The 115343-nt window shown below is 70.9% G+C and carries 101 protein-coding genes (2 of these 101 cut by a window edge); 50 read left to right on the top strand and 51 right to left on the bottom strand.

Going from position 1 to position 115343, the window contains the following annotated elements:
- Window positions 1-311, bottom strand: partial view of an MFS transporter gene (locus AC3RXZ_RS15765; protein ID WP_491494638.1) — the beginning only. It extends 1144 nt beyond the left edge of the window; only the first 311 of its 1455 coding nucleotides appear in the window; it begins with the start codon at window positions 309-311; its stop codon lies off the left edge, out of view.
- Between the two features lie 48 nt (window positions 312-359).
- Between AC3RXZ_RS15765 and AC3RXZ_RS15770 the strand changes: the two genes are divergently transcribed.
- Window positions 360-1427, top strand: a complete 1068-nt coding sequence (locus tag AC3RXZ_RS15770; RefSeq protein WP_491494639.1) for a threonine aldolase family protein — start codon at window positions 360-362, stop codon at window positions 1425-1427.
- Window positions 1424-2164, top strand: a complete 741-nt coding sequence (locus AC3RXZ_RS15775) for a tyrosine-protein phosphatase (protein WP_491494640.1) — start codon at window positions 1424-1426, stop codon at window positions 2162-2164. The genes AC3RXZ_RS15770 and AC3RXZ_RS15775 overlap by 4 nt, the downstream gene beginning before the upstream one ends.
- A 156-nt stretch (window positions 2165-2320) precedes the next feature.
- Here the strand turns inward: AC3RXZ_RS15775 and AC3RXZ_RS15780 are convergent, their stop codons facing one another.
- The 13 genes from AC3RXZ_RS15780 to AC3RXZ_RS15840 all read right to left on the bottom strand — a co-directional run bounded on the left by AC3RXZ_RS15780 (window position 2321) and on the right by AC3RXZ_RS15840 (window position 16005).
- A complete protein-coding gene (locus AC3RXZ_RS15780; protein ID WP_491494641.1) occupies window positions 2321-3622 on the bottom strand; it encodes an endonuclease/exonuclease/phosphatase family protein in 1302 nt (433 codons plus the stop codon).
- 95 nt (window positions 3623-3717) lie between these two features.
- Window positions 3718-5112 (bottom strand): MFS transporter, encoded by a 1395-nt coding sequence (locus AC3RXZ_RS15785; RefSeq protein ID WP_491494642.1) that lies wholly within the window; start codon window positions 5110-5112, stop codon window positions 3718-3720.
- Window positions 5113-5262: 150 nt separating this feature from the next.
- A complete protein-coding gene (locus AC3RXZ_RS15790) occupies window positions 5263-6285 on the bottom strand; it encodes an NAD(P)-dependent oxidoreductase (RefSeq protein ID WP_491494643.1) in 1023 nt (340 codons plus the stop codon).
- The gene (locus AC3RXZ_RS15795) at window positions 6285-7595 is read right to left on the bottom strand and encodes an MFS transporter (protein ID WP_491494644.1); all 1311 of its coding nucleotides are present in this window, start codon (window positions 7593-7595) and stop codon (window positions 6285-6287) included. Before AC3RXZ_RS15795 ends, AC3RXZ_RS15790 begins: the two co-directional genes overlap by 1 nt.
- Window positions 7596-7631: 36 nt before the next feature.
- Window positions 7632-8402, bottom strand: a complete 771-nt coding sequence (locus AC3RXZ_RS15800; protein WP_243229735.1) for an SDR family NAD(P)-dependent oxidoreductase — start codon at window positions 8400-8402, stop codon at window positions 7632-7634.
- Between the two features lie 11 nt (window positions 8403-8413).
- The gene (locus tag AC3RXZ_RS15805; RefSeq protein ID WP_491494645.1) at window positions 8414-9385 is read right to left on the bottom strand and encodes a 3-hydroxyacyl-CoA dehydrogenase family protein; all 972 of its coding nucleotides are present in this window, start codon (window positions 9383-9385) and stop codon (window positions 8414-8416) included.
- Window positions 9386-9406: 21 nt separating this feature from the next.
- The gene (locus AC3RXZ_RS15810; protein ID WP_491494646.1) at window positions 9407-10345 is read right to left on the bottom strand and encodes a sugar phosphate isomerase/epimerase family protein; all 939 of its coding nucleotides are present in this window, start codon (window positions 10343-10345) and stop codon (window positions 9407-9409) included.
- A 370-nt stretch (window positions 10346-10715) separates the two neighbouring features.
- Window positions 10716-11438, bottom strand: coding sequence for a GntR family transcriptional regulator (locus tag AC3RXZ_RS15815; protein ID WP_491494647.1), 723 nt, complete (start codon window positions 11436-11438; stop codon window positions 10716-10718).
- A 25-nt stretch (window positions 11439-11463) separates the two neighbouring features.
- Window positions 11464-12207: a triose-phosphate isomerase family protein gene (locus AC3RXZ_RS15820; RefSeq protein WP_491494648.1), complete on the bottom strand. Its 744-nt coding sequence runs from the start codon at window positions 12205-12207 to the stop codon at window positions 11464-11466.
- A 1-nt stretch (window position 12208) separates the two neighbouring features.
- Complete coding sequence (locus tag AC3RXZ_RS15825) at window positions 12209-12664, bottom strand: ribose-5-phosphate isomerase (RefSeq protein WP_491494649.1); 456 nt, start codon at window positions 12662-12664, stop codon at window positions 12209-12211.
- Between the two features lies 1 nt (window position 12665).
- The gene (locus AC3RXZ_RS15830; protein ID WP_243229729.1) at window positions 12666-14387 is read right to left on the bottom strand and encodes a dihydroxyacetone kinase family protein; all 1722 of its coding nucleotides are present in this window, start codon (window positions 14385-14387) and stop codon (window positions 12666-12668) included.
- 69 nt (window positions 14388-14456) lie between these two features.
- Entirely contained in the window at window positions 14457-15401 is a 945-nt protein-coding gene (locus AC3RXZ_RS15835) for an aminoglycoside phosphotransferase/kinase family protein (RefSeq protein ID WP_491494650.1), read from the bottom strand.
- Window positions 15402-15405: 4 nt separating this feature from the next.
- Entirely contained in the window at window positions 15406-16005 is a 600-nt protein-coding gene (locus AC3RXZ_RS15840; protein WP_243229727.1) for an NUDIX hydrolase family protein, read from the bottom strand.
- Window positions 16006-16034: 29 nt separating this feature from the next.
- Between AC3RXZ_RS15840 and AC3RXZ_RS15845 the strand changes: the two genes are divergently transcribed.
- Window positions 16035-16685, top strand: a complete 651-nt coding sequence (locus AC3RXZ_RS15845; RefSeq protein WP_243229726.1) for an alpha/beta hydrolase — start codon at window positions 16035-16037, stop codon at window positions 16683-16685.
- A gap of 3 nt (window positions 16686-16688) precedes the next feature.
- Here AC3RXZ_RS15845 and AC3RXZ_RS15850 read toward each other — a convergent pair whose 3' ends face one another.
- Window positions 16689-16976 (bottom strand): glycine zipper domain-containing protein, encoded by a 288-nt coding sequence (locus AC3RXZ_RS15850; RefSeq protein ID WP_243229725.1) that lies wholly within the window; start codon window positions 16974-16976, stop codon window positions 16689-16691.
- 311 nt (window positions 16977-17287) lie between these two features.
- Between AC3RXZ_RS15850 and AC3RXZ_RS15855 the strand changes: the two genes are divergently transcribed.
- From AC3RXZ_RS15855 to AC3RXZ_RS15875, 5 genes are all read left to right on the top strand, one after another.
- On the top strand, window positions 17288-18940 hold the full coding sequence (locus AC3RXZ_RS15855; RefSeq protein WP_491494651.1) for an ABC-F family ATP-binding cassette domain-containing protein: 1653 nt from the start codon (window positions 17288-17290) through the stop codon (window positions 18938-18940).
- Between the two features lie 154 nt (window positions 18941-19094).
- On the top strand, window positions 19095-20405 hold the full coding sequence (locus AC3RXZ_RS15860; protein ID WP_491494652.1) for a hypothetical protein: 1311 nt from the start codon (window positions 19095-19097) through the stop codon (window positions 20403-20405).
- Window positions 20402-21496, top strand: a complete 1095-nt coding sequence (locus tag AC3RXZ_RS15865) for a hypothetical protein (RefSeq protein ID WP_491494653.1) — start codon at window positions 20402-20404, stop codon at window positions 21494-21496. Before AC3RXZ_RS15860 ends, AC3RXZ_RS15865 begins: the two co-directional genes overlap by 4 nt.
- A complete protein-coding gene (locus tag AC3RXZ_RS15870) occupies window positions 21493-23145 on the top strand; it encodes a tetratricopeptide repeat protein (protein WP_491494654.1) in 1653 nt (550 codons plus the stop codon). The genes AC3RXZ_RS15865 and AC3RXZ_RS15870 overlap by 4 nt, the downstream gene beginning before the upstream one ends.
- Window positions 23142-24461, top strand: a complete 1320-nt coding sequence (locus tag AC3RXZ_RS15875) for a CHAT domain-containing protein (protein WP_243229720.1) — start codon at window positions 23142-23144, stop codon at window positions 24459-24461. The genes AC3RXZ_RS15870 and AC3RXZ_RS15875 overlap by 4 nt, the downstream gene beginning before the upstream one ends.
- 15 nt (window positions 24462-24476) lie before the next feature.
- Here AC3RXZ_RS15875 and AC3RXZ_RS15880 read toward each other — a convergent pair whose 3' ends face one another.
- On the bottom strand, window positions 24477-24893 hold the full coding sequence (locus AC3RXZ_RS15880) for a DUF6157 family protein (RefSeq protein ID WP_243229719.1): 417 nt from the start codon (window positions 24891-24893) through the stop codon (window positions 24477-24479).
- Window positions 24894-24961: 68 nt separating this feature from the next.
- On the opposite strand from AC3RXZ_RS15880, the gene AC3RXZ_RS15885 reads away from it, so the two are divergent.
- The 6 genes from AC3RXZ_RS15885 to AC3RXZ_RS15910 all read left to right on the top strand — a co-directional run bounded on the left by AC3RXZ_RS15885 (window position 24962) and on the right by AC3RXZ_RS15910 (window position 33468).
- Window positions 24962-29626, top strand: coding sequence for an ATP-dependent helicase (locus AC3RXZ_RS15885; protein WP_491494655.1), 4665 nt, complete (start codon window positions 24962-24964; stop codon window positions 29624-29626).
- A 53-nt stretch (window positions 29627-29679) separates the two neighbouring features.
- Window positions 29680-30426: an EI24 domain-containing protein gene (locus AC3RXZ_RS15890; protein WP_243229717.1), complete on the top strand. Its 747-nt coding sequence runs from the start codon at window positions 29680-29682 to the stop codon at window positions 30424-30426.
- Window positions 30419-31192 carry a DNA-formamidopyrimidine glycosylase family protein gene (locus AC3RXZ_RS15895; protein WP_491494656.1) on the top strand — a complete coding sequence of 258 codons (774 nt, stop codon included), beginning with the start codon at window positions 30419-30421 and terminating at the stop codon, window positions 31190-31192. The genes AC3RXZ_RS15890 and AC3RXZ_RS15895 overlap by 8 nt, the downstream gene beginning before the upstream one ends.
- 79 nt (window positions 31193-31271) lie before the next feature.
- A complete protein-coding gene (locus AC3RXZ_RS15900) occupies window positions 31272-31679 on the top strand; it encodes a transferase (RefSeq protein WP_243229715.1) in 408 nt (135 codons plus the stop codon).
- 201 nt (window positions 31680-31880) lie between these two features.
- Window positions 31881-32687 (top strand): LysR substrate-binding domain-containing protein, encoded by an 807-nt coding sequence (locus AC3RXZ_RS15905; RefSeq protein WP_491494657.1) that lies wholly within the window; start codon window positions 31881-31883, stop codon window positions 32685-32687.
- Window positions 32688-32751: 64 nt separating this feature from the next.
- A complete protein-coding gene (locus tag AC3RXZ_RS15910) occupies window positions 32752-33468 on the top strand; it encodes a glutamine amidotransferase-related protein (RefSeq protein WP_491494658.1) in 717 nt (238 codons plus the stop codon).
- A gap of 136 nt (window positions 33469-33604) precedes the next feature.
- Here AC3RXZ_RS15910 and AC3RXZ_RS15915 read toward each other — a convergent pair whose 3' ends face one another.
- Both AC3RXZ_RS15915 and AC3RXZ_RS15920 read right to left on the bottom strand, forming a co-directional pair.
- Entirely contained in the window at window positions 33605-34057 is a 453-nt protein-coding gene (locus AC3RXZ_RS15915; RefSeq protein ID WP_243229712.1) for a glutaminase, read from the bottom strand.
- A complete protein-coding gene (locus AC3RXZ_RS15920; RefSeq protein ID WP_491494659.1) occupies window positions 34057-35265 on the bottom strand; it encodes a cation:proton antiporter in 1209 nt (402 codons plus the stop codon). The genes AC3RXZ_RS15915 and AC3RXZ_RS15920 overlap by 1 nt, the downstream gene beginning before the upstream one ends.
- 109 nt (window positions 35266-35374) lie before the next feature.
- Here AC3RXZ_RS15920 and purU point away from each other — a divergent pair, with 109 nt between their 5' ends.
- Window positions 35375-36226, top strand: coding sequence for a formyltetrahydrofolate deformylase (purU, locus tag AC3RXZ_RS15925; RefSeq protein WP_491494660.1), 852 nt, complete (start codon window positions 35375-35377; stop codon window positions 36224-36226).
- On the opposite strand, the gene AC3RXZ_RS15930 is transcribed toward purU, so the two are convergent.
- Window positions 36223-37263, bottom strand: coding sequence for an NAD(P)H-dependent flavin oxidoreductase (locus AC3RXZ_RS15930; RefSeq protein WP_491494661.1), 1041 nt, complete (start codon window positions 37261-37263; stop codon window positions 36223-36225). The two genes, purU and AC3RXZ_RS15930, sit on opposite strands and share 4 nt — an antisense overlap.
- 107 nt (window positions 37264-37370) lie before the next feature.
- Here AC3RXZ_RS15930 and AC3RXZ_RS15935 point away from each other — a divergent pair, with 107 nt between their 5' ends.
- The 5 genes from AC3RXZ_RS15935 (at window position 37371) to AC3RXZ_RS15955 (ending at window position 40730) form a co-directional block, all read left to right on the top strand.
- On the top strand, window positions 37371-38024 hold the full coding sequence (locus AC3RXZ_RS15935; RefSeq protein WP_491494662.1) for an FHA domain-containing protein: 654 nt from the start codon (window positions 37371-37373) through the stop codon (window positions 38022-38024).
- A gap of 46 nt (window positions 38025-38070) precedes the next feature.
- Window positions 38071-38343: a DUF6412 domain-containing protein gene (locus AC3RXZ_RS15940; protein ID WP_243229707.1), complete on the top strand. Its 273-nt coding sequence runs from the start codon at window positions 38071-38073 to the stop codon at window positions 38341-38343.
- Between the two features lie 63 nt (window positions 38344-38406).
- On the top strand, window positions 38407-39147 hold the full coding sequence (locus tag AC3RXZ_RS15945) for a YidC/Oxa1 family membrane protein insertase (RefSeq protein WP_243229706.1): 741 nt from the start codon (window positions 38407-38409) through the stop codon (window positions 39145-39147).
- A 96-nt stretch (window positions 39148-39243) separates the two neighbouring features.
- Window positions 39244-39726: a transglycosylase SLT domain-containing protein gene (locus AC3RXZ_RS15950; protein WP_491494663.1), complete on the top strand. Its 483-nt coding sequence runs from the start codon at window positions 39244-39246 to the stop codon at window positions 39724-39726.
- A complete protein-coding gene (locus AC3RXZ_RS15955; protein ID WP_491494664.1) occupies window positions 39723-40730 on the top strand; it encodes a cation diffusion facilitator family transporter in 1008 nt (335 codons plus the stop codon). Before AC3RXZ_RS15950 ends, AC3RXZ_RS15955 begins: the two co-directional genes overlap by 4 nt.
- A gap of 41 nt (window positions 40731-40771) precedes the next feature.
- Here the strand turns inward: AC3RXZ_RS15955 and AC3RXZ_RS15960 are convergent, their stop codons facing one another.
- Window positions 40772-40963 (bottom strand): hypothetical protein, encoded by a 192-nt coding sequence (locus AC3RXZ_RS15960; RefSeq protein WP_491494665.1) that lies wholly within the window; start codon window positions 40961-40963, stop codon window positions 40772-40774.
- Between the two features lie 119 nt (window positions 40964-41082).
- A complete protein-coding gene (locus AC3RXZ_RS15965) occupies window positions 41083-41967 on the bottom strand; it encodes an SDR family oxidoreductase (RefSeq protein WP_243229702.1) in 885 nt (294 codons plus the stop codon).
- Window positions 41968-42177: 210 nt separating this feature from the next.
- Between AC3RXZ_RS15965 and AC3RXZ_RS15970 the strand changes: the two genes are divergently transcribed.
- Window positions 42178-42450: a hypothetical protein gene (locus AC3RXZ_RS15970; RefSeq protein WP_491494666.1), complete on the top strand. Its 273-nt coding sequence runs from the start codon at window positions 42178-42180 to the stop codon at window positions 42448-42450.
- A 145-nt stretch (window positions 42451-42595) separates the two neighbouring features.
- Here AC3RXZ_RS15970 and AC3RXZ_RS15975 read toward each other — a convergent pair whose 3' ends face one another.
- Genes AC3RXZ_RS15975 through AC3RXZ_RS15990 form a run of 4 tightly spaced genes read right to left on the bottom strand, consistent with a single transcriptional unit; the run spans window position 42596 to window position 47275 of the window.
- A complete protein-coding gene (locus AC3RXZ_RS15975) occupies window positions 42596-44248 on the bottom strand; it encodes an alpha-amylase family protein (RefSeq protein ID WP_491494667.1) in 1653 nt (550 codons plus the stop codon).
- Complete coding sequence (locus AC3RXZ_RS15980) at window positions 44245-45204, bottom strand: TIGR03885 family FMN-dependent LLM class oxidoreductase (protein WP_491494668.1); 960 nt, start codon at window positions 45202-45204, stop codon at window positions 44245-44247. Before AC3RXZ_RS15980 ends, AC3RXZ_RS15975 begins: the two co-directional genes overlap by 4 nt.
- Window positions 45205-45212: 8 nt before the next feature.
- On the bottom strand, window positions 45213-45668 hold the full coding sequence (locus tag AC3RXZ_RS15985; protein WP_491494669.1) for an SRPBCC family protein: 456 nt from the start codon (window positions 45666-45668) through the stop codon (window positions 45213-45215).
- A gap of 41 nt (window positions 45669-45709) precedes the next feature.
- Entirely contained in the window at window positions 45710-47275 is a 1566-nt protein-coding gene (locus AC3RXZ_RS15990; RefSeq protein ID WP_491494670.1) for an FAD-dependent oxidoreductase, read from the bottom strand.
- 175 nt (window positions 47276-47450) lie between these two features.
- On the opposite strand from AC3RXZ_RS15990, the gene AC3RXZ_RS15995 reads away from it, so the two are divergent.
- Genes AC3RXZ_RS15995 through surE form a run of 3 tightly spaced genes read left to right on the top strand, consistent with a single transcriptional unit; the run spans window position 47451 to window position 49737 of the window.
- On the top strand, window positions 47451-47915 hold the full coding sequence (locus tag AC3RXZ_RS15995; RefSeq protein WP_491494671.1) for a DUF4383 domain-containing protein: 465 nt from the start codon (window positions 47451-47453) through the stop codon (window positions 47913-47915).
- Between the two features lie 8 nt (window positions 47916-47923).
- Entirely contained in the window at window positions 47924-48919 is a 996-nt protein-coding gene (locus tag AC3RXZ_RS16000; protein ID WP_243229695.1) for a 1-phosphofructokinase family hexose kinase, read from the top strand.
- A complete protein-coding gene (gene surE / locus AC3RXZ_RS16005; RefSeq protein ID WP_243229694.1) occupies window positions 48916-49737 on the top strand; it encodes a 5'/3'-nucleotidase SurE in 822 nt (273 codons plus the stop codon). Before AC3RXZ_RS16000 ends, surE begins: the two co-directional genes overlap by 4 nt.
- Here the strand turns inward: surE and AC3RXZ_RS16010 are convergent.
- Window positions 49674-50009 carry a DUF7882 family protein gene (locus AC3RXZ_RS16010; RefSeq protein WP_243229693.1) on the bottom strand — a complete coding sequence of 112 codons (336 nt, stop codon included), beginning with the start codon at window positions 50007-50009 and terminating at the stop codon, window positions 49674-49676. The two genes, surE and AC3RXZ_RS16010, sit on opposite strands and share 64 nt — an antisense overlap.
- 75 nt (window positions 50010-50084) lie before the next feature.
- On the opposite strand from AC3RXZ_RS16010, the gene AC3RXZ_RS16015 reads away from it, so the two are divergent.
- Complete coding sequence (locus AC3RXZ_RS16015; RefSeq protein ID WP_243229692.1) at window positions 50085-50393, top strand: DUF7882 family protein; 309 nt, start codon at window positions 50085-50087, stop codon at window positions 50391-50393.
- Window positions 50394-50399: 6 nt separating this feature from the next.
- Here AC3RXZ_RS16015 and AC3RXZ_RS16020 read toward each other — a convergent pair whose 3' ends face one another.
- On the bottom strand, window positions 50400-51080 hold the full coding sequence (locus AC3RXZ_RS16020) for a DUF6766 family protein (protein ID WP_491494672.1): 681 nt from the start codon (window positions 51078-51080) through the stop codon (window positions 50400-50402).
- Between the two features lie 130 nt (window positions 51081-51210).
- Between AC3RXZ_RS16020 and AC3RXZ_RS16025 the strand changes: the two genes are divergently transcribed.
- Both AC3RXZ_RS16025 and AC3RXZ_RS16030 read left to right on the top strand, forming a co-directional pair.
- A complete protein-coding gene (locus AC3RXZ_RS16025; RefSeq protein ID WP_243229690.1) occupies window positions 51211-51624 on the top strand; it encodes a CBS domain-containing protein in 414 nt (137 codons plus the stop codon).
- Between the two features lie 66 nt (window positions 51625-51690).
- Complete coding sequence (locus tag AC3RXZ_RS16030; RefSeq protein ID WP_243229689.1) at window positions 51691-51963, top strand: DUF7218 family protein; 273 nt, start codon at window positions 51691-51693, stop codon at window positions 51961-51963.
- Here AC3RXZ_RS16030 and AC3RXZ_RS16035 read toward each other — a convergent pair.
- The gene (locus AC3RXZ_RS16035; RefSeq protein ID WP_491494673.1) at window positions 51941-52855 is read right to left on the bottom strand and encodes an EamA family transporter; all 915 of its coding nucleotides are present in this window, start codon (window positions 52853-52855) and stop codon (window positions 51941-51943) included. The genes AC3RXZ_RS16030 and AC3RXZ_RS16035 overlap by 23 nt on opposite strands.
- Before the next feature lie 109 nt (window positions 52856-52964).
- Window positions 52965-54044, bottom strand: a complete 1080-nt coding sequence (locus AC3RXZ_RS16040) for an alcohol dehydrogenase catalytic domain-containing protein (RefSeq protein ID WP_491494674.1) — start codon at window positions 54042-54044, stop codon at window positions 52965-52967.
- A gap of 239 nt (window positions 54045-54283) precedes the next feature.
- On the opposite strand from AC3RXZ_RS16040, the gene AC3RXZ_RS16045 reads away from it, so the two are divergent.
- The gene (locus AC3RXZ_RS16045; RefSeq protein ID WP_491494675.1) at window positions 54284-55030 is read left to right on the top strand and encodes a GntR family transcriptional regulator; all 747 of its coding nucleotides are present in this window, start codon (window positions 54284-54286) and stop codon (window positions 55028-55030) included.
- Window positions 55031-55251: 221 nt separating this feature from the next.
- On the opposite strand, the gene AC3RXZ_RS16050 is transcribed toward AC3RXZ_RS16045, so the two are convergent.
- The gene (locus AC3RXZ_RS16050) at window positions 55252-56424 is read right to left on the bottom strand and encodes a sensor histidine kinase (RefSeq protein WP_491494676.1); all 1173 of its coding nucleotides are present in this window, start codon (window positions 56422-56424) and stop codon (window positions 55252-55254) included.
- A gap of 227 nt (window positions 56425-56651) precedes the next feature.
- Here AC3RXZ_RS16050 and AC3RXZ_RS16055 point away from each other — a divergent pair, with 227 nt between their 5' ends.
- Entirely contained in the window at window positions 56652-57308 is a 657-nt protein-coding gene (locus tag AC3RXZ_RS16055; RefSeq protein ID WP_491494677.1) for a response regulator, read from the top strand.
- A gap of 22 nt (window positions 57309-57330) precedes the next feature.
- Here the strand turns inward: AC3RXZ_RS16055 and AC3RXZ_RS16060 are convergent, their stop codons facing one another.
- Together AC3RXZ_RS16060 and AC3RXZ_RS16065 are read right to left on the bottom strand one after the other, a co-directional pair.
- Window positions 57331-57489, bottom strand: a complete 159-nt coding sequence (locus AC3RXZ_RS16060) for a hypothetical protein (protein WP_491494678.1) — start codon at window positions 57487-57489, stop codon at window positions 57331-57333.
- Window positions 57490-57493: 4 nt separating this feature from the next.
- Window positions 57494-64441, bottom strand: coding sequence for a COG1361 S-layer family protein (locus tag AC3RXZ_RS16065; RefSeq protein ID WP_491494679.1), 6948 nt, complete (start codon window positions 64439-64441; stop codon window positions 57494-57496).
- A 103-nt stretch (window positions 64442-64544) separates the two neighbouring features.
- Here AC3RXZ_RS16065 and AC3RXZ_RS16070 point away from each other — a divergent pair, with 103 nt between their 5' ends.
- The 4 genes from AC3RXZ_RS16070 (at window position 64545) to AC3RXZ_RS16085 (ending at window position 70082) form a co-directional block, all read left to right on the top strand.
- Window positions 64545-65834: a M18 family aminopeptidase gene (locus tag AC3RXZ_RS16070; RefSeq protein WP_243229681.1), complete on the top strand. Its 1290-nt coding sequence runs from the start codon at window positions 64545-64547 to the stop codon at window positions 65832-65834.
- A gap of 99 nt (window positions 65835-65933) precedes the next feature.
- Complete coding sequence (locus tag AC3RXZ_RS16075) at window positions 65934-68018, top strand: MSCRAMM family protein (protein WP_491494680.1); 2085 nt, start codon at window positions 65934-65936, stop codon at window positions 68016-68018.
- A gap of 70 nt (window positions 68019-68088) precedes the next feature.
- Window positions 68089-69540 (top strand): purine-cytosine permease family protein, encoded by a 1452-nt coding sequence (locus tag AC3RXZ_RS16080; RefSeq protein WP_491494681.1) that lies wholly within the window; start codon window positions 68089-68091, stop codon window positions 69538-69540.
- Complete coding sequence (locus tag AC3RXZ_RS16085; RefSeq protein ID WP_491494682.1) at window positions 69537-70082, top strand: cysteine hydrolase family protein; 546 nt, start codon at window positions 69537-69539, stop codon at window positions 70080-70082. The genes AC3RXZ_RS16080 and AC3RXZ_RS16085 overlap by 4 nt, the downstream gene beginning before the upstream one ends.
- A 10-nt stretch (window positions 70083-70092) precedes the next feature.
- Here the strand turns inward: AC3RXZ_RS16085 and AC3RXZ_RS16090 are convergent, their stop codons facing one another.
- Window positions 70093-70797 (bottom strand): MBL fold metallo-hydrolase, encoded by a 705-nt coding sequence (locus AC3RXZ_RS16090; RefSeq protein ID WP_491494683.1) that lies wholly within the window; start codon window positions 70795-70797, stop codon window positions 70093-70095.
- A gap of 81 nt (window positions 70798-70878) precedes the next feature.
- Between AC3RXZ_RS16090 and AC3RXZ_RS16095 the strand changes: the two genes are divergently transcribed.
- The 9 genes from AC3RXZ_RS16095 to AC3RXZ_RS16135 all read left to right on the top strand — a co-directional run bounded on the left by AC3RXZ_RS16095 (window position 70879) and on the right by AC3RXZ_RS16135 (window position 83275).
- Window positions 70879-71403, top strand: coding sequence for a TetR/AcrR family transcriptional regulator (locus AC3RXZ_RS16095; protein WP_491494684.1), 525 nt, complete (start codon window positions 70879-70881; stop codon window positions 71401-71403).
- 102 nt (window positions 71404-71505) lie between these two features.
- Window positions 71506-74109 carry a helix-turn-helix transcriptional regulator gene (locus tag AC3RXZ_RS16100; protein WP_491494685.1) on the top strand — a complete coding sequence of 868 codons (2604 nt, stop codon included), beginning with the start codon at window positions 71506-71508 and terminating at the stop codon, window positions 74107-74109.
- Between the two features lie 179 nt (window positions 74110-74288).
- Window positions 74289-78593 carry a DUF7927 domain-containing protein gene (locus tag AC3RXZ_RS16105; protein ID WP_491494686.1) on the top strand — a complete coding sequence of 1435 codons (4305 nt, stop codon included), beginning with the start codon at window positions 74289-74291 and terminating at the stop codon, window positions 78591-78593.
- Window positions 78594-78704: 111 nt separating this feature from the next.
- Complete coding sequence (kynA, locus tag AC3RXZ_RS16110) at window positions 78705-79550, top strand: tryptophan 2,3-dioxygenase (protein WP_491494687.1); 846 nt, start codon at window positions 78705-78707, stop codon at window positions 79548-79550.
- A 1-nt stretch (window position 79551) separates the two neighbouring features.
- Entirely contained in the window at window positions 79552-80445 is an 894-nt protein-coding gene (locus AC3RXZ_RS16115; protein ID WP_491494688.1) for an amidohydrolase family protein, read from the top strand.
- Complete coding sequence (locus tag AC3RXZ_RS16120) at window positions 80442-81650, top strand: kynureninase (RefSeq protein ID WP_491494689.1); 1209 nt, start codon at window positions 80442-80444, stop codon at window positions 81648-81650. The genes AC3RXZ_RS16115 and AC3RXZ_RS16120 overlap by 4 nt, the downstream gene beginning before the upstream one ends.
- The gene (locus tag AC3RXZ_RS16125) at window positions 81647-82492 is read left to right on the top strand and encodes a PaaX family transcriptional regulator (protein WP_491494690.1); all 846 of its coding nucleotides are present in this window, start codon (window positions 81647-81649) and stop codon (window positions 82490-82492) included. Before AC3RXZ_RS16120 ends, AC3RXZ_RS16125 begins: the two co-directional genes overlap by 4 nt.
- Window positions 82493-82580: 88 nt before the next feature.
- On the top strand, window positions 82581-82943 hold the full coding sequence (locus AC3RXZ_RS16130) for a YidH family protein (protein ID WP_243229669.1): 363 nt from the start codon (window positions 82581-82583) through the stop codon (window positions 82941-82943).
- Window positions 82940-83275: a DUF202 domain-containing protein gene (locus AC3RXZ_RS16135; RefSeq protein ID WP_491494691.1), complete on the top strand. Its 336-nt coding sequence runs from the start codon at window positions 82940-82942 to the stop codon at window positions 83273-83275. Before AC3RXZ_RS16130 ends, AC3RXZ_RS16135 begins: the two co-directional genes overlap by 4 nt.
- Before the next feature lie 27 nt (window positions 83276-83302).
- Here AC3RXZ_RS16135 and AC3RXZ_RS16140 read toward each other — a convergent pair whose 3' ends face one another.
- Window positions 83303-83788, bottom strand: a complete 486-nt coding sequence (locus AC3RXZ_RS16140) for an FBP domain-containing protein (RefSeq protein ID WP_243229667.1) — start codon at window positions 83786-83788, stop codon at window positions 83303-83305.
- Window positions 83789-84027: 239 nt separating this feature from the next.
- Window positions 84028-87465 (bottom strand): bifunctional proline dehydrogenase/L-glutamate gamma-semialdehyde dehydrogenase, encoded by a 3438-nt coding sequence (locus tag AC3RXZ_RS16145; RefSeq protein ID WP_491494692.1) that lies wholly within the window; start codon window positions 87463-87465, stop codon window positions 84028-84030.
- A 141-nt stretch (window positions 87466-87606) separates the two neighbouring features.
- Between AC3RXZ_RS16145 and AC3RXZ_RS16150 the strand changes: the two genes are divergently transcribed.
- Window positions 87607-88497: a LysR family transcriptional regulator gene (locus AC3RXZ_RS16150; protein ID WP_243229665.1), complete on the top strand. Its 891-nt coding sequence runs from the start codon at window positions 87607-87609 to the stop codon at window positions 88495-88497.
- A gap of 119 nt (window positions 88498-88616) precedes the next feature.
- The gene (locus AC3RXZ_RS16155) at window positions 88617-88964 is read left to right on the top strand and encodes a DUF1380 domain-containing protein (RefSeq protein WP_243229664.1); all 348 of its coding nucleotides are present in this window, start codon (window positions 88617-88619) and stop codon (window positions 88962-88964) included.
- 12 nt (window positions 88965-88976) lie between these two features.
- Here AC3RXZ_RS16155 and AC3RXZ_RS16160 read toward each other — a convergent pair whose 3' ends face one another.
- Window positions 88977-89354, bottom strand: a complete 378-nt coding sequence (locus AC3RXZ_RS16160; protein ID WP_243229663.1) for a four-helix bundle copper-binding protein — start codon at window positions 89352-89354, stop codon at window positions 88977-88979.
- 397 nt (window positions 89355-89751) lie between these two features.
- Entirely contained in the window at window positions 89752-91101 is a 1350-nt protein-coding gene (locus tag AC3RXZ_RS16165; RefSeq protein WP_491494693.1) for an HNH endonuclease signature motif containing protein, read from the bottom strand.
- A 129-nt stretch (window positions 91102-91230) separates the two neighbouring features.
- Here AC3RXZ_RS16165 and AC3RXZ_RS16170 point away from each other — a divergent pair, with 129 nt between their 5' ends.
- Genes AC3RXZ_RS16170 through AC3RXZ_RS16180 form a run of 3 tightly spaced genes read left to right on the top strand, consistent with a single transcriptional unit; the run spans window position 91231 to window position 94267 of the window.
- Window positions 91231-92616, top strand: a complete 1386-nt coding sequence (locus AC3RXZ_RS16170) for an MFS transporter (RefSeq protein ID WP_243229661.1) — start codon at window positions 91231-91233, stop codon at window positions 92614-92616.
- A 23-nt stretch (window positions 92617-92639) separates the two neighbouring features.
- Window positions 92640-93221: a TetR family transcriptional regulator gene (locus tag AC3RXZ_RS16175; protein ID WP_243229660.1), complete on the top strand. Its 582-nt coding sequence runs from the start codon at window positions 92640-92642 to the stop codon at window positions 93219-93221.
- Window positions 93218-94267 carry a 2,3-butanediol dehydrogenase gene (locus tag AC3RXZ_RS16180; protein ID WP_243229659.1) on the top strand — a complete coding sequence of 350 codons (1050 nt, stop codon included), beginning with the start codon at window positions 93218-93220 and terminating at the stop codon, window positions 94265-94267. Before AC3RXZ_RS16175 ends, AC3RXZ_RS16180 begins: the two co-directional genes overlap by 4 nt.
- A gap of 21 nt (window positions 94268-94288) precedes the next feature.
- Here the strand turns inward: AC3RXZ_RS16180 and AC3RXZ_RS16185 are convergent, their stop codons facing one another.
- The 10 genes from AC3RXZ_RS16185 to AC3RXZ_RS16230 form a co-directional block, all read right to left on the bottom strand.
- Window positions 94289-94426 carry a methionine/alanine import family NSS transporter small subunit gene (locus AC3RXZ_RS16185; protein WP_243229658.1) on the bottom strand — a complete coding sequence of 46 codons (138 nt, stop codon included), beginning with the start codon at window positions 94424-94426 and terminating at the stop codon, window positions 94289-94291.
- Complete coding sequence (locus AC3RXZ_RS16190; RefSeq protein ID WP_491494694.1) at window positions 94423-96048, bottom strand: sodium-dependent transporter; 1626 nt, start codon at window positions 96046-96048, stop codon at window positions 94423-94425. Before AC3RXZ_RS16190 ends, AC3RXZ_RS16185 begins: the two co-directional genes overlap by 4 nt.
- Window positions 96049-96095: 47 nt before the next feature.
- Complete coding sequence (locus tag AC3RXZ_RS16195) at window positions 96096-97103, bottom strand: PLP-dependent cysteine synthase family protein (RefSeq protein WP_491494695.1); 1008 nt, start codon at window positions 97101-97103, stop codon at window positions 96096-96098.
- Window positions 97104-97232: 129 nt separating this feature from the next.
- Window positions 97233-99533: a beta-galactosidase gene (locus AC3RXZ_RS16200; RefSeq protein ID WP_491494696.1), complete on the bottom strand. Its 2301-nt coding sequence runs from the start codon at window positions 99531-99533 to the stop codon at window positions 97233-97235.
- A 21-nt stretch (window positions 99534-99554) separates the two neighbouring features.
- Window positions 99555-101330 carry a heparinase II/III domain-containing protein gene (locus AC3RXZ_RS16205; RefSeq protein WP_491494697.1) on the bottom strand — a complete coding sequence of 592 codons (1776 nt, stop codon included), beginning with the start codon at window positions 101328-101330 and terminating at the stop codon, window positions 99555-99557.
- The gene (locus tag AC3RXZ_RS16210) at window positions 101327-104518 is read right to left on the bottom strand and encodes a right-handed parallel beta-helix repeat-containing protein (RefSeq protein WP_491494698.1); all 3192 of its coding nucleotides are present in this window, start codon (window positions 104516-104518) and stop codon (window positions 101327-101329) included. The genes AC3RXZ_RS16205 and AC3RXZ_RS16210 overlap by 4 nt, the downstream gene beginning before the upstream one ends.
- A gap of 82 nt (window positions 104519-104600) precedes the next feature.
- A complete protein-coding gene (locus AC3RXZ_RS16215; RefSeq protein WP_491494699.1) occupies window positions 104601-106016 on the bottom strand; it encodes an ABC transporter substrate-binding protein in 1416 nt (471 codons plus the stop codon).
- 54 nt (window positions 106017-106070) lie between these two features.
- Window positions 106071-106958: a carbohydrate ABC transporter permease gene (locus AC3RXZ_RS16220; protein WP_491494700.1), complete on the bottom strand. Its 888-nt coding sequence runs from the start codon at window positions 106956-106958 to the stop codon at window positions 106071-106073.
- Window positions 106959-106970: 12 nt separating this feature from the next.
- Entirely contained in the window at window positions 106971-107942 is a 972-nt protein-coding gene (locus AC3RXZ_RS16225; protein ID WP_491494701.1) for a carbohydrate ABC transporter permease, read from the bottom strand.
- Between the two features lie 129 nt (window positions 107943-108071).
- Entirely contained in the window at window positions 108072-109220 is a 1149-nt protein-coding gene (locus tag AC3RXZ_RS16230; protein WP_491494702.1) for a LacI family DNA-binding transcriptional regulator, read from the bottom strand.
- 148 nt (window positions 109221-109368) lie between these two features.
- Between AC3RXZ_RS16230 and AC3RXZ_RS16235 the strand changes: the two genes are divergently transcribed.
- Complete coding sequence (locus AC3RXZ_RS16235) at window positions 109369-110385, top strand: hydroxyacid dehydrogenase (RefSeq protein WP_491494703.1); 1017 nt, start codon at window positions 109369-109371, stop codon at window positions 110383-110385.
- A gap of 91 nt (window positions 110386-110476) precedes the next feature.
- On the opposite strand, the gene ilvD is transcribed toward AC3RXZ_RS16235, so the two are convergent.
- Window positions 110477-112390, bottom strand: coding sequence for a dihydroxy-acid dehydratase (ilvD, locus tag AC3RXZ_RS16240; RefSeq protein ID WP_491494704.1), 1914 nt, complete (start codon window positions 112388-112390; stop codon window positions 110477-110479).
- Between the two features lie 79 nt (window positions 112391-112469).
- On the opposite strand from ilvD, the gene AC3RXZ_RS16245 reads away from it, so the two are divergent.
- Window positions 112470-113255 carry a helix-turn-helix transcriptional regulator gene (locus AC3RXZ_RS16245; protein ID WP_491494705.1) on the top strand — a complete coding sequence of 262 codons (786 nt, stop codon included), beginning with the start codon at window positions 112470-112472 and terminating at the stop codon, window positions 113253-113255.
- Between the two features lie 71 nt (window positions 113256-113326).
- Window positions 113327-113896 carry an NADPH-dependent FMN reductase gene (locus AC3RXZ_RS16250; RefSeq protein ID WP_243229653.1) on the top strand — a complete coding sequence of 190 codons (570 nt, stop codon included), beginning with the start codon at window positions 113327-113329 and terminating at the stop codon, window positions 113894-113896.
- A 9-nt stretch (window positions 113897-113905) separates the two neighbouring features.
- On the opposite strand, the gene AC3RXZ_RS16255 is transcribed toward AC3RXZ_RS16250, so the two are convergent.
- From AC3RXZ_RS16255 to AC3RXZ_RS16265, 3 genes are all read right to left on the bottom strand, one after another.
- Window positions 113906-114376: a MarR family winged helix-turn-helix transcriptional regulator gene (locus tag AC3RXZ_RS16255; RefSeq protein WP_243229652.1), complete on the bottom strand. Its 471-nt coding sequence runs from the start codon at window positions 114374-114376 to the stop codon at window positions 113906-113908.
- A gap of 70 nt (window positions 114377-114446) precedes the next feature.
- Window positions 114447-114902 carry a MarR family winged helix-turn-helix transcriptional regulator gene (locus AC3RXZ_RS16260; RefSeq protein WP_243229651.1) on the bottom strand — a complete coding sequence of 152 codons (456 nt, stop codon included), beginning with the start codon at window positions 114900-114902 and terminating at the stop codon, window positions 114447-114449.
- Window position 114903: 1 nt separating this feature from the next.
- Window positions 114904-115343, bottom strand: the 3' end of a protein-coding gene (locus tag AC3RXZ_RS16265) for a DHA2 family efflux MFS transporter permease subunit (RefSeq protein WP_243229650.1). The gene runs 1264 nt beyond the window's last position; the window shows 440 of its 1704 coding nt (coding positions 1265-1704); the start codon falls outside the window, past its right edge; its stop codon occupies window positions 114904-114906.

The raw sequence follows: 115343 nt of genomic DNA on the forward strand, positions 1-115343 counted from the left end.
TTCAGCAGCTGCGCTTCGGGCTGCCACAGGTAGAGGATGCCCGCGATAGCGAACGCCACGGCCGAGATGACGCTGGAGATCACCATCACGGCGTGCTTGCGGTGCCGGTCGACGATCGTCCCGAAGGCCATGGCGAAGATCGCGACGAAGAGCATGTAGGCCCCGCCGATGATGCCCGTGGCGAGGACGGACTGCGTCTCGATGTACACCCAGAAGGTGAGCGCGAACCAGAGGAAGCTCGTGGTCACGTTGGCGATCAGGGTGTTGACGAGGACATTCGCGAAGGCGCGTCGAGCAATCGTCCGGTCCATGGGGTCGAGCGTAATGGGACGCACCGACATCCGACATAGGCTTGCCTGGTGAGCACCCTTCATGACCCCGCGATCCGCGGATTCGCGTCGGACAACTATTCCGGCATCCACCCCGAGGTCCTGGCGGCTATCGCCGCGGCGAACGACGGGCACCAGGTCGCCTATGGCGATGACGTGTACACCGAGCGGCTGCAGGAGGTGTTCCGCTCCCACTTCGGGGCGGATGCCGAGGCGTTCCCGGTCTTCAACGGCACGGGGGCCAACGTCACCGGCCTGCAGTCGATGCTCCCCCGCTGGGGCGCGGTGATCGCGGCATCCACCGCCCACATCAACGTCGACGAGGGCGGTGCGCCCGAGCGCATCGGAGGATTCAAGCTGCTCACCGTCCCCACCGAGGACGGCAAGCTGACCCCCGAGCTCGTGGACCGCGAGGCGTGGGGCTGGGGCGACGAGCACCGTGCGCAACCGCTCGTGGTCTCGATCACGCAGTCGACCGAACTGGGGACCCTGTACACGGCGGAGGAGATCCGCGCGCTCGCGGACCACGCGCACGAGCGCGGCATGAAGCTGCATCTCGACGGCGCCCGCCTCTCGAACGCGGCTGCGGCGCTCGGCCTCCCCTTCGCGGCCTTCACGCGCGATGCCGGCGTCGACGTGCTGAGCTTCGGCGGGACCAAGAACGGCGCCATGCTCGGGGAGGCGGTCGTCGTGCTGAACGCCGAGGCCTCGGACGGCCTGATCTACTCGCGCAAGTTCAACATGCAGCTGTCGTCCAAGATGCGCTTCGTCTCGGCGCAGCTCATCGCGCTGCTCGAGGGCGATCTGTGGCTGCGCAACGCCGCGCACTCCAACGCGATGGCGCAGCGCCTGCGCTCGGGCATCGAGGCGGGGCTCGCGGACGGCTCGATCCGCGGAGTCGAGTTCACGCAGCCGACGCAGGCGAACGGCGTGTTCGCGATCCTCCCCGAGGGCGTCGCCGATCGCCTGCGGGAGTCGTTCCGCTTCTACGACTGGGACGCCGCGCGACGCGAAGTGCGGTGGATGTGCAGCTTCGACACCGCGGAGAGCGACGTCGACGCGTTCATCCGGGAGATCGCACGATTGACGACGGCATGACCGACTGGGACGGCGCGTTCAACCTGCGCGACCTGGGCGGGCTCGCCCTGGTCGACGGCGGTACGACGCCGTTCGGGCGCGTGTACCGCTCCGGTCGCCCCGAGACTCTGACGGATGCCGGATGGCAGGCGCTGCGCGACGCCGGCGTCCGCACCGTCATCGATCTGCGCAACGCCCCGGAGCGGCAGCGCCGCGACTCGGACCCCGCGGTGTCGGTGGGCCACGCCGACGGCGTCGTGATCGTGCACGCCCCGACCGAGGATCCGGACGATCCCGAGTTCCTGAGCGTGTGCGGCCCGTGGCTGGATCATCCGCGCTCGTACGGCGACAACATCCGGATGTACCCGGAGCGGTTCGCCGCGGTGTTCTCGGCGCTGGCCGCATCGCCCGGGCCGGTGCTGTTCCACTGCGCGGGCGGACGCGACCGCACGGGCATGGTCGCCGCGATGCTCCTCGCGCTGACCGGGGTCGAGCACGACGCCATCCTCTCGGACTACGCCGGCGGCTTCCGCGAGGCGAGCAGACGGCATGCACGCGACCTGCCCGCGGCGCCGGTTCCCGGACAGGGCGGGTACGTCGAGCCGGCGTTCAGCGACGAGGAGATCGAGGAGCGCATCACCGACCGGGTGGCCGTCCTGCGCGAGTGGCTGTCGGACCTGGACGTGCGTTCCTACCTCTCGGATGCCGGTGTGAGCGATTCGGACATCGACGCGCTGGCCCGCCGGCTCCGCGACTGAGCCGGGCCTGCACGCGCGGCCGGGGAGGCCCGCCCGTCCGCGCTCTCGCGAAGCCCGCCCGCCGCGACAGACCTCTCCTTGTTCACGAGACCTCTCACTATCGGCGTGAACAAGACGGGGTGTCGTCACTCAGACGGGGTCTGTCTCGAGGGTGGGTCAGCGACCGCGTTTCGCACCCGGGACGTCGAGGTCGGCCCAGACCAGCCGATGATCGCTCGACGGGAACGGGTAGACACCGGTGAGCGCTGACAACGGGTCCGCCTGCGCGGGCCAGAAGACGGCGGAGTCCACGATGCGGATCTGCCGGCTCGGCAGCACGTAGTCCACGCGGAGATTCCCCGGCGGCTCGGAGAAGTCCGCCGTGTCCTGCGCCGGGTCGCCGGTGTGCTCGTCGTTGATGCCGCCCTGCAGGACGGATGCCTCGGCACCGCCGTCGGCGGCCGGCACCGAGCGGGAGTTCACCGCCCGGTGCTCGAGCAGCTGATCGATCGCTCCCGCCGTGGAGTCCCCGTCGTTCGGATCGGCGTTCTGGTCTCCGGCGATCACGAACAGGTCGCCGCCGCGGAGGCCGCCGCGGCGACCCTCATCGTCCACGATGTACGACCCGGTCCTCCCGCCGGCGACGTAGTCGGCCCAGAAACGGATCTCGTCGTGGTTGCGCGTGCCGTTGCGATCCTCCGCGCCGTCGAAGGTCGGCGGCGTCGGATGCGACACGAGGAAGTGCACGGTCTTGTTCTTCGACACCCGGATCGGAACATCCCAGTGAGACTTGCTCGAGAGCGGGAACGCCGCGAGCTCTTCCTCCGAGTAGAAGTCGGCCGGCTCCGGCGTGGACGGGTCGTCCGGCAGCAGCGCGCCCGGCATGTCCGCCCAGCGGAAGTCCTGGAAGGTGCGGATCGCCTGTTCGTCGATCGGGAACTTCGAGTACACCGCCATGCCGTACTGGCCAGGGAACAGCCCGAATCCCCAGGCGTCGTCCCCGCCCGAGACACGGCCGTCGCCGTTGAGATCGAATCCGCTCGGCACCCCGGTGTTCACCGGTGCGGTGTACCGGTACGGGTACTCGACCGGCTGGGCGTCCCCGTGCGGCATCGAGAGGTAGTTGTCCTGGAAGAGCTGCAGCGCCTCCCCCTCGGCGTCGTAGTCGAACTCGTTGATGAGCAGCACGTCGGGGTTCGCGCGCTGGATGATCTCGGCGACTGCATCCGCCTGCGCATTGCCCGGAGCGGCGAGATCGGCGACCAGTTGACCCTCCGCTGCGCGATTGAGGGATGCGTTGAACGTCGCGAATCGGGCGTCGACGGACGACGCACCCCTGCCCGCAAGGGCGGACGCTTGCACGGCATCCGGTGCTGAGGCCGAGGGCTGAGCTGCGAGGGCCGGGGCTGCGGCGCCGCCGGCGAGGACGATCGCGGCACCGATGCCCGCCGCGCTGAGAAGACGTCGTGTTCTGCGCATGCCAGCAGGGTAGTCCCGGGCGTTGACGGCGGGGGGAACGATGGGGAGCGCGAAAGGGGCGCGCACCTACCGGTGCGCGCCCCTTTCGTCTCCGGTCAGTGACCGGGGACCTGGTCCTCGACCAGCAGCGCGTCTGCCTTGGCGCTGAAGTAGCGCGTGGCCCACATGAGGATCGCGCCGAGGAACGCGAACACGCCGAGCGAGACGACACCCCACGCTCCGCTGTCGGTCGGCACGGACTCGTTCACGCCGGTGCGCATGATGGGGGCGACGAATCCGCCCAGGTTTCCCAGCGAGTTGATGAGCCCGATGCCCGTCGCCGCCGCGGCGCCGGTGAGGAACGACGTCGGGAACGACCACGTGATCGGTCCCGTCGACAGGAACGCGGCCACGGCGATCGTGATGGCGATGATGCCGAGCAGGCTCTGCCCGTTCGCACCGGCCCAGGCCGAGACGAGGATCGCGACGCCCGTGATGAGGAAGAACAGGGTCCCCCAGTTGCGGCGGCGCTTGACCGAGGTCGCGAACTTGCCGACGTAGTAGCAGGCGAACAGGCCCACCGCCCACGGGATGGCCGAGACGAGCCCGACCTGCCAGCCGACGTCCTGTCCGATGAGGCCGGACACCTGCTGCGGCAGGTAGAACGTGGTGCCGTACACGGCGATCTGCAGGCAGAAGTAGATGATCGTGAAGTACCAGACCTTCCAGCTCACCAGAGCCGGCCAGATGCCTCGTGGACCGTCGGACTCCTTGACGGAGTCCTCGTGCTCCATGACCGACTTCAGAGCGTGCTTCTCGTCATCCGTGAGGAACTTGGCCTTCTGCGGCGAGTCGACCAGGAAGTAGAAGGAGGCGATACCGGCGACGACCGCCATCATGCCCTCGACGAAGAACATGACCTGCCAGCCGGCCCACGGCGTGAACTGGTCGCCGAAGCTGATGAGCCCACCCGACAGCGGCGCACCGAGCATCTGGGAGAACGGCTGCGCCAGGTAGAACAGCGCGAACATCTGCACGCGGCGCTTGTTCGGGAACCACTGCGCCAGGAACATGATGACACCGGGGAAGAGACCGGCCTCGGTCACGCCGAGCAGGAAGCGCAGGATGATGAACATCGTCTCGCCGTTCACGAAGGCGAACAGCGATGCGACGATGCCCCACGTGATGGCGATCCGGGCGAGCCAGAAGCGGGCGCCGAACTTGTCCAGCAGCAGGTTCGACGGGATCTCGAACAGGGCGTAGCCGATGAAGAAGATGCCGGCGCCGAGCGCGTACGCGCCGGCGGAGATGCCGCGGTCGACCTCCATGGCGGCTTCGGCGAATCCGACGTTCGTGCGATCGAGGAACGCCACGAAGTAGAGGATGATCAGCATCGGCATAAGGCGGAACGTCGCCTTGCGGATGCCGCTGGCGAGGTGCGGGCTGTTGAGCAGGCCCTGCGCGACGGTGACGTTCGCGCGCGTCGTCTCGCCGAACTCGGATGAGGACACGATGAGGCTCCTTTGAGCGGTCGGGTGGGTTGGGGGGACAGGCGTCAGCTTCCCAGCGCCGGGATGATCATGACGAGGCCGACGGCCACGCAGATCACTCCGAGCACCAGGAACGCGATGCGCCCTTTGGACCAGGGTCGGGACATCAGGTCACCGTCCTCTCGTCGGCACGGTGGTGGACTGCCACTTCTCGTGTTCGAGAGCGCGGGGATTGAGAACCGTACGCGGCGCTCCGCCGCGGGACGCCGTGATGATGGCGTCGTTCGCACTGGTGACGACGGCCTCGGTGTAGTCCGCAGTCCAGCACAGCGCGTGAGGAGCGAGCGTGACGTTCTCCAGCAAGAGCAGCGGATCATCCGGAGCCGGCGGCTCTGGGTCGAAGACATCCAGTCCCGCGGCGCGGATCGCTCCGTTCTGCAGAGCCTCCGTGAGCGCATCCTGATCGATCAGAGCACCGCGCCCGACGTTGACGATGGCGGCCGTGGGCTTCATCCGGGCGAGCTCCGCGCGCCCGATCATCCCACGGGTCGACGCGTTCAGGGACGCGCACAGGACGACCACGTCGGCGTTCAGCGCCTCCCCGAGGGAGACCAGAGGAACGCCGAGGCGCTCGGCCTCGGGGCTCGATCCGCGGCGATTGACGCCGATGACCCGGAATCCGGTTGCGAGCAGCATCCGGGCGAGTTCGGCGCCGACGCTCCCGAATCCGACGATCGCGACAGTCGAGCCATCGGTCGCCGTACCGCGCCAGCGCCCGCGATCGCCCCAGCGGTCCTCCGTCACGATCGTGTGCTTCTGCACCAGGTTGTGCGTGACGGCCAGCACGAGCGTCAGCGCGGCCAGCGCCAGCGGGCGCCGGATCGCGTCCGGTGTGTTGGTCACGATCACGCCGGCATCGCTGCAGGCCTCGAGGTCGATCGTGTCGTATCCGGCTCCGAACCGCGCGATATGCCGCAGGCGGGGCGCCGAGGCCAGGGCGGCCGCACCGAATTCGCGATGTCCGAGCGAGTACACGGCGTCGAGTTCCGCGAGGTCCGCGTCGGTTTCCGGATGCGCGTCGATCACAGACCACTCCACGCCTGCGGCTTCCAGGTCGGCAAGACCGAGATCGCCGTGTACGCTCGTGCCGTCGGGCTCGATCGCGTCGTCGGTGATGCCGAGTCGATACGTCATCAGGACTCCTTCGGGACGGCGGACATGGGCCGGCGGACGAGAACGGTGTAGGCGACAGCGGCAAGCGCCGCGATGATGCCGCCGATGATGAACGACGGCGCGTAGGACCCGGTCGCGTCGGCGATGATGCCGGTGAGCAACGGCGCGAACGCCCCGCCGAAGTAGCCGCCGAAGTTCTGGATCGCGCCGACCGACGCGACCTGCGACGAGTTGACGATGTCACCCGGCATCGCCCACGCCGCGGCCTGCATCGTGGCGACGAACCCGAGAGCCACGGTCATGACGATCATGGCGAGAGTGAGATCGCCGACGAGCGGGATGAGGCAGATCAGCGCGCCGGCGACGATCGCCGCCACCGACATGACGCGACGCTTCGCCGTGAGCGGGTCGACGCCGGAGCTCTTCGTGTAGCGCGTCATGACCCACCCGCCCGTGATGCCGAGCACGGCGGCGCCCACGTAGGGCACTGCGGCGAGCCAGCCGGAGCCGGCGATGGTCACACCGCGCTCCTCCTGCAGGTACAGCGGCAGGAACACGATGAAGATGTTCCAGATCCAGATGACGCAGAAGAACCCGGCCATCATGCCCCAGACCTGGCGGTGCGCGAACAGCCGCAGCCACGGCACCTTCGCGGCGCCGGTGTCCTGCTTCTGCTCCTCGGTCTTGATGAGCGCGAGCTCCTCGTCCGAGATGTTGGGGTGCATGTCCGGACGCCGGTAGAAGATGTAGAAGGCCACAGCGAGCACGAGACCGAGAACACCGAGGAACACGAAGATCGCGTGCCACCCGAAGGCGAGCAGGATTCCGGTCAGGATCGGTGGCGCGATCGCGGGACCCCACTTGGATCCGGAATCCCAGATCGCCGTCGCCTGCCCTCGCTCGGATCGCGGGAACCAGTCCGCAGTCAGACGTGCGCTGGCCGGACCGTTCGGGGCCTCGGCCGCACCCAGCAGGAAGCGGAAGGTCACGAAGTGCCACATCGCCGAACCGACCGCCATGAGTCCCGTCGCGATCGACCATCCGGCGATCGCGAGGAAGTACATGCGCCTCGCCCCGAGCTTGTCGACCAGCCAGCCCGCCGGGAGCTGTGCGAACGCGTACGTCCAGCTGAAGACCGTCCCCAGCAGGCCGATGTCGGTCCGCGTCAGCCCGAGCTCCTCGATCAGTGCCGGCGCGGCGATCGAGATCGCGCTGCGGTCCATGTAGTTGAGGATGCCCGCGGCGAGTGCCCAGGCGAGGATCCACCACCGCAGATTCTTGATGGTTCTGCGGGTGGCGGATTCTCGTGCGGGCGCGGTTGTCTGACTCATGTCACTCCTTTGTGGTGGTCGTACGTGCCGGGATCGTCAGTGCATGTAGAGGCCGCCGTCGACGTTCAGGGTCTGGCCCGTCACGAATCCGGCATCCTCGCTGATCAGGTAGGCGACCGCGGCGGCGATGTCCGTCGGGGTGCCGATGCGCGGCAGCACGCCGTCGGCGGCCATCGCGGCCTTGCGCTCGTCGGTCAGTGTGCCGCCCATGATGTCGGTGTCGATGGGTCCGGGCGAGATGACGTTCGCGGTGACCCCCACCGGGCCCAGCTCGCGCGCGATGGAGCGCATGAGCCCGATGACGCCGGCCTTGGATGCCGAGTAGGGCGTCTTCGAGAACGTGCCGCCGCCGCGCTGAGCGGACACCGACGAGATGCCCACCAGGCGTCCGACGCCGTTCTCGGCCAGGGTCCGCGCGACGCGCTGGGTGATCCAGTGCACGCCCTCGAGGTTGATCGACTGCACGCGGTGCCACTCCTCGGGCGTGACCTCGAGGTACGGGATCGGGGAGGAGACGCCGGCGAAGTTCACCAGCGCGACCGTCTGAGGCAGCTGCTCCTCGAGGGCGTCGACGGCGGCGACGGCCTGCTCGCGGTCGGCGACGTTCGCCCCGACACCGGCCGCGCGGACGCCGTGCTTCTCGGCGACCTCGGCCGCGGTGCGGGCTGCGGCCTCGCCGTCGACATCGATGATGCCGATGTTCCAGCCGCGCTCGGCGAGGTAGAACGCCGTGGCGCGGCCGATGCCTCGGGGGCTCGCCGCACCGGTCAGGATCGCGGTGCGCTCTGCGGGAAAGGGAGTGGCCATCGTCGGCTCCTTCAGCTCTGTGCGGGGTGGATCGGGGCGGGGCCGAGCTCGTCGACGAGCTTCTTCATCGCGACGTAGGCCTTGTTGCGGTAGGCCACCAGCTCGGGAGTGCGATCGGCGGGGACGTCGAGGAATCCGGCGCCCGACTTCGTGCCGAGTTTGCCGGCCTCGACGAGGTCGGACAGCGCCTTCGGCGTCGCGAAGCGCTCGGGGAACTCGGTCTGCAGCGACGCGTAGCAGAAGGCGTACACGTCGAGCCCGGCCATGTCGGCGATCGCGAACGGCCCGAAGAACGGCAGCCGGAATCCGAACGTCGTGCGGACGATCGTGTCGATGTCCTCGGGGCTCGCGACACCTTCCTCGACGAGCTGGGTGGCCTCGTGGAACAGCGCGTACTGCAGGCGGTTCAGGACGAAGCCGGTGGCGTCCTTGACGCGCGCGGTCTCCTTGCCGGTCGCCGCGACGATCTCCTCGACGACGGGCAGGATCTCGGCATCCGTGCCGGCGTGCGGGATCAGCTCGACGCCCGGGATGAACGGCGCCGGGTTGGAGAAGTGCACGCCGAGGAACCGCTCAGGGTTGCTGACGGCTTCCGCCAGTCGCCCGATGAGGATCGTCGACGTGTTGCTGCCGATGACCGCGTCGGGGGCCGCGGCCTCCGAGATGCGGCGCAGGGTCGCGTGCTTGATCTCGATCTTCTCGGGCACCGCCTCCTCGATGAACGAGGCGCCGGCCACGGCATCCTCGATCGTCGCGGCGGTCAGGCGCTCCGCGATGATCGCGGAAGCGTCGGCCGGGAAGAGACCGTCCGCGGCGAACTGCTCCGCCTCGGTGATGAGACGCTCGCGGTTGCTGCGGGCGATGTCGATGTCGACGTCGGCGATGCGGACGTCGACGCCCGACAGCGCGAGCGACTGCGCGATGCCGCCGCCCATGTATCCGCTGCCGATCACGGCGTAGACGGGGCGTTCCTGTTCAGTCATGTCAATCGTCTCCTGTCGATGTCAGACGGCGTCCGGGAGGAGCGTCCGCAGGTAGTCGCGGTTCGTGGCGCACACGCCGAGGCTGTCGCCGCCGTACTGCTCCATGAGGAACGGGCCGCGGAAGCCGATCTCGATCGCGCGCGCGACCATGGCGCGGTAGTTGATCAGCCCGAGTTCGAGGCTCGTCGGCACCGAGGTCTGCCATGTGCCGTCGGCGGACTCGTCGCGCGTGTAGTTCTTGACGTGCCAGTAGTTCGCGTACGGCAGGGTCTTCTCGTGCATCTCGCGCCAGTCCTCGATCGGGCGGTGCAGACGGATGAGGTTGCCGATGTCGGGGTTCAGGCCGACGTTGTCCAGCCCGATCTCCTCGATGAGGCGCACGGCGCTGTCGGCGGTGCCGAGGTAGGTGTCCTCGTACATCTCCAGCGACATCGGCAGACCGACGGATGCCGCGTGCTCGCCGAGTTCGCGCAGACGCTTGACCGCGAGTGCCCGGGTCTCGGCGTCATCGGGGTCGACGGGGCCCTGCGCGGTCCAGAACCACAGCGCCTTGCGCTGCGCCTCGGTGAACGGCTGGTGCAGCCCGGTCGAGAACACCTGCATGCCGAGCTCGGCGGCGGCATCGATGGCGCGGTGCGCGTAAGCGAGGTTCTCCTCGCCCTTGCCCGGCTCGATGACGCTCTGGCGCTGCACATGGACCGAGATGAGCTGGACGCCGTGACTGCCGGCGATCGTCTTGAGCTCGTCGCGGCGCTCGGCGGTCAGCTCCGACGGGCGGATGTGGCTGTCGGCGATCTCGACGGCCGTGAAGCCGAGACGCTCGATCTGGCCGAAGACGCCGTCCCAGGTCTCGGCGGACGCATCGTGCATGCGCGTCCCGTCGGGGGCGACGGGTGCGAACCCGTGCATGCAGACGGCGATGGGCCAGTTCTCACTGGTGAGGGGCGACGTTGCGGTCATGACGACTCCGTTGACGATTCTCTCCGACGTCTCGTCGGTCTTCATAGATCCTATAGGAAATAGAGCAACGCGCAAGCGCGACTGTAGCGGCCCCTGACTCGCGCATCCAGAACACCCGTGTCGCCTCTTTTGCGACACCTCTCGACATCTGCGCCAGAAAATACCTGTAGCGGATGCCGAGAAGTGTCGCGAAACCTGGGGCGGGTGGGCGGGTGTGTGGCGGCCGGACCGGGCGCGGCAGCCAGCCCGCCCACTTCTGCGACACCTTTCGACAATTGCGCCAGGAAGTATCTGTGGCGGATGCCGAGAAGTGTCGCGAAACCTGCAGGGGGCTGGGAGGGACGATCGGACGATCGAGGGGATCGGGCGGTCAGGCCTGCTCGAGGTCCAGAGACCGGGCGCGCACCTGCTCGATGTGGCGCGTCATCAGGCGCTCCGGAGCATCGGGGTCTCCGCTCGCGAACGCGTCCACGATGGCCTCGTGCTCCGCGATCGCCTCGCGCACGTCGGTCACGCCGTGCATGGCCGACTGGCGCATCCGATGCAGTTGCGCGCCGAGGGAGTCCGACATCTCGTTGAGATAGCGGTTGCCGCAGTGCTGGAACACGACGCGGTGGAACGCGGCATCCGCGGCGAAGTACGCCGTGGTCAGCTCGACATCCGATGACTCCGCGCGCAGGGCCGTGATCACGCGCTCGCCGATCCGGCGATGCTCCTCCTCGGCGATGCGCAGCTGCTCCAGCATCTCCTCGGATGCCGGCGTCGCCAGGCGTGCGGCCCGCGCCTCGAGCATGATGCGGGCCTCGAACAGCTCCTGCAGCTGTGCGAGCCCCAGCGGCGGCGCCACCCGGTACCCTTTGAGCGCCTCGCGCGTGACGAGTCCGGTGCGCTCCAGCTGCACCATCGCCTCGCGTACCGGGGTGGGCGACACGTCGAGCTGGCGGGCGATCGTGTCGATGGACAGACGCTCCCCCGGCGCCGCCTCGCCGCTCAGCAGCAGCTGCAGGATCCGCTCGTACACGTGATCGCGCAGCCCGCGCCGCTCGATCGTCGTCTCGAGGCCACGCAGTCCCCCGTCGCGCTCTCCCGCCATCCGTCTTCTCCCTCGCACCCGGCGCTCACGCCGTCAGTGATGCCGCTTCATCGAGAATGGCACGAACCGCGGCCGGCTCGTGCGCGAACCGGCCGAGGAACAGGCCGTCGACGCTGTCGGCGATGCGCGTGAGCAGACCAGGACCGGCGCTTCCGCCGTAGATCACCGACGCGTCTGCCCCCGTCTCCGCCCGCAGCCGGGCGCAGACGCCGCGGATATGCTCGGGCTCCGCCGGCTCCGGGGCGCCGATCGCCCACAGCGGCTCGTACGCGATGACGATCGGACCCGTGATGCCGGCGTCCGCCACATCCGACAGCGCGGAGCGGATCTGCGCGAGGCAGACCTCGGCCGCGGAATCCGGATCCCTGCGGTCGGTCTCGCCGACGCACAGGATCGGCGTGAGTCCGTTGCGCAGGGCCGCGTGCGTCTTGGCGGCGACGACCTCGTCGGTGTCGCCGAACATCCGCCGCCGCTCGGCATGGCCGACCTCGACGAAGCGGCAGCCGAGCTCGGCGAGCACCGCCGCGGACACCTCGCCGGTGAAGGCGCCGGCATCCTCGGTCGCGACGTCCTGCGCTCCCACGGCGAGCGCGCCGGCATGCTCGATCGCCGCGGGAATCGACGGATACTGCGGGATCACGAACGCCGTGACGGACTCGCGGGCCGGATGCTCGGCGAGGATCCCGGCGACTTCCGAGACCCACTGCACGGTGCGTGCGTGCGAGAAGTACATCTTCAGGCTCGCGCCGATGAGCATCCGCCCCGCCATGTCAGCGGCCTTCGTAGGCGCAGATCTCGTCGACCTTCTCGGCCGAGGCGCTCTGCGGGTCGAACGTGTACGCCAGCCATTCCTTCGCCAGTCGGCGCGCGAGCTCGATCCCGACGACGCGCTGCCCCATGCAGAGCACCTGCGCGTCGTTCGAGAGCACCGAGCGCTCGACGGAGAACGAGTCGTGCGCCGTGACGGCGCGGATGCCGCGGACCTTGTTCGCGGCGATCGCGACGCCGAGACCGGTGCCGCAGATGAGGATCGCCCGGTCGGCCTCGCCGGCGGCGACCTTCTCGGCCGCTGTCGTCGCGATGGTCGGGTAGTTCGTGTGCCCGTCGGCGTCCACGCCCACGTCGACGACGTCGGACACGAGCGGGTTGCTCAGCAGGTCGGCTTTGATGCGCTCCTTGTAGTCGAAGCCGGCATCGTCGGAGCCGATCACCAGTCGAAGTGCCATGTCAGTCATCCCCCTTCAGGATGTCGAGGACCGTGTGAGTGATGAGCGCGAACGAGACCGCGCCCGGGTCGGGAGTGCCGAGGCTCTTGTCGCCGTGCGAGCGGGCACGGCCGAGCTTCGCTGTGAGCTGCGCCGTCGCCTCGGCGGCTTCGGTCGCGGTCTCGGCCGCGGCCGTCCAGGCGGTCACGAGGTCGTCGCCCGCATCCAGCCCCTCGGCCAGGCGATCGGCGAACGGGACGATCGCGTCGATCATGGTCTTGTCGCCCACCGTGGCTTTGCCGAAGGACATCACGGCGTCCTTCATGCGCGCGACGCCGGTGCCCACGGCCGCGGAGTCGACGCGAGCGTCGTCGCCGAGCGCCGTGCCGAGGGCGACGAGCATCTCGCCCCAGATCGCGCCGGAGGTCCCGCCGCCCTTGTCGGCCCACGCGTCGCCCGCATGCTGCAGGGTCGTGCGCGCGCCGGCCGCGCCGTCCACGGCTTCGGCGGCGGCGGACGCGGCGGCCCGGCTGCCGCGCTGCATGCCGATGCCGTGGTCGCCGTCGCCGGCGATGCGGTCGATGCGGCCGAGCTCCTCGGCCTCGGCATCCAGCATCGCGGCCATGGCGGCGAGCGCCCGGCCGATCGTCCCCGCGGCTTCGCGCGACTCGTCGGTCGAGGGCCCGATGACGAGCTGCTCCTCTTCGGCCGCGACGGCGTCGACCGCGATGCGCCCCTCGACCGCCCCGCGACGGAACGCCGGAGTGTCGCAGGCGGCGTGCCAGTGCTGCTCGAGCTCGTCGTCGAGCCACAGCAGCGTCAGCGAGACGCCGGCCATGTCGAAGCTCGTGCAGAACTCTCCGACCTCGGGCGAGACGACGGTGATGCCGGCCTCCGAAAGCAGACGGTCCACCTCGGCGTAGACGACGTAGAGCTCCTCGTACTTGACGCTCCCCAGGCCGTTGAGGATGGGCACGACGCGCGCGCCGTCCCGATCGACCCCATCGGGGATCTCCGCCAGCAGCGAGCTCACGAACAGCTCCGCGAGGCCGGCGGCCGTCGGCACGTCGATCTCGTCGATGCCCGGCTCGCCATGGATGCCGAGGCCCACGGCCATGCGCCCCTCGGGCACCGTGAACAGGGGCTCGTCGGCGCCGGGCAGCGTGCACCCGCTGAAGGCGACGCCGAGCGAGCGGGTGCGCTCGTTCGCGGCGATCGCGAGGCGCTCGACGTCATCGAGACCGAGACCGGACTCGGCGGCGGCACCGGCGATCTTGAAGACGACGAGGTCACCGGCGATGCCGCGGCGCTTCTCGCGCTCGGTCGCCGGGGCGCTGGAGATGTCGTCCGTCACCGTGACCGTTCGGCAGTCGATGCCCGCCGCACGCAGGCGCTCCTGCGCCTGCCCGAAGTGCAGGACGTCTCCGGCGTAGTTGCCGTAACTGAGCAGGACTCCACGGCCCTCGTGCGCCGCCGTGGCCACGGAATGGACCTGATGCGCGGACGGCGAGGCGAAGAGGTTCCCCATCACGGCGCCGTGGGCGAGGCCGGGACCGACGAGTCCCGCGAAGGCGGGATAGTGCCCGCTGCCGCCGCCGATCACCACCGAGACCGTGGGCTGCGCCCCTCGGGTGGAGCGGACGACTCCGCCGGTGACCGGGCGGACCCATCGGGCGCTCGCGGCGACGAAGCCGGCCTGGGAATCGGTGGCGAAGTCATCCGGATCGTTGAACAGGCGCGTCATTGCGATCTCCTTAGGCGCGAACAGGCACGGCGCTTCCCGAACCTCGTGGCAATCCTATAGGAAATTGGATCAAACTGCACCCGTCTCCGCGCCGGCCTCCGCCAGCCAGTCGGCGTCGGCCTCGCGATAGTCCTCGGGGATCGCTGACGCGGGCATCGAATCGAACACGCGGTGCCACGACTCGGCACGGGCGAGCGCCGCGAGTCGATGCGCGTCGGGGAGCGCGGCGCGCAGCCGGTTCAGGGGCGCGAGGTCGCTCCACACCTCCAGCGCGGCATCCGCCACGCGCTGCACGCGCGGATCGCCCTCGGCGGCGCCGAGCGAACGCGCGCAGACTCCGAGCGGGACGCGCAGGGCTGCGAGGGGGGACGCGGCGACGGCATCTCCGAAGTCGAAGAACCGCACGCGTCCGTCTCGCGCGAAGGCGTTGTCGTCGTGCAGGTCGTTGTGGTCCAGCGCCAAGGGGAGCCCCAGCTCGGCCACCCGCTCCCCCGCGGCGCGTGCCTCCCCGAGGGCGCGGGCGACGCCGGGACGGAACTCCGCCGGGATGCTCCAGGTGTCACGCGCGCACTCCACGTACCCCTCCGCGTCCGCGGGGTCGAGCGCCGTCATCGCGAGCTCGCCCAGATGAGCGACGGACGCTCTCGCCAAGAGCATCGCCTCGCGCACGAGCACCTCCCAGCCCGCGACATCCATCCCGCCGCTCGCGCGGACCGTCGGACCCTGGTCGGCGGTGAGCAGCAGATCGCGGTCGACGTCCACGGCGACCGGCGGCACCACGCGCTCGGGATCCACGCGCGCGAGCACCGCGACGATCCGCGCCTCCTGCTGCTGCCCAGGGCAGTTCTGCTTGACGAAATGGACCCCCGACTCGGACTCGACCCGCCACACCGCAGCCCAGGGCCGATGCTTCACGCGGCGCATCGAGACGACCTCGCCGACGCCGCTCGCCACCCAGTCGCGGAGGTCGTCGAGGAACTCACGGGACGCCCAGACGTCCGGCGTCCAGGTCACGTCGCTACCTCAAGAGGCCCAGGCTCGCCAGCGCCTGGCGGATGAGCGTGCCGCGTCCGCCCTCCATCTCGGCGGACACCTCGTCGGATGCCGCGTCCTCGGGCGAGAACCACGTCACCTCGAGCGCATCCTGCCGGGGCTCGCACGTCCCCGTCACCGGAACGACGTAGGCGAGCGACACCGCGTGCTGCCGATCGTCGTGGAAGGCGCTCACGCCGGGGATCGGGAAGTACTCGGCGACTGCGAACGGCACCGGCTGCGCCGGCAGCAGGGGGAACGCCATGGGTCCGAGATCGTTCTCGACGTGCCGGAACAGCGCGTCCCTGATCGTCTCGCCGAAGCGCACGCGACCTGACACGATGGTGCGCGTCATCTCGCCCAGCGGCGTCGAGCGCAGGAGGATCCCGACCTCGGTGACCTGGCCGACGCCGTCGGTGCGCACCGGCAGCGCCTCGACGTACAGCATCGGGAGCCGGCGCCTCGCCTCGGCGAGTTCGAACTCACTCAGCCAGCCCGGATTGCCGGCGTCCGCCGGCGCATCGCCGAACCGCGGGAGGTCGTCGTCGGAGTCCTCGGGTTCGGGGTCGGGCGTGCGGACGGTCATGGGACATTTCTATCAGGCAGGATGGTCGCGTGGATGAGGAACTGAGGATCGACCCCGCCGCGACGCGCTGGACTCCCGGCGAGCGCTCGGGACGTCCGCTGCTGGTGCTCCTGCACGGCTACGGGGCCGACGAGCACGATCTGTTCGGGCTGGTGCCGTTCCTGCCGGAGGGGATCGACGTGGCGTCGGTCGCTGCTCCCCTGACACCGCCCTGGCCGACGCCCGGTCGATCCTGGTATCCGATCGAGGGGCTGACCGCGCGCACTCCCGACGCGACGACCGCGGCCGCCCGTGCCCTCCTCGCCTGGGTGGATGCCGAGGCCGCCGGCGCATCGTCGGTGGCGCTGCTCGGGTTCTCGCAGGGCGCGGCGGTGTCGCTGCAGGCCCTGCGCCTCGAACCGGAGAGGTTCGACGCCGTCGTCGCGCTCAGCGGCTACGCCACGCCGGGCGACCTGCCGCGGGACGCCGAGCTGGCCGAACTGCGACCCGCGGTGTTCTGGGGCCGCGGCACGCACGATGACGTCATCCCGGCCGAACTGATCGCGCACACCGCCGCCTGGCTCCCCGACCACGCGGACCTCTCCGGCCGCGTCTACCCCGGCCTCACGCACAGCATCTCGGAGGACGAGCTCGCCGACGTGCGCGTGTTTCTCGAGAAGTGGGTGCAGGCGAGCGCCTGAAAGCTAGCCGTTCCGCGGCTCGTCGTCGTCCGGCCCGCGTTCGCCGTCGGCCTCCGGGGCGTCATCCGGCGCGCCGTCGTCCTCGGCATCCGCTTCCGGAGGCCGGTGCCGTCCCGCCGCCCCGAAGGCCACCGCGAAGCCGACACCGATCGCGATGCCCAGCGCGATGCCCACGCCCATGTTTTCCAGCGCGACCCCCATCGCCACGCCGACGCCCATCCCGAGCGCGATGCCGATCCCCCAGCTCGCGCGCTGACGCGCCTCGTGCGGACTCATCCCGTCATCAGCCATGCCCCCACGCTACGCAGGCGCCCTCGCCCCGGCATCCCCCGCACGACGGACCCTGCAAGCCGGACGCGACACGCCCGGGTTGCACGCACGGGAGCGCCCGGGTATCCTCGACGAGTCCTGTCCGCCGTGTCTGGAAGTCCCTTGATCTGAATCGTCGCCTCCGCGCCCCTCTTCCCGCGCGCTGACCCGACGATCCTTCACGGACACGGCATCCTCCGTCCCCTCCCCGGGGATCTCCCTTTCGCGGCCCCCGACGGCCCGGGGGCGAGGAGCCCCGGTGTCAGTGCACCCCGCACTCGACAGGAGACACCATGTCAACCCCGACCCTTCACGCATCGGTCACTCTCGACCGCGTCACGTTCACCTGGCCAGACGGCTCGATCGCCCTGGACGCGGTGTCCGGATCCTTCGGCGCCGGACGCACCGGCCTCGTCGGACGCAACGGCTCCGGCAAGTCCACGATGCTGCGGCTCATCGCCGGCGAGCTCGCACCGACCTCCGGCACGATCAGCACCAGCGACGAGGTCGCGTACCTTCCGCAGCGGCTGACGCTCGACACCGGGCGGAGGGTCGCCGAGCTCCTCGGCATCGCCGACGCCCTCGACGCCGTCCGCGCCATCGAGTCCGGAGACGTCGACCCCGCGCATTTCGACGCGGTGGGCGACGACTGGGACATCGAGGCGCGGGCCGCGGCGTCCCTCGCGGAGGCCGGCCTCGATCCTTCGTTCCTGGACCGCCGGGTCGGGGAGCTCTCGGGCGGTGAGGCCGTGCTCGTCGCGATCGCCGGCATCCGCCTGCGACGCGCGCCGATCACGCTTCTCGACGAGCCGACGAACAACCTCGACCGCGATGCCAGGGCGAAGCTGGCCGACATGGTGCGCTCCTGGAAGGGCACGCTGATCGTCGTCAGCCACGACCTCGCGCTGCTCGAGCTCATGGACGACACCGCCGAGCTGTACGCGCACACGTTGAGCGTGTTCGGCGGGCCGTACTCCGCCTGGCGCGCATGGCTGGATGCCGAGCAGGATGCCGCCAGGCAGGCCGAGCGCGATGCCGCGCAGACCCTGAAGAAGGAGAAGCGTCAGCGCATCGAGGCCGAGTCCAAGCTCGCCACCCGCGCCCAGATGGGGCGCAAGGCCTTCGAGGAGAAGCGCGTCCCGAAGATCATCATGAACGGTCGCAAGCGCGCGGCCCAGGTCTCGGCCGGGAAGCTACGCACGGAGGTCGCCGAGAAGGAGGCGGTGGCCCGCGAGGCCCTCGACGCGGCGGGCCGGCGCGTGCGCTCGGACGACTCGATGAAGATCGAGCTGCCCGATCCGCTGGTCTCGCGCAGCCGCCGCATCCTGACGATCGGCGACGGCGAGCGCGAGTGGATCGTGCAGGGACCCGAGCGCGTCGCGCTGATCGGACGCAACGGCGCGGGAAAGACCACGCTGCTCGAGCGGCTGGTCGCCTCCGGCACGGATCTCACAGAACAGCACGGATCTCGCAGCGATCCGGCGGATTCCTGCGAGAAGCCCGCCGTTCTGCGAGCTCGCGCCCACACCGATCGGATCGGGTACCTGCCGCAGCGCATCGACGGGCTCGACGAGACGCGCTCGGTGTTCGACAACATCGCGGCGAGCGCGCCGGGGATCGGAGAGAAGGAGCTGCGCAACCGCCTCGCGCGCTTCCTGATCCGCGGCGGGACGACCGACCGTCCGGTGGGCGCGCTCTCCGGGGGCGAACGGTTCCGAGCGGCTCTGGCGAAGCTGCTGCTCGCCGATCCCCCGCCGCACCTGGTGGTGCTCGACGAGCCGACGAACAACCTCGACCTGGACACGGTCGATCAGCTCGTCGAGGCGCTGCGCGCCTACCGCGGCGCGGTGCTCGTCGTCAGCCACGACGACGCGTTCCTCGAGCGGCTCGACCTCGATCTCACGCTCGAGATCGACGAGGAAGGGGCGCTGGTGCAGGTGAGCTGAGAGGCCTCGATAGCAACCGGCACCCGGACCTCGACCTGCCCGTGCTCGCGCCCGCCGCCGGCGGGCCTGGATAGAGACCGGCAGCCGGACGTCGACCCGCGAACCTGCCCGTGCTCGCGCCCGCCGCCGGCGGGCCTGGATAGAGTTGAGCGCTATGGGCGCGTCACCGGAGCTGTCGACGTCCGCGGCGATCGGCACGGACGCGCGCGTCCCGCGCGCACAGGTGATCGCCCAGGCGTGGGCCGGTCTCGGCCCGTCCATCGCCGGCCTCAGCAACGGCAGCGGCCGTCCCCTGGCCCGCACCGTCAAGCTCATCCTCGAGCCGCTCGTGATCCGTCCCGTGCAGAACCCGCACCTGGCGGGTTCGTCCCTGTCACCGGCTGCGGCGCGCGAGCTGTCGGCGCGCATCGGGGCTGCGGCGGAGGACCTCTCCGCGACGGCGGAGTGGTTCGCGATCCTCAAGAGTGCGCGACGCGCGCTCGGCATCACGGACGGCAACCCGCAGGAGCGCTACTTCCAGCGCTGCTTCGAGCTCGCCCGCACCGAGGGCACACCGGACGCGGACGATCCCACGACGCACGAGATCGCCACGGCGACCGTGGCGGAGATCGCCCAGGCGGACGGCGCGTCGATCCTGAGCCGCATCCGGGAGGTGCTCCTCGATCCGTCCGCGGCGGCGGAGCTGGAGGCACGGCTCGCGGCGGCCTGGAGCGCGCGGCGCACCAGTGACACCGTCTCCGTCGATGCGCCGCGTGTGGCGGCCGTCCTGGAGGCGTGCGCGACGAACGGGCGGTCGGGCGCGGACTTCGCCATCCTCGTCGACGAGAGCGCCGGGACCTCCGCAGCCGGTGCTCTCGCCGATCCCGGCGCCGCCCGGCTCCTCGGGCTCACGGAGCACGACGACGTCCCGGTCCCCCACCTCGGATCGACGGCGTCCAAGCGCGATCTGCCACGGCCGTTCGATCGGTCCGTGTTCGAGCGGCTGTTCGCCGCCCTCGCGGGCGGGGCGCCGGCGGACGTGGGCCGCGACGCCGAGGACATCCTTCACGACGAGGTCGCCCGGTGCGCCGCGCCCTGGGAACTGGCGTCCGAATCCGCCCGGGTCGTCATGCTGCTCGGCGCGGAGGCCTCGCATGCGCTCGAGCCGGCGGACCTGCTCCGTCCGACCGCCGCGCACCGGCATCTGCGGGACCGCTGGCAGCGCGAGGCGTATGTGCGCCGTGTGCTCCGGATGCCATCCGCCACGAGCGGCGTCCCGGAGGCGATCGCCGCCGACGTGCACGCGGTGCGCCAGGGATATCTGCGCCGGCTGTGGGTGCGGTTGCACGGGCGCGAGCTGCGCGGCACCGAGACCGCGGCAGCCGATCTCTGGGACACGCTCGACGGCGTCCTGCGATCTGTCATCATGGACCAGCGTCACCGCCTGAAGGCGGCGCTGGGGCGCGAGCAGGAGGGGGCGGCGTGAGGATCGGCATCCGCATCGACGGCGACCGTGCCCTCGTCGGGCCGTCGCCGGGGCCGGTGGACCAGACGGCGGGACCCGCGGAGCCCTTCACGACCGCGCTGATCGAGGCGCGTGGAGCACTGCTGGCCTGGAGCGTTCCGCCCGGACGCTTCCCGGATGCCGTGGTGCACGCCCCGGACCAGGCGGCCGAATGGCTCGCCGACGTCTACGGGCCGGGCGTGGCCGCTGCCGTCGCGGACGTCGATCGCCGCACGGAGGCCTCCGCCGAACCCGCCGCGATCGTCCTCGGCGACAGCGCCGAGCTGACCGGCCCGGTGCGCACGCTCGCGCTGCTGGGGTGGGCCGCGCGCTGGTGGCCCGCGGGAGGCTCCGTGCCGGCGCTCGACACCGGGCTGCTGGCCGCCGAGATCGCCCTCGCCGCGCACCGCGTCGACCACCTGCTGGACGATGAGGAGGCGACGGAGCGCGCGCTCGCCGAGGCCGCGGATGCGCCGAGCGCCCTGGAGCGCGTTCCGGCGCGGTTCGCAGGCGAGGCGGAGGCGCTCTCCGCTGCGCTCTCGGACCTCGCCGAGGATCACGGCGTCGTGCTGCGCCCCGTCGCGGCAGCACGCGATTCGTGGGCCCTGGCGGCGGGCGGATCCGTCAGCGCCGCCTCGGGCGTCGAGATCGCGCACGGCAGCGCTCCGGTCAGCTGGGCAGACGTCGCGCCGCAGTCCGTCGCCGCGGATGCCGAGGCGACCTGGTCGCTGCGCCATGTCGGCGGACAGGCGGTGCTGACCGTCGAAGTCGCCCCCGTGCCCGGCGCGGATCCCGCCGATCTCCGCGCGCGGTTCGGCCCCGAGGAGCGGGGCATCGACGTGCGGCTCGAGGTGGACGGCACGGTGCTGCGCGGATCGACGGAGGTCCCGGCATCCGTCGCCCTGCTGCCCATCGAGGAGCGCGTGCTCTGGGTGAGAGACGTGCGGATGACGTCGGTCCCCGGCCCCGCGGAATCGCCGGAGGCACGACAGGCCGCGCTGGCCTACGCCGCCGGTCGACGGACCGATCCCGAGACGAGCCTCGCCGAGCGCACGGCCGGGGCTCTGCGATGACGAGCGGTCGCGACCCGCGCGCGGTCCAGGGACGCACGCCCCTCCCGCCGAGATGGCACGCCTTGCGCGACCGCAACAACGCCGCGGCGGAGCTCCTGCACGCGGGCGACGCGGCGGCGGCGCAGGACCTGCTGCGCGAGACGCTGTCCGCTCTCGAGGACACGGACGATCCCTCCGGATGGGACCTGCGGGCGCGCGTGCAGCTGAACCTCGCCGCGGCGCTGGAGATGACCGGATCCGCCGCCGACGCCGTGCGTCTCACGGAGGCCGCGGTGGCCACGGCGTCCGACGTCCTGAGCCGGCTGGGCGATGAGCACGGCACACGGACCGTGCTCGTCAACGGCATGCTCGCGCGGGCGCAGAGCCTCGCCCTGCTGGATCGGGTCGACGACGCGCTGACCCAGATCGATGCCGCCGAGGGCGTGCTCGACGCGTACGACGTGGGGCAGGAGCCCCTGCTGCGTTTCTCCTCCCGCAACACCCGCACGGGCCTGCTGATCGGCCTCGGACGACTGCACGAGGCGGAGGCGGAGGCCCAGCGGGCACTGACCGCGGCCCTCGCGGTCGACCCCCGCCTCGCCATCCACGTGTACGTGAATCTCGGCGCGATCGCGCAGCGCACCGGCGACGAGCAGGCCGCGTGGGAGTACATGCGCATCGCCGACGGTCTGCAGGGGGAGAGCGCGGATGCTGTCGGCACCCAGCTCCTCGCCGAGAACCGCGCCCGCGTGGCGATGCAGCAGGGCCGGCTCGACGAGGCCGAGGAGGCCTTCCTCCGGGCGACGGAACTCGCGAAGGCGGCTGGGCTCCGCACCCGCCTCGCCGCGGCCAGGACCGGACTCGCGGCGGTGTATCTGCAGTCCGGCAACCCGGCTCGTGCCGCCCGGCGCCTGCGCGAGCTGATCGCCGACATGGATCCGGCCGCGGATGTGCACGAACGACGGGAGGCCTGGGGATTCCTCGGCGACGCCGAGTCCCGGCGCGGTCGATTCGCCGTCGCCGACGAGGCGTACCGCACCGCGCGGGATCTCACACGGTCGGCGCACGAGCGCTGCCGGGTCAACCTGCGGCGCGCCGAGATGCACGCCGAGTGGGCGAGCGTCACGCCTCGACCCCGCACGCGCGTCGAGCGGCTCACCGAGGGTCTGCGGCTCGCCGTCCCCGTGCTGCTGACGACGGAGGCGCTGCGCGGGGACTTCGCACCGGGTCCGGTGCGCGAGCGCTGGAGCCTGCAGGTGGCCGCACCGGCGCGCGAACTCGCGTTCCGTCTGGCCGTCGCGCTCGGGGACGGTGAGACGCTGTTCGCGCTCATCGAGAACGCCTCGGCCTCGGCGACCCTGCTGGCCGAGTCGATCGAGGCGCAGGATGCCGCGGCGGACCCCGACGCGCACGTGCCCGATCCGGCTCTCCGCGTGCTCGCACCGGTCGAGCCGGACCCGGCCACGGCCGAGGCCGCGGAGCTGCTGCCGGCGGCGGCATCCGGCTTCGTCGCCGATCAGGGTTCCTCCACGGCGGGGCTGCGGTTCGCACCGCCGCCGCGCGTCGTGGCGATCCCCGGCCGGCCGCCCGTGCTCGAGGAGCACATCCGCGCGGCGGAGGAGGAGTACGGCGTGACGATCCGCTCGGCCCATGCGGTGGTGTCCTGGTGAGGAACTGGCGCGACCTGAAGCATCTGGGGCCGGTGCGCGTTCCGCAGCGCATCGACGCCGAGCAGGTGCTGCGCGATCTCCCCGCCGGACGCGCTCCGCGCGCGCGGTTGCGCTATGTCGACGGCGACGACCTGTTCGTCAACTGGATCTGGGACCATCAGCCCGACTCGCCTCGCATGACGGTCATCGAGCGCCGACTCGTGGCGCCCGCGCTGGAGGCCCTCGCCCTGGCCGTGCCGACTCCGTTGCCCGGGGAGAGCGGTGAGCAGGCCCTGGTGCGGGCGTTGTCCAAAGGCCCGCTGATGGACCTCGAACGCGAGCAGCGGCTGGCCGAGACGCTGACCGCCGCACTCGTCCCGGCGTGGCTGGGCGCGGAGCTGAACGTCCTCGAGGCGGCCGGCCTGCGGCCGCACCTGCGCGTGCAACTGTCGCCGTCGACGTCGCACCTGCCGTGGGAGCTGCTCAGCACGTCCGACGGCGAGCGCGGCATCGACATGGTCGACGTCTCGGTGCTGCTGCCCGCGACGCTGCGCAACGACCCCGCACGCCGCGTGGCGCCGCCGTGGCGGCCTGGCGCCCCGGTGGCCGCGGTGCTGGATCCTGTGGTCCCCGGCTTCCCGGCGCACAGCGATCTCGGCAGCGTCCTGGGTCCGGTCGCGCCGGACGCGCCGCTGGCCGCGATGGTGCGGCGCCTCGGCGACCGGGTGCGACCCGCCGGAGACGCGTTCCGCCGGGCGGACATCGATCGCGCCGCGCTCGCGGATGCCGCGGCCGACGCCGGACGCCTCCTGTACGTGGGCCATGTGACGGCGTCGACGCATGCTCTCGATGCGCGCATGCATCTGTCCGACGGCCTGGGCTCCCCCGGGCTGGCCCAGCCGCTGGGCCCCCACCGCCCGTACACCGCCGCCGACATCGCCCTCGGCGCACCCGGTCTCGACCCCCTCGACGCACCGAACCGCGTCGCGCTGATCGCATGCGATTCCGGCGGCGATGCGCGCTTCGCCGAGCCGACTGGCCTCACCGCCGCCTTCGTGCACCGCGGAGCGGAGTACGTCACCGCGACCCGGTGGACACTGCCCACCGAAGCGGGTCTCGCCCGTTTCGGCACCGATCTTCGGGGCGATGCAGAGGGGATGCTGAGCGAGGCCGTCATCGCGGTGGACGCCGCGCACGAGGCCTCGGATCCGGTCGCGGCCCTCGGTGCCTGGCAGCGAGAGCAGAGGCGGCGCTGGACCGCGACCGGCGATCCGCGGTTCTCTCCGGTCATCTGGGGGGCGCTGGCGACCGCGTGGGCCCCGGCGGCTCCGCGCTGAGCCGCCGCGGACGACTCAGCGCGGAGCGCGTCGCGACCGCATGGCCCTGGTGTGCCCGAGGGCGGGATCGGCGGCCAGCGCCGCGTACGTCTGGGACTCGCGCGCCACGAGCGCGACACGCCCCTGCTCGTCGCTGAGGATCCCCCAGCCGTAGCGCTTGCCGAGCGGCGAGGACCGCAGGCACGGCTGTCCCTTCGAGAAGAACTCCTCCCGCGCGGCGGAATCGTCCGGGTCCATACCCCGACGCAGTGCGTGGACCGCGAAGACGACGTCATCGGACGTGTGCGCGTACGGCTCCTCGGCGATCAGCCGGTACTGCAGCGCCGCGATCGTCGGCGGATCGCCTGCTGGCGGCTCGGTCGCGTGGTCGGTCGGACAGTCCTCGGCGACCTCGATGAACGTCGCGCGATAGTTCGTCGTGTGCGTCGCCATGCTCTCAGGATGCCGCGTGCCGCCGACATCGTCGACCCGATGTCCGGGGCACGGACCATGATGGAGGGATGGGCGATGTGCTCGAACGCTTCACGCCGGCGACCCAGGACTGGTTCCGCGGCGCCTTCGCCGCACCCACCGCCGCGCAGGCCGGCGCCTGGGACGCGATCTCGGCCGGCAAGCACGCGCTCGTCGTCGCGCCGACCGGATCGGGCAAGACGCTGTCGGCTTTCCTGTGGGCGATCGACAGCATCTTCCGGGAGCGGACGGAGACGGCATCCGGATCGACGGACGAGGGCCTCCCGCGGACGCGCGTGCTCTACATCTCGCCGCTGAAGGCGCTGGGCGTCGACGTCGAGCGCAACCTCCGCTCCCCGCTGGTCGGCATCGGGCAGTCGGCCAGGCGACTCGGCATCCCCGCCCCGTCCGTCACGGTCGGGGTGCGCTCCGGCGACACCACCTCGAGCGACCGCCGCAAGCTGGTCGCCGATCCACCGGACATCCTCATCACGACGCCGGAGTCGCTGTACCTCATGCTCACCAGCCGAGCGGGCGAGACGCTGCGCGGCGTGCACACGGTCATCATCGACGAGGTGCACGCGGTCGCCGCGACCAAGCGCGGCGCGCACCTGGCCGTCAGCCTCGAACGGCTGGACGCCCTGCGGCGCGCGCGGGGGGCCGAAGGTCCGGCGCAGCGCATCGGCCTGTCGGCGACCGTGCGCCCGATCGACGAGGTCGCCCGGTTCCTCGGCGGCTCCGAGCCGGTCGAGATCGTCGCACCGCGCGCGAGCAAGACCTTCGAGCTCGGCGTGGTGGTACCGATCGAGGACATGACCAACCCGCCGGCACCGCCCGGAGCGCCGCCCCCCGTCGACGGCGAGCCCGCCGAGTACTCCGAGGTCACCGGATCGGTCTGGCCGCATGTCGAGGAGGCGATCGTCGATCGCATCCTGCAGAACAACTCGACCATCGTGTTCGCGAACTCGCGCCGACTCGCCGAGCGGCTCACCGGCCGGCTCAACGAGATCTATGCCGAGCGCATGGGCGAGAGCCCGCCGCCCGCTGCGGCACGGCGCGTCCCCGCGCAGATGCCCGCTCAGGGCGGAACCACCGCGGGCGCCGACCCTGTGCTCGCCAAGGCGCACCACGGGTCGGTGTCGAAGGAGCAGCGCGCACAGGTCGAAGAAGAGCTGAAGTCCGGCGTCCTGCGCTGCGTCGTGGCGACCAGCAGCCTCGAACTCGGCATCGACATGGGAGCGGTCGATCTCGTCATCCAGGTCGAGGCGCCGCCCTCCGCGGCATCCGGACTGCAGCGCGTCGGACGCGCGGGCCACCAGGTCGGGGAGGTCAGCCGCGCCGCGCTGTTCCCCAAGCACCGTGGAGACGTGCTGCACACCGCGATCGTGACGGAACGGATGTTGGCCGGCAGGATCGAGGCGATCGCCGTGCCGCGCAACCCGCTCGACATCCTCGCCCAGCAGACGGTCGCCGCGTGCGCGATCGATCCGATCGGCGTCGAGGACTGGTTCGAGACGGTCCGCCGCTCGGCGCCGTTCCAGTCCCTGCCGCGCTCGGCCTATGAGGCCACGCTGGATCTGCTCGCCGGACGCTTCCCGTCCGACGAGTTCGCCGAGCTGCGCCCGCGGCTGGTGTGGGACCGCGACGCCGGGACGCTCACCGGACGCCCTGGGGCCCAGCGCATCGCGGTCACCAGCGGCGGGACGATCCCGGATCGCGGTCTGTTCGGCGTCTTCGTCGCCGGCGAGTCGACTGGAGCGCGCGTCGGCGAGCTCGACGAGGAGATGGTCTACGAGTCCCGCGTCGGCGACGTGTTCACGCTCGGCACGACGAGCTGGCGGATCGCGGAGATCACGCACGATCGCGTCAACGTCATCCCCGCCTACGGCCAGCCGGGGCGCGTGCCGTTCTGGCACGGCGACGGCATCGGCCGACCCTTCGAGCTCGGCGAGGCGCTGGGCGCCTTCTCGCGCGAGGTCTCCACCGCGGAGCCCGCGAAGGCGACGCAGCGCCTGATGGATGCCGGGCTCGACGCTCTCGCCCGCGACAACCTCATGGCCCACCTGACCGAGCAGCGCGCCGCCACGGGGACCTTGCCGACCGACCGGACGCTCACGGTCGAGCGCGGTCATGACGAGGTGGGCGACTGGCGCGTCATCCTTCATTCCCCGTACGGAATGAAGGTGCACGCGCCCTGGGCGCTGGCGATCAACGCCCGCGTCCGGGAGCGGCTGGGCGTCGAGGGGTCGGCGGTCGCGAGCGATGACGGGATCATCGTGCGGATCCCGGATGCCGAGAGCGAGCCGCCAGGGGCGGAGCTGTTCGTCTTCGACCCCGACGAGCTGGAGCAGCTGGTGACGGAGGAGGTCGGGGGTTCGGCGCTGTTCGCCTCCCGGTTCCGCGAGTGCGCCGCGCGGGCGCTGCTCATGCCGCGCACGAATCCCAACCGCCGCACCCCGCTCTGGCAGCAGCGCCAGCGCTCCGCGCAGCTGCTGGAGGTCGCACGTCGTCACCCCACGTTCCCCGTCATCCTCGAGACGCTGCGCGAAGTGCTGCAGGACGTCTACGACCTGCCGTCGCTGCGCCGACTCGCAAGCTGGATCGCCGACCGGCGCGTGCGGCTCATCGAGACCGAGCCGGCGCAGCCGTCGCCCTATGCCAGAGACCTGCTGTTCGGCTACGTCGGCGCGTTCATGTACGAGGGCGATTCGCCGCTCGCGGAGCGACGGGCCGCGGCGCTCTCCGTCGACCCGGCGCTCCTGGGCGAACTGCTCGGCACGGTGGAGATGCGCGAGCTGCTCGATCCGGACGTCATCGCGCAGTTCGAGCGCGAGGCCCAGCGGCTCGACCCGGCCCGCCGCACCCGCGGCCTCGAGGGCGTCGCCGACCTGCTGCGGATGCTCGGGCCCCTGGATGCCGCGGAGGTGGCGGAGCGCCTGGCGGACGAGGACGACGCGGCCGACGACACCGGTCCGTCGAGCGAACGCGACGCCGCGGACGCCGTCGCGACGCCCGCGCGACGTGCTGCGGCATCCGCTCACCTCGACGACCTCGTCGCGGCCCGCCGCGCGATCGCGGTGACCGTCGGCGGCGTTGCGCGCATCGCCGCGATCGAGGACGCCGCGCGTCTGCGGGACGCCCTCGGCGTCGCCCTTCCGACCGGCATCCCGGTGGCGTTCCTGGAGCCCGTCGCCGATCCGCTCGGCGATCTGGTCGCGCGCCATGCGCGCACCCACGGCCCGTTCACGACGGACGCCGTCGCCACCCGCTTCGGCATCGGAACGGCCGTGGCGCGGCACACCCTGCAGCGGCTCGAGAGCGCAGGGCGCCTCAGCAGCGGCTACTTCCTGTCCACCGCCGAGGCGGCCCCCGACGCGGGTCCCGAGTGGTGCGACACCGAGGTGCTCCGACGCCTGCGGATGCGCTCGCTCGCCGCGATCCGCGGCAGCGTGGAACCCGTGGAGCCGGCGGCGTTCGCCCGGTTCCTCCCGGACTGGCAGCATCTGTCCCGTCCGTTGGAAGGACTCGACGGCGTGCTCGCGGTGATCGAGCAGCTCGCGGGCGTGCCGATCCCGGCGAGCGCCTGGGAATCCCTCGTCCTGCCGTCCCGCGTGCGGGACTACTCCCCCGCGCTGCTCGACGAGCTGACCGCCAACGGCGAGGTCGTCTGGGCGGGGCACGGGACGCTCCCCGGCCGTGACGGCTGGGTCTCGCTGCACCCGGTCGACCTGGCTCCCTTCACGCTGCCCGACCCCGATGAGACCGAGATCGCCCCGGACTCGCTCGAAGCCCGACTTCTCGGGGCCCTCGGTGCGGGAGGCGCTTCGTTCGCCGCGCATCTGCGCGACCGGGTCGGGGCGGAGAACGAGCAGTCGGTCCTCGACGCGCTGTGGGCGCTGACCTGGTCGGGACGCGTCACGAACGACACGTTCGCGCCGGTGCGGCAGCTGCTCGCCGGCGGATCGCAGGCGCACAAGGCCGTGCGGCGCGCCCCGCGCGCACGCACGTACCGGGGCGTGTCGTTCGGGGGGTCGACGGCGCGTCCGACGATCACGGGAGGGCGCTGGTCGCTGCTTCCGGCCGGCGAGACGGACCCGGCGCGCCGCGCCACGGTGACCGCCGGACTGCTGCTGGACCGGTACGGCGTCGTCACGCGCGGCTCTGCACAGTCCGAGGGCGTTCCGGGCGGCTTCGCCCAGGTGTACCGGGTGCTCGCGGGGTTCGAGGAGGCTGGGCACTGCCGCCGCGGGTACGTGATCGAGAAGCTCGGGGCGGCGCAGTTCGCGGCGTCCACGACGGTCGACCGCCTGCGGACCTTCGCCGGGCTCGCCGACCCTCCTCCGCGCCATGCGGTCACCCTCGCCGCGACGGACCCGGCGAATCCGTACGGGGCCGCGCTCCCCTGGCCGCGGCGCGACGGCGTCTCCCACCGCCCCGGCCGCAAGGCCGGCGGCCTCGTCGTGCTCGTGGACGGCGCGCTCGTGCTGTACCTCGAACGCGGTGGCCGCACGGTGCTCGCCTTCGACGAGAACGAGGAGACGCTGCGTGCCGCGGCATCCGATCTCGCCGCGACCTCGCGCGCCCGCCGGCTCGAGACCCTGACGGTCGAGAAGGTTAACGGCGAGCCGGTGTACGGAACCGCCTTCGCGACCGCACTCCAAGAGGCCGGCTTCGTCGCCACGCCGCGCGGCTACACACTGCGCAAAGCCGTGTGAGACAGCCCGGCGTCGGACGCGTCGACGTCCGGGCCGCCCTCTACGCTGGAGGGATGGTGCGGGAGTTCGGGATCGGAATCGGGATGCTCCTGAAGGGATTCCGGTTCTGGAGCGTGCGCCCCGGCCTCATGGCGCTCGGCCTGCTCCCCGCGTTCCTCGCCTTCCTGCTCCTCGCCGCGGCGCTGATCCCCTTCGGCCTGAGCCTCGGCATCCTCACGGACTGGGCGACGCCGTTCGCCGACGGCTGGGTCACGCCGTGGCGCGAGATCCTGCGCGTGAGCCTCGGCATCGTGATGTTCATCGCCGCGCTCGCGCTCGCGGGCGCCGTCTTCACCGCCCTTACGCTCACGATCGGCGACCCGTTCTACCAGCGGATCTGGCGCGGAGTCGAACGCGAATACGGCACGGAACCGACGGGAGAGACCGGATTCTGGGCAACCGTGGGCGAAGGCATCCGACTGATCGCCCTGGGCGTCCTCGTCGCCCTCCTGACCCTCGCGATCGGGTTCCTCCCCCTCGTCGGCGGCCTCCTCGCCTCCGTGACGGGTGTCGTCCTCAGCGGACGCCTGCTCGCCCGGGAGCTCACGGGCCGCGCCTTCGACGCGCGCGGCCTGTCGGCCTCGTCGCGGTCGGAACTGCTCTCCGTCCGCCGGGCTCGCGTGCTCGGCTTCGGCGTCGCGACCCAGCTGTGCTTCCTGGTGCCGCTGGGCGCCATCATCACCATGCCGGCGGCCGTCGCCGGGTCGACGATGCTCGCACGGTCGCTGGTCGAGCACCCCGCGGAGACAGCGGATGCCTGAGGGCGACACGGTCTTCCGGACGGCACGTCGCCTGGACGCCGCCCTCGCCGGGCAGACCGTCACGCGCTTCGACCTGCGGGTCCCCCAGGCGGCCACCGCGGATCTGACCGGACGCACCGTGCACGGATGCGTCTCGCGCGGCAAGCATCTGCTGCTGCGCGTCGGCGAGCACACGCTGCATTCCCATCTGCGGATGGAGGGCGCGTGGTACCTGTACCGCCCGGGCGAGAAGTGGCGGCATCCGGCGTTCCGCGTACGCGCCGTCGTCGGCACCGCGCGGCGCGAAGCGGTCGGCGTGGACCTCGCGGAGGTGCAGCTGCTTCCGACACGGGACGAGGACCGGTTCCTCGATCACCTGGGCCCCGATCCGTTGGGTCCGTCCTGGGATGCCGAGGAAGCCGCCCGACGGCTGAGAGCGGACTCGCGCAGCATCCATGTCGCCCTGCTCGATCAGCGCAACGTCGCGGGCTTCGGAAACGAGTACGCCGCCGAACTGCTGTTCCTGCGGGGGATCCTGCCCACGACGCCGGCCGCCGAGGTCGATGCCGGCGCCCTGCTCGCCCTCGGGGTGCGGACGATCCGCGCCAATCGCGATCGCGTCGACCGCACCTTCACCGGCGTCGCCCGGCGCGGTGAGACGGACTGGGTGTACGGACGCGCCGGCCGCCCATGCCGGCGCTGCGGAACGCTCATCCTGCGGGGTGAGCAGGGCGCGGATCCGACCCGCGAGCGCGTCACGTTCTGGTGTCCACGCTGCCAGAGATGACGATCATCCCGCTGCGGGAATGAAATCGCCCCTTCCGCGGTTGTTGATATATCCGGGAGTCTCCGGAACGGGAGGAAACGTGGGCAAGAACTACATCGATATCGAGGACGACCAGGGCGAGACGCTGCGCTACCGCAAGCACGCCAACGGCCGCGGCCTCGTCGCGCACGGCGCGAAGGTGCACCCGATGGCGATCATCGAGGCCGGCGCCTATATCGAACCGGGTGCGCGCGTGGGCGCGGGGGCGAAGGTCGCCCGCGGCGCCTGGGTGGAGCCGGATGCCGTGATCGGCGAGAACGCCTCCATCGACGCGCACGCGCACATCGGACAGGGTGCCGCCGTGGGCGCCGGGGCGCACATCGGCGTCCGCACCGAGGTCGGCGCCGGAGCGCGCATCGTGCGCGGGTCCCGCATCGGCGACGACGAGACGGTCGCCGCGGGCCTCACGATCGCCACCGACCGAAAGGGCCTCTGGCTCGCGGCCTGACCGTCGTGAGAGCGAGCGACGCCGCGAGAGGAACGGTCCGAGTTCTCTCGTGCGCGAAGCGGTTCCTCGTATGACACGGTTGGCGGCGTACACGACGAGAGGGCTTCAGCTCGCGTCCGCGATGGTCGGCCGCGCACGCTGAGACGCTCGCCCAGTCCGTCGCGGGGGCGATGCCTCGAGCGCACCGAGTAGCCTGGGGGCGTGGCGAAAGCGGGGAACGGCGCACGAGGCGGACGCGCGGGCGGTGCACGTCGCCGCACGCCGGCCGGCCGCGCGCCCGCGAACAAGACCTCCGCGAAGAACGGGACGGCGAAGAAGACCTCCGCGAAGAAGGCCGCAGCTGCGAAGGCTCAGAGGCCGTCGCGCGACGAACGGACACCATCCCGCGCGGGGCAGAGCGTGCCCGCATCCGCCGGATCCGAACCGCGCAGCTTCCGGCTGGGGGCGATCCCCGGCGCGACCCCCGGCAAGTGGATCGACACCTGGAAGCAGCGCATGCCGCACGTCCCGCTGGAGCTGGTTCCGATCGCCGTCGCCGGACAGCGCGAGGCTCTGCGCGGCCTCGACGCGGCGCTCGTGCGGCTTCCGATCGAGGATGCCGAGCTGCACGTGATCCCGCTCTACGAGGAGCTGCCGGTGGTGGTGGCATCCGTCGACTCGCACCTGCTCGCGGCGGACGAGCTGGACGCGGCCGATCTCGACGGCGAGGTGCTGCTCCGTTCGGAGGAGGACGTCCTCGCACTCGATCTTCCCGGCACGACAGCCGCCGTCGCCGGCGCCGTCCCGACGACTGCCGACCTGATCGCCACCGTCGCGACCGGAGTCGGCATCGCTGTCGTCCCGATGTCGCTGGCGCGACTGCACCACCGCAAGGACGTCGAATTCCGGGTGCTGCGCGGCGGTCCGGTCTCGACCGTGGCCTTCGCGTGGACCCGGGAGCCCGAGAACGACGACGTCGCGGTCTTCGTCGGCATCGTCCGCGGCCGCACGGCGAACTCCTCCCGTTGAGGGGGCGTCCGTCAACGTCGGACACGCGCCGTGCCGACGGTCGCGGACTGGCTAGAATCGCCGGATGGCCTCGCTTCTCTACATCAGCGTGCGCCCGGAGCGGGCCGCGGCCGATGCGGAGTACGCGTCGTTCCGTCGGGGCCTCGGCGTCGCCGAGCTCGACCGGCTGGATCTGCTCACCGCCCCGCTGGATCCCGCTACGGTCACCGGCCACCGCGGGATCGTGATCGGCGGCTCTCCGCTGAATGTCACCGACCCCGCCCCGACCGCCGAGCAGCGGCGCGTGGAGTCCGATCTCGAGCGGATCGCCGCCGCAGCGATCGACGGCGGCACCGCCGCGCTGTTCACCTGCTACGGCATCGGCGTCGTGACGAGGATGCTGGGCGGCATCGTCACGGTGGACCACCCGGAATCCGCTTCCGCCGTGACCATCCGTGCGACCGAGGCCGCCCGGCACGACCCGATCTTCGGCCCGAGCGGTCCGGAGCTGCACGTGTTCACGGCGCACAAGGAGTCCGCGGCGCAGACCCCGCCGACCGCCGAGCTGCTGGCGGAGGGGGATGCGTGCCCGGTGCAGGCGTACCGGGTCGGCACGCATCTGTACGCGACGCAGTTCCACCCGGAGCCGAGTCCCGCCGACTTCGCCGAGCGCATGACCTTCTACCGCACCAAGGGCTACTTCGACGCGAATGCGTTCGACGCGGTCCAGCAGCGCGTCCTGGCGGCGACCGTGACCGAGGGCGAGGCGCTCCTCGCCCGCTTCGCCGCGACGTTCGCCTGACGTGAGACGTCGCCTCGCCGTGAGACGTCGCCTCGCCGTGAGACTTGGCCTGCTGGGTGAGACTTGGCTCACCTGACCAAGTCTCGCTCCACAAACCAAGTCTCGCGAGCCGCGGTGGGGCGGGGCGGGGGCGGCGTCAGGTCAGGAGGGAGAGCTGGTCGCGGAGGTATGCCTCCAGGGGCATGAAGGCTCCGGATGCCGACCATCTCACGTGCGGGACGCCGTCGATCATCGAGAGCGGACCCGAGGATCCGCCGGCATCCACGGCATCCACGTCGATGACGCTCCATCCGACATGGGCCACCTCGCCCTCTCCGAACCCGCCTCGCAGCGCCCACTCGCGGCGGACCGCCCGTTCCCGCGCCGATTCGGCCGTGTAGCCCCGGCGGCCGGCATCGGCGGCACGCAGCACTTCCGCCGTCGCGAGCGCCGCATCGTCCGTCAGCAGCAGCACTCCGACGTGCCAGGCCTCACCGACCCGCACGATGCGGTCGCCGCGGAACCGGGAGTGCCGCTCCTCGCCGAGGCCTTCCTTGCGCACGCCGGCGAGCGCCGTGCGAGCCTGCTCCAGAAGCGCGGATGCCGACATCACAGCTCGCTGACAGGCGCGTTCTTCTCGGCGGCCGCGAGCCGCGCCGCATCGCCGCGCAGCGACATCGCGATGAGCGGATACAGCAGCACTGACAGCATCCCGGCACCGACGAGCGCGGCCGCGATGCCGGATTCGAGCATCCCCTGCTCCACTCCGATCGCCGTCACCGCCACGATGATGGGCAGGCCCGTGGCGGACAGCAGCGCCAGCGCCGAGCGTTCGCGCAGGCCGGCGCCGGCCGGCGCCGAGAACTGGGCGGCCGCGCCGCGGAACACCAGCAGAGCGACGAGGAAGACGGGGACGAGCGCGATCGCCTCGGGCGAGGAGAGCAGCGCCTCCAGGTCGTAGGTGATGCCGGTGTAGAGGAAGAAGATCGGCACGAGGAAGCCGAACGCGATCGCCTCGATCTTGCTCTCGATCTCCTCGGCATCCTCCTTCGGCGCCCGCGCCATGATGATGCGCCAGACCGCTCCGGCGACGAACGCACCCAGCAGCATGTCGAGGTCGAGGATCACGCTGAGCGCCACAAGAGCCGCGATGAGCAGCAGCACGAAGCGGATGCCGAACTGATCGGACGTGTGCAGCGTCGCGCGCAGGAACGCGTGCAGCCGCCCGTGCGGGGTCCGATGCGCGATGACGACGACGATCGCGGCGAGCACGACGAAGGTGAGGAGCACCGCGGTCGCGACCCAGGTGGTCCGCGTGCTCAGGAAGATCGAGATGGCGATCAGCGGCAGGAACTCCCCGACCGCCCCGATCGCCGTGACCGTGCGCCCGAAGGGCGTGGACAGCTCCCCGGCATCCCGCAGGATCGGCATCAGCGTGCCCAGCGCCGTCGAGCTCAGCGCGATGCCGATCACGACCATCCCCTCGCCCGGTGCGAAGAAGAAGCCCAGCCCGATGCCCAGCACCACGCTCAGGACCCAGCCGAGCGACGCCCGCACGAGCGGCTTCCCCGCGAGACGACGGAAGTCGATCTCCGACCCCGCGATGAAGAACAGCATCGCCAGGCCGAACTCGCTGAGCTTGTCGAGTACCTCACCGGTGTCGACCCAGCCGAGCACCGCGGGTCCGATCAGGATGCCGAGAACGAGCTCGAACACGATCACCGGGACGCGCAGCACCGGTCGCACGCCGCGTGCGAACAGGGGCGCGAGCACCGCCATCAGAGGGACGAGGATGAGACCGGCTTCGCTCGCGTTCACGGAGTCAGAGTATCGGCACCGTGCGCGTCGGACGACGGCGTCCGGCCGAGGATTCGTCACGATCGCGGCCGACGGGGCAGAATCGAGCGAGACCTTCCAAGGAGCATCCATGTCCCAGCCCGACACCGCCCGTCTGCTCATCGCGTGCGACGACCAGCCCGGCATCGTCGCGGCCGTCGCCGGCGTCCTCGCCGAGCACGGCGCGAACATCATCTCGCTGGACCAGCACTCCACCGACTCCGAGGGCGGGCGCTTCTTCCAGCGCACCGTGATCCACCTTCCGGGTCTCGCCGCCGCGCGACCAGCGCTGGAGGCCTCGATCCAGCAGGTGGCCGATCGCTTCGGCATGGAATGGTCGCTGCACGACGCCTCCCGCCGCAAGCGCGTCGCGATCTTCGTGTCGAAGTACGACCACTGCCTCATGGAGCTGCTGTGGCGCGCGCAGCGCGGCCAGCTGGACATCGACATCACGATGGTCATCTCCAACCACCCGGATCTCGCCGACGCGGTGCGCACGTTCGGCGTCCCGTTCGTGCACATCCCTTCGGGCGACAAGCAGGCCATGGAGCGGCGCCAGCTGGAGATCCTCCAGGGCAACGTCGACCTCGTCGTGCTCGCGCGCTACATGCAGATCCTCACGGACTCGTTCATCGAGGAGCTCGCCGCCCCCGTCATCAACATCCACCACTCCTTCCTGCCGGCATTCATCGGGGCCAACCCGTACGCCAGGGCCAAGGAGCGCGGTGTGAAGCTCATCGGCGCGACCGCGCACTACGCCACGGCCGACCTCGACGAGGGTCCCATCATCGAGCAGGACGTCACGCGCGTGACGCACTCCGAATCGGCCGCAGAGCTGCAGAGCCGCGGCGCCGACGTCGAGCGCCTGGTGCTCGCCCGCGCGGTGCAGTGGCACGCCGAGGACCGCGTGATCGTGCACGGCCGCTCGACCGTCATCCTCTAGGCCGGCACCCCCGCCACAAGCTCGTCGAACAGCTCGGATGCCGCATCCCACCGCGCCAGCGGCGCGCCCTGTCCGAGCCACAGCGACTGCAGCTCGCCGAGGTTCTGCGCACCGGCGGCCGTGCGGAAGCGACCGGTGAGCCAGTTCTGCATGGGGAACGGCGCGATCGTGCCGCTCGCCTCGATCGCCCGGACCGCGCGGTTGCGCGCACCGCGGGCCAGGCGCCCGCTCATGGCGCGGGTCAGCACGCTGCCGTCCGCCGCCGTGCCCCGGATGGCGGCGCGGTGGGCGTCGTTCGCCGCCGACTCAGCGGTCGCGAGGAACGCCGTGCCGACCTGCACCGCGGAGGCGCCCAGTGCGAAGGCGGCAGTGACGCCGCGGCGATCCGCGATGCCGCCGGCCGCGATCACCGGCACGCCGACGGCGTCGGCCACCTGGGGCACGAGCGCGACCGTGCCGACGAGCGACTCCTCGGCAGGGCGCAGAAATGACACGCGGTGCCCGGCGGCCTCCATGCCGCTCGCGACGACCGCGTCGACGCCGCCCGCCTCGAGCGCCAGTGCCTCCGCGACCGTCGTGGCGGTCCCGACGACTCGGATGCCGCGGTCGCGTGCTTCGGCGATCAGCTCCGCGGACGGCACGCCGTAGACCACGCTCAGCACCGCCGGCGCGGCCTCCCATATCGCTTCGAGCTGCTCGTCGAGCGACGGCACGTAGCGGTCGGGACGCGTGGGGACCTCGACGCCCACCGCCTCGTAGAAGGGTTCCAGCGCCTGCGCGAACACGGCGTGCTGCGGCCCCGGCTCCGCCTCGTCGCCCATCGGCAGCCAGATGTTGAACGCGAACGGGCGGTCGGTCACGGCCCGCAGCTCCGTGGCGGTGCGGAGGATCCGGTCGCCGTCGTAGCCGTACAGCCCGTACGACCCGAGTCCGCCTGCTTCGCTCACCGCGGCGGTGAGGGCGACGGACGACAGGCCTCCGAACGCACCGAGGACGATCGGATGCCGGATGCCGAGGAGTTCTGCGAAGGCGTTCATGGTCCGAGGCTACGCCCGACCTCGGCATCCGGTCGTTCCCGTGACGCGCTGTCAACCCCCTCCTGCCGCCCGGAGCCTTCGGCCTACCGTCGAGTCAGGAGGTCACCATGAGCACGCAACCCCACACCCCGACGACGACCCATGACGCCTGGGGCGCCGGAGATCCGCATCTGCGCATCACCCGCGGCGACGACCGGCTGATGTTCCATCTGCGCGACGACGTAGTGCGGATCGGCTCGGCCGCCGGCAACGAGCTCGTTCTGCCCGGCGCGGACGCGGTCCACGCCACGATCACGCACGACGAGCGCGACGAGTACGTGCTGACGCTGCACGGCCCCGGTGAGACGAACGCGGCGTCTCAGGACGCGTCCGGCGAACGCACCGAGATCCTGCGCACCGGGGCCCGTTTCACGGTGGGCGAGTGGGAGCTGGTGTTCGGCCGCGAGGAGTCCGCGGACCACGGACGCCCGTACGGGGGACGCCAGGGCGGCGAGCTCTCCGATCAGGATCTGCAGCCGCCGCGACCGGACTACCGCGCGGACGCCGCGGCGACGAGGAAGGAGCACGCGGCAGACTCGGCGCAGGACGGGCCGGAGGCCGCCCCCGCCGAGGCCGAGGACCCCACGACATCGAACGCCTCGGGGCAGGGCGGTTCGGCCGACGGCTCCGAGCGCTCCTCGACCACCCGGCGCCTCGCGGGTGACAAGCAGGGCGCGACGGCTTCGGACGAGGACGGCGCCTCCGACGAGCCCTGGAGTTGACCTCTCCGGCCCGCACCGTGTCGACACGGTGAGGTACTCTCGGCGTATGGCGGACGCGTTCGAGCAGCTGATGAGCTTCGTGCTATCTGCGCTCGGGCTCGTGACGATCCCGGACACCGCCCTGCTGGGGCTGGCCATCGCGATCGTCGCCGCCCTGGCCGTGGTCCTGCTCTCGTGGACCGGATTCACCGCGGTCGGCAAGGACTCTCCGCCTCACCCCCTGCGTGCCATCGATGCGTCGACTCTGCTCTCGCAGAGCGATCCGGATGCCGCCGGTCATCCCCGTCCGCGAGCGCCGGGAGCCGTGCGCGCCGTGTGACCCGTCCGTTCGCGTCGGGACACGGCAGACGCCGCACCCTCCCGACGCATCGAACGGACATCCATGGACCTCTTCTCCTTCCCTCCCCTCGCCGCGCTCCTCGACGCGGCCTACGGCGCCCTTGCGGGCCTCGCCGCCTTCCTCGAACCCGCGGCCGGCGCCTCCGCCGCCGCTCTCGCGGTCGTCGTCGTTACTCTCGTGGTGCGCGCCGTACTCATCCCGGTCGGCATCTCGCAGGCCAGGGCCGAACAGATCAGGGCGCGCCTGGCGCCGAAGCTCCGGGCGCTCCAGCAGAGGTATGGGACGAGCCCCGAGCGTCTCCAGCGCGAGACGATGAAGCTCTACCAGGACGAGAACACGTCGCCGTTCGCGGGGTGCCTGCCCGTGCTGCTGCAGGCGCCGGTGGTGGGCATCCTGTACACGCTGTTCCTGCGCACCGAGATCGCGGGGCATCCCAACGATCTGCTCGCCCACGACCTGTTCGGCGCGCCGCTCGGGACCAGTCTCGTGCACATGCTGGCGGCCGGTCCTTTCTCACTTCCGACCCTCACGGTGTTCGGCGTTCTCGTGCTCGTCATGGTCGTCGTCGCCGAGATCACCCGGCGCGTGTTCCGTCCGACGCCGGTCGAGGACTCGCCGCTGTCCTCGCCGGGGATGCTGCGGGCGATGAGCGCACTGCACTATCTGACCGCCGTCTTCGCCGTGTTCGTCCCGCTCGCGGCGGCGCTGTATCTGACGGTCACGGTCGTGTGGACGCTCGCACAGCGCGTCGTGCTGCGCCGGCGCTTCCCACTTCCGGCCTGACACGGACGCCCCGCGGCGGCGGCCACGCGCATACCGCCGGGCGGGGCGGCGGTCAACCCGTTTGAGTCCTCCCCTCCCGGCACGCATCATGGGCGCATGCTCGCCCCCGCTGTCCGCCGCTCGACCGCCGCACTGTCCACGTGCACCCTCGCCCTCGCCCTCACCGGATGCCTCGGCACCGTGCCCGTGGATCCGGACGGGACCCTCGATGCCGCCCGGGGAGGAACGCTGCGGATCGGGGTGAGCCTGGATCCCGGGCTGGCGAAGGCGGGGCGGGACGGACCGACCGGGCCGCTCATGGACCTCGCCGAGGGGTACGCGGAGTCGATCGACGCGCGCATCGACTGGGTTCCGGCGGGCGAGGAGACGCTCGTCGGCATGCTCGAGGAGGGCGAGGTCGACCTGGCCGTCGGCGGGTTCAGCGCGGACACGCCCTGGGCGGATCGGGTGGGCGCGACGCGAGGATACGCCGACCTTCCCGGCCTGGACGGCCGCACCGTGGTGTGGCTGGTGCCGGCCGGCGAGAACGCGCTGCTCTCCGACATCGAGCTCTACCTCGACGGCGAGGCCGGATCGTGAGCCGCGGCGACCCGCATCGTTTCGGCCGCACCGACCTGCCGCCCGAGCAGCATCGCGCCCTGCATTCCGCGATCCGGTGGGAGTACTTCACGATCGGGTACACCATCGTGACGATCACCGTCGTGGCCTTCGTGGTCGGCGGTTCGCAGTCGATGCGCACGGCGTGGATCGAGGACATGCTGTCGCTGCTGCCGCAGATCGCCTTCCTCATCGCGCTGCTCCAGGTCCACCGCCGCCCTGACGTCGATCACCCGTACGGACGGCACAGGGCGATGGGGGTCGGCCATGTCGTGGCCGGGGTCGCCCTCGCGACCGTCGGACTCAATCTCGCCTTCGAGGCCGTCTCGGGCCTGGTCACCGGTGACCATCCGACGATCGGCACCGTGCAGCTGTTCGGGGTCACGGTGTGGCTCGGCTGGCTGATGGTCGCCGTCATGTCGGTCATCGTGATCGGTCCGGTCTTCTTCTATGGCCCGGCCAAGGCGCGCCTCGCACCCCTGCTGCACAACAAGCTGCTCTACGCGGATGCCGACATGGCCAAGGCCGACTGGCAGACCAATGCGGCATCCATCGTCGGCGTCATCGGCATCGGCCTCGGCGTGTGGTGGCTGGACGGCGTGGCCGCCCTGTTCATCTCGATCGGCATCGTCCGCGACGGGTTCCGCAACACCCGGTCGGCCGTGGCGGATCTCATGGACCAGCGCGCCCGCACCTACGACGACGAGGAACCGCACCCGCTGGGCCGCGAGGTGACCGAGTACCTGCGCGGGCTGCCCTGGGTCGACGAGGCCGCCGTCCGCATGCGTGATGAGGGCCAGGTGTTCCACATCGAGGCGTTCGTCACGACGCGGCGCTCCCGCGTGCCGCTGCGGCGACTGACGGAGGCGTCCGCCGGGATCGCGGCGCTGGACTGGAAGGTGCAGGACGTCGTCGTGATCCCGGTCGAGGAGCTTCCCGACGAGGCCGACCGCGGCACGGACGACTCACCCGCGCTCCGTCGCTGACCGGACCCCGGCTCGTCGGAGGCCCGGTCGGCGACGGGTCGTCATTTCTCGGGAGGGAAGTGCGGGATTTCGAAGGGCCGCGTCGAGCGGTCCACCTCGGCGGCGGCGACGGCCGCGTCGAGATCCGCGAGCAGTTCGTCGAGGTCGCGGTAGCGCGAACGGTTCGGGCACGGGCTGCGCAGCCACAGCACCTCGATCGCGCCGATCTCGCTTTTCTCGGCGTAGGCGACCATGCGTGAGGGGTCCGTATGACCGCGCGTGGCGTCGCAGATGCGCCAGCCGGTGTGCCCCAGCGGGACGATCTCCCAGGCGGGAGTCGCAGGCGACGGAGGGTCGGTGGGGGCCACGATGCTCACAGCGCCTTCCCCCCGGTCACCGCGAGGACCGCTCCGGATGTGTACGAGGACTCGGCCGAGGCCAGGTACACGTAGGCTCCCGCGAGCTCGGCCGGCTGCCCGGCGCGACCGAGCGGGGTGTCCGAGCCGAAGTGCGCGACCTTCTCGCCGTCCCAGCCCGTGGCGGGGATCAGCGGCGTCCAGATCGGCCCCGGCGCCACCGCGTTGACCCGGATGCCGCGCGATCCGGCCTCCTGCGCGAGCGCCTTGACGAACGCGACCTGAGCGGCCTTGGTCATGGCGTAGTCGATGAGTCCCGGCGACGGCTCGGCGGCCTGGATGGAGGCGGTCACGATGATGGACGCGCCCGGTTCCATGGACGGATAGGCGGCGCGGGCCGAGAAAAGGAGTCCGGCGAGGTTGGTGTCGAACACGCGGCGCATATCCTCGGTCTTCAGGTTCGCGAAGCCGCCGACGTCGTGCTGGTAGGCGGCGTTGAGGACCAGGACGTCGAGTCCGCCGAGGGCACGGCGGGCCTCGACGACGGCGTCCGTGGCGAAGGCCTCGTCGCGGACGTCCCCGGCGAGGCTGAGCCCCGTGCGTCCGGCGTCTCTCACGAGGCCGAGCGTGTCCTCGGCATCCTCCTGCTCCTCGGGCATGTGCACGATCGCGACATCCGCTCCCTCTCGGGCGAACGCGATCGCGACCGCTCGACCGATGCCGGAGTCGCCCCCGGTGATGAGGGCGCGGCGCCCGGCCAGGCGACCGTGGCCCACGTAGCTCTGCTCGCCGTGGTCCGGGGTGGGGCGGGTCTCGTCGGTCTGCCCCGGCTGCGTCTGCTGCTGGGGCGGGAACGGTCCGTCGGTGTGCGCGTAACGGGGGTCTTCGGCGATGTCGGTCATGTCGTCCTCGCGTGTGGGGTTCGCTCGTGGGGGAGGGTGGTTTCCGAGCATCTCCGCCCGAGGAGCGGAGAACCAGGGGGTTGACAGGGCGGATCCGCATCGCCTTCGCGCGGGCCCGCGCGCGAGAGCGCTCGACGGGGATCTGTCAACGGGGCTGACCTCGCCCCCTGGCAGCGCGAACCTGAGGATCCGCCGACGAGAGGAGCCGTCATGTCCGGAACACGCGCCATCCCCGAAGAGGAGCTGCCGTTCCCGCCCGAGCGCCGAGAGGAACGCGATCCCGAGAACACGGATCCCGCGGACGCGGAGGCTATGCCCGGCGGCGACGAGCAGCCCGATACCCAGGGCACCGACCCGCTCGACGCCGAGATCGGCGAGGAGGGCCAGGGCGACCTCTCCCCCGAGGACGAGCCGGATGTGCTGGCCGCCGATGCGGACCGCGCCGACGCCGAGCCGACCGATCTGCGCGACGAGGCGCCGTGAGCGGGGTCGGCGACCAGGGGCTGCGCCCGGAGCACATCCAGTCGCAGCCCCCGGACGACGAGCAGCTCGCGGCGGAGGCCGAAGAGACCGAACGGCGTCCGCGCGCACCGCGTCGGCCGGACGAGCCTCCGGTGGAACCGGCGGATCAGGGACGACGCGCCGACGGGGGCAGCCTCCGCACCCAGCGGAACCCGTAGCCCTCCAGTTCGACGACGACGCGACCGTCACGCGTCTGCACCGGCTCGGCCGACAGGAGATCCGTGACGGTCGCGTCGTCGTCGATGCCGAGCGGTACCTCGATCTCGACCGTCCGCGCATCCTCGGCGAGGTTGTGGACCGCGAGGAAGACGATGTCGTCGGCTCGGCAGGCATGGGCGAGCACGGCGTCGTCCCCCGTCTCGGGCAGCGAGAGCTCGCCCCACGCGATCTCCGGTGCCGACCGGTAGCGGGCGATCAGGAGCCGGATGAACGAGAGCAGCGAATCCGGATCCCGCAGCTGATCGTGAACGTTGACGTGCGCCGGGGCGTATCCGTCGCCGGGGATCGGCGGCACGCGCGACGGCCGAGCCGTCGAGAAACCCCCTGACGGTCCGCCGTGCCACTGCATCGGGGTCCGGATCGCCGCGCGGTCCGGGGTGGCCGGGATCTCGCCCATCCCGATCTCCTCGCCGTAGAGCAGCACCGGGGCCCCGGGAAGGGAGAAGAGCAGGCTGTACGCCTGCCGGATGCGACGCGGGTCGCCGTGCAGCATCGGCGCCAGCCGCCGGACGATCCCGCGCCCGTATACGCGCTGTCGTTCGTCCGGGGCGAGCGCATCGAACACCTGCGCACGCTCCTTCTCGGTGAGCTGTTCGAGCGTCAGCTCGTCGTGATTGCGCAGGAACATCGCCCAACCCTGACGCTGGTCGATCACGGGTCGGCCGCCCAGCACGCGCGCGAGCGGTGCGGCCTCCCCGCGGACCAGGGAGAGGAACACCGCCTGCATGGTGGCGAAGTCGAACTGGAGCTCGAGCTCGGTCGCCCCGTCTCCGAAGTAGGTCAGCTGCTCGTCGTGCGGCAGCCCGACCTCGCCGAGCAGAGCGGCGCCGCCGCGCCGACGGCCCACGAACCGGTGCAGTTCACGCAGGAATGCGTGAGGGTCGGTGTCGTCGGCCGCCCCGGGCGGCGAGATGAGGAACGGGACGGCGTCGAGCCGGAAGCCGTCGACGCCGAGCTCGGTCCAGAACCCGACGACCCGTGCGATCTCCGCCCGCACGGCGGGCTCGGCGAGGTTGAGGTCGGGCTGGTGGCGGTAGAAGCTGTGCAGATAGTACTGATCCGTGCGCTCGTCGTGCTCCCAGACGCTGTCCTCCTCTCCGGGGAAGACCGTCTTCTGAGAGGTGCGCGGCGGCCGATCGCGCCACACGTAGTAGTTCCGGTGCCGTGAGGAACGCGAGCGTCGGGCCGAACGGAACCAGGGATGCCGATCCGAGGTGTGGTTCACGACGAGATCCATGATCACCCGGATGCCGCGGTCGTGCGCGATGCGCAACAGCTCGACGAAGCCGCCGAGGTCCCCCAACCGCGGATCGACGCCGGTGAAGTCCGTGATGTCGTAGCCGTCGTCGAGGTCGCGGGTCGGCTGGAAGGGCATGAGCCACAGGCAGGTCACGCCGAGCTCCGAGAGATAGTCGATCCGATCGCACAGCCCGGCGATGTCGCCGACGCCGTCGCCGTCGGAGTCCTGGAACGTCTCGATGTCCAGGCAGTAGATCACCGCCGTACGCCACCACAGGTCGCCCGTGTCCGCCGGTCTCACAGCAGCCTCCGCAGCTCGGGGAGCAGCTCCCTCTCGCACCGGGCGAGGAAGTCCGCCTGGTCCTGGCCGACGTGGTGCAGGTAGATCCGGTCGAAGCCCTCGGCCACGGCGGCGACCCGCGCCGCGAGAGCGGAGGCCGAGCTCTCGACGAGCACTCCGGCGCGCAGCCTGTCCTCGGTCGGGTCCGCGAGCGCGTCGAACTCCTCGGGCTGCTCGAGATCCCACATCCGATCCGGCGGGATCGTCGAATGCGCCCACTGGTCGCGGGCGAGCGCCAGCGCCTCGGCATCCGATTCCGCCAGGCTCACGTGGATCTGCACCGCCGTGGGCCCCCTGCCCCCGGCCGCCCGGTACGCATCGTGCGTCTGCGCCGCGGCGGCGGGGTCCGTCCCCACCGTGATCAGACCGTCCGCCCACTCGGCGACCTCGGCCGCGGTCTCCGGGCTCACGGCCGCCGCCAGCAGATCCGGTGGTGCGTCCGGTCTGCTCCACACCCTCGCCTCGTGGACCCGCACCTCACCGTCCGCGTTCACCCGCTCTCCGGCGACGAGCGCGCGGATCACCTCGGCGCACTCGCGCAGCCGCCGATCACGGTGCTGCTTGTCGGGCCACGCATCGCCGGTGACGTGTTCGTTGAGCGCCTCCCCGCTTCCGAGCGCGGCCCAGAAGCGTCCGGGGAACATCGCGCCCAGCGTGGCGACCGCCTGCGCCGTGATCACGGGGTGGTAGCGCTGACCCGGAGCCGTCACGAGACCGATCGGGAAGCGCGTGAGCGCCAGGGCGGCACCGATCCAGCTCCAGGCGAAACCGGACTCGCCCTGTGCGAGGGACCACGGCGCGAGGTGATCCGAGCACATGGCGGCATCGAAGCCGGCGGCCTCGGCATCCCGCACCGCCTGCAGCAGTGCTTCCGGCGCCACCTGCTCGTGCGAGGCGTGGAATCCGATGACGACCATGGCCGCGATCAGAACACGGTGTCGGGCTCGGCGCCGCGTGCCTCGCCGCCGCCGCCCTCCATCAGGTCCTTGAAACGCCCGAGGTCCCGCTCGGCCGCGCGCTCGTCGAGACCGATCAGCGCGCCGGCCTTCTCCGTGAAGGTCTCCGGGACCCACGCCATCTCCAGCGCGACGCGCGTGCGCTCGGCGTCGATCGAGGTGAACTGCACGACACCGCTGTGCACCTTCTCTCCCTCGCTCGCCCAGGCGATGCGCTGGTTCGGCACGGCGTCCGTCACGCGCGCGTCGAACTCGCGCTCGACCCCGCCGACGTTGACGACCCAGTGCGAGCGGTCGTCCCCGAGGCGCTGCACGCTCTTGACCATCGACATGTAGTACGGCATGTCCTCTAGACGCGCCCACTGCTCGTACACCGCGCCCAACGGCGCCTCGACCTCGGTCTCGGCCTTGATCACTTCGGCCATGTCACTCATCTCCTCACTCGGTTCCCTTGTTCCGGAACGGATCAATCTACGGATGCCGGGCCCGGCTCCGGCCCGGGGTTGACCGCGTCGGCTCGAGCGCGTACGGTCCCCTCCCTGGTAGGCAGGTCCCGTTTCGCCGGGCCCTCGATCACGCGTCCGTCCGGCGCGAACCGCGAGCCGTGCAGCGGGCAGTCCCAGCTGCGCTCCGCGGTGTTCCACTGCAGCACGCCGCCCAGGTGCGTGCAGACGCCGGACACGGCGCAGGCCCGCCCATCGACGACAGACTCCGCCACGGGTTCGAGACCGCGCCGTGTCATGCGCACCCGATCCGCACCCTCGGCGTGCGACTGCTCGGGACGCGCCCAGCCCCGGGCGGCTTCCCCGGCCACGCGCGCGTTGCTCGCGATCATGGCGGCCGCGCCGGACGCACCGATCCTGCCGTGCGCGAAATGCTCGGACCACGCCGGGGCGACCCCCTCGATGATGCCCGTCACCGCGAGAGCACCGGCCACGGCGTTGGTCATGCCCCACTTCGCGAACCCCGTCGCGGCCAGGACCCTCCCGTGCGTTCCGGGCTGGATGCCGAAGAACGGCCGGTCTCCGGCCATCCGGTAGTCCTGCGCCGCCCACCAGCGGTCGCGCACCGCGCCGGGGAAGGCCTGGGCCGTCCAGCGGTCGATCGCCTGCAGCCGGATACGCGTGTCCGCGTCGCGTCCGGTCGGGTAGGAGCTGCCGCCGACCACGAGCAGCGGGCGCTGCTGCTCGTCCCGGCCTGATCGCAGGGAGCGCGTCACCTCGTCGACGCAGAGGAACGAGCCGTCCGGGATCATCGCGGCATCGGGCAGCCGGTAGGCGGCGACCATCTGCCTGGTCGGCGTGAGCTTCGCGAAGAACGCCCGACGATCGATCACCGGGAAGCCGGTCATCACGAGCAGGCGCTCTGCGCGCAGCTCCCCCGTCGTGGTCGTGACGAGCACACCGCTCGCGGTCGCATGCGTGCCGGTGAGCCGGCAGCCTCCGATCAGGCGCACTCCCAGGGAGACGGCCTGGTCCGCCAGTGCCCCGAGCACCCGCATCGGATGCAGCTGGGACTGATCTCGCAGCAGCAGAGCCTGGGAGACCGGGAAGGGGAGGCCGATCCGTCCGGAGTCCTCCTCGACGGCGAGGCCCGCTGCACGGCAGGCCTCCGCCTCGGCGCGCACGGTCTCGCTGCCCGCCTCCGTCATGGCGTAGGTGACAGAGGTCCGGCGCTCCTCGGCGTCCGGGATCGCGGCGATCTCCGCACGCAACCAGTCCTGACCGTCGATCTGCGCCTGGGCGTAGGCCGCCAGCACACGATCGCCGGCGCTGCGGCGCAACCGGGAGTACACGGAGCCCTGCAGCAGGCTGAGCTTGGCGGTGGACGCGCCGGTCGTCCGGGCGCCGGCCTCCGCCGCGTCGATCACGGCGACGCGGTGGCCGGCGCGGGCCAGCATCACCGCAGCGGCAAGGCCCGCGAGACCGGCGCCGGCGATCACGACCTCGCTCTCGACGACGGCCTCGGCGGCCATCCGGATCCGCGGCCCCGTGTCGCGCCACAGCGCGCGCGGGCGTGGTGTCGTCGTCACGTGGATGCTCCCTTCGTCGTCCATCGATCCGACACCGCGGCGGCGGGCGGGGACAGGGCCTTGACATTCCGTACCGCCTAACCGGCCGCCGGGTCGCCGTCAATCCCCTCCGCCCGCGGCGCGCGCGTCGCTACCGTAAGCGCATCGCATCCGCGTCCGAGCACCAGGAGGAATCATGGACACGACGACGACCCGCTATGCGGGCAGCGCGATCCAGGTGATCGCGCTCATCTTCGGCATCGTCTTCGCCATCGTCGGCATCGCCGGGTTCGTCCCGGGTCTGACCCACTCGGCGGAGCACCTCGGCGCTGCGGGCGCCGACTCGGAGGCGATGCTGCTCGGCCTGTTCCAGGTCTCCGTGCTGCACAACATCGTGCATCTCCTGTTCGCCGTCGCCGGCATCCTCTCCGCGATCGGCCCCGCGGCGTCCCGCGCCTACCTCTTGTGGGGAGGCGTCGTATACCTCGTCGTCTGGATCTACGGCCTGTTCGCCGTGGGCAATGACGCGATCAACATCATCCCCGTCAACCACGCGGACAACTGGCTGCACCTGGGCCTCGCGATCGTCATGATCCTGCTCGGCCTGCTCGTCGGGCGGGCGCCCCGCGCACGGCCCGCCGAGGCGCCGCCGCTGCGGTGAGGCCGGGCATGAGCGATGTCACGGTCTTCGCCCCGTCCCCGACGCTGACCATCACCGTCGAGGATCACCCCCAGGGTTCCGAGATCCACGTCCACGCCGGCGGGCAGGGCGTCTGGCAGGCCCGGATGCTGCGCCGGCTGGGCTGCGAGGTCACGATGTGCTGCGTGCTCACCGGCGAGATCGGCAGCACGCTGGGCCACCTGCTCGAGGACGAGGGGCTCCGCGTCGTCTCCGTGGAGCGCGCGGGACGTGGTTCCGCGTACGTCCACGATCGCCGCGGCGGGAAGCGCGTCGCCGTCGCCGAGGAACAGGGCGATCCGCTGGGCCGGCACGACCTCGACGATCTCTACACCCGCATGCTGGATGCCGGATCGCGATCGCGCATCTCGATCCTCAGCGGACCGGCGGGCGACGAGACGGTGCCGGCGGACATGTACCGGCGGCTCGCCGCGGATCTCCGCGACGAGGAGCGCCGGGTCGTGGCCGACCTCGCCGGGGACCGCATGCGCGCCGTCCTCGCGGGCGGCGTCGACGTGCTGAAGATCAGCCACGAGGAGCTGGCCGGCGACGGCCTGATCACGGACGACTCGACAGCGGGCATCCGCGCCGCCATGCGCCGGCTGCGCGAAGAGGGAGCGGGCACGGTCGTCGTCACGCGCGCCTCCGATCCGCTGCTGATGATGGACGACCGCGGCACCGTGGAGGTGTCGCTGCCCGCGTTCGCCGAGGCCGAGACCCGCGGGGCGGGCGATTCCCTCACCGCCGGGGTCGTCGCGGGCCTCGTGCGGGGAGAGCCGCTGCGCCGCGCCATCACCCTCGGCGCGGCGGCCGGAGCGCTCAACGTGACCCGGCACGGTCTCGGGACCGGCGACGGGGCGGCCATCCGGAGCCTGCGCGACCGCGTGCGCCAGCGCACCGTCGACGCGGAGGAGGCGCCGGTCGCGGAGGAGCGCACGAGCCCGGACGGCCTCGCCGCGCGCGCTGCTCCCGAGGAGGACCGATGACCCGCGTGCTCGTGACCAACGATGACGGCATCGACGCACCTGGACTGCACGCCCTCGCCGCCGCTGCCGTCGACGCCGGCTTCGACGTCGTCGTGGCCGCACCGGCCACGCAGTCCAGCGGGTCGAGCGCCTCGATCCTCGCCGAGGAGGCGGACGGGCGGATCCGCATCGAACGCCGAGAGCTCGACGGACTGGAGGATGTGCCGGCTCACGCGGTCCGCGGCGGCCCCGGTCTCATCGCACTCATCGCGGCGCGCGGAGCGTTCGGAGTCCCTGCCGACCTGGTCCTGTCGGGCGTCAACCACGGCGCGAACGTGGGCCGGGCCATCCTGCACTCCGGGACCGTCGGCGCGGCGCTCACCGGAGGCATCGGCGGAACCTGGGGCCTGGCCGTCTCCCTCGACGTCGGCATCGAGCCGGCAGCGTGTCATTGGCGCACCGGAGCCGACGCCGCGCTGCGGGTCGTCCCCGCGCTGCTGCAGCGCCCGCGCGGCGCCGTCGTGAACGTCAACGTTCCCAACGCTCCGGAGATCCGAGGGTTCGTCGAGGCACCTCTGGCTCCGTTCGGCATCGTGCAGACCACGCTGACCGAGGCCGATGAGCACTACGTCCGGCTCGCCGTGGAGGACCTGCCGCTCACGCCGACCGAGGACAGCGACGCGGCTCTGCTCGCCGACGGCTGGGTGACGGTCACCGGGATCGATCCGGTCTCGAGCTGCTCCTTCCCGTTGCCGGACGAACTCGCCGGCCGGGATCAGAGGACCGGGTTCTCCGCGGTGACGGGTTCGCCGCCGTCCGCGGGCTCCGGCACGAGGTAGAGACCGCCCGGCGCATTGGCGGTGAACGCCAGAGCCTCGATCCAGGCGCGATTGATCGCGGGCGAGCGGCTGCCGTAGTACTTGAACACGAGCGAACTCGACGAGTGCACCCACACGGTCGTGCGCCCGCCGCCGACGCTGGCGTCCTCGCGCCAGGAGAACGGGAACGGCTCCCCGCGGCGCAGCTTCGCGCTGATGACGAGCTGGATGTGCGTCAGAGCGCGGTCCTCGATCTCGACCTTGACGCCGCCCTCGTAGATGAACTTTCCCATTGCGGCATCCTTTCGTCGTGAGCCTTTCGGCCCCGGCTCTGTCGTGCTGGCTCCCCCCATGGGTAGCGTAGCCGTATGGGCATGCTCTACTACGGTTCCGCGTCCGAGCCGATCCAGATCGAGGACCGGGCGCTGGCGCACCTCAAGGTCGTGATCGCGACGAAGCTGCGCCGCAACGAGAGCTTCACGTTGTCCTGGCGTCACCCGGACGGCGACGATCCGGGGCGGTCGACCATCTGGCTGCACCCGTCGATCCCGATGCGGTTCGTGTTCGACGACCCGGAACCGCCGGAGCTGCACGGCGAGTGGATCACCGCCATGGCGAACTCCGCGAACTCGAGCGGCGGCATCACCCTCGTGCCCGAGGATCTCGAGACCGACTGACCGGAATCACTCCGACTCCCACGCCGAGACCCTGTGCGGGGCACCGACCGGCTTGGACTCGGCGGAGCCCCGCTGGCGCAGCACGATCGACAGCAGCACCATGGCCGCGACGGCCAGGAACTCCGACTGCCAGTTCTGCAGCGTGCGGTCCCAGAAGTCCGGGCTGACGAGATACTCCGACCAGGTCAGCGGGGCGGCCCCGTGCTGGGCGTTCTCCTCGTTGATGACGGCGACGCCGGCCAGCGACTGCACCAGCCATGACAGCACGAACACCGCCCCCATCACGATCAGCAGCGAGTTGCCGTACAGCGTCGTCCGCCATCCGCCGGCCCGGGCCCAGGCAGGGGAATCCGGGCGGGCGTAGCGCCCCACGAGCTGGTCCTCATCACTGCCGGGCCCCTCGTCACCCGGTTTCTTCGACTCCGGCGACCCGCGCTGCACCAGCCAGATCGTGGCGGCGATGAAGAAGAAGAACTGCAGGAACTCGGACTGCCAGTTCTCAGCCACGTCGACGACGAAGTCGCTCGAGAACACGAACTCCCAGAACCCTTGCGCCGCCTGCCCGTGGTGCAGCAGTTCCTCGTTGGTGCGCAGGTGCCCGGCGATCGCCTGCCCGATCAGCGCGAGCAGGAACAGGACGATGAAGAAGAGGCCCAGGGCGTTCTCGCGCAGCATCCGTCGTGTCATGAGTCCGACCATGCCGCTCGGCGCTGACGGGTACAAGGGGTTGACGTGTCCGGCGCCGCGTGTCAACCCCCGTGGGCGGCCCGGCGCCCGCTCGTATCGTGGCGCACGTCCACACGAGAGGAGCACCATCATGACCCTGGTCAGCGACATCATGACGCCGGGCGCGCGATGCATCGGAGAGAACGACTCGCTGCACGTCGCGGCATCGGTCATGGCAGAGCTCGACGTCGGGTCCCTGCCGATCTGCGGCGAGGACAGCAGGCTGAAGGGGATGCTGACCGACCGCGACATCGTCGTCAAGGCCGTCGCGAGAGGCATGGACCCCGAGACGACCCGCGCAGGCGTGCTGGCCGAGGGCAAGCCCGTCACCGTCACGGCAACCGACGACATCGCCATCGCGCTCGAGCGCATGCAGGAGCATCAGATCCGCCGTCTGCCGGTGATCGACGATCACCTGCTGGTCGGCATCGTCACCCAGGCCGACATCGCGCGGTCGCTCCCGGCGACCGACACCGGCGAGACCGTCGAGCGCATCTCGCTCTGACACGGAAAGAGACCGACACGGGCGAGACCGTCGAGCGCGTCTCGCTCTGACACGAAGGAGAGCAACATGCCACGCAATCAGCGTTCACGTCTGAAGGACCCCGAGCTCTACGAGGAGCTCCGCGAGGACGGCGCGTCCAAGGAGAAGGCCGCACGCATCTCGAACGCCGCCGGCGGCACGAAGAAGGGCCGGTCCGAAGTGGGCCGCCGCGGCGGCGAATCGGGCAGCTATGAGGACTGGACGGTTCCCGAGCTCAAGAAGCGCGCCAAGGAGCTGGGGCTGAGCGGATACTCGGACAAGCGCAAGAGCGAGCTCATCACGGCGCTGCGGGATCACTGAGGGGTCCGCGTTCCGCCGCGCCGCGTCGCGAGGTCCGGCCGCGTGCGACGCTCACCCCGATGCTGGCGGTGACGACGAATCCGATGGCCACGAGCCTCAGTGCGCTGGCGTGCTGGCCGAGCACGACCCAGCCCGCGAACGTCGCTGTGGCCGGCTCGAGGCTGAGCAGGATGCCGAACACGCGCTGCGGGAGGCGACGCAGAGCGGCGAGTTCCAGCGTGTACGGGATGATCGAGCCGAGCAGCGAGGTCACGGCCGCGAGCGCCAGAAGAGCCGGGTCGGCCGCGACGGCGACGGCCGCCGGGACGCCGAAGGGCAGCAGGACGGCCGCCGCGACGACGAAGGCGACGGCGAGTCCGCCGCTTCCGGGGATCATGGCACCCGCGTGAGCGCTCGCGCGGATGTAGAGCGCCCAGAAGGCGGCCGCGACGAGCGCGAACAGCACGCCGAGCGGATCCAGCGGGTCCGCCCCGATCAGGCCGTCCACCCCGAGCAGACCGATCCCGATCACGGCGAGCGCCAGCCACCCGGCATCCCGCAGGCGCCGGGTGAGGAGCGCCGAGAGCACGAGGGGTCCGAGGAACTCGATCGCGACGGCCGGCCCGAGCGGGATCCGTTCGATCGCGGCGTAGAAGGCGCCGTTCATGCCCGCCAGGGTCAGCCCGAACAGGATCGACGCCCGCCACTGCCGACGCGTCCAGCCGCGGACGGCGGGGCGCACGACCAGGATCATCACGAGCGCTGCGATGCCCAGGCGCAGCGCTGTCACGCCCCACGCGCCGAGTGCCGGGAACAGCTGCGCCGCGACGGCTGCACCGAAGGACAGCGAGACACAGGATCCGAACACGAGCGCCGCGCCGAGATACGGGCCGGAGGGAGTGCTCGGGGGCATGTGCTCCAGACTGCCATGCGCGCGGCAGCTCAATCGCCCGGACGCGGGTCCGCCTTCGTCTGCGGCATCCGGCGAGCGCGCACCCTGACGACCGCAGGGATCGCGTGCCTCAGCGCGGCGCCAGCCCGACCCGCAGCGGGGCACCGGGCGCTGCGGCCGCGGCGAGCGCGACATCGGCCTCTCCGAGCGGATGGACCGCTCCGACCATGTCCGCGAACGGGTACGCCCTCCCCCTCCCGGCGAGGAACGCGACCGCATCGACCAGGTCCGTGCCGGTGTAGTTGTGCACCCCGGTGATCGTGACGAGGCGTCGCACGAGGTCCTCGGCGTCCAGGGCGACCGGTGCTGCGGGGAACACGCTGCCGACGAGGACCACGGTCCCGCCGACGTCGACGGAGGCGATGGCCTCGGCGACCGCGTGACCGGAGGCCTCGATGACCACGGTCGGCGCGGCATCGTCCGCATCCGGCTCCGCGCCGAAGCGCTCGGCGAGCAGCCGCCGCTGGGCCGAAGGATCGACGACCGACACACGCGCCCCGAGGTCCGCCGCGATCGCCGCCGCCGAGAGACCGACCAGCCCCGCCCCGTACACGCGCACGGAGACGCCCTCGAGATCGCGGCCGGCACGCGCGACAGCCGCCCAGGCCGTCGCCGTCGCGCAGGACGCCGGAGCGAGCGCCGCGGCCGGCAAGGATTCCGATGCGCGCACGATCGCGGTTCCGCGACGCAGGTGCACGTGCGTGGCGAAGCCGCCGGTCAGCTCCCAGCGCGGTTCGATCCGCTCGTGACCGTACTTGGCGAGTGTGCGGCACTTCTGCGGCAGACCGCACTCGCAGCGGTCGCACGTCCCGCAGGAGACGGTGACCGACCAGACCACACGATCCCCGACGCGCAGTTCACCGCCGTCCGCGGTGCGCGCTCCGCCGTCGCCGAGCGCGATCACGCGCCCGACGCTCTCATGACCCAGCACGACCGGCACGGGAGACGGGCGATCACCGCGGACGGTGTGCACGTCGGATCCGCAGATCGTCGACAGCTCCACGGCGACGAGCACATCGCCGCTCGCGAGCGCCACACCGGGGACGGCCACGGTCTCCAGCGGCATCCCCGCACCCAGCCAGACGCGCGCCGTCGCCGCCGGTCGCAGCGCGACGTCGCGCAGCTCGGCGCGCGGCAGCAGGGTGCGCACGTCAGCCTGCCAGGGCGGGAACGGCGAGCAGTCCGCGGGCGCTCAGCGCGGGAAGAAGGCGGAGCTTCATGAGGACCTTTCGGTGTGAGAGGGGTGATCCGCATGCCACTCTGACACCGACGACGCCGAGATATATACCTACGTCGGAAGAGTTCAACCTGCGTTCACCTGGACTTCTCCGAGGTGAACTCGGGAAGAACTCACCATCGACTCCGCGTTCGGACAAGTAGTATGCCTATGTGGCTGAAGCTGTGTACACCCAGATCGCCGACGACCTGCGCGAGCAGATCGCGTCGGGAAACCTGCGACCCGGCGACGACGTCCCCACCGAAGCGGAGCTCGCCGCCCGATGGAGGACCTCTCGCGGGCCGATCCGCAACGCGCTGGCCGCGCTGCGCGGCGAAGGGCTCATCGAGACGACGCGTGGTCGTCCGGCCCGGGTCGTCGCGCGCAAGGCCGATCAGGCCGTGGACGTCTCGGTGCCGTTCACGCGCTGGGCGCGCGAGCTCGGCGTGACGCCGGGGGCGCGAACCCAGCAGGTGAGCCTGCGCCGGGCCGGCGCCGACAAGGCAACCGCCCTCGGCATCGACCCCGACGACACCGTTGTCACGGTGGTGCGCCTGCGTCTGCTCGACGGCCGCCCGACCATGCTCGAACGGCTCTGCTACATCGAGCCCGTCGGCCGGCTGCTGCTTGACATCGATCCGGATGCTGTGTCGATCACCGAGTTCCTCGGCTCGAAGGGGCATCCGATCGTGGGACTGCAGCACGAGATCGACGCCGTGGCGGCGGATGCCGAGGACGCCGAGCTCCTGCGCGTCCCCCCGGGTACGCCCATCCTGCGCCTCAGCCGCATCTCGCGCGGCCCGGACGGCCGCATCTTCGAGGCCTCGGAGGACCGCTACCTCAGCGACGTCGTCCGGTTCACGGTCGCGGCGTCCGGGATCTCCGACGACGGCCACTACATGCGCGCCGTGGGAGGGTGACGGGACGCGTCGCGATCGTCGCCCCGAAACAGACGATCGCGAGCGCGCATCCATGGGAAGCCGTGATGCCGCGCCCGCGATCTCGGCGCTGGGGACGCCGTACTCTGGGGAGCTTTCAGGCTATGCGGACCCCGAAGGGGCCCGATAGCGCCGAACGTCGAGTCCGTCTACGACTTTCGTCCAGTTCCTCGCCCTTCGTGCCCTCCGCGCGCGAGGCGCTCTCAGCCGGCAGGGCGGATCTCGGGTTGCGGGCGGGCGATGGGAAGCCGGGCGACGACCCGCCAGAGGCCGTCGGATTCCCCGGCGCTGAACTCACCGCTCGCGCCGAGCACCCGCTCGGCCATCCGGCCGATGCCCGTGCCGCTGGACGGCAGGTCGCGGCGCGGTGTCGCCGGCAGCGGGCTGCTGATCATGAGGCCGACCGCGTCGTCGTCCACGCTGAGGCGCAGCTCGATCGCACCGGGCCCGGCGTGCTTGAGGATGTTCGTGGCCGATTCACGCACGATGCGCGCGAGGATGATCTCCGCGGATCGCGGGATGCGCTGGTCGGTGGGGTCGGCGTCGGCAGTGACAGCGTGGCCGGCAGCCTCCAGCTCCTCGCGCGCCTCGTCGATGGCCGCCGCGAGGTCGCCGGTCTGCATTCCGGCCGAGCGCGGCCCGTCGTCGGCGAGCTCGATGACGAATCGCAGATCCGTCATCGCCTTGCGGGCGGCCGCGCGGATCGCCTCCTGCGACTCGGGGCGGGTCTCGGCGTCGTCCAGCATCTGCACGTGCAGCGAGATCACCGTGAGGTGATGCGCGATGCTGTCGTGCAGTTCGCCCGCGATCCATCGTCGCTCGGCGAGCACGGCCTGGCGCTCCTGTTCCGCGCTCGCGGCGAGCTGCTGCTCCAGACGCCGGCCGCGAGCGAACGCGAGCCGCAGAGCGAAGCCGACGCCACCGGCGACGGTGGCGAAGATGAGGTAGATGCCGACGTTGACCGGGACTCTCGTGTCGCCGTACGCGATGATCGCGGCTGCGAGGAGGAACCCGCCGGTGTAGGACAGGATCAGCGATGTGCGCCCGAGGCGCATGACCAGGGCCGCGGCCACCGCTGCGGTGGTCAGGACCTGCGTCTCCGCCGAGACGAGAAACGACAGCGCGAAGGCGAGGCCCAGCGCGCATGTCGCCAGCAAAGGCGAGACGAGGAAGAGGGCGAGGATCGCCGTGGTGAGGATGCTCACGATCGACCGTGAAACGTCCGCCCCCGGCGTGGAGATCAGACCGATGACGTCGAGGAGGACGATGCCGACGATGATCGCCAAGACGACGATGCGCTCGATGGCGCTCAGCTTCTCCCCCGGACCCAGCCGGAGGACGTCGGGCGCACCCCGGGCCGACCGGTCTGAAGCCATGGTTCAGTATCTCCTATTCGCCAGGTACTCTAGCGATAGAGGCCGAAGAAGCGTCCGAACTGCTCCCAAAAAGACATAGTGATTCACCTCCCGTGCTTGGTCGTTCGTCCAGCGATGACTTCATCTTCTCGGTGGAGCGCGAGCGGCACATCTGACTCCTGGACAGACTTCATTGGCCAAAGGTCCAGGTCGCTTCGCGTCGTCCGCTCAGCCGTTAGGCTTCCTCCATGCCGGAAATCCGCGTCCTCATCGTCGATGACGACCCTTTGGTGCGCACGGCTCTCGCCCACTTCGTGGCGCGCGATCCCGAGATCGACGTCATCGGCCAGGCCGAGGACGGGCGAGAGGCGATCGGCATCGTCGAGCGGGACCGCCCTGACGTGGTGATGATGGACGTGCAGATGCCGGAGATGAACGGCATCGAGGCGACCACCGTGATCGCGCAGCGCTGGCCCGACATCCGAGTGCTCGCGGTCACCACGCTCGACGGCAGCGACACCGTGCTCCCGATGCTCAGCGCCGGCGCGGCGGGGTATCTGCTCAAGGACTCCACTGCCGAGAGCATCGTGGCAGGCGTCCGCGAGGTGCACGCCGGCGGCAGCTCGCTGTCTCCGCGCGTGGCATCCATGCTCATCAAGCACGTCCGCGACGCCGAGCACTCCGGCGCGGACCGGGAGGCGCTCGAAGCGCTCACCGACCGCGAGACGGAGGTCCTGGATCGTCTGGCCGCGGGCATGTCGAATGCCGAGATCGCCCGGGCGCTGATCGTGTCCGAAGGGACGGTCAAGGCGCATCTGGGGCGGATCATGTCCAAGTGGCACGTGCGCGACCGCGTGCAGATCCTCGTCACGGCCGCGCGAGCGGGCCTCGTCGACTTCCGCTGACGCGCCCCACCCGGATGCGCCCTCACAGGGCGAGCAGCACGATCCCCTCCACGACGACGGCCGCGGCCGCGATCCGCCGCGCGGGCCGGGGCTCACGGAGTGCGAAGGCACCGAACAGGCTCACGAGCGCGACGCTCACCTCGCGCAGCGGCGCGACCAGGGCGACCGGCGCGAGCGTCATGGCGTCACACGAGTCGGGTCCGACGCACGCGGGCGCTCACCAGCGCGATGAGTCCGAGCGCGATCAGCAGGACGGCCCAGCCGAGCCCCGCGACGATTCCGCCGGTGACGGCGAGCTCAGGGAGGTCGACGGTCACGGAATCGGATGCGGTCACAGTCGTCGCCCCGCTCATCGCCGACGCGGTCGCGGCGTTGACGACGGCGTGCGCCTTCGCCTCTTCGGCCGTGACCGTGTACGCCACCGGACCGCACTCGGCGGAATCCCCTGGTGCCAGATCGCCGATTTCGCAGGGGATCGCGCCACCGAGCTTCGGGTCGTCGATCGTGATGTCGGTGAGCGTGACCGCCCCGGTGTTCGTCACCCTGAACCGGAACTGCACGGTGTCACCGGCACTGACCTTCGCGTCGCCGTTCGCATCCACGTAGTCGCCACCGGTCTTCTCGACGGCGATCGCCGGCTGCGCCTCGATCGGCGTCGTGACGGTGTCCGTCGCGGTGACCGGCGTCCCGCCTGCACCCCCTGCCGTGGCCGTCGCCGTGTTGACGATCTGTCCTGCGTCGATCTCGGCCTGCGTGAGCGCCACGGGGTCGGCGCGGCAGATCACCATGTCACCGGGCGCGATATCGGTCGCCTCGCAGACGATGTCGCCGTCGACGCGGGCGTCCTCGATGACCACGCCGGTCGCGGTCGTCGTCCCGGTGTTCGTCACCGCGAACGTGTAGGCGACGGTGTCCCCGGCATCCGCCTGTCCGCTGCCGTTCGCGTCCTCGATCGCCGCGGCGGACTTGACTAGCGAGATGCCGTCCTCTCCGCTCACCGGCACGTCCGCCGTCGCGGAGTCCTGCACTGCGCCGCCAGCGCCGGCGCCGGTCACGGTCGCCTCGTTGTGCACGCTCTGCGCGTCGACGTCTTCCTGTGTGAGCGTGTACACCACCGGACCGCAGACGATCTCATCACCGGGGACCAGTTCGGCTCCCTCGAGGGCGGTGCAGTCGATCGCGCCGCCGAGCAGCCCGTCATCGATCGCGACCTCGTCGATCACGGTCGTCCCCGTGTTGCGCACCGTGAAGGTGTAGGAGATCTCGTCGCCCGCGCCGATCCGTCCGTCGCCGTCGGCGTCCACCGGCGCCGCGCCGACCTTGTCGAGGGCGATCGCGTCGGTGCCGGAGATCACGACATCCGCGCTCGCATCGTCCGCGACCGCGCCGACGACGCCCTGCGCCGTGACCCCGGCCTCGTTGTGCACGACCTGCGCCTCGACGTCGTCCTGCGTGATCTCGTACGGGTACGGGCCGCACGCGATCTCGTCGCCCGGGGCGAGGGATGCGCCGACCAGCGCCGGGCAGTCCAGTGCACCGCCGAGCCTGTCGTCCGTGATCGCCGCACCCGTGAGCGTCGTCGTTCCCGTGTTGATCACCGTGAACGCATAGGAGATCTCGTCTCCCGCGCCGATGAGCCCGTCACCGGTCGTGTCCACCGCGGCGCTCGGCGTCTTGGTCACCTCGACGGCGTCCGTCCCGTCGATCGTGGTGTCGGCCTGGGCGGTGTCCTGCACCTCCCCGTCCGGTGCCTGCGCGTCGACCGTCGCCGTGTTGCTCACGACGCCCTGGTCGACGTCGTCCTGGGTCAGCGTGTACGCGATCGGCCCGCACACGATCTCCCCACCCGGGGCGAGTGGCCCCACAGCCGGGCAGGGGACGGGTCCGCCCAGCATGGGGTCCGTGACGAGGATGCCCGTCAGGGTCGTCGTGCCCGTGTTCGTCACCGTGAACGTGTAGGCGATGCCGTCGCCCTCGCCGAGCGCCCCGTCGCCGTCGGCGTCGACCGGTTCGCCGGCCGTCTTGGTCAGGCTCACACCGTTCGCACCGGTGATCGTCACGGTCGCCTGGGCGTCGTCGGTCACCGGGCCGGAGGGTCCGGATGCCGTGACGGAAGCCGCGTTCTGCACATTGCCGGCATCCACGTCGGCCTGGGTGAGCGCGTACGCGACCGGCCCGCAGTCCGCCGAGTCGCCCGGCGCCAGCACCGCCCCGGCGAGCTCAGGGCAGTCCAGCGGCCCTCCGAGCATCGGGTCGTCGATCGACGCGCCCGTCAGTGTCGTCGTACCGGTGTTCGTCACCGTGAACGAGAACGCCACCTCGTCTCCGGCGCCGATGCGACCGTCGCCGTCGACATCCGTCGGAGTGCCCGCGGACTTGACGAGGGCTGTGGCGTCGGTACCCGTGACCGAGACGTCCGCCTCGGCCTCGTCCGTCGCCGAACCCGTCTCCGAGGTCGCGTTCACGGTCGCCGTGTTGTGCACGGCGCCTCCGTCGATGTCCTCCTGCGTCAGGGCATAGGTCAGCGGGCCGCACTCGGCCTCGTCGCCGGGCGCGAGGCTCAGCCCTTCCAGAGCCGGGCAGTCCAGAGCCCCACCCAGCAGCGGGTCGTCGACCGATGCACCGGTGAGCGTCGTCGTACCGGTGTTCGTCACCGTGAACGAGTACGTGATCTCGTCGCCCGCACCGATCATGCCGTCGCCGTCCGTGTCGGTCGGCGCCGAGGCGTCCTTCGTGAGCGCCACGCCCGTGGTGCCCGCGATGAGCACGGTGGCCGATGCCTCGTCCTCGACGGGGCCCGCCCCCTGCGCCTCGACCGTCGCGGTGTTGTCCCGTTCACCGGCGTCGATGTCGGCCTGCGTCAGGGTGTAGACCACCGGCTCGCAGTCGAGCTCGCCTCCGGGCGCGAGCGTGGCGGGCCCGTCGGCGAGGCATCCGATGTCACCGCCGAGAAGCGGGTCCTCCACGGCGGTGACGGAGAGGGTCGTGGTGCCCGTGTTGCGGACCGTCAATGTGTAGGAGACCTCGTCGCCGGCGCCGAGGAGCCCGTCCCCGTCGGCATCCGTGATGTCACCCGCGGTCTTGATCAGCTCCACCGCGTCGCTGCCCGCGACGTCGATGTCGGCCTGCGCGGTGTCGGTCACCTCTCCGCCGAGCGCCTCCCCCGTCACGCTCGCCTCGTTGTGCACGGTGCCGGCGTCGACGTCCTCCTGGAGCAGCGCATAGGTGATCGGGGCGCAGTCGACCGCGTCGCCGGGTGCCAGCGCGACACCGGCGAGCTCGGGACACGCGACCGCTCCTCCGAGCATCTCGTCCGTGATCTGGACGTCGCTGATCGTCGTCGTGCCGGTGTTGGTGACGGTGAAAGTGTAGTTCACGGTGTCTCCGGCGCCCAGCACCCCGTCGCCGTCCGCATCGACCGGGTCCGCCGCCTGCTTGTCCAGGCTGATCGCGCTGACGGACGGAACCGCGGTGGTGACCGCGTCATCGTCCGAGACGGGTCCGCGCGGCGTGCCGGCCGTGGCGGTGGCGGTGTTCACGACCTGCCCCGCGTCGATGTCCTCCTGCGTGAGCACATGGACGATCGGGCCGCAGGCGGCATCGTCGCCCGGCGCGAGGGTGACGCCGTCGAACGCCGGGCAGTCCAGTGCGCCGCCGAGGAGGGGATCGTCGACGGTCAGATCCGTCGCGGTCGTCGGTCCGGTGTTCGTCACCGTGAAGTCGTACGCGATCTCGTCACCGGCCCCGATCGCGCCGTCCCCGTCCGCGTCGACCGGCGTCCCGGCGGTCTTGACGAGCTCGATCTCGCCGCTGCCGGTGATCGGCGTCGTCGTCGAGCTGGTGTTGTCGTCGGGGTCGGGGTCGGCCGTGGCGGAGGCGACCGTGACGGTGTTCGTCACCTCGGTGGCCGCGGTGGCGGGATCGACCGTCGCCGAGTACTGCAGTGTGCCGCCGGAACCGGATGGGAACGACGCCACGACGCAGCGGAACTCGCGGCCCTCGATCGTGCAGCCCGGGGTCGTCGTCGTGATGTCTATGAGCTCGGGCGGAAGGGGATCGGAGATCACCATGTCCACGGCGGCATTGGGTCCGCTGTTCTGCACCGTGAGCGTGTAGGTGATGCGTTCGTTCACCGCCACGGGATCCGGCGTCGCGGACTTCACCACGGAGAGATCTGCGGACGCGGCGACGACGACATCGGCCGTGCCGGTCAGGTCGACGCTGTCGGGATCGGCGGTCTCCGAGGCGGCGACGGCCGTGTTGGTGAACGTCCCCTCGGCCGTGCCGACCGCGGAGATCGCGAGGGTCTCCTCTGCACCGGGCTGCAGCGCGCCGACCGCCCAGCCGTCGATCGACCAGGTGCCGACGGATGCCTCGGCCGAGACGAGCGCGATGCCGTCCTCCACGGTGTCCGTCACGAACATCCCCGTGGCGGTCGACGGCCCGTCGTTGCGCACCGTGACGAGGTACGAGATCGTCCCGTCGAGCGCCACGGCGGGGGTCGACGTCGTCTTCGTCAGCGACACGTCCGCCGAGGGGGCGAGGGGCACGTCCACGGTGCTCGAGTAGTTGGCGTCGTTGGGATCCGGCGTGGCCGACCCGACCGTCGCGGTGTTGCTGAGCACTCCTGTCGCGTCGGCGGCGATGACGCCGTCGATCGTGACGGTCACGGACTGATCGGGTTCGAGGTCGCCCAGCAGGCAGCTGCCGATGGACCCGGTGATGCGGCATCCGTCGGTCGGAGTGGAGGGATCGAGATATGCCGTCGGCAGGAAATCGGCGACCGTCACGCCGCGTGCGACGGAGGGTCCGTCGTTCGTGACCGTGATCGTGAACGACTGGGGCGTCCCCGGGACCCCCGTCGCGGGGGACGCCGTCTTCTCCACGCCGACGTCCGCGCTCTGCGCGACGGTGACCGTCGCCGAGGCCGAGTTGTTCGCCGTGTCCTGATCATCCGCCGGCGCTGCGACGGAAGCGGTGTTGATCAGCTCGCCCGCCGGAGCGTCGGCAGCCACCGCGACGCTCAGCACGATCGTCTCTTCGGCTCCCGGTGCGAGGGCGTCCCAGTCGCAGCGCACCCGGGTGCCGCCCTCTTCGACGCACGTCCCGGTGTCCGGCTGGGACAGGCCCAGGACCGTGATGCCGGCGGGAAGCGCGTCCGTGAGCACGACGTTCGCCGCCGTGGAGGGGCCGGTGTTGCTCACTCCCAGCGTGTAGGTGAACGTGTCCCCGGCGGTGACGGTCTCGGCCGATGCGATCTTCGTGACGGCGACGTCGGCGATGATCGTCGGGTCGAAGGCTGCCGAGCTGGCGTTGTCGATCGTGTTCCGCTCGGAGGTCGAGGTGGTGACGGTCGCGGTGTTCTGCACGGCGCCTTCGGCATCCGGTGCGAGCACGACCGTCACGGTGGCCTCGGCCGATGCCCCCGGCGCGAGCGTGCCGACGGCGCAGGACACGACCGATCCGTCGAACTCGCAGGTGGCGGCATCCGAGTCGACGCCGACGAATGTCGTCGCCGGGTCGAGCGGATCCGTGATCACGACGTCCGTGGCGGCCGAAGGACCGCCGTTCGCGGCGGTGAGCGTGTACGTGACCTCACCGCCCGCGACCGGGACCTCCGGCGAGAAGGTCTTCTCGATCGAGACGTCCGTCACGGCCGTCACGGTTCCGGATGCCGTCGCGCTGTTGTCGCTCGGATCGGGGTCCGTGGTGCTGCCGTTCACCTGCGCGGTGTTCACGAGAGCCGATCCGGGGGCCGCGCCGGCGGACAGCGTGCCGGTGACCGCGATCTCGGCCGAATCGCCGACTCCGAGCGGACCGCCCGTGCAGTCCACGGTCGTGGTCACGGTGCACGTCCCGGACGCGGTCTCGGCCTGGACGTCTTCGAGGCCGGCTGGGATCGGATCGGACACGGTGAAGTCCGCGGCCGACTGCGGTCCGTCATTGGTCACGGTGATCGTGTACGCGACGGGCTTTCCCGCCACGAGCGGCGAGGTGTCGAGGGTCTTCGCGATCGCGAGATCCGCCGCGTCTCCCACCGGCGTCTCAGTCGTCTGCGTCGTCGACACGCGGTCCTGCGCGACCACCGGGTCACGGAAGGCGACCTGGGCCTCGTTCCGGATCGTGCTCGCGGCACCGGCGACCGCCACGATCGCGTCGAAGGAGAGCGTCGTGGAGGAGCCCGCGGGCAGAGCTCCTCCGGAGGTGGCGGTGGCGAGATCGCCCAGTCGCACACGGACCGTGCGATCGCCCGCCGCGTACTCGCCGCGGTCGTCCCCCGCGGCGTCGGTGAGCGCTCCGGCACCCGGGCCGTTCACGATGCGCAGCGACCCGGGGACGAACTCCAGTCCGGGGTCGAGCACGTCGGTCGCCACCGACTGCGCGGCCGGGTTTCCTCCGTCGTTGCGGGTCGTGATCGTGTAGCGGAGCACATCGCCGACCTCGGCAGCGGTGCCCGCGGTCGTGAGGTTCTCCACGGTCTTGTCGCTGATGAGGCACGGACCGGTGCCGAAGGTGATGTTGTCGAGCAGGTTGCCCACGGCCGCGTTGCCCCCGGCGGAGCTCACGGCCTCGAAGGCGAACCGTGTCGTCGTCTGACCAGCCGGGACGACGTACGTGCCGGAATGCGTTCCCCAGCTCAGGCCGTCAGAGAGGTTCGGTCCGTTCTGCACCGGCGCAGCGGGCGGACCGATGAGCACGCGCATGACGTCGGTCCCCTGACGGCCGCGGTGGTTCAGCGACCACGACAGCGTCTGCCCGGGGGTCGTCGCGACATCCTGGTAGAGCCGGCTCGCGCTGTACGCGTTCAGTTCGGCGAACTGCTTGCCCTCGGCCGAGGCGACACCGTTGAACCCGCTGCTCCAGATCTCGATCTTGTTCTGGACGTCGTTCGTGAACCAGCCGGGCACCGCCGACTCGTCCAAGAGCGAATAGCGCCCGGCCGGGACGGTGGGCTGCTCGAATCCGCCGTTGACGAGAGCCACCGAGTCCTGGCACATCGTCGGATCCTGCGCCGCCACGGCGGGGACGGGCGCCGCCGTGTCGACGACAGCGCCGAGCAGCGAGGCCAGCAGCAGGGCGCCGGCCGCCATCGCCGCGCCGCGGAAGGTCTTCGTTCGGGTCACTGCGGGCACGACAACGTCCTTTCGGGGCCTGCGGCCATGGTAGCGACAGGGCCGTCGGTGCAGAACCGCGAGTAATACGATCGAGGTGATGCCCGCGCACGGAAGGTCCCCCATGCCCGCTCCCTCTCCCGCCCTCGCGCACGCCGAGGATCTCGCCGACTTCGTGTCGGAATCGCCGTCGAGCTACCACGCCGCCGAGGAGGTCGCGCGCCGTCTGGAGGCCGCCGGATTCACCCGCCTGGACGAGGCCGACCCCTGGCCGGCGCAGCCCGGTGGACGGTTCGTCGTCGTCCGCGACGGCGCGGCGATCGCGTGGGCCGTGCCGTCGGACGCGCAGGCGACGACCCCGGCGCACATCTTCGGCGCGCACACCGACTCCCCCGGCTTCAAGCTCAAGCCGAAGCCCACCACGGGAGCCCGCGGCTGGCTGCAGGCGGGCGTCGAGGTGTACGGCGGGCCTCTTCTGAACTCCTGGCTCGATCGCGAGCTGCGGCTGGCGGGTCGCCTCGCCCTCGCGGACGGACGCGTCGTGCTCGCGGACACCGGCGCGCTGCTGCGCCTGCCTCAGCTCGCGATCCATCTCGACCGCGAGGCGAACAGCGGTCTCGCGCTGGACAAGCAGACGCAGACGCAGCCGGTGTGGGGCCTCGGCGACCCGACGGCCGAGGACCTGCTGGGCGAGCTCGCGGGCTCCGCCGGGGTGGATGCCGCAGACATCCGCGGTTTCGACGCGGTCGTGGCGGATGCCGCGCGCGGCGCCGTCTTCGGCAAGGACGACGTGTTCTTCGCCTCGGGCCGCCTGGACGACCTCGCCTCCGTGCACGCCGGCGTCGCCGCGCTCGGCTCGCTGGCGTCCGACGCCCTGGCCGGCGGCGTGATCCCGGTCCTCGCCGCTTTCGACCACGAAGAGCTGGGCTCGGCATCGCGATCCGGCGCGGCCGGCCCCTTCCTCGAGGACGTGCTGGTCCGCGTCTACGCCGGCCTCGGCGCCGACGCGACCGAGCAGCGCCGTGCGTTCTCCGCATCCTGGTGCCTGTCCAGCGATGTCGGGCATTCGGTGCACCCGAACTACGCGCACAAGCACGACCCGGTCGTCCAGCCGCTGCTCGGGTCGGGCCCGATCCTGAAGATCAACGCGAATCAGCGCTACGCGACGGATGCCGTGGGATCGGCGGCCTGGAGCTCGTGGTGCGACGCGGCCGGCGTCTCGTCGCAGGAGTTCGTGTCGAACAACGCCGTCCCCTGCGGGTCGACGATCGGACCGATCACGGCCACGCGCCTGGGCATCCGGACCGTGGACGTCGGCGTCCCGATCCTGTCCATGCACTCGGCGCGAGAGCTCGCGGGGGTCAGCGACCTGCACGACCTCCGTCGCGTCGCCGAGGCCTTCTTCTCGGCCTGACACTCCGCGTGATCGAGCAGAGACCGGATCGATATATCGGATGGGCTCGGCCCCGGATATATTGAAGTGCCCCTCTGTCCCGAACCGGAAGACGACACGATGGCACGCACGACGACGACCGCCTCAGAGCCTCGACGCGGACGGCGTTCGATCCTCGCCCTCTTCGCCACCGGGATGCTGGCGGTGACAGCCGCCGGTGGGACGCTGCCGGCCTCTGCCGCGACGACCACGACGTGGGCGACCTGGGCACCCCTCTCCGGGAGCGCCAACGCGTACACCACGGACATCTCCTTCGTGGACCGCCCGGCGCTGAGCGCGAGCGTCACGAGCGACTCCCGAGCCGGGCAGGTGGGCGTGATCTCGGGCGCCTCGACCTGGCTCTCGGAGGGGACGCCCGTGGGCGCGAAGTACGGCACGAGCCGGAACAGCCCGTACCTCAACCTCCGGCCGAAGGCCGACAACGCCTCCTCCCCATCCACCACGACGTACTCGTTCGACCGCCCGACCCCGGCATCCGGCTGGGCGTTCGTGCTCGGCGACATCGACGCCGACGCGGTCCGTCTGTCCGGCGTGACCGCATCGGGGGCCGCGCTGACCGCCGCCGACCTCGGCTTCCAGGGCGGTTTCAACTACTGCGCCGACGGCGTCGCCGGCAAGCCCTCCTGCACGGGGGCGGCCGACGACGTGCCGACCTGGGATCCGGACGCGCTGACCCTCACGGGCAACGCCGCGGCCCTCGACACCTCGGGTGCTGCGGCCTGGTTCGAGCCGACCGTCGCGATCTCCTCGCTGACCGTCGAGTTCACGCGCCGCTCCGGCTTCCCCGTCTACCAGACGTGGTTCACCATGCTCGCCCGCGACATCACCGGGACCGTGTCCGACACGGCCGCCGGGGACCCGGTTCCGGGTGCGACCGTGACCCTGGTCGACGCGAACGGCTCCGTCCTCGGGACGACGACGACCACGGCGGACGGCACCTACCAGTTCCCCGGCCAGGTCGCCGCGGACGGGTACACCGTGACGGTGACGCCTCCCGCCGGGAAGATCGCCGTCACTCGCTCCGGCACTGCGGACCTGCGGACCGCCGATGCCGCGGTCGATCTCACCGTGCGCGACATCGTCCCGGTGGCGGTGTCGGGCACCGTCCTCGATGAGGCGGGCGACCCGATCCCCGGGGCCACGGTCACGATCCCGACGGATGACGGCCCTCTGACCACCACGACCGGGCCGGACGGCACCTACCTGTTCGACGAGGTGCCGGTGGGAACGTGGCAGGCCGAGATCACCGTGCCCGACGGCTACACGCTGAGCGAGGGCCCCGGGCCCTTCACGGTGCCGGCGGGGGACGAGACGCCGATCGAGGGCCAGGACTTCGTGCTGGCCGAGAATCCCTCCCTGTCCGGCCAGGTGACGGCGGCCGGGGTCGGGGTCCCCGGCATCACGCTCCAGATCGACGGGCCGAGCGGTCCGCTGACGACGGTCACGGACGCGGACGGCAACTACGCCTTCCCGCGCCTGGACAGCGGGGACTACGTCGTGCGCATCGTCCAGGAGGACGTCCCGGCGGGGATGTATGTCTACACCGCATCTCGCTCTCATCCGGTCGGGGACGAAGACGTGGTCGACGCCGACTTCGCGCTCGGCCGGTTCGGCACGGTCGCCGGAACCGTCCGGGACGACTCGGGCGCCCCCGTCGAGGGCGTCCCCCTCACGCTGACCTCCGTCGGCGGGCAGGAGACGCTCACCACCGACGCGGAGGGCGCGTACAGTGCGACGACGCTGCGCAACGGCCGCCACACGGTCGAGGTGACGGCCCCCGAAGGGTACGAGATCTCGGGCCCCGCGACGATCACCGTGACGGTGACGGACGCCGGTGAGGTGTACGTCGAGCAGGACTTCACGCTCATCGCGGTCGACCCCGGCGGAGCCGACGCGGATGCCGACGCTGACGGCGGGGACGCCGACGCGGGCGGCTCGGCGGACGCCGGCGGCTCGGATGCCGACGCCGCCGGTGCGGCGGACGGCTCCGGTGGCGACGCGGAGGGCGCGGGCGCGAACGGCGGATCCGACGACCTCGCGACGACCGGATCGGCGCTGCCGATCGCCCTGCTCGCCGTCGGCGGAGCCGCCCTCGCGGCGGGTGCCGCTCTGACGCTGCGCGGAAGGCGCGCCGCCGGCCGCTGATCCCCCGGGGTCCCGCTGGTGCCATGATGAGTTCCAGCGGGGCCGGGGCCGGCCCCATCAGGAGGCCGCCATGTCCGACAAGATCGCGACGGTCCCGGGGCTCGTCGAGCGCGCCGGCATCGAGATCATCCCCGAGTCCGACCGCACGGCGAGACCGCGCGACCTGTTCTGGCCGTGGTTCGCGGCCAACGTGTCGGTCTTCGGGATGTCCTACGGCTCGTTCGTGCTCGGCTTCGGCATCTCCTTCTGGCAGGCCACCCTGGTCTCGGTGGTCGGGATCGTCGTGTCGTTCCTGCTGTGCGGTCTGATCGCGATCGCCGGCAAGCGCGGATCGGCGCCGACCATGGTGCTCTCCCGCGCGGCGTTCGGCGTGCACGGGCAGAAGGTCCCCGGCATCGTCTCGTGGCTGACGTCGATCGGCTGGGAGACGTTCCTGGCGATCATGGCCGTGCTCGCGACGGCGACCGTCATCACGCAGCTCGGCGGCGACGGCGACAGCGTGGGGCTGAAGATCGTCGCGACCGTCATCGTCGCGGCGCTCATCGTCGCGGCATCCGTGCTGGGCTATCACACGATCATGAAGCTGCAGTCGGTGCTCACCTGGATCACCGGCGTCGTCACGATCGTGTACATCGTCCTCGCGGCGCCGAGCATCGACCTGGCGACCGTCATGGCACTGCCCGCGGGCAACCTCGGTCAGGTGACAGGCGCGCTCGTCATGGTCATGACCGGGTTCGGTCTGGGCTGGATCAACATCGCGGCGGACTGGTCGCGCTACCAGAAGCGCACGGCGTCGGACGGCGCGATCGTGGCCTGGAACACCATCGGCGGATCCGTCGCCCCGGTGATCCTGGTGCTCTTCGGGCTGCTGCTGGCAGGGTCCGATCCCGAACTGAGCGCGGCGATCGCCGCCGATCCGATCGGGGCCCTGGCGACGATCCTGCCGACCTGGGTGCTCGTGCCGTTCCTGCTGACCGCCGTGCTCGCGCTGGTCTCCGGCGCGGTGCTGGGCATCTACTCCTCCGGGCTCACGCTGCTCAGCCTCGGCATCCGGATCCCCCGTCCGTCCGCCGCGGCGATCGACGGCGTGATCCTGACGATCGGGACGATCCTCGTCGTGTTCTTCGCGCCCGACTTCCTCGGGCCGTTCCAGAGCTTCCTCATCACGCTCGGCGTGCCGCTGGCATCCTGGGCCGGCATCCTCATCGCGGACATCCTGCGGCGCAGGAGGGACTACGACGAGGACGCGCTGTTCGACAGCCGCGGCCGGTACGGGTCCTGGGACTGGACCTCGATCGGCACCATGATCGTCGCGAGCGCGATCGGATGGGGACTCGTGGTCAACACCTTCGCCGAGGCGGCTCCGTGGAACAACTGGCAGGGCTACCTGCTGTTCCTCGTCGGCGGACGTGACGGCGAGTGGGCATACGCGAACCTCGGCGTCTTCTTCGCGCTCGTGCTGTCGTTCCTGGTGACCTGGTTCGCCAGGGCCGGGAGGATCCGGCGTCAGGAGCAGGCGTGAGCGACTGGCTGGTCGTCATCGATCCTCAGGCCGTCTTCGCCGCACGGGATTCGGAATGGGGGTCGCCGTTCTTCGACGAGGCCATGCCGCGCATCCGCGCGCTGGCCGAGGCGTTCGGAGACCGCGTCGTCGTGACCCGGTGGCTGCCGACGGCGGACCGGTCGACGTCGTGGGGCGACTACTTCGCGGCGTGGCCGTTCGCGGATCGCCCGGCGGACGACGCGCTGTTCGACCTCGTCCCGGCGGCCGCCGGGCTGTCCCGGCATCCGACGGTCGATCTGCCGACGTTCGGCAAGTGGGGTCCCGAGCTCGAGTCCGTCGTCGGCCGAGGCGCACGCGTGGTGCTCTGCGGGGTCTCGACGGACTGCTGCGTGATCTCGACGGCGCTGGCGGCGGCGGATGCCGGGGCGCACGTGACCGTCGCCGCCGATGCCTGCGCGGGATCGACGGCGGAGAACCACGCCGCGGCGCTGCAGGTGATGGGGCTCTATCCGCCGCAGATCGTCGTCACGGACACGGCAGACGTGCTCGCCGGGCGCTGAGCGGCTCCCGTCAGGCTGCGCGCGTCGCGGCGACGAGTTCCGCGGGGCGCCCCTTCCAGGGCGCCCCGTGTCCGGGGAGGATCCACGACGCCTGCACCGCACTCAGGCGGTCCAGCGACGCGTTCGCCTCCGCGGCGTCGTCGGTGAACGGCGCCGGCTGCGCGCCGGCGCGCCCGGTGAGCACATGGCGCGTGGTGAGCGCGTCGCCGACGAACACGGCGTCCACCGCGGGGATGTGCACGGCGACACTGCCGGGCGAGTGTCCCGGCATCCCGATGATCACCGGCGCGCCGGGCAGGTCCAGCACGTCGCCGTCTGCGACCTCGACGACCTCCGTCAGGAACTCGGGCTTCATGCCCTTGCGGATCCCGTAGGCGAGAAAGCCGAGCGTCGGACCGATCCTGGCCGGCCCCATCGGGGTCTTGGGCTTCTCGCCGGTGCGGGCGCGATGCGCGTCGGCGGAGTGGACGAAGATCGGGACGCCGGTCTCACGGCGCAGTCGCTCGGCGAAGCCGATGTGATCGCTGTCGCCGTGCGTGAGGACGAGCCCGCGGACGTCCGAGAGCGGGCGCCCGATCGCGGCGAGCTCCTCCTGCAGATCGCGCCAGTGCCCGGGCAGCCCCGCGTCCACGAGCGTGATGCCCTCGGGAAGATCGATGAGATAGGACGCGACGATGTCGTTTCCGAGACGGTGCAGCTGCGGGGCGATTTCCATGACATGTCCTTCCAAGACCGGGCATGGCTACGATACGTAGCTATGATGGCTAATGTCAATAGCCATCATCAGGAGGACGGAATGCCGACACCGGAACGCACCACGTACGCGGACATCGTCGCCGCGGGACGCTCGATCCTCGAGGCCGCGGGTTTCGAGGGGCTCACGATGCAGGCCGTGGCCGCCCGGGTCGGCGTTCGACCGCCGTCGCTGTACAAGCGGGTGCGCGACCGGGAGGCGCTCGTGGCGGCGATCGCGGAGTCCGCGATCGATGACCTCACCGGCCGTCTGCACTCCGCAGGCGGCGACCTCCCCACCCTCGCCATCGCCTACCGCGCCTTCGCGCACGCCTTTCCGGAGAGCTTCCGGCTGATCTTCACGACCGCCGCGCCGCAGGCCGCCCTGCGGCGCGCGTCCGAACCAGTTCTCGACGCGTGCGCTGCACTCGTCGGCGAACAGGACGCCCTCGAGGCCGCTCGGCTGTTCACCGCCTGGGCGACTGGGTTCCTGCAGATGGAGCTGGCGGGCGCGTTCCGCCTGGGAGGCGACGTCGACCGCGCCTTCGCCTACGGCCTGCATCGGATCATCTCGAGCCTGGAGGGCTGACATTGCGCCCCATGACTCCCGCATGCGGTAAGAATATGTCCGTGCGGTGAGCCGTGGTCCGGTGCCGATCACCGCTGGGGAGGGAGCCCTGCAGTGATTCGCGTGCCCGAAGATGCCGGGACGGCCGCCGTCGCCGGCGTCGTCGATCGTCCCCGCCTGTATCGGATCCTGGACGCCCCGGGCATCCGGCTGTGCGTGATCCAGGGACCGAGCGGGATCGGCAAGACCACTCTGCTGCGCAGCTGGGCGCTGCAGCAACCCGACGACCAGCCCCGCTCCTGGATCGCCCTCGGGTCGGGGATCGGGAGCCGGCAGGCGTTCTGGCAGCACGTCGTCGCGACCGCTCGCCGACTGGGAACGCTGCCGGAGGAGGCGGCGGGCCGGGTCGGGGGCATGCTCGGCGACGGCGCCGATCCCGTGGACGTCGCGATCGATCTCCTCACCGGCGCCGGTGCCGTCACCCTGATCCTGGATGCCTACGAGCACCTGGGCGACGCGATGGCGGAGATCGATCAGGATCTCGTACGGCTCGTCGCCGCCGTGCCCGCCGTCCGCCTGCTCATCACGACCCGATCCCATACCGCCCTGGCGGAGCTCGCTCTCCAGGATGCCGGGGCGACACGGATCATCACGATGACGGATCTCGCCTTCACCGAGGACGAAGTGGGCACCCTCATCGCGGAGCAGACCGGGGTCGATGATCCCCGCATCGTCCGCTCCATCCTCCGCTCCACGCACGGGTATGCGCTCACCGTGCGCGCCGCGACGCTCGCGCTCGCGCACCTCGGCCGCATCCCGCATGTGGGGACGATGGAGTGGGATGCGGTGATGGCCGCCAAGCTCGAGGCACAGCTGCCCGACCCCGAAGCCGTGCGGTTCGTGACAGCCGCGAGCGTGCCGCCGTACGTCGATGTCGAGCTCGCAACACGCTTGACCGGCCATCTGGACGCCGGGGCGGTGCTCGACATGCTGGAACGGAACGGCTTTGGGCGCTGGATTCCGTACGCGCGCAACCGGCCCGTGTTCCAGCTCGTCGAGACGATCCGTGACTCCTTCCGATCGCGGGCGTCCGATGACACCGAGGGGTTCCTCACGTCCTGCGTCACCACCGCCCTGTGGCTGCGGGAGAACGACGACGTCGACCAGGCGCTGCTCTTCGCGATCGAGGGCCGCGCTTTCGACCTGGCCGATGGCATCTACGTGCAGGTCGTCACGACGAATCCGGACAGCTACATCACCGACCGCTTCCTTCCCTCGCTGCGGACCGTGCCCGAGACCGTTCTTTCGGAACGACCGATGCTGGCGTTCGGGCTGGGGCTCGCCCTCACTGCCCACCCTCTGCTGCGATCCCAGGCTCCGCGCATCTTCCGCATCGCCGTGGAGTCCTCGGCACGTCCGTCGTACATCGAGCCCTCGGTCGACGCGTTCACCCTCGCCGCCATGCGTGCCATCGCCCGCCGACTGGCACTGTCGTTCCGCGACTCCGCGGAAGCCGGCATCCCGGCGGCACGACTGATCGACGAGATCGATCCCGCTGTGCTCGCGCACGCCGGCGATCACGTCGGGACCGTCCTGCGCCAGTTGAGCTACAGCCTCTTGCAGGGAGGACGGATCGAAGAGGGGCTCGCCGCGATGACCCGCTCCGTGACGCTGTGCACGAGCCAGACCGCACGGAACTACTCGATCGCCTACGCCGCCGGAGGCGCCGCGTTCACGGGAGACCTCGTGCATGCGCGCTCGCACCTCGCGGCCATCGACCGGGACGCCTGGCCTCAGGAACTGCGCCGCTCGTACATGACGGGACTCGGCCTCGTCGCCGAAGCGTACCTGCTCCTCGACGCGCTGGATTTCGCAGCCGTGATCGACCTGCTGCGCGGCATCGACACCTACATGCCGCTCGCGGAGTTCTGGCCGTTCCACACCGCCGTCTCCGTCGTGGCTCGGCACGGACTCGGGCAGGGCAGAGCTGCGGCCGATCGCGTGACCGCAGCCCTGGCGGCGCCGTTCCCGCCGCCAGGGGTCGGCGACAACGTGGCGACCGAGCACCTCCTCGCCGTCCTCGCCCATGTGCGCGTCGTCGTGGGCGATGCGCGTTCCGCAGCGGGGCTGCTGGACGGGCAGCCCACGGACAGCGTCCATCTCGCGAGCGCCCGGATCGCGGTGCTCCTGGCCGCCGCCCAGGACGCCGCAGCGCTGCGCGAGGCGCGCGCCGCACTCGAGTTCCCGGAGCACACCGCACGCACACAGGCGGCGACCCAGACCTTCGCCGCCGTCGCCGCGCTTCGGCGGGGCCAGGATGCGGACGCCTGGGACTGGCTGGGATCGGCATCCGTGATCGCCGACACCCACGGGGCGCGAGCTCACGTCGCACTGCTGCCCGTCCACGACCGGTCGCTGCTGGTCGACTTCGCCCGCAGACGGGGATCGACGCATCTGCAACGCTATCTCGACGTGCCCTCGCTCGCCGCCTCCCCTCGCTCGTCGCCGTCCGTCACGCTCACGCCCAGGGAGGGCGCCGTGCTGGAGGCGCTCGCCGAGCACGGCAGCATCCGCGAGATCGCGGCAGCCCTCGTCGTCTCCCCGCACACCGTCAAGACGCAGCTGCAGGGGATCTATCGCAAGCTGGGCGTGTCGTCACGGCACTCTGCCGTCGCCGTCGCGCGCGACCTGGGCCTGCTGGGTTCTCGCCCGCATCGGGTGGATTAGTCCCGGTACCAATTCCGCGGCATCCCGGGTGAAACGTGTCATCCGCACTGTCGTCGCCTCCGTCGATCACGCCAGAGTCGTCAGGTAATCGAACCAGGGGGAGGCCTGACGTGACATTCATCACACGTGCGACAACGTCATCATCAGCGCACCGGACAAGAAACGGACGAGCCGCCGCTGTGGCGGTGCTGCTCGCCGGAGCCGTGGGGATCGGCGGCTCGATCGTCGCGGCGTCGCCGGCATATGCGGCACCGATCCACGAGATCACCGGCGAATGGCTCAGCCCGCCGGCCGAGATGAAGTCCGGCGACCCCGTGGTCGCCGACTGGCGGGTCAACGTGAATGACGACGCGCAACCGCCGACCAACGAGCCGGTCGAGAACGTCATCGCGACCTTCCAGATCACCAACGGCGAGTTCGCCGAGATCCCGGACATCTGCCTCACCGAAGGCGTGGATCCCGTCTCTGCCGTCTCCGAGGACGGGCTCGTCCTGACCTGCAACCTCGGCACCGTCGACATGGGCACGGCCGTCGCAGTGCAGACCCCGGTGCTCGCGGACGGCCCGACGGGAAGCGAGCTGACTCTGGGCGGAGAGATCGACGGGCAGGCCGTCGATCTCGATCCGATCCCGATCGTCAACCCGTTCCTCATGGACGTCGACGTGACGAACCCGCCGGCCCGCGCGCTGTGGGACGAGGACCGAACCACCATCACGATGGACTTCCCGTGGACCGTCTACCTCGGACGCAACAGCGACCAGGGTCCGGCTGATGTGACCTACCCGCTGCGGATGACCTCGTCGACGGGATCACCGATCTCCATCGGCACGAGCTTCGACACGACGACTCCTGGGGGCGGGTGCCTGCCGCGCCATTCCGGCAACGGCAGTCATCCGCTGACCGTGGGGGCCACCGCTGACGAGGACCGGCTCGCCCCCTTCGTCGGATCGTGCGAACTGGTCGAGGTCGACGCCGCAGCCGGTCGCTGGGATCTCGTTCTGACCGGACTGGACTACTCCCTCGAGCAGGTGCCCACCCTCTCGGGCGACGGCAGGGCGCTCCCCGTCGACCGCAACGCGATCGCGACAGGAACGCTGTGGTTCCAGGTCGACACGGTCGAGGCGGGATCGCTGCGGATCGATGTGCTGCCCGTGACATACACCGCACCGGGCGGCCAGACGATCGCCGACGACGTCGCGAACAACACGACCGACAAGGCGTACACCCGCGCAGGCTCGTGGACAGCGGCCTGGAACCGCACGTACACGGACAGCGGCGGCACCAGCTGGGACGACTCGTACCGCGTCGCGCCGGGCACGCTCGTGAACCAGCTGGTGAACAACAATCACCGCACCTGGGCGCCTCCGGGTTCGACGCTGCCGTTCGGGAACTGCCTCGCCCTCGACACACGATGGGTGAGCTTCGAATCCGCGGACGTGCGCAATGTCGCCGATCCGAGCGCGCTGCCGATCGAGTACTACACCGGCGACAGCCCGTTGCTGGACCCCGAGAACGACGCGTACGATCCCGACGTCTTCGACTGCGGCACCGCGTCCGGATGGAGCACCTCGGCGCCGGCCGACCTCTCCGAGGTCCGCGCCGTGCGGGTGATCTACCCGTTCACCGAATACGCGAGCACTCCGAATCTGAACGCGCCGATCCAGTTGTTCGCCTTCACCCGCATCTCCGAGGACGCGCAGCCCGGCCAGGACATCTGGATGTTCGGGTCGGTGCTCCGCGGACAGGGCGAATGGGTCGGGCCCGACGGCGGGAACTCCCTCACGCCGACCCCGGACGCCCGCTACCCCGACACGAACGGACGCCGCGACATCCTGCGCATCGCCACGGTGTTCCCGGCGATCGAGAAGGACGTCGAGCGCGCGACCGTCGTCGCCGGGGTCCCGGTGGAGTACACGCTCACGTACTCCGGCAACGGCACCGGCATGGTCCCCGAGAGCGTGGACGACTACGTGATCGAGGACAGGCTGCCGGCCGGCATGTCGTACGTCCCCGGATCCGGCGACCCCGAACCCCAGTCGGTGGAGCTGGTGGACGGGCAGTACGTGCTGCGCTGGGTGCTCGACGGCGTCGAGACGAACACCGAGCACGAACTGACGTACGAGGCCGTCGCCGACAGCAGCATCGCTCCCGGTCAGCAATTGACGAACACCGCCGTCGCCGAATACGGACCCAGCGCATCGCAGCCGGCCGATGCGACCGTCACGACCTCGAGCAACGGCTACACCACGATCCTGAAGACCAGCGACGTGGACTACATCCGCAACGACGCCGGCGACGGCGTCGGCACCGGATCCTGGACGGTCGAGATCGAATCGCACGATCCGTTCGACCAGGACTTCACCGACACCATCGACATCCTGCCGTACAACGGCGACGGCCGCGGCACGTCCTACTCCGGCTCGTATTCGCTGGACGAGGTGGTCGCGCCGGATGACGCCACGGTGTACTACACCGACGTCGACCCCGAGACGCTGTCCTTCGATCCGGCCGACGCCTCCAACGGCGCCGCAGGTGCTCCCGACGGGAACACGGTGGGCTGGACCACGACGAAGCCGGAGAACCCGACCGCCGTCCGTGTGATCGGCGGCACGCTCGAACCGGGCGGATCGTTCTCCTTCCAGGTCGTCATCACGACGGACGGCGCCCAGCCCCGCGACACGTACGTGAACAGCGCCCAGGCGCGCGCGGAGCACACCACCCTGGTGATGCGCACGTCGGCCTACCTCGCGATCACCGACTACACGGTGGAGAAGACCTCGAACCCGCGCGGCGAGACGGTCGTTCCGGGGCAGGTCGTCGAGTACGAGGTCACCGTCACCCAGCAGGGAGAGGTCCCCGCGGGCGCGGTGTTCTCCGATGACCTGTCGGACGTCCTCGACGACGCCACGTACAACGGCGACGTCTCCGCCAGCATCGGCACGGCGACGATCACCGGTGACCGGCTCGCATGGGAAGGAGAGATCCCCGTCGGCGGGACCGCGACCATCACCTACTCGGTGACGGTGAAGTCCACGGACCTGATCGAGGCCGAGGGCGACTGGATCCTGCAGAACGTCGTCAGTTCTCCGGGCTGCCAGTCGGAGGGCGATTGCCGCCCGCCGCACAACCCGGTCGGCGACTTCCGCTTCTCCAAGACGTCCGATCCCGCGTCCGGTTCGGACGTCGTCATCGGCGACGTCGTGGAGTACCACGTGCAGGTGACCCACATCGGCGAGGCCGCAGTCCCGGGCGCGAGCCTGGTGGACGATCTGACCCAGGTGCTCGACGACGCGGAGTGGAACGACGACGCGGCCGCCAGCGCCGGTGAGGTGGAGTACGCCGACGGCGAGCTCACCTGGACGGGGGATCTCGCAGTGGGGCAGGTCGTCGACATCACCTACTCGGTGACGGTCACCGGCTACGGCGACTGGCTGCTGTCGAACCTGGTGACCGACGGCTGCGCCGAGGGCGATGACGACTGCGTGCCGCCGCCCCCGCCCGGACGCTGCGTCCCCGCCCCCGATGAGAACCCCGACTGCCGCACCGAGCACCGGATCGGCGGCTACGAGATCTCGAAGTCGTCCGACCCGGTGACCGGCTCCGAGGTGCAGACCGGTGACACGGTCGCGTACACCGTCACGGTGACCCACGTCGGGGAGGCATCCGTCCCGGCTTCCTTCACGGATGACCTGAGCGACGTGCTGGACGACGCGATCTGGAACGACGACCTGGCGGCCTCGGCCGGCGAGGCCGCCTTCGAGGGGAGCGAGCTCGCGTGGTCCGGCGACCTGGGCGTCGGAGATGTCGCGACGGTCACCTATTCTGTGACCGTCGTCCCGGAGGGGGACCTCACGCTGCGGAACGTGGTCGCACCGCCGCCCGGCATCCGCTGCGTGCCGACGGAAGGTCAGGACGAGGCCTGCACCACCGAGCATCTCAAGGGACGATTCGAGTTCTCGAAGACCTCGGACCCGGCCCCGGGCTCTGAGGTGCACGAGGGCGACATCGTCACCTACACGGTGACGGTGGCGCAGGTGGGGCCCGCGGCGGTCGCCTCGGCCTCGGTCGTGGACGACATCTCGGCCGTCCTGCCCGTCGCCTCGTGGAACGACGACGCGAAGGCCTCCTCCGGCACGGTGACCCGCATCGGGGACGAGGTGCGCTGGACGGGCGATCTGGCCGTCGAACAGGTCGTCACGATCACCTACTCGGTGACCGTCGGCGATGAGCAGGATGCCGAGTTCCGCAACGTCGTGACCAGCGACGATCCGCGCGGCACCTGCGTCGACGCCGCAGACGGCAACCCCGACTGCGAGACCGCGCACCGCACCCCGGGTCCCGGCCTCGCCGGCACGGGCCTCGAGCTCTCCCCCTGGGTGCTCGCGTCCGCGACGGTGCTGCTGGGCGGCGGCCTGCTCGTCCTCCTGTCGTCGCGGCGGCGGCGCATCCTCGCGCAGATCGAGGATCACGACGACCAGTCCTGAGGACCGCATGTCGTGATCGAACGGCGGATGGGGCACCCGAGGCCTCATCCGCCGTTCTCCCGTGACATCTCATCATTGTGACGCCCGCCAAATCCACGTAATATCTCGGGCATGAGCACCGAGAACGAGCGCACGCTCGAGGACGGCATCGTCACCGACCTGCGCGACAGGATGACCTACGGCTCCTACCTCGAGCTGGATCGGCTTCTGGATGCGCAGCATCCGGTCAGCGACCACCACGACGAGATGCTGTTCATCATCCAGCACCAGACGACCGAGCTCTGGCTCAAGCTCGTGCTGCACGAGCTGTCCTCCGCGCGGGATCTTTTCGCCGCGGACGATCTCCGCGAGGCCCTCAAGCGCATCGCGCGCGTCAAGCGCATCCAGGACGTCATGACGCAGCAGTGGTCGGTGCTGGCGACGCTGACCCCGACCGAATACGCGCAGTTCCGCGGATCGCTGGGCAACTCCTCGGGCTTCCAGTCCGTCCAGTACCGCGCGGTCGAGTTCGCCCTCGGCAACAAGAACGGCCGGATGCTCCAGGTGTTCCGCGACCATCCGGAGAACCTCGCGCTGCTCACGGCGGAGTACGAGCGGCCCACGCTGTACGACGAGTTCCTGCGCTTCGCCGCACGGCGCGGACTTCCGGTTCCCGCCGAGATCCTCGACCGCGACGTCCGCGAGCCCTACCGTCCGCAGCCCGAGCTCGTTCCCGCCATCCGCCTGATCTACCAGGACCCGCAGACGCACTGGGACCTGTACGAGGCGTGCGAGGATCTCGTCGACCTCGAGGACAACTTCCAGTTCTGGCGCTTCCGGCACCTCAAGACCGTGACGCGGACGATCGGTATGAAGACCGGGACCGGCGGTTCGACGGGTGCCGCGTTCCTGCAGCGCGCCCTGGAGCTGACGTTCTTCCCCGAGCTATACACGGTGCGCACCGAGATCGGCGGCTGAGGTGCCGGCCTTCCGGCAGGTGCCCGGCGGACTGGTCTGCGGCGGGTTCACCGACCACCACGTTCACCTGCAGCTGGTGGACGCGACGGCCCTCGCGACCTCCGTGCTCGGCAGGGTCGTCGATCTCGGCGGGAATCCGGCCGTGCTCGCCGATCTCGCCGGTCGCGCTCCGGCGGCGCAGGCACGACCGCGGATCGACATCGCGTTCGCCGGGGCCTTCCTCACCGCGCCCGGCGGCTACCCGTCCGACCGCGCCTGGGCCCCCGCCGGTTCGGTCCGCGAGATCCCCGACACCGATGCCGCGGCCTCCGCCGTGTCCGAGATGAGAGCCGCCGGCGCTTCCGTCATCAAGGTCGTCGCCCACAGCACGGCGGGCCCGATGCTCTCGGACGCACTGTTCGCCACCGTCGTCGACATCGCCGCGTCGTACGGACTGCCGGTCGTCGCGCACGCCGAGGGCGCCGGCGAGGCGCAGCGTTCGGCTCGCCTCGGGGCACGGATGCTCGCGCACGCCCCGTTCAGCGAGAGCCTGACCGAGTCCGAGATCGCCCAGCAGGCGGCATCCGTCGAGTGGATCTCGACGCTCGCGATCCACGAGGACGAGACCTACCGGATCGCGGTCGACAACGTCCGCCGGTTCCACGCCGCGGGCGGCGTGGTGCGCTACGGCACCGACATGGGCAACGGGCCGACGCCGGTCGGGCTGAACCCGCGGGAGATCGCCGCTCTGCGCGAGGCGGGCCTGGACGACGCCGCCCTCCTGCGCGCCCTCGCACCGCAGGACCCGGCGGACCCGGCATCCCGCCTCCTCCTGCTCCCCGGCGCGACCGCCGAGTCCGCCGATCCGCTGCTCGCCCGACCGCTCGCTCCCGAAGACCTGGAGGCCCTGAGATGACCGATCTGCTGACCCTCGCCCGCGACCTCGACGCCGCAGACCCGCTCGCCCCTCATCGGCGCGCCTTCTCCGAGGCGCCGGGCGTGCGCGCGTACCTCGACGGCAACTCGCTCGGCCGGCCGCTCGCCGCGACCGCCGACCGGATCGCAGGCTTCATCCGAGACGACTGGGGAACCCGCCTGATCCGCTCGTGGGACGAGCAGTGGATGCAGCTGCCGCTGCAGCTGGGCGATCGCATCGGCCGTGCCGTCCTCGGCGCCGATGCGGGACAGACCGTGGTGGCCGACTCCACCAGCGTGCTCATCTACAAGCTCCTGCGAGCGGCCGCAGGGTACGACCGTGCGCGGACGGAGATCGTGATCGAGGCGGGCAACTTCCCCACCGACCGGTTCCTCGCCGAGGGCGTCGCCGCGGAGTGCGGCCTCACGCTGCGCTGGCTGGAGCCGGATGCCGTGACCGGCGTGACGGGCGAAGATCTCGCCACCGTCCTGTCGGAGCGCACCGCACTGGTGTGTCTCAGTCACGTCGACTACCGCTCTGGGGCCGTCGCCGACATGCCCGCGATCACCGCTCTCGCGCACGAGGCGGGCGCGCTCATGATGTGGGATCTGTGCCACTCCGTCGGCGTGATCCCGATGCAGCTGGACGCCTGGGGCGTGGACCTCGCCGTCGGCTGCACCTACAAGTACCTGAACGGCGGACCCGGCTCCCCCGCCTTCGCGTACCTGCGCCGCGGGCTGCAGGGGATCCTGCGGCAGCCGATCCAGGGCTGGTGGAGCGCCGAGGACATCTTCGCGATGGGCCCGGAGTACGTGCCCTCCCCCGACATCCGGCAGCTGCTCAGCGGAACCCCTCCCGTGGTCTCGATGCTCGCGATGCAGGACATGCTGGGCCTCATCGAGGAGGCCGGGATCGAGGCGATCCGCGCGAAGTCCATCTCCCTCACCGATCTCGTGGTGCGCGCCTACGACGAGGAGCTGGCGCCGCGCGGGGTCCGACTGCTCAGCCCGCGGGATGCCGCCGTGCGCGGGAGCCACGTGTCGATCGGGCATCCGGACTTCCAGCGCGTGACGCAGCAGCTGTGGACGGACGGCGTGATCCCGGACTTCCGCTTCCCCGACGGCATCCGTCTGGGGCTCTCCCCGCTGAGCACCTCGCACGTCGAAGCCGTCACGGGGGTCCTCGCGGTGCGGGACGCCCTGTGAGCGAGGCCATCGCGCCCGTCGCAGCGGAACTCGCGAGCGAGGACGACTTCGATGCGCGCCCCGGCAGCACCGTCTCGCTGCTGCGCACGATCGTGGGACTGTACCTGCGTCCGCTCGGCGGCTGGATCGCCGCCGCCGACCTGGTGCGGCTAGCCGACGATCTCGGCATCCCGGAGTCCCGGGCGCGCACCGGGATCGCCCGGCTGAAGCAGCGCGGGCTGCTGCAGGCCGAGCGCGCGAGCAGGGCGGGGTACCGCCTGAACCCGACGGCGCTGCGGATGCTGGAGCGCGGCGACCGCCGGATCTTCGCCGTGCGCCGCATGGCACCCGGCGACGCGTGGTGCCTGATCTCCTTCTCCGTGCCCGAGTCCCGGCGCGACGTGCGACATCGGCTGCGACGACGGCTGCAGTGGATCGGTGCCGGCCTCGTCTCCCCCGCGCTGTGGATCTGCCCGGCGTTCCTGCAGGACGAGGCCGACGAGATCCTCGTCGAGCTCGGCATCCGCGACTCCGCCGTGCTGTTCCGCACCGAGACGCCGCAGGTCGCCGGTCGGCTGGCGGACGCCGTCGGGCAGTGGTGGGACCTGGCGGCGCTGCGCGCGGAGCACGAGGCGTTCCTGTCGGCGGTCGCGGAGCTTCCGGATGCCGCGACCGACCGCGACGCGTTCGCCGCGTACGTCCGGCTCATCGACGCGTGGCGCGTGATCCCCTATCTCGACCCCGGCCTGCCCGCCGGCCTGCTGCCCGCGGACTGGCCGGGCGAACGCAGCTTCACGGCGTTCGCGACGCTGTCCGCCGCACTGGCCGAACGCGCCCGCGCGCACGTCGGTCTCCCGGACTGACTCGGGCTCGGACTCGGACACCGGCTCGCCGCCGCGGCGCCCACCGTAGGATGGTGCCGAACGCATCGGCGGACCGGACGGGAGCAGCATGTCGACACCGCGTCGCTTCCCTGCGGCCGTCTACCGCCACGGCGAGGAGCCCGATCCCCGCTTCACGCTCGCGAACGAGCGCACGCTGCTGGCCTGGATCCGCACGGCGCTCGGCCTGATCGCGGGAGGCGTGGCGCTCGAGGTGCTCGGTCTCGACCTGCATCCGCAGCTGCGCCTGGCTGCCTCGCTCGTGCTCATCGTCGCCGGGATCGCGACGCCCGTGCTCGCGTGGCTCGGGTGGGTCCGCGGCGAGCGCGCCATGCGGCTCTCCGCACCCCTTCCCGGGTCGCTGCTCGCGCCGGTCGTCGCGGTCGCAGTGACCGTTGCCGGCGTCCTGGTGCTCATCGCGGCGCTGCTGTGACGCGATACGATCCAGGACTTCAGCCGGAGCGGACGCAGCTCGCGTGGCGCCGCACCGCCCTGTCGATCGCGGTCGTCTCGCTGATCGCGGCCCGGGCGCTGCCGATGATCCTCGGCTCGGTCGTTTGGGTCGTCCCGGGGATCGCGGGTGTCGCGGCATCCGGGCTCCTCTGGGTCCTCGCCGCGCGCCGCGCCCGCGCGATCGACCGCGCCCTGTCTCCCGTCCCGCACCCCGATCGGATGCCGGACGGAAGACTGATCGTCGCCCTCGTCGGGTTCACCGCCGCGGCCGGCGCGCTCGCACTGATCGTGCTGCTCGGCGTCGCGCGCTGAGGCGGCGCACCCGTCGAGCGACCGGGTTCAGCCGGCGATCTCGCGGAGGAACGCCGCGACGTTCTCCTGCAGCTTCAGGATCCGCAGATCCCGGGCGGTCTCGCGGTCGTACCCCTCGTATGCGAGCGGCGGCAGCAGCCGCACGGTGCGGGAGCAGCCGAACTCAGCGCACACGAGGGTGCCGATCGTGTCGCCGTTGCGGCCGCGCGGACCGGCCAGGCGCGCGGCGTAGAACTGGACGTCGTTGCGCAGCGTGACGTCCTCGCACCACGTGCACTGCGCCCGGGTCCGGATGCGCTGCTCGGCGCGCTGGAGCAGCGCCCCGGTGAGGACGCCGTCGACCTCGGCCACGATGCAGGCGCGGCGCGGATGCTTGGCGTCCACCCAGCCGAGATAGTCGAGGCGGTCGAAGTCGAGTTCGGCGAAGCCGGCGGGCAGAGTCAGAGTGGCGGCCTCCTTGCGGGAGGCGTTGAGAAGGGAGGCGCGGATCTCGCGCTCGTCGATGGGACGCATGATGAGGTGCTTTCGGATGGCGGCCGCGTGCGGCCTGCGGAAGGTTCAGGTCTCGGCATCCGCGCAGAGGGATGCCGGGTACGACGGTGCGCCGGGGACGGGGGTTCCGCCTCCGGCCGGTCCTCAGCCTCTGCCGCCGGCGCGGAGCGCGCCTGCGGCCACCTTCCGCGCCCTGAGGGCGCTCGTCATGAACAGCACCCGGCAAGTTTACACCCGCCGGATGCGCAGTTCCCGAGCGCTCAGCCCATCGGCGCCAGCATAGGCACGTCGTAGCGACGCGGAGTGCCGAAGCGGTGCGCTGTGATCGACACCGCCTGCTCGCGCAGGAAGGTCAGCAGCTCGACCCGTCCCGCCGCGACGACCGGGTTGGCGTAGATCGCCAGGCTCGGCGCTCCGTCGACCGCCTGCGCTGTCGCCGTCGCGGAGGCGCCGATCAGGCGAACGCGCCCGTCGGTCGCCGCCAGCCGCCGCGCACGCGCGGCCCACGCCTCGTCGTCCTCGGTGACGAACGTCACATCGTGCGCGCCCAGCCAGGTCACCACGTCCGCGGGGAGCTCCCCGGCGGCACTCACCGTGAGCCGCGCACGGGCACGGCGCCCCGCAGCGGCCACGCGCAGCAGCTCGGCCGGCCGCGAGCCCTCGTACCGCACGGTCACCGGCACGGCCTGGTACCGCAGCAGGTTCTGCTCGGTGACGAGCCCGGTGGCATCGCGGACCACACCGAACTCGCTCTCCCAGGCGTCGATGTCGGTGGCCAGCGCTCCGCGCAGCCACTCGGCATCCTCTCCCTCGACCAGAGACACGGCGGAGGACCCGAGGTCGTCGAGCGCGGTCGTGGAGGCCACCGGGGCATCCGCCCACTCCGAGAGGCCGACGAGGTAGTTCGGGCCTCCCGCCTTGGACCCGGCTCCCACGGCGGCCTTCTTCCAGCCGCCGAACGGCTGGCGCTGCACGATCGCTCCCGTGGTTCCGCGGTTGACGTAGGCGTTCCCGGCCTGGACCGAGGCGAGCCAGTGCTGGATCTCGTCCTCGTCGAGCGCGTGGATGCCGCTGGTGAGCCCGTAATCGATGTCGTTCACGATGTCGATCGCCTCGTCCAGCGTCTCCGCCGTCATGATGCCCAGTACGGGCCCGAAGTACTCCACGCGGTGGAACTCGCTGCCGCGCGCGACGCCGTCGCGGATGCCGGGACGCCATAGCCGTCCGGCGTCGTCGAGCTTCTCCGGTTCGAGCAGCCAGGACTCACCGGGGTGCAGCGTCGTCAGGGCGTCCAGGAGCTTGCCGTCGGCCGGTCCGATCAGCGGGCCGATGCGGTTGGTCCCGTCGGCCGGGGAGCCGACGTCGTAGGAGCGCACGGCGTCCACCAGCTGGCGCCGGAAGCGCTCGGAGCGGGCGGCGGATCCGACGAGCACCACCAGGGATGCCGCCGAGCACTTCTGTCCGGCGTGACCGAAAGCCGAGTAGGCCACGTCCTTGGCCGCGAGATCGAGGTCGGCCGACGGCGTGACGATGATCGCGTTCTTGCCGCTGGTCTCGGCCAGCAGCGGCAGGTCGGGACGGAAGCCGCGGAACAGCTCGGCGGTCTCGTAGCCGCCGGTGAGGATGACGCGTCCGACGGCGGGATCGCTGATCAGCTGCGTGCCGAGTTCGCGCCCGTCCAGTTGGACGTACTGCAGAACGTCGCGCGGGACGCCGGCCTCCCACAGCGCCTCGACCATGACGGCGCCCGAGCGGCGCGCCTGACGGGCGGGCTTGATGATGACCGGTGAGCCGGTCGCCAGCGCCGACAGGGTGGATCCGGCCGGGATCGCCACCGGGAAGTTCCACGGCGGCGTGACGACGGTCAGCCCGACCGGCCGCATCTCGGCGCCGTCGACGTCGGCGAGCCTCTTCGCCGACTCGGCGTAGTAGTGGGCGAAGTCGATCGCCTCGGAGACCTCCGGGTCGCCCTGCTCGATGACCTTGCCGGCCTCGGAGCCCATGACCTCGAGGAGGTCGGCGCGACGCGCCTCGAGGACGTCCCCCGCGCGGTGGAGGACGGCGGCGCGCCCCTCGGCGCCGAGCGCGCGCCAGGCCTCTCCAGCCGCGACGGCCGACGCGATCCGCTCGGAGACCTGCTCGCTCGTGGAGAGCGTGTTGTCGGCGACGGTCGCGTCTCCGAGCGTCGAATCGGACATGCGCGACCGGATGCCGTCGGCCCACTCCCGGTTGGCCGCCAGCGAGGGGTCGGTGTCCGGGGTGTTGTCGAAGCCCGCCGTCGATGCCGGCTCGGCGGGCAGCTGCCTGTTCTGCGTGCGATTCGGTGCGGGGATCCCCGTCGGGATGCTGCGCACGGACGCGAGGAACCGCTCCTTCTCGCGGTCGAACAAGGCCGGATCCTCGTCCAGGTCGAACACGGCGGACATGAAGTTCTCCTGCGATGCGCCCTCTTCGAGTCTGCGGATCAGATACGCGATCGCCACGTCGAACTCGTCGGGGTGCACGACCGGCGTGTAGAGCAGGAGGGAGCCGACCGTGCGCTTGACGACCTGCGCCTGGGCGGCGGCCATGCCGAGCAGCATCTCGAACTCGATCCCCTCGGTCACTCCGCGACGCTTCGCGAGCAGCCAGGCGAGGGCGATGTCGAACAGGTTGTGCCCGGCCACGCCGATCCGCACGCTGCCGATGTGCTCGGGGCGCAGCGCGTACTCGAGCACCGCCTTGTAGGAGGCGTCCGATTCCTGCTTGCTCGACCACGTCGCCAGCGGCCAGCCGTGGGTCTCGGCATCCACGGTCTCCATCGGCAGGTTCGCGCCCTTGACGACGCGGACCTTGATCGGCGCACCGCCGTCGGCCGTGCGGGCGGCGGCCCAGCCCTGCAGGCGCGTCATCGCGGCCAGGGCGTCGGGCAGGTACGCCTGGAGCACGATGCCGGCTTCGAGCCCACGGAACTCCGGACGGTCCAGGATGCCGGTGAACACGGCGATCGTCAGGTCGAGGTCCTTGTACTCCTCCATGTCGAGGTTGATGAACGTGCCGCTGCGCGCCGCGAGCTCGTACAGCGGGCGCAGGGCCTCTGTCGCGTGCGCGACCGCCTCGTCGAACGCCCACGGGCTGTGCGGCGCGACCGTCGAGGACACCTTGATGGAGACGTAGTCGACGTCGTCGCGCTCGATCAGCCGGCGCGTGCCCTCGAGACGTCGCGACGCCTCGTCGCGGCCGAGGATCGCTTCTCCCAGCAGGTTGACGTTGAGTTTCACGCCCTGGGTCTCGCGGATGTGCGCGATGGCGGTACCGAGCTTCTCATCCCGCGCGTCCACGATGAGGTGTCGGACCATCTGGCGCAGCACGACGCGGGCGGCGGGCACGACGATGCCGGGGAGCATCGTGGAGGTCGCGCCGCCGAGACCGATCGCCGCACGCATCGGGGCGGGGAGGAACCGCGGGGTGAGCGGGACGAGCTCGGCGAGTCTGCGCGCCGCGACCCGGGTGTCCTCGGGGCGGACCACGCCGTCGACGAACCCGACCGTGAAGTCCAGGCCGTGCGGATCGCGCAGCACGCCGGCGAGGCGCTGCCCCGCGGCATCCACCGGGATCTCACGGCTCTCGACGAGCCACTGGCGGACGAGCGCGACGGCGTCGTCGGCGAGGTCGGCGAGGTCGGTCGCGGCGGGGCTGGTCTGGGCGGACGGGGTCATCGGGCATCCTCACTCGAGAGCGCGAGGGATCGCGCGTGCTGCTCCCAGTGTGCGCCGACGCATTGATCATGAAAAGCGCAGGTTTACGATAGATATCGTTCGGGTTTTGCGATGATCGGATGAGCGGCCTGCGGAGGGGCGATGTTCGAGTTGAGGCGGCTGCGTTTGCTGCACGAGTTCGCCCTGCGGGGGACGATCGCCGAGGTGGCCGCGGCGCTGTCGTACAGCCCGTCCACCGTGTCGCAGCAGCTCGCGCAGCTGGAACGCGAGGCCGGTGTCGCGTTGCTCGAGCCGGACGGCCGGCGGGTCCGGCTGACGGCGCAGGGACGGCTGCTCGCGGCGCACGCCGCGCGTGCTCTGGAACTGGACGAGGCGGCGCGTGCCGAACTGTCGAGCTCCGCGGACTCTTCCGCCGTCGTGCGCATCGCGGTCATGCCGACCGCCGCGGAGGCCCTCGTGCCGCCTGCGCTGACGATCCTGTCGGAGCGGATGCCCCGACTGCGCGTCGAGATGCGCGAGATGGCCCCCGAGGTCGGGCTGTTCGAACTGCAGGCACGGGGCTTCGACCTCGTGGTCGCCGAGCAGTATCCGGGATACACGCGTCCGGTGAGCGAGGGGATCGAGCGCACGCTGCTCGGGCGCGACCCCGTCCGCGTCGCGTTGCCGCGCGGCGATCGCGCGCGCGGGCTCGCCGACCTGCGCGATCGCGCCTGGGTGCTGGAGCCCGAGGGTGCGGCCGTCAGGCAGTGGGCCGTGCAGCAGTGCCGTGCGGCGGGGTTCGAGCCGGACGTGCGATACGAGGCGACCGATCTCGTCGCGCACGCGCGACTGGTGGCTGCCGGGCACGCGGTCGCGCTGCTGCCGGATCTGATCTGGACCGGCGACCATGCCAGCGTCCGACTGCTGGACCTGCCCGGTTCTCCCGTGCGGGAGATCTTCGCCGCGACGCGGGCGTCGTCGCGCGACAGCGCGCGGGTGGGCGCTGTGCGGGATGCGCTGGCGGAGGCGCTCGCGGCGCACGCCCCGCACTGAGGGCGGCGCCAGGCGGAGGCGGGTCACGCAGCATTGTTTCGCCGCGTGTCGCGGCGGCTTCTCGTCCACGCGGAGGCGACCTACTCTTGCGGGAACGCCTCGACCGACAGGAGATCATCGTGTCCACCCCGCAGCCCGCCTTCTCGCCCCTTCAGGTGCGTGAGCGTGCGGCGTGCATGTGCGACCACGGTGACGTCTGCTCCTCGTTCGCGCCCGGACACGCGCTGCACCTCATCCAGGCCCGTCTCGCCTCCGCGACCCCGGCCGAGTGGATCGACGGGATCGTCGAGTCCGCGGATGCCGTGACCGGTGCCCTCGTCGTGCGAGACCTCGAGGGAGCGGCGCACGCGCTGTGGAACGGGTCGGGGGCCGCGCTCGAGGCCGGCGTCGGCACGCCGGTGGCCCTGCACAGCCGCTACCACGTGCTCGCGGTCGGCCGCGTGCAGTTCAACGTCGCGACGGTGTGATCCCGTCGGGGCTCAGGCCGCCGACATCATCATGTTCTTCATCGCCACGCACGCATCCATGCAGGCCTGGCACGACTGAGCGCACATCCGGCAGACCTCGCTGTGCTCGGCGTGCTCCATGCAGGCGTCCATGCACATCTGGCACATGGCGATGCACGCGTCGAGCATGGCCATCATGGTCGCCGGCGCCATGCCCTGCATCCGCATCATCGAGCGCATCATCGTGTTGCACATGTCGGCGCAGTTCATGCAGGCCGGGGAGCAGTCCATCATCTGCGTCGAACAGACCGTACAGGCCTGCTCGCAGGCGGAGCACGCGTCCATGCAGGCCTGCATGACGGACATGTCCATCATCTCCATGCCGGGCATCGACATCATGTCCTTCGACATGGCGCCCATCATCATCGAGTCCATCTCATACCTCGCTCGTCGTCGCGGCTCTCGCCGGTGAGAAGCGGGCAGGAGACCCGCCTGACGCCAGAGTAACCCTCGGCGCTCCGCGCGTCGATGGGGAATCCGGTTCGGGATCGCACGCGGCGGCTCATGATTGCAAGCCATGCAGGCTCATGATCACCATCCATGTCGACCCACGATCCCCGCCGCGGCTCTCCGGCCACGGACACCCGAACGCGCGGCGTGGGACATCTCGTAACAGACCCCGCCGCGCAATCGGACGCGCCGTCGGGACCTCTCGTGACAGACCCGCCGCGGGGGCGCTCCCCCACCCGAACGCGCCGGGCCGGATCCCCACCGCGGCGGGCTCGCCGGTCACCCGGAACGCACCGCCTCAGACGGCGAGGTCGTATCGGGCCCGCCCGCCCAGGCGCGGGGTGCGATCGGAGTCGACGTGCGGAGGCGGGATGAACCACACCTTCGCCTGCACTCCGGCCCCGTCGACGCGGATCTCCCAGCCGTTGTCGTGGATCCGATGGTGACACGACTCGCACAGCAGCACGCCGTTGGCGAGATCGGTCGGACCCGCGTCGCGGTTCCACCAGCGCAGGTGGTGCGCTTTCGTCATCGACGGCGGCAATCCGCACATGGCGCAGCCGCCGTCGCGCTCGGCGAGCGCCAGTCGCTGCGCGAGGGTGAAGAGCCTCTTCTCACGCCCCCAGTCCAGGATCTCGCCGTCGCCACCGCACACCCAGGGGATGATTCCGCCCCCGGCCGCCAGCCGCCGCGCCTCGGCGACGCTGATCGGCTGATCGATGCCGTCGATCGTCGCGGATCCGACGCCGGACTCCAGCTGCGCGAGGTCGATCCTGACCACGACGCGCGCCCCGTTCAACGGCACATCGCGCTGCGCGCAGCCGAGCACATGCTCGGCGAAGGCGACCAGCGCATCCGCGCGCAGCTGCGACACAGTCCGGCGGTCCTCGGCCGGCGCTTCGGCGGTCCCCGCGCCATCCGACGCCGCCGCGAACTGCGCCGAGACGAATACGTCGAGCGCGGTCTTCACCTGCGCACCGCGCGACGCGCTGAGCACAGCGGTGAGGTGCAGAGCACCGTCCCGCTCGAACATCGTGACGGACTCCTGCGCCCGGACGTCACCCTCACGCGGCTCGACGCCGTCGGGATCCAGCCAGGCCTCCACGCGGGCGACGAGCTTCGCCACCTGATCGAGGCTCAACCCCGGCGCCTGTTCGGCGAGCAGGCGCTCGCCCTCCAGCATCCGCTCCAGCCCCGCGGCCATGGCTACGCGATCCAGCATCGCGACGATCCTCGCCGCAGCCTGAGCCCCGAGCCGACCGCTGCGGACGGCTTCCGCGACATGCGGATGACGGGCAGGAGCCGCGCCGCCACCGAACGTCGACCGCGGCACCGTCGCCTCGCCGACCTTCACCAGCCGCGAGGCGTCACCGGTGGATCCGCCCGTACCCGCCGCGACCAGCAGGGCCGCGTTCCGGAACCCGTGCTGCCGGGCCAACGACTCGGCTCCGAGCTCCGTGCGCGACTCCTCGGCGATGCGCGCGGCGATCTCGGAGTGCGCCGCATCCGTCAGCCGGTGCACGACCCCCAACGCGTCGCTGACCGCCACCAGCGCGGACCCGGTCAGCGAGGACGCGTCCGCCGCATCGCCCCACACCGTGCGCGCGGCGTCGACTGCCGCAACGAGGGCTTCGAGGGGATGATTCATACGAATCAGCATACTCCGATCATCCGCTTGTGTCGATACTTTGTTCTATTTTCCCCTCTCGAGCGCTCCCCTCATGCGAACTCGCGCACCATCGGCCGGGAACCGCCGGCTCGGGCGTAGTCTCGGCCTGTGACCTCGGCCTCCCTCTCCACGACCCAGCGCCTGGTTATCGCCATCGCCGTGCTCGCCTCATTCGTGACGTTCCTCGACGGCACGGTGGCGACGGTGGCGCTGCCCGCGATCAGCGAAGAGCTCGGCGGAGGACTGACGACGCAGCAGTGGGTCGTCGACGCGTACCTCATCACCTTGAGCGCCCTGATCCTGCTGGCCGGCTCGGTCTCCGACGCCTACGGTCGCGTGTTCGTGATGCGCATCGGCCTCATCGGCTTCGGCATCGCGTCCGTCGTCGTGGGCATCGCCTTCGACCCCGTCATGCTCATCATCGCGCGCGCGGCCCAGGGGGCCGCCGGAGCCCTGCTCGTGCCGAGCTCGCTGGCACTCATCACCGCGACCATGCGCGGCGAGATCCAGGCCCGAGGCATCGGAGTGTGGACGGCGTTCACCACCTCGGCGCAGCTGGTCGGACCCCTGCTGGGCGGTCTTTTCGTCGACTACCTGTCCTGGCGGTTCGTCTTCCTCATCAACGTACTGCCGATCGCGGTGACCCTCGTGCTCCTGGCCCGACTGCAGCTGCCGGAGCACCCCAAGGGCGCGAGGGTCGACTGGCTCGGCGGCATCCTGTGCGCGGCCGGCCTCGGCGGAATCGTGTTCGCCCTGATCGAGCAGCCGAACCTCGGATGGTCCGCTCCCGGCATCTGGATCCCGGCCGTCCTCGGCATCCTGCTGTTCGGGCTGTTCCTCGGACGCCAGAGCACGGAGAACTCGATGATGCCGCTGTCGCTGTTCCGCATCCGCAACTTCGGCTGGGGCAACCTCGCGACGCTCTTCGTCTATGCGGCCTTGTCGCTGAACGGGTTCGTGATCGGCGTGTATCTGCAGCAGGGCGCCGGGCTGGGTGCGACCGCTGCCGGCCTGGCGAGCCTGCCGATGACGATCCTCATGATCCTGATCAGCTCGCGCGCCGGAGCATGGGCGGGGCGGCTCGGTGCGCGGCTGTTCATGACGCTGGGCCCGCTGATCATGGCGCTCGGCGCCCTGCTCCTCCTGACGGTCTCCGCGGATTTCGACTACTGGTGGCAGGTGCTCCCCGCCATGATCGTGATGGGCCTCGGGCTCTCGCTCACCGTCGCACCACTGACGACCGCCATCCTCGGCGCGATCGACGAGCGCCGCAGCGGGATCGCGTCGGCCATCAACAACGCCGTCTCGCGCGTCGCGGGACTGCTCGTCGTCGCGATGCTCTCGACGATCGTCGGAGGCGCGCTCGACCTGGACGGATTCCACAGCGCAGCCTGGGTGACAGCCGCGCTGTTCGCGGTCGGCGGCGTGGTCTCGTGGATCGGGATCCGCCGTCCGGCTCCGGAGGCGGATCCCGAGACTCCCCGTCCTATCTGACACATGTCGGATAGACTGTCCTCATGGACGCACGGGCGCGACGTTCGCGGGAAAGCCTTCGCAGGGCCGTCCTGACTCTCGCCTCCCTGGTGCCGATCACCGAGGTGAGCGTGTCCGCCATCTGCCGCGAGGCGGGCGTCACGCGCGACACGTTCTACCGTCACGCCGACAGCCCGGCCGACCTGCTCGCGGACGCACTCGCGGCCGAGATCGCCGAGGTGATGCAGGTGCTGCCCGAGACCGACGCGATCGGCGACGGCGAGCGCGCGCTCATCGGCCACGTGCACCGGCGTGCCGCCGTCTACCGCGGCGCCATGCGCCCGTCGCTCGCCGCCCCCGTCCGCAGCACTCTGGAGAGCTCGATCCGCTCGGGACTGGAGCTGTGGACCCGGCTGCACCCCGGCATCCTGCCTGCGGCCTTCGTCGACGACGACGCGGCTCTGCGACTTGCGATCGCCTACGCGGCCGCCGGCACCGTCGGTGCGATCGAGGAATGGCTGCGCCAGGAGGACGACGACATCGACCGCGCCGTCGAGCTGATCCTCGCGGCGTCATCCGAATGGTGGCTGGCGAACCCGGCCACTCGAGAAAGGAGAGAACGATGAAGGCTGCGGTGTTCCACGCCCAGGAGGACCTGCGGGTCGAGGAGGTCGAGGAGCCGTCCCCCGGCCCAGGACAGGTGAAGCTGCGCAACGCGTTCGCCGGCATCTGCGGGTCCGACCTGCACGTGTACTACTCGCCGGAGGCGGCGGGGCTCGATTTCGACCACCCGCATCCCGTGACCGGCTCGACGCTCCCGCAGATCCTCGGGCACGAGTTCTCCGGCACCGTCGTGGAGCTCGGCGAGGGGGTGACTGATGTGAAGGTCGGCGACCGCGTCGCCGTCTGGCCGATCTACTACTGCGGCGAGTGCCCGGCGTGCCGCAAGGGCATGTTCAACGCGTGCCAGAAGATCGGCTTCCATGGGCTGAGCTCGCACGGCGGCGGCATGGCCGCCTTCACCACGGTGGATGCCGCGAAGCTGCACGTCCTGCCCGACAACGTCGACCTGCGCATGGGCGCCCTCGTCGAGCCGATGTCCGTCGCGTGGCACGCGGTCTCGCGCGCGAACCTCGAGGCCGGACAGACCGCGCTCATCGCCGGAGCCGGCCCGATCGGCATCGGCGTCTGGTTCGCGCTCAAGGCCCGCGGGATCGATAAGGTGCTCGTGTCGGAGCCCTCGGCCGACCGTCGCGCCATCATCTCGGCGCTCGGCGCGACCGTCGTCGACCCGGTGAATGAGGACCTCGCGGCCGCGGTCACCGACCTCACCGGCGGCACGGGCGTGGACGCTGCGTTCGACGCGGCCGGCGCGGGACCCGCGATCACCTCGGCTCTCGCGAACCTGACGCCCGGTGGCCGGGTCGTCGTCGTCGCGATCCACGAGCGCCCGATGGAGTTCCTGCCCACCCAGTTGGTCATGGCCGAGACCGAGATCGCCGGAGCGCTCGCCTATCTGCCCGAGGACTTCGACGCGGTCATCGCGGCGATGGCCGCCGGCGTCTATGACACGACGGGGTGGGTCCAGGAGGTCCCGCTCGACGGCGTCGTCGACGCGATCCACGCGCTGCGCGGAGGCGCGGGCGCGAAGATCCTCGTCCAGGCCGACTGAACGCCACCCGCCGGTCGGGCCTCAGAGCTCGACCGGCGGAGCCTCCGGCTCCGTGTCGGCGACCTCCGGGTGCCGCGCGAGGTTCACGATGGCGGCCACAAGCCCGCCCCAGACCGTGACCATCGCGATGATCATCATGATGACGGCCGCCGCGGTCATGCGCCCGCTCCCTTCTGCGCCGCCGGCAGATGCACGGCGCCGGTCTCGGCATCCGGCTCGTACCGCTCCTCGACGAGGAACTCGTCGTACTCCGGATCGTCCTTGGCGTGCGAGCGCCTGCTCCACGGCACCAGCGAGAGCAGGATCGCGAGCACGACCAGTGCGACGACCATCCCCCAGCCGAAGACCCCGAGGAACCAGATCGGATACCCGCTGTACGGCTCGGCGATATTCTCGATCAAACCGGTCACGAACAGGTATCCGAGCACGAGCGGTGCGAGCACCGCGACGAGCAGTCGCCAGAGGATCCCGACGCGGAAGCTCGAGCGCCGGTTGAGATGCTCCTGCAGTTGGGGCAGCCGGTGCAGGAGCCACGCCACCACGATCACGGCGACCAGTGCGACCGCCATGATCCCGAAGGCGTTGACGAAGGCATCCGTGGTGTCCAGCACCGTCAGCGCCGTGGTCGTGGAGAACAGCGCCATCGAGATGAGCGCGAGCGGGATCGTCACCGTGAGCGTGGTGCGCACGCGTCCCCAGCCCAGCTTGTCCTGCAGTGCCGCCACGATCACCTCCAGGATCGAGATCATCGAGGTGACGCCGGCGAAGACGAGGGCGCCGAAGAACAGCACGCCGATGATCGAGCCGCCGGTGGCCTGCGAGACGATCGTCGGGAAGGCGACGAACGCGAGCCCGATCCCGGAGGAGGCGACGCCCGCGACCTCCGCGCCCTGCGCCTGCGCCATGAACCCGAGTGCCGCGAACACGCCGATGCCGGCGAGGATCTCGAAGCCGGAATTGGCGAAGCCGACCACGAGGCCGGATCCGGTGAGATCGGTGCGGCGCTTGAGGTACGACGAATAGGTCACCATGATGCCGAAGGCGACCGACAGCGAGAAGAAGATGTGGCCGTACGCGGACGCCCAGACCGCCGGGTCGGCGAGCGCCTGCCAGTTCGGCGTGAAGAAGGCGTTCAGCCCGTCCATGGCCCCCGGCAGGAACAGCGACTGCACGACGAGGATCGCGAACATGACGGTCAGCAGCGGCATGAGCACGGTGTTGGCGAGGCCGATGCCGCGCTTGACGCCGAGCGCCATGATCACGACGACGCACACCCACACCACGGCGAGCGGGATGCCGACCTGCGGCACGAAGGTCGTCGACAGGCCCACGTCGGCCACGTTCTCCGACTGCAGGAAGTCGACGCCGAAGAAGGCCTCCTCGTTGCCGGGTCCCCAGCTCAGCTGCGCCGAGAACCAGGTGTACATCGCGGCCCACGCGATGATGACGGCGTAGTACGCGGCGATGACCACGCAGATGAGCACCTGCCACCACCCGAGCGGCTCGGCGGCGCGATGCATCCGCCGGAACGCGAGCGGCGCGGATCCGCGGAAGCGGTGCCCGATGGCGTAGTCGAAGAAGAGCAGCGGGATGCCGGCGGTCAGCAGTGCGCACAGGTACGGGATGAGGAAGGCACCGCCGCCGCCCTCGTACGCGACGTACGGGAAGCGCCAGATGTTGCCCAGGCCCACGGCGGATCCGATCGCCGAGAGGATGAACACGTTGCGCGAGCCGAACGCCTCGCGCTTCGGCCGTCGGGAGGGCATCGTTGCGGCGTCCATGGTCCCGACCCTAGCCGACGAGGTGCGCGGCGTCAGCCGGGCTCGCGTCACGACAGCAGAGTCGTGATCTCCTCGACCGCGGGCGAGCTGCGGTGCTCCGGGACGGCCAGGCCGCGCGCGGCGAGCCAGGCGTCGTCGTAGAGCTTGTCGAGGTAGCCCCGTCCGTGATCCGGCAGCAGGACCACCACCACGTCGTCCTCGGTGAGGTCCTCGGCGACCCGGAGGGCCGCGACGACGGCCATGCCGCTGGAACCTCCGACGAACAGTCCCTCCTCGGCGGCCAGGCGACGGGTCATGGCGAAGGACTCGGCGTCCGAGATCCGCTCGTACCCGTCGACCACCGACGCATCGAACGTGTCGGGGAGGAAGTCCTCGCCGACCCCCTCGACGAGGTAGCCGTGGATCGGCCCGCCGGAATAGATCGATCCCTCCGGATCGGCGCCGATGACCTGCACGCGCCCGGCGCTCTGCTGCTTGAGGAAGCGCCCCGTCCCGCTGATCGTGCCGCCCGTGCCGATGCCCGCGACGAAGTGGGTGACCCTGCCGTCGGTGTCGGCCCAGATCTCGGGTCCGGTGGTCTCGAAGTGCCCCTGCGGCCCGTTCTGGTTCGCGAACTGGTTCGGGTTGAAGGCGCCCGGGATCTCGGCCGCCAACCGCGCGGCCACGCTGTAGTAGGAGCGCGGGTCGCTCGGCTCGACGTTCGTGGGCGTCACGACGACCTCGGCGCCGTAGGCGCGCAGCGTCGCCACCTTCGCGCCCTCGAACTTGTCCGGCACCACGAACACCATGCGGTACCCGCGCTGCAGGGCGATCAGTGCGAGTCCGACACCGGTGTTCCCGCTCGTCGCCTCCACGATCGTGCCACCCGGTTTGAGGTGTCCGTCGCGTTCGGCGGCGTTGATGATGGATGCCGCGATGCGATCCTTCGCCGACCCGCCGGGGTTGAAGTACTCGACCTTGGCGAGGACGGTGGCGCGGATGCCGGCGGTGACGGCGTTGAGCTTGACGAGCGGGGTGTAGCCGACGAGTTCGGCGATGTGGTTGGCGTAACGCACGGGAGGGTCCTGACAGGAGAGCGCCGACGGCGCGGATGATCTGGGGTCGATGAAGCGGAGCGGAGGCTCAGCGACAACAACGACAGGTCAGGGACACGTCAGAAGAGTAACCCAGTCCGGGCAGGACGGTCAATCGAAGGACGCCGGCCTGGGCAGGACGACGGTCCGGCGGACCTGCTGCAGAAGATCGATCCCGTCGACCGCGGCGATCCCGTCGGTGCGCAGTGCGCTGTCGAGCAGGATGCCGTCCGGGTCGTCCACCGCCTCCTTCGTCGCCACCGGCTCGACGCGCACCTGCAGTCCGTCGCGCCCGACCGCGGCGAAGCGCCCGACCTTGACGCGCCATGACGGCCCGCTGCGGAAGTCGTCCGCTTCGAGGAGACCGGTGCTCGCGTCGAAGATGCGGCACAGGTCCCCGCTGTACGCGATGTCGGCCCACAGGTCGGCGAGGGGCACGGCGTCCTCATCGGCGCGCAGGACGGCCCGGCTCGGCGACAGGGCCTCCACCTGCACGGCGGAGCGGCCGGCCGGCGCGGGGAGCTCGACGCCGACGACCTCGTCCTCTCGGGCGGACACCACGCGCACCGACGCCTGTGCGGCGTCCGGCTCGCCCAGTGCGCGCAGTCGCCAGACGGTGATCGCGTCCTCGTCGAGCGTGAAGTGATCGGCCGAGGTGACGAGCCTCCGCTGCGCACCGGCTCCCGCGACCTGGGCGTGCTCCGCCTCCGACCACGTGAGCGTGACGATTCTCACCTCGCCGTGCTCCCCCGCCACGGTGAAGGATCCGCCGGCCGGAGCCATCACGGACACGCCGTCGGGTTCCGCGCGCACCTCGGCATCCGGCGATGCTGTCACCTGATCGGGCGTCGCACCGCCGATGGCGTACTCGGTCGCGTCCTGCGAGGCCGCGAACACGACCACCGGACGCTCTTCGGTCCCGAGCCGGGCGAGCGGCTGCGTCGTCGATGAGATCAGGGTGAGGCCCGCTCCGAGATCCAGCCCGAAAGGCAGCACCAGGTTCCCGCCGGTCCGCACGTCCAGGCGCACGTGACGGGGCACCTCGATCTCGTCGTGTCTGCGGCGAACCCGCACCCGCACGTCCGTGCGCGGCGACAGCGGGGTGTTGTTGCCGAAGTTGCTGAGGAAGAGGAAACCGCGATCCCCGGCCCCGCGGACGACGGTGCGCAGGCGGTCCTCGTCCGGGATGCGGACCGGATCCGCGGGGTCCACGACCGGCAGGAGAGCGAGATCGCGACCGAACTCGCGGATGAGGTGGTTCACCGGGGTCAGCGCGTAGTACGCCTCGCGCCGCTCGCCGAACTCGCTCACCGGCGCCCAGAAGTCGTAGGAGCGCAGCGTGAAGGACGGCTCCTTCGGCGTCCAGCCGAAGCCGTCCCCTCGCACCGGATTGGTGCCGCCATGGAAGAGGTAGTAGCCGAGATGGATCGATTCCGTCGACCCTATCGGCGTCATCGCGGTCGTCACGGTCATGTCGGCCGGCGTGCGCGAGCGGTACGCGGCGCGATGCGGTGAGCCGGTGCCGAGCTCGCAGAACGCCACGGGGTACCGCCCGCGGTAGGGATACGCCCCCGGAGCGAACGTCGTCATCCGGAAGTTCGGTCCCGGCCGATGGTGGAGATCCATGTAACCGCCGTAGGTCGGCAGGAACTCCCCTTCGGGGACCTCGCCGGCCGTGCCCCATCCCGTCATCGAGAAGAAGACAGGGGTGATGCCCTCCTCCCGCGCGATCGCCCGCAGCGCCGACATGTGCGCCGTGAACTCCTCGCCCACGGGGCCCCGATGCTCGGATGCCGTGTACCCGAACAGCGTGCCCCAGTCGTTCGGCGCGTGCGACAGCTCGTTCTCCAGCTGGACGATCTCGATCGGACCGCCGTCTGCGAAGTACATCCCGCGCAGCTGCTCGGAGACCGCTCGGAAGTAGCGGCGAACGAGCCGCAGATAGCCCGGGTCGTTCGAGCGCTCCACCACGGGCATGCCGAACAGCCAGGGCGGCAGCCCGCCGACGAGGTACTCGGAGTTGTTGAACGGCCCGATCCGCGGCAGGAAGGCCAGTCCGTACCGGGCGCAGATCTCGGCGAACCGGCGGATGTCGTTCGCGCCGGTGAAGTCGAACCGGCCGGGCTCGGGCTCGATGAGGCTCCAGAACACGTAGGAGCTCACGGTCGTGCATCCGGCGTCGCGGACGGCGCGCACCGCGTCGTCCCATTCCGCGACCGGGTAGCGCTGCGGCAGCAGCTCGGCCGACACGACCGGATGCGGCGCACCGTCGATCGTGAGATGCCAGCGGTTCGCGTCGAGGACGCGCCCGTCGGGGGCGACGACCCCGCTGCGCACGCCGCCGCCCTCGCGGGACAGCTCGTCGACGCGCACGTCGAACGCGATCAGGGTGTCGGAGGCGGCAGACGCCATGGCGATCTCTCTCGTTCGCAATCAGGAGGGCAGGTCGGACAGGCGGATCTCGGTGCGCACCTCGGCCGCGTCGGACGGCGCGAGGGTCAGGTCGAGGTGATGCACCGCGCGGACGAGGCCGCGCTCGGTGCCGAAGACGCCGACGTCGGCGGTGACGGATGCCGGGAAGCACAGCACCGCCCGCGTGCGCTCGCCGACGATCTCGGCGCGTCCGGCATCGGTCACCGCGATCGGAAGCGGACTCACGAAACGGAGCACGACGCTGATCGGACGATCCGCCGAGAAGGCGTCCTCGATCAGGAGCACGCGGTCCGCGTACGTCCAGCGGCGGCTCAGAGCGCGAAGGCCGAGAACGGCGTACGCCGCCGCGTACTCGATGGCGAATCGCGCGCGCCCCGGCCCGTGCTCGATCTGCGCGACGTGCGCTGCGGCATCCCTCGCCCAGCCGCGCTGGGTCGTCGCATCGATGAGCGGGACACTGTGGCCCTGCGAGCCGGTCGCGGGGTTCTCGTAACGCCGCTCGGAGAAGTAGTCGCGGTCGTAGACGCCGACGCCCGGATCGGCGAGGAGGACCTCGCCGTGGGCGGCCAGGATGAAGCTGCCGACGTCGTTGTGGTTGTGCAGTTCGTCGTTGTGCCCGCCGCGCGCCGCGAACGCGGAGCCGTGGCCGTCGCGCACGATCAGCCACTGCGCGTGCGGCAGGAAGTCCGAGCCGGGCGGTTCGGCGAACTCCGCTTCCGCGCCCGATGCCTCTGCGGCATCCGTCGAGGAGGGCGCGTTCCACAGCAGACCGCGCGATGCCGGCACCCACCGGCCGAAGCGCTGGTCGCCCTGGACAACGACGTCCGGCGCGGGCGGCACGGCGACGCCGGGCACACGCAGGGAGATGCGCGACAGCAGCGCTCGATCGAGGCGTGCCGTCGGACGCGTGTCGGCGAAGGACGCGACGACGTCGCCCGTGAGACGGACCCGCTGCGGGAACCGCGCGATGAGCCCGATCCGGTCGCCGTGCTCCGTCCACAGGTCGATCCCACCGCCGGTGTGCTCGCGCAGCGCCTCCGCGGCGGCCGCGAAGTAGCTGAACCCGTAATGCCAGTAGTCGACGCCCTCGGAGCACACGCCGTCCTCGTCGAACCCGCTGAGATAGCACTCGAACGCGGCGAGCGCGCGCGGGATGACGGCCGCGAGCTCTTCGGCGCCGAGGATCCGGATCCCGGCGAGCAGGATGCCTCCGGCGCACACGCTCGCCCAGTTCGTCGGCGCCGTCTCCCACCAGTGCTCCCGCGCGGCGAACGGCGTCAGCACCCGGCGACGGATCTCCGCATGGGCCCTCTGCACGACGAGGGCAGGGAGCCGCGGCCCCAGCAGCGTCGTGATCTCGGCGAGCGCCGCCGCCGTCTCGGCAGCTCCCAGGTCGACCTGCTCGGCATGGGCGACCGGCGGGTCCGTGCTCAACAGGTCCTCGATGTGGGCGGGGAAGGCCCAGCTGTACTCGTCACAGATCGACCAGATGGCATCGGCGAGCGCATCCGTGCTGCGGGCCGGCTCGACCAGCGCCGCGAGCGCGAGGTCCGTCAGCTCCTGCCGCCGTCGGCGGTACCGCGACTGGAACGCGGTCCGCTCCCCGGTCAGCCCGTATGCCGCGTAGGCGGCGTACGACAAGGGTCCGGCGGGATCCTGCTCCGCCTCGTCGGCGCGTTCGAGGACCTCGGACACCATGCCCGCCGTGGCAGGGACGCTCCTCGCCGCCTGCCACGGCGTCACCTCGACCGCTGAGGCCTGGCCGGTCATGGTCATCTCGCGTCCGACCCTTCGTCGAGGTAGATCCAGCCGATCGCGCCGTGCCAGGAGCTGTCCTGCGGTCCGATCCGATAGTTCCAGCGATACAGCGGCTGCACCATGATCTGATCGATCGTGCCCTTCCAGCCCGGGATCGAGGACATGTCGATCTCGTAGTCGACATAGTCCGCACCGGGCACGAGCGGAATCGTCACGCCTCGACGGCCGTCCTCGTTCATCGGGATGTCGCCTGTCCCCGGGGTGTCGAACTCGGGGTTCTCCGTGGTACTGAACAGGAGGTAGGCCGCCTGCCGGTTGTCGGGGTTCGACATCCGGATGTGGATGGTGTCCAGCTCCGAGGCGTCCACGTCCAGACCGGCCGGGGAGAGCAGCGCCGGCTCGTAGCCGGTCGTGGCGGAGACGACGCCCCCTGCTACCGTGATCGGCGCGTACCCGGCATCCGCGGGTCGCTGCGCGACCTCCTCGGCCGAAGCCGTGCGGAAACGCAGACTGCGACCCCGCCACCCTTCCGACTTCCAGGTCCCGCCGGCGTCGATGCTGTACGACTCGGTGCCTGCGGGGTACAGGCCCTGGTCGTTGTAGCCGACGCCGTAGCTTCCGGAGTTCGGCACCGTGTACGGGCTGGAGATGTCGATCGCGTACAGCGCGTCCGGGTCGAGTCCGGTGAGTCCGGGGTGGATGCTGACGAAACCGCCCGACGCCGTCACCTGGTCCGGGGCGACGGATCCGGTGAACAGTTTCTCGCCGTCGGGATCGGTGACGGTGACGAACAGCTCTCCCTGCGGGTCTCCGGACTTGTAGGCCCAGAGGTCGACCCGAGCGAGAGTGCCCGATTCGACCTGGAACGTCTGCCGGCGCTGAGTCGTCCAGCGGATGTCGGCGACCTTGCTGAACGCGCCCGCCGAGTTGTCCACGTCGACGACCGCGTCGTCAGCAGGGATGCCGGGGCCGGGGCGCGACAGGTCGGGGTTGATGGTCCACCCCTCCGGGGCGTCGAAGTCCCAGCGCGGCCCGGTCTGCTCGATGAGCTCGATCGATCCGACGGTCAGCTGCCCCGTCCCGCTTCCGAGATCGAAGCGGAACTGGTCGATCGCCGCCATGCCCTCGGTGTCGATCGGGATCACGACGTCCGCGCGTCCCGCCGCGAGGCCGCGTTCCTCGTGGGGATTGATGTGGAACCGCACCGACCGTTCGGCGCCGAACTCCTCACCCGGTGCTCGATAGAACAGCGTTCCCGTGCGGACGCCGCTCGTGTTCTGCAGGCTCACGCGCACGGCGTCCGCCGGGGCGAGCCCGAGACCGTCCGGTGAGGTCAGCGACATCTTCCCGGAGCCGAACGGCGTCGTGAGGGTCCCGGCGGTCACGGTCTGGCCGTTGGTCGCGGTCCAGCCCTGCGCGTCGCCGGCCGTCGTGAAGCGCCACGTTCCCGGCTCGTCCTCGTTCGGACCGCTCACGTAGCTCACCGCCGGCGTCCAGCTGACGGCCTGTTCACCGGCGAGCGCCTCGAAGCGGACCACCTGTCCGGCGGTCACTGCGACGTCGTCGAGCGACAGGACCTCGCCGAGCGCATCCACCTCGGCCTCCGCAATGACGTCGCCGTCCACGGTGACGCGCACGGCGGATGTTCCGGAGATGGCCATCGGATATCCGCGCAGAGCCACGACGCCGTCGCGCGGTGCGGTCCAGGCCGCCGCCACGTCCGCATTGCGCCCCGGCTCGAGCGTGAACGCCGTCGCGGAAGCAGTCGATCCGTTCGACGCCGCGGCCCCCACGGGGAGGTGCTTCCAACTGCCACCGGGGCGGTGCTGGCGGCTCCAGGCGCTGCCGTCCGCTCCGAGGTCCGCGGCCGCATGGCTCACCCACTCCTCGTCCTCGAGCTGCAGGTTGTTCTCCAGTTCCAGACCCTTCGTGGTCCCGCCCAGATGAGCCGCCACGAAACCGTAGGGCTCGAAGGCGAGGTTGTCGGCGATGTACGACTCGGGCGCCGGACCGCTTCCGACCTGGGCGATCGAGCCGCCGCCGATGTACGGGATGTAGTTCTGATACCCGTTGCGCAGGAACGTGTTGGCGCGGATCTGATTGTCGGTCGAGTAATCGTTCGCCCCGTGGATCGCGAGGTACTCGATGCCCCCGCCGAAGTTGTCGGCGAAGTAGTTCCCGGCGATCATCACGTTGTGCGTTCGCGCCTCGTGGTCGATCGCGACCATGTCGGGGTTCTGCGTGTTCGGGGTGTTGATGAAGACATTGTTGGCGACGACCACGTCGCGGACGCTGCCGAGATACAGCGCCGCCGTGCCGGTCTTGGTCCGGCATCCGGCGGAGCCGTCGAACACGGAGTCGCGGATCACCACGTCGGATGCCGCCGAGATCGCCAGGCTGTCCGGGCAGCCGGCGTCGATCTGCGTCTGGACCTCGTCCGGCGGCGGATTGTTGTTGTCGTCGTCCTTCTGGCGCAGGCCCTCGACGAGCACGTTGCGGAAGATGCGGTTCGCCGTCTCCTCCAGGCTCCCTGCCCCGGTGGGGTTGGCGAGCTTGCCCTGGCTGGCGAACACGATGCCGTGGGCGTTGTGCGAGGTCTGCACGTCCCGGACTGTGATCCCGTCGATCGCCGTGTCGGCGAGCTCGTGATCGGCCGTGTTGCGCACGAAGATCCCGACCGTCCTGCTGTCGCGCACGTCGATGCGCTCGATCGTCGCGTCGGTGTGCCCCAGGCTCGTGTAGTCGAACCGGATCCCGTAGTGGAACACGCCGCGGCCGTGGGACTCGTCGATGCCGCCGATGTCGAGGTCGCTCACGACCGTGTGATCCGCGTTGCGGATGATCACCGCGGCGTTCGTGCCGTTGGCGACGAAACGGGGGGCATCACCCGTGCCGTACGCGCCGATCTCGGCGCGGTGGGATGCCGACCCGTGCGGTGCGTCCACGACGAGCTGCTCGGCGAAGCTCGCTCCGCGGGCGAGCAGGAGCCGGTCGCCCTCGCCCAGGGTGATCTCGGCCACCGGGCCGAACCCGCACCATGGCGCGTCGACATCGGTGCCCGGCCCGGCATCCGAGCAGGCGGGGCTGCGGTTGTCCACGTAGTAGGTCGTTCCGACGTCGGCCCTGGCGGGAGCGGCGGTCAGCGTCGCCGCCGCGACGAGGAGCGTCACGGCTGCGGCGCCGCTGCGGAAGGTCTTCGTGCGCATCTCTGAGGTCCTCTTCATCGAGTTTTCGAAGCGTGGGTTTCACGGGGCGGGCGCGAACGCCCGCCCCGTCTCGCAGCGTCGCCTACTTGGTCCAGTCCTCCGTCCAGTCGGACTTGGCGACCTGCTCGTTCGCCCACGTGGTCCACTCGTTCTGCAGGATCGCGAGCTGCTCGTCGAGCGTCTTGGAGCCGAGCAGGTAGCCCTCCAGGATGTTCTTGCCCTTGCTCGCGTCCGACCGCATGCTGAGGTTCATGCGCTTCTGCGCCCACTCGCCATCCATGAGACGCTCGAGTCCCGGAGCGGGCTGGGCGTCGACGGTCGCGGGGAGCCCGCCGGTGCCGTCGAGCCAGGGCTGGCCGCCCTCCGTGCTCGTGACGAACTGGAGGAACTTCACCGCCGCGTCGAGCTGGTCGCCCTCGGTCGTGGCCGGGATCATGTAACTCGTGCCGCCGGCCGCCGCGCCGAATTTCGCTGGTGCACCGCTCGACAGCGGCGTGGTCTCCTCGGTGATCGTGGGGAAGGCGAAGCTCGACCACTCCCAGTCCGCGTCCGCGAGCGTTCCCGTCGCGAAGTTGGTGCCCCAGGCCATGGCGGCCTGCCCCGAGATGAACTCGTCCGCTCCGACGAACGTCGCCGTGGAGGGGATGCCCGACCAGTTCGGCGTCGCGCACTCGTCGTACACCTTCTTGGTGAGCTCGACGGCCTCGGCGACCTCGGGCGTCGTCTCGGCGTTCACCTCTCCGGTGAGCACGGCCCTGGCGAAGCTCTTCCAGCTGACCACTTCGGCCGTGCCCTCGCTGCCGTCGGCGGCGTAGACGTTCCACTCGTCGACGTACTTGTCGAACAGCATCGCGGAGATCGTCTCGTTGATCCATCCGGCGCCGAGCGAGCCGTTGTCCATCGCCATGGGCGTGTAGCCGGCGTCGGAGATCTTCTCGCAGGCGCCGATGAGGTCCTCGAAGGTCTCGATCTCTCCGTCGACACCCGCCTCGTCGAAGATCTCCTTGTTGTAGAAGATGCCGGCGATCACGAGGTTGAAGGGCACGAACTCGAAGTCGCCCACGTTGTTGGCCTGGGCCTCGCCGAAGTAGTCGTCGTCGAAGATGTCCAGCCAGCGCTCGTTGCCCTCGATGTACGGGTTCGGCTGCTCCAGGTACTCGTTGAGCGGTGTGATCTGCTCGTTCTCGTGCGGGACCTGGGCGAAGATCAGCTCCGGCGCGGTCCCGGCTGCGAGCTGCGTGGACAGGGTGTCGCCGAAGCCCGTCAGCGGCAGCACCGTCGTCTCGACGTTGATGCCGGGCTCGGCCTTCTCGAATCGCTCGATCAGGTCCTCCCAGGCCGGACCGAAGGAATCGGACTGGGTGTTCCACTGGTTGGGCCCCGCGAGCGTGATCGTCACGGTGTCGCCGTCCTCGGCGGGGGCGCTGCACCCGGCTGCCACGAGTGCCACGGCGGTGAGGCCGGCGGCTCCCGCCCAGGTGCGAGTACGGATCTTCATCGAACGTCTCCAATCAATTCGGGTGTGAAGTGCAGGGTTGGTGCGGGCGGTGGGTCAGTGCGCCCCGGCGACGCCGCCCTGGACGCCGGCGAGGAAGTACTTCGAGAAGAAGACGAACAGCAGCAGCAGCGGCAGGCTCGCGATGAGATACCCCGCGAACAGCGGTCCGTACGCGGTGCCGGTCTGCCCCTGGAAGAAGAGCAGCCCGACCGAGACCGTGCGCAGGCTGTTGTCGGTGATGGTCAGCAGCGGCCAGAAGAAGTCGTTCCAGACGCCCTGCACCGTGACCAGCGCGACCGTGCCGATGACCGGCAGCGACAGCGGCATCATGATCGACAGGAACACGCGCACGTGCGAGGCGCCGTCGATCTGCGCGGCGTCGAAGATCGTCTGCGGGATGCCGGCGATGAAGGTCCGCATCAGGATCGTCCCGAGCACGGCGCCGCCGGCGATGTGCGGGATGATCAGCACGCCGAAGGTGTTGAGCATGTCGAAGTCGCGCATCATCACGAACAGCGGGATCAGGCTCGCGATCGACGGCACCATCATCAGCGCCGCGACGAGCGCGAACAGCGCGTTGCGCCCGGGGAACCGGAATCGGGCGAAGACGAACGCGGCAACCAGGGAGACGGCGACCAGTCCGATGACGGATGCCGCGGCGACGATCAGCGACGCGACGAGGTACGGCTGGACCTGCTGCCACGCCGTGGCGTAGTTCTCCCAGTGCAGCGGCGTGGCCGGAGCCCAGAAGCTCTCGTAGTACTGCTCGTTGTCCTTGAAGGACGTGATGACCATGAACAGATACGGCGCCAGGCTGATGGCGACGAGGATGATCAGGCCGACGTGGACGCCGACCTGAGGGCGGGGACGTCGCATCTTCTGGCCGGTGGGCGCCGTGTCGGCGTCCGGTGCGGTCGGGGGTGCGGAGATCGCGGTGGTCACAGGATTCCCTTCTCAGGCTTCGGCTCGAGCGCCGCGGCGACGGGAGAACACGATGAAGCAGCTGAGCACCAGCGTGATCGCGAACAGGGTGGTGGACAGTGCCGCCGCGTACCCCCAGTCCTGGCCCTGGTAGGCGACGTTGAGGATGCGCAGGATGGGCACGACGGTGGCGTTGTCCGGCCCGCCGCCGGTGACGACGTAGGCCGTGAACCCGTACTGCAGGGTTCCGACGATCGCCAGGAAGAACAGGATCTTGATCTGCCCGGCCATCAGCGGCAGATCGATCCGCCAGACCCGTGCGAGGCGCCCGACGCCGTCCAGAGCGGCCGCCTCGAGCACCTCCTTCGGGATGTTCTGCAGCGTGGAGTAGAAGATGAGGAACGGCAGGCCCGCGATGAACGGGAAGCCCACGAACAGCAGCGAGAGCATCGCGATGTCCGGGTCTCCCACCCAGTTCTGCGCCAGCGCGCCGAGCCCGAGCGCCTCGAGCGTCTTGTTGAACACGCCGTTGTTGGGGTGGTAGAAGAACTGCCACACGAGGGCCGTGACGATTCCCGGGAACGCCATCGGGACGATCAGCAGCGTGCGGTACACGAAGGGCGCGCGCCGCCCGCGCAGCGACACCAGCAGCTCCGCGGCGAACAGCGGGATGATCCAGGTCAGCACGCCGAAGACGAAGATGATCCCGAGGTTGCGGAACGAATCCCACCAGATGGTGTCGCCCATCATCTTCACGTAGTTGTCCCAGCCGATCATGATCGACTCGGCGGCGGGCTTCCAGTCGAAGAACGAGTGGTAGATCCCGCTGATCGCCGGGTAGTACTGGAACACGCCGAGGATCACGAACATCGGAATGAGCGCGAGGTACGCGCCCACCGGGATGCGCCGGCGGCGCGGCCGGCCGGCGGGGCGCTCGGTCGGACCGGCGCCCGACGGCTGATCAGGCGTCTGCGCGTCCACGGGCGCGTCGACCATCGCGGGCATCCATCCTCCTCGTTGACGATGCACGGTTCCGAATGAACCGGTCGCATGATGTTCGATCACAACGGATCGTACGGTCAACAAGAAGATCTGATTCGATCACTCCCCCGTCGATCCGGCGTCCGTCGTGCCTCACGCCCAGGGCTCGGTCAGGGTTGCCGTGGGCAGGCTCTCGGCATCGCGGACGGTCACCTGGGGCACGAGCGTCGTGTGGATCGTGGCCAGCGGGCGCTGCTCGGCCCTGGCGCGGATCCGCCGGAGCGCGAGAGTCACGGCGTTCGCCCCGACGTCGAACCGCGGCGGCGCGACCGCCGAGATCGGCACTTCGCACAGGTGCGCGATCACGTCGTCGTACGCGACGATCGCGATGTCGTCCGGCACGGCTTTTCCGCGGCTCACGAGCTCGCGCGCGACCGCGACGGCGTGCATGTCCGGGTTGACGAGCAGCCCGTCCACCTCGAGATCGTCCGCGGCGTCGAGGAAGCGCGCCGCGAACAGGTCGGGTGTGGCGGCCCAGTCCGCGACCTCCTGCTCCGTCAGGCCCAGATCGATGCTCAGCGCGGGGAGTCCGAGCTCCTCGACCGCCTTGGCGTAGCCGTCCTCCAGCCGGGGCGTCGTGGCGTTCGGGATCGTCAGCATCGCTATGCGCCTCTTGCCCAGGGAGTGCATGTGACGGATGCCCAGCTCGGCTCCGCGCACGTGATCCGTGCGCACGCTGTCGATCTCCGGGGCGTCCGGTTCGGGCCCTGGGCGGCGCTCCATCAGGATGATGGGCGCCGCGGGATCGGCGAGCACCTCGCGGACGCCGGGGAGGGTGAGGTCGTGCTTGGCGGGCGCCCAGATGAGCGCGTCCACACCCACGTGCGTCATGTGCGCGACCATCTCCTGCTCCTTCTGCCTGTCGTAGTGCGTCACGCCGAGGATGAGCCGGATGCCTGCGATGCGCGCCGCCTCGGAGGCGCCCTTGATCACGTCGGCGAAGTAGTACTCGGATCCGGGCACGATCATCCCCACCACCGCCAGCGGCGCGTTGGGGCGGGCGCTGGCCGGGCTGAGGCCGAGCGCCGCCGCTTCCAGCGCCGCCTCCGCCCGCCCCGACTGCCGCGGCACAGTCGCACCCCCGTGCACGCGCCGCAGCTGTCCCTGCATCTCGAGGTCGCGCAGATCCCGTCGCACCGAGATCGGAGACACCCCGAGCTCGGTCGCGAGCGCGTCGGTGGCGACGGACCCGCGCAGTCTCAATTGGCGGAGGATCGCGGCCTGTCTGGCGTCTTTGAGCATGGAATGGACCTCTCTGTCGAATCCGAAGTGTCGCACGTTGATCGGATTTGATCAATCGAACGATCATCCTTGGCATTGCTCACCGGCGTTGCCCACAATGTGTTGAGTCGTGCCGCACCTCGTTCGCCGCACGAAGGATGAGGAGAGCATGATCGATGTCGACGCCGGGCGCCCGCGCCTTCTGGTCGCCGTCGAGTCGCCCGTGCGCGACCGGCTGTTCACGGCATCCGAGTGGCGGCGGCTGACGCGGATCGCCGACGTCGTGGTGAACCCGGCCGGTGGCGACCTCGACGCCCCGGCTGCGGACGCGTTGCTGCGCGAGGCCGACGTGGTGCTGACCGGCTGGGGCTCCGTCTCGCCGTCCGGAACCTGGGTCGACCGCGCGCCGCGGCTGAGGGCGCTGGTGCATGCGGCGGGCAGCGTGAAGACGCTCGTCGACGATCGCGCTTTCGCGCGCGGGATCGCGGTGTCCAGCCAGGCGGAGCAGAACGGTCGGCCGGTGGCCGAGTACACGCTCGCCATGATCATCCTCGCCGCCAAGCGCACGTTCCGTGTCGAGAGGGAGTTCCGCGCGTCGCGAGCCGGATACCCGGTGGATCGGATCGCGGGCGGCGGCTTCGGCACCCGCGTCGGGATCGTCGGCGCCTCGCGCATCGGACGCCGTGTGCTGAACATGCTGCGGCCGCTCGATCTCTCGCCGGCCGTGTACGACCCCTACCTGACCGAGACCGATGCGGCTGCCCTGGGTGCGCGGAAGGTGGATCTCGCCGAGCTTTTCGAGACGTCGGCCGTCGTGTCGGTGCACGCGCCGCTGCTGACGTCGACGATGGGCATGATCGGACGCGAGCACCTGCGCCGGATGCCGGACGGCGCCGTCTTCATCAACACCGCGCGCGGCGGGATCGTCGATCAGGACGCCCTGATCGCGGAGCTCGAGACGGGCCGGATCGATGCGATCCTGGACGTCACCGACCCCGATGTGCTTCCCGGGGACTCACCGCTGTGGACGCTGCCGAACGTGACGCTCACGCCGCACATGGCCGGATCCGTCGGCAACGAGGTCCAGCGTCTGGGCAGCGAGGCGATCGACGAGATCGAACGCGTCGCCGCCGGCCTGCCCTTGAAGTGCCCCGTCACGCAGAGCGAGTTCGCCGTCTCCGCGTGAGTCGTGCCCCCTCGACCGGGATCGCCGAGGACCGCTTGTCGCGCCTGAACGCAGAACTCCGCCGCCCGGGGTCGCAGAAGGCGTCGGAGCGTTACGCCAGGACCGCGTCGGCCTCGCGGGCCTCCTGCTCGCGCAGCGCCCGCTCCACGCGATCGACGTCGCGCACGGCTCCCTTGTCCGCCGACAGCGCCATGGCCGCGTACGCGCGAAGGGCCGGCGACACCACGCGCTCCCGGTCGCGCGGGCGGTACCCGCCGGCGTCGATGAGCCGGCGGCGCCGCGCCTCCAGCTCTTCTTCGGAGACCTCGAGCGTGATGCCGCGCGTCGGGATGTCGATCGTGATGATGTCGCCGTCCTCGACGAGGGCGATGATCCCGCCCGAGGCCGCCTCGGGCGAGACGTGCCCGATCGACAGACCGGACGTCCCGCCCGAGAACCGGCCGTCGGTGATGAGCGCGCACTTCTTGCCGAGCCCCCGCCCCTTGAGGAACGAGGTCGGGTACAGCATCTCCTGCATGCCCGGCCCACCCTTGGGGCCCTCGTACCGGATCACCACGACATCGCCCTCGGCGACCTCCTTCGCGAGGATCTTCGCCACGGCCTCGTCCTGCGACTCGCACACCACGGCGGGCCCCGAGAAGGTCCAGATCGACGGGTCGACGCCCGCGGTCTTCACGACCGCGCCGTCCACGGCGATGTTGCCGCGCAGCACGGCGAGTCCGCCGTCCTGCGAGTACGCGTTGGCGACGTCGCGGATGCAGCCGCCCGCGGCGTCCAGATCCAGGTCCTCCCACCGCGCGGACTGCGAGAACGCCGTGGAGGAGCGCACGCCGCCGGGTGCCGCGTGCCACAGCTGGAACGCCTTCTCGGACGCCGAGCCCCCGCGGACGTCCCACTCGTCGAGCCAGGCGCCCATGGTCGCGGAGTGCACGGTGTGGACGTCCTCGTCGAGCAGGCCTCCGCGACGCAGCTCGCCGAGGATCGCGGGGATGCCGCCGGCGCGGTGGACGTCCTCCATGTAGTAGATCTTCCCGGCGCCCGCGGCGTTCGGCGCGACCTTCGCAAGACACGGCACGCGGCGCGACACGGCGTCGATCTCGTCGAGGCCGAACTCGACACCGGCCTCGTGCGCCGCAGCGAGCAGGTGCAGGATCGTGTTCGTCGATCCGCCCATCGCGATGTCCAGCGCCATGGCGTTGCCGAAGGCCGCGGGGGTCGCGATGCTGCGCGGCAGCACCGACGCGTCGTCCTCGTCGTAGTACCGGCGAGCGATGTCGACGACGAGGGCGCCGGCGTCCTCGTACAGCGCCTTGCGGGCCGTGTGCGTGGCGAGCACCGAGCCGTTGCCCGGCAGGGACAGCCCGATCGCCTCGGTCAGGCAGTTCATCGAGTTCGCGGTGAACATCCCCGAGCACGAACCGCAGGTCGGGCAGGCCGCCTCTTCGATGCGCTGCATGTCGGCATCCGAGATGTTCTCGTTGACCGCGTCCGAGATCGCGTCGACGAGGTCGAGCGTGCGGACCGAGCCGTCCACGAGCGTCGCGCGGCCGGACTCCATCGGACCGCCGGACACGAACACGGTGGGGATGTTCAGGCGGAGGGCCGCCATCAGCATTCCGGGGGTGATCTTGTCGCAGTTCGAGATGCAGATGAGGGCATCGGCGCAGTGCGCGTTCACCATGTACTCGACCGAGTCGGCGATCAGATCGCGCGAGGGCAGCGAGTAGAGCATCCCGCCATGACCCATCGCGATGCCGTCATCGACGGCGATCGTGTTGAACTCGCGCGGGATGCCGCCGGCGGCCGTGATGGCGTCCGAGACGATGCGGCCGACCGGCTGCAGGTGCGTGTGGCCGGGGACGAACTCGGTGAAGCTGTTCGAGACCGCGATGATCGGCTTGCGTCCCAGGTCGGCGCCGTTCACACCGGCGGCGCGCAGCAGTGCGCGGGCGCCGGCCATGTTGCGGCCGTGGGTGATGGTGCGAGAGCGAAGGGGGGTGGGCATCTCACCATTGCGCCACGGATTCGGCGTCGTCACCAGACGGCCGTGATACTGGTAGTGATACCACCACCCAGGAGAACGAATGGATGCCGAACGCCGACGCCGCGAGGAGCTCGCCGCGTTCCTGCGCGACCGGCGCGCGCGCCTCGATCGCACGGCCCTCGGCCTCCCGGATGCCCCGCGCGGGCGCGTGCAGGGACTGCGCCGAGAGGAGGTGGCGACGCTCGCGGGCGTCAGCGTCACCTGGTACACCTGGCTCGAGCAGGCGCGCGACATCAACCCGTCCCGCCAGGTGCTCGAGGCGCTCGCGCGCCTGTTCGGGCTGCGTCCCGTCGAGCTGACGTACCTGCTGACGCTCGGCGGCCACGGCGAGATCGCCCCGGTCGCCGAGACGACGTCCCACGCTCCTGAGCGCCTCCGGCGCCTGCTGGAGTCCTTCCCGTTCCCGGCGTTCCTGCTGGCGGGCGACTGGTCGATCATCGGCTGGAACACGGCGTACGCGCACCTGTATCCGCGCATCGAGAGCCTGGATGCCGAAGACCGCAATCTCCTCTGGCTGCTGTTCACGGACCGTGAGCTGCGACGGCAGCTGCCGGACTGGGAAGAGCAGAGCCGGCGCTTCGTGGGCGAGTTCCGCGCCGAGGCCCGACGTTGGCTGGGCGCCTCGCGGGAGGACGGCATCGTGGCCCGTGTGAGCGCGGCATCCGAGGAGTTCGCGCGGATCTGGCAGGAGCGCGACGTCGAGGGGTTCGTGTCCAGGGAGCGCTCGTTCCGGCATCCGCTCGCGGGTCTCACGGCCTACGAACAGCACGGAGTCGTGCCGAGCGAGTTCCCCGATCTCGAGCTCATCCTGTACGTGCCGATCTGACGCCCCCTTCCGTGTCGCGGCGGACCGGAGCATGCTGAGAGGCATCCGCACCCGCACAGGAGGGACCCGTCATGACCACGTACCAGGTCGGCTACTTCGTCGGCAGCCTGTCGACGGCATCCATCAACCGCACGCTCGCGAAGGCGCTCATCCGGCTCGCTCCGGACGATCTCGCCTTCACCGAGATCGCCATCGGCGACCTCCCGCTGTACAACCGCGACCTGGACGACGCCTATCCGCCGGCCGCGCTCGCACTGAAGGACGCCATCGCGGCGTCGGATGCCGTGCTGTTCGTGACGCCCGAGTACAACCGGTCGATCCCCGGCGCGCTGAAGAACGCGATCGACTGGGCATCCCGCCCCTGGGGGCAGAACTCGTTCGATCACATCCCCGCGGGCGTCATCGGCGCTTCGATCGGCGCGATCGGAACGGCCGTCGCCCAGCAGAGCCTGCGCGCCGTGCTGAGCTTCTGCAACGCCCGCCAGATGACCTCGCCCGAGGCGTACATCCACTTCTCGCCCGAGACGTTCGCGGAGGACGGCGAGGTGCTGGTCGACAGCACGCGGGAGTTCCTCACGAACTACATGAGCGAGTTCCGGGACCACATCGAGCGCGTGCTCACGGTGCTGCCGCGCACCTGAGAATCCGCGTCAGCGCGAGAGCGCGCCGAGCAGATCGGCGAAGTGATCGAGGTCGGCCGCCGACCACGCCCGCAGCCGGTCGCCGATGCGCGCCTCGTAGTTCGCGCGAGCCAGAGCGACCCTCTCCTGCGCGAGGGGCGTCGCGACGAGGACGCGTGCGCGGCGGTCACCGGGATCCGGGATGCTCTCGACCAGCCCGAGCTCCTCGAGCTGGCGCACCTGCCGGCTCACGGCGGACTTGTCGGTCTGGAGTCGCTCGATGATCGCACCGGCGGACGTCGCCTTGCCGCTCGCGATCGACGTCAGCACCTGGTACCCCAGCGGCTGCAGATCCGGATGCACGGTCACCGCGGCTTCCCGCCAGCCCACGCGGATCCGCGCGAACAGCCGGCCGAGCTCGTGCTCGACACGGCCGATGGCCTCGTCGAGCGCGTCGTCCGCGAGTTCGGCGGGCGCGTCGGGGTCGGCGGAGTCGCTCATGTTCGCCAGCATACGGCGAACGGATCCTGCGCCCCTCCCACGGCCCGGATCGCGCGGGAGGGCGCGGGATTCAGATCTCGGCGAGGAGGCGGAACACCTTGGACGCCACCCGGACCTCGTCCGGCGTCAACTCGGTGAGCGCCGTCCGCAACCGCTGCGCGTGGGAGCCGCGGATGTCGGCGAGCGCCGCGCACGCGGCCGGTGTCGCCGTCAGCACCCGGAGTCGCCCGTCGTTCTCGTCGGGGCGGGACTGGAGGAGCTCGAGCTCCTCCAGCATCCGCACCTGACGGCTCACGACCGACTTGTCCATCTCGAACCTCTCGGCGAGCTGGTGCGCGTTCGTGCTGCCCTCGCGGGCGATGAACGTCAGCAGCTTGTAGCCGGCCGGCTGCAGTTCGGGGTGGATCCGCGCGGCGGACTCCTTCCAGAGCGAGCGGGCCCGCGTGAAGATGAGGTTCAGATGCCCCTGGAAGTCGGCGAGCGCCTCATCGACGTCGCCCGGCGCCGCGGCGGGAGCGGCGACCATGTCAGCGCTCCCGCTCCCGGTCCTCGCGTTCGAGGACGCGCACCGAACCGGTGGCCGTCTGCGCCCCGTCGATCCGGATCGCTCCGGTCGAGTTCAGCGATGCCGCGACCTCAGCCTCGGCCACCTCGATGACCGACTCCTCGGCCTGCTCGCGCAGCTGCTCGGCGGCGTTCTTCGTCGACAGCGGCTTGTTCTTGATGAACGCGATCGCGATGACGCCGATCACGGCGAGCGGGACGGCCAGGATGAACGCGTCGGCGATGCCGTGGCCGTAGGCCGACTCGACGAGCTGCCGGATGGTCTCGGGCAGCTCCCCGACCTTCGGCACATCACCGGAGGCGAGGTGCTGCAGGGCGTCGAGCTCCTCCTGCGAGGTCGGCGTGAAGCCCGACAGGCCGTCGGTGATGTACGTCGCCACGCTGCTCGACAGGATCGAGCCCA

This window comes from Microbacterium cucumeris (genome assembly GCF_058349845.2).

Bases quoted from the DNA above. Each gene is read 5' to 3' on its own strand.
- AC3RXZ_RS15775 (WP_491494640.1), top strand. From the start codon at position 1,424: ATGACCGACTGGGACGGCGCGTTCAACCTGCGCGACCTGGGCGGGCTC.
- AC3RXZ_RS15780 (WP_491494641.1), bottom strand. From the start codon at position 3,622: ATGCGCAGAACACGACGTCTTCTCAGCGCGGCGGGCATCGGTGCCGCG.
- AC3RXZ_RS15790 (WP_491494643.1), bottom strand. From the start codon at position 6,285: ATGACGTATCGACTCGGCATCACCGACGACGCGATCGAGCCCGACGGC.
- AC3RXZ_RS15795 (WP_491494644.1), bottom strand. From the start codon at position 7,595: ATGAGTCAGACAACCGCGCCCGCACGAGAATCCGCCACCCGCAGAACC.
- AC3RXZ_RS15800 (WP_243229735.1), bottom strand. From the start codon at position 8,402: ATGGCCACTCCCTTTCCCGCAGAGCGCACCGCGATCCTGACCGGTGCG.
- AC3RXZ_RS15805 (WP_491494645.1), bottom strand. From the start codon at position 9,385: ATGACTGAACAGGAACGCCCCGTCTACGCCGTGATCGGCAGCGGATAC.
- AC3RXZ_RS15810 (WP_491494646.1), bottom strand. From the start codon at position 10,345: ATGACCGCAACGTCGCCCCTCACCAGTGAGAACTGGCCCATCGCCGTC.
- AC3RXZ_RS15815 (WP_491494647.1), bottom strand. From the start codon at position 11,438: ATGGCGGGAGAGCGCGACGGGGGACTGCGTGGCCTCGAGACGACGATC.
- AC3RXZ_RS15820 (WP_491494648.1), bottom strand. From the start codon at position 12,207: ATGGCGGGGCGGATGCTCATCGGCGCGAGCCTGAAGATGTACTTCTCG.
- AC3RXZ_RS15825 (WP_491494649.1), bottom strand. From the start codon at position 12,664: ATGGCACTTCGACTGGTGATCGGCTCCGACGATGCCGGCTTCGACTAC.
- AC3RXZ_RS15830 (WP_243229729.1), bottom strand. From the start codon at position 14,387: ATGACGCGCCTGTTCAACGATCCGGATGACTTCGCCACCGATTCCCAG.
- AC3RXZ_RS15840 (WP_243229727.1), bottom strand. From the start codon at position 16,005: ATGACCGTCCGCACGCCCGACCCCGAACCCGAGGACTCCGACGACGAC.
- AC3RXZ_RS15850 (WP_243229725.1), bottom strand. From the start codon at position 16,976: ATGGCTGATGACGGGATGAGTCCGCACGAGGCGCGTCAGCGCGCGAGC.
- AC3RXZ_RS15855 (WP_491494651.1), top strand. From the start codon at position 17,288: ATGTCAACCCCGACCCTTCACGCATCGGTCACTCTCGACCGCGTCACG.
- AC3RXZ_RS15860 (WP_491494652.1), top strand. From the start codon at position 19,095: ATGGGCGCGTCACCGGAGCTGTCGACGTCCGCGGCGATCGGCACGGAC.
- AC3RXZ_RS15870 (WP_491494654.1), top strand. From the start codon at position 21,493: ATGACGAGCGGTCGCGACCCGCGCGCGGTCCAGGGACGCACGCCCCTC.
- AC3RXZ_RS15880 (WP_243229719.1), bottom strand. From the start codon at position 24,893: ATGGCGACGCACACGACGAACTATCGCGCGACGTTCATCGAGGTCGCC.
- AC3RXZ_RS15885 (WP_491494655.1), top strand. From the start codon at position 24,962: ATGGGCGATGTGCTCGAACGCTTCACGCCGGCGACCCAGGACTGGTTC.
- AC3RXZ_RS15890 (WP_243229717.1), top strand. From the start codon at position 29,680: ATGGTGCGGGAGTTCGGGATCGGAATCGGGATGCTCCTGAAGGGATTC.
- AC3RXZ_RS15895 (WP_491494656.1), top strand. From the start codon at position 30,419: ATGCCTGAGGGCGACACGGTCTTCCGGACGGCACGTCGCCTGGACGCC.
- AC3RXZ_RS15910 (WP_491494658.1), top strand. From the start codon at position 32,752: ATGGCCTCGCTTCTCTACATCAGCGTGCGCCCGGAGCGGGCCGCGGCC.
- AC3RXZ_RS15915 (WP_243229712.1), bottom strand. From the start codon at position 34,057: ATGTCGGCATCCGCGCTTCTGGAGCAGGCTCGCACGGCGCTCGCCGGC.
- purU (WP_491494660.1), top strand. From the start codon at position 35,375: ATGTCCCAGCCCGACACCGCCCGTCTGCTCATCGCGTGCGACGACCAG.
- AC3RXZ_RS15930 (WP_491494661.1), bottom strand. From the start codon at position 37,263: ATGAACGCCTTCGCAGAACTCCTCGGCATCCGGCATCCGATCGTCCTC.
- AC3RXZ_RS15935 (WP_491494662.1), top strand. From the start codon at position 37,371: ATGAGCACGCAACCCCACACCCCGACGACGACCCATGACGCCTGGGGC.
- AC3RXZ_RS15940 (WP_243229707.1), top strand. From the start codon at position 38,071: ATGGCGGACGCGTTCGAGCAGCTGATGAGCTTCGTGCTATCTGCGCTC.
- AC3RXZ_RS15945 (WP_243229706.1), top strand. From the start codon at position 38,407: ATGGACCTCTTCTCCTTCCCTCCCCTCGCCGCGCTCCTCGACGCGGCC.
- AC3RXZ_RS15950 (WP_491494663.1), top strand. From the start codon at position 39,244: ATGCTCGCCCCCGCTGTCCGCCGCTCGACCGCCGCACTGTCCACGTGC.
- AC3RXZ_RS15960 (WP_491494665.1), bottom strand. From the start codon at position 40,963: ATGGTCGCCTACGCCGAGAAAAGCGAGATCGGCGCGATCGAGGTGCTG.
- AC3RXZ_RS15965 (WP_243229702.1), bottom strand. From the start codon at position 41,967: ATGACCGACATCGCCGAAGACCCCCGTTACGCGCACACCGACGGACCG.
- AC3RXZ_RS15970 (WP_491494666.1), top strand. From the start codon at position 42,178: ATGTCCGGAACACGCGCCATCCCCGAAGAGGAGCTGCCGTTCCCGCCC.
- AC3RXZ_RS15980 (WP_491494668.1), bottom strand. From the start codon at position 45,204: ATGGTCGTCATCGGATTCCACGCCTCGCACGAGCAGGTGGCGCCGGAA.
- AC3RXZ_RS15985 (WP_491494669.1), bottom strand. From the start codon at position 45,668: ATGGCCGAAGTGATCAAGGCCGAGACCGAGGTCGAGGCGCCGTTGGGC.
- AC3RXZ_RS15995 (WP_491494671.1), top strand. From the start codon at position 47,451: ATGGACACGACGACGACCCGCTATGCGGGCAGCGCGATCCAGGTGATC.
- AC3RXZ_RS16000 (WP_243229695.1), top strand. From the start codon at position 47,924: ATGAGCGATGTCACGGTCTTCGCCCCGTCCCCGACGCTGACCATCACC.
- surE (WP_243229694.1), top strand. From the start codon at position 48,916: ATGACCCGCGTGCTCGTGACCAACGATGACGGCATCGACGCACCTGGA.
- AC3RXZ_RS16010 (WP_243229693.1), bottom strand. From the start codon at position 50,009: ATGGGAAAGTTCATCTACGAGGGCGGCGTCAAGGTCGAGATCGAGGAC.
- AC3RXZ_RS16015 (WP_243229692.1), top strand. From the start codon at position 50,085: ATGGGCATGCTCTACTACGGTTCCGCGTCCGAGCCGATCCAGATCGAG.
- AC3RXZ_RS16020 (WP_491494672.1), bottom strand. From the start codon at position 51,080: ATGACACGACGGATGCTGCGCGAGAACGCCCTGGGCCTCTTCTTCATC.
- AC3RXZ_RS16025 (WP_243229690.1), top strand. From the start codon at position 51,211: ATGACCCTGGTCAGCGACATCATGACGCCGGGCGCGCGATGCATCGGA.
- AC3RXZ_RS16030 (WP_243229689.1), top strand. From the start codon at position 51,691: ATGCCACGCAATCAGCGTTCACGTCTGAAGGACCCCGAGCTCTACGAG.
- AC3RXZ_RS16035 (WP_491494673.1), bottom strand. From the start codon at position 52,855: ATGCCCCCGAGCACTCCCTCCGGCCCGTATCTCGGCGCGGCGCTCGTG.
- AC3RXZ_RS16050 (WP_491494676.1), bottom strand. From the start codon at position 56,424: ATGGCTTCAGACCGGTCGGCCCGGGGTGCGCCCGACGTCCTCCGGCTG.
- AC3RXZ_RS16055 (WP_491494677.1), top strand. From the start codon at position 56,652: ATGCCGGAAATCCGCGTCCTCATCGTCGATGACGACCCTTTGGTGCGC.
- AC3RXZ_RS16060 (WP_491494678.1), bottom strand. From the start codon at position 57,489: ATGACGCTCGCGCCGGTCGCCCTGGTCGCGCCGCTGCGCGAGGTGAGC.
- AC3RXZ_RS16070 (WP_243229681.1), top strand. From the start codon at position 64,545: ATGCCCGCTCCCTCTCCCGCCCTCGCGCACGCCGAGGATCTCGCCGAC.
- AC3RXZ_RS16075 (WP_491494680.1), top strand. From the start codon at position 65,934: ATGGCACGCACGACGACGACCGCCTCAGAGCCTCGACGCGGACGGCGT.
- AC3RXZ_RS16080 (WP_491494681.1), top strand. From the start codon at position 68,089: ATGTCCGACAAGATCGCGACGGTCCCGGGGCTCGTCGAGCGCGCCGGC.
- AC3RXZ_RS16090 (WP_491494683.1), bottom strand. From the start codon at position 70,797: ATGGAAATCGCCCCGCAGCTGCACCGTCTCGGAAACGACATCGTCGCG.
- AC3RXZ_RS16095 (WP_491494684.1), top strand. From the start codon at position 70,879: ATGCCGACACCGGAACGCACCACGTACGCGGACATCGTCGCCGCGGGA.
- kynA (WP_491494687.1), top strand. From the start codon at position 78,705: ATGAGCACCGAGAACGAGCGCACGCTCGAGGACGGCATCGTCACCGAC.
- AC3RXZ_RS16120 (WP_491494689.1), top strand. From the start codon at position 80,442: ATGACCGATCTGCTGACCCTCGCCCGCGACCTCGACGCCGCAGACCCG.
- AC3RXZ_RS16130 (WP_243229669.1), top strand. From the start codon at position 82,581: ATGTCGACACCGCGTCGCTTCCCTGCGGCCGTCTACCGCCACGGCGAG.
- AC3RXZ_RS16140 (WP_243229667.1), bottom strand. From the start codon at position 83,788: ATGCGTCCCATCGACGAGCGCGAGATCCGCGCCTCCCTTCTCAACGCC.
- AC3RXZ_RS16145 (WP_491494692.1), bottom strand. From the start codon at position 87,465: ATGACCCCGTCCGCCCAGACCAGCCCCGCCGCGACCGACCTCGCCGAC.
- AC3RXZ_RS16150 (WP_243229665.1), top strand. From the start codon at position 87,607: ATGTTCGAGTTGAGGCGGCTGCGTTTGCTGCACGAGTTCGCCCTGCGG.
- AC3RXZ_RS16160 (WP_243229663.1), bottom strand. From the start codon at position 89,354: ATGTCGAAGGACATGATGTCGATGCCCGGCATGGAGATGATGGACATG.
- AC3RXZ_RS16165 (WP_491494693.1), bottom strand. From the start codon at position 91,101: ATGAATCATCCCCTCGAAGCCCTCGTTGCGGCAGTCGACGCCGCGCGC.
- AC3RXZ_RS16175 (WP_243229660.1), top strand. From the start codon at position 92,640: ATGGACGCACGGGCGCGACGTTCGCGGGAAAGCCTTCGCAGGGCCGTC.
- AC3RXZ_RS16180 (WP_243229659.1), top strand. From the start codon at position 93,218: ATGAAGGCTGCGGTGTTCCACGCCCAGGAGGACCTGCGGGTCGAGGAG.
- AC3RXZ_RS16185 (WP_243229658.1), bottom strand. From the start codon at position 94,426: ATGACCGCGGCGGCCGTCATCATGATGATCATCGCGATGGTCACGGTC.
- AC3RXZ_RS16190 (WP_491494694.1), bottom strand. From the start codon at position 96,048: ATGGACGCCGCAACGATGCCCTCCCGACGGCCGAAGCGCGAGGCGTTC.
- AC3RXZ_RS16200 (WP_491494696.1), bottom strand. From the start codon at position 99,533: ATGGCGTCTGCCGCCTCCGACACCCTGATCGCGTTCGACGTGCGCGTC.
- AC3RXZ_RS16205 (WP_491494697.1), bottom strand. From the start codon at position 101,330: ATGACCATGACCGGCCAGGCCTCAGCGGTCGAGGTGACGCCGTGGCAG.
- AC3RXZ_RS16210 (WP_491494698.1), bottom strand. From the start codon at position 104,518: ATGCGCACGAAGACCTTCCGCAGCGGCGCCGCAGCCGTGACGCTCCTC.
- AC3RXZ_RS16215 (WP_491494699.1), bottom strand. From the start codon at position 106,016: ATGAAGATCCGTACTCGCACCTGGGCGGGAGCCGCCGGCCTCACCGCC.
- AC3RXZ_RS16225 (WP_491494701.1), bottom strand. From the start codon at position 107,942: ATGCCCGCGATGGTCGACGCGCCCGTGGACGCGCAGACGCCTGATCAG.
- AC3RXZ_RS16230 (WP_491494702.1), bottom strand. From the start codon at position 109,220: ATGCTCAAAGACGCCAGACAGGCCGCGATCCTCCGCCAATTGAGACTG.
- AC3RXZ_RS16235 (WP_491494703.1), top strand. From the start codon at position 109,369: ATGATCGATGTCGACGCCGGGCGCCCGCGCCTTCTGGTCGCCGTCGAG.
- ilvD (WP_491494704.1), bottom strand. From the start codon at position 112,390: ATGCCCACCCCCCTTCGCTCTCGCACCATCACCCACGGCCGCAACATG.
- AC3RXZ_RS16245 (WP_491494705.1), top strand. From the start codon at position 112,470: ATGGATGCCGAACGCCGACGCCGCGAGGAGCTCGCCGCGTTCCTGCGC.
- AC3RXZ_RS16250 (WP_243229653.1), top strand. From the start codon at position 113,327: ATGACCACGTACCAGGTCGGCTACTTCGTCGGCAGCCTGTCGACGGCA.
- AC3RXZ_RS16255 (WP_243229652.1), bottom strand. From the start codon at position 114,376: ATGAGCGACTCCGCCGACCCCGACGCGCCCGCCGAACTCGCGGACGAC.
- AC3RXZ_RS16260 (WP_243229651.1), bottom strand. From the start codon at position 114,902: ATGGTCGCCGCTCCCGCCGCGGCGCCGGGCGACGTCGATGAGGCGCTC.